This is a genomic window from Caulobacter sp. AVps16 (genome assembly GCF_058681455.1).
This window is the reverse complement of sequence record NZ_CM178739.1, coordinates 2,893,497-3,005,317: the sequence shown is the minus strand read 5'-3', so window position 1 is coordinate 3,005,317 and position 111,821 is coordinate 2,893,497. Positions and strand designations below refer to the sequence as shown.

At 66.5% G+C, this 111,821-nt stretch carries 103 protein-coding genes and 1 tRNA gene (1 of these 104 only partly in view); 41 read left to right on the top strand and 63 right to left on the bottom strand.

Going from position 1 to position 111,821, the window contains the following annotated elements; all coding sequences use genetic code 11:
• On the bottom strand, positions 1-1,353 hold the 5' portion of the coding sequence (locus tag ACW17U_RS14340) for a helicase-related protein (RefSeq protein WP_492053326.1). 1,194 nt of this gene lie to the left of the window's left edge; only the first 1,353 of its 2,547 coding nucleotides appear in the window; it begins with the start codon at positions 1,351-1,353; its stop codon lies beyond the left edge, outside the window.
• A gap of 176 nt (positions 1,354-1,529) precedes the next feature.
• Here ACW17U_RS14340 and ACW17U_RS14335 point away from each other — a divergent pair, with 176 nt between their 5' ends.
• Complete coding sequence (locus tag ACW17U_RS14335; RefSeq protein WP_492053324.1) at positions 1,530-2,909, top strand: cation:proton antiporter; 1,380 nt, start codon at positions 1,530-1,532, stop codon at positions 2,907-2,909.
• Positions 2,910-2,920: 11 nt separating this feature from the next.
• Here the strand turns inward: ACW17U_RS14335 and ACW17U_RS14330 are convergent, their stop codons facing one another.
• A complete protein-coding gene (locus ACW17U_RS14330; RefSeq protein WP_492053322.1) occupies positions 2,921-4,558 on the bottom strand; it encodes an amidohydrolase in 1,638 nt (545 codons plus the stop codon).
• Positions 4,559-4,637: 79 nt separating this feature from the next.
• Between ACW17U_RS14330 and ACW17U_RS14325 the strand changes: the two genes are divergently transcribed.
• Positions 4,638-5,225 carry a methylated-DNA--[protein]-cysteine S-methyltransferase gene (locus ACW17U_RS14325; RefSeq protein ID WP_492053320.1) on the top strand — a complete coding sequence of 196 codons (588 nt, stop codon included), beginning with the start codon at positions 4,638-4,640 and terminating at the stop codon, positions 5,223-5,225.
• A 161-nt stretch (positions 5,226-5,386) separates the two neighbouring features.
• Here the strand turns inward: ACW17U_RS14325 and ACW17U_RS14320 are convergent, their stop codons facing one another.
• Positions 5,387-5,836 carry a DUF3617 domain-containing protein gene (locus ACW17U_RS14320; protein WP_492053318.1) on the bottom strand — a complete coding sequence of 150 codons (450 nt, stop codon included), beginning with the start codon at positions 5,834-5,836 and terminating at the stop codon, positions 5,387-5,389.
• A 209-nt stretch (positions 5,837-6,045) separates the two neighbouring features.
• Here ACW17U_RS14320 and rpmB point away from each other — a divergent pair, with 209 nt between their 5' ends.
• Entirely contained in the window at positions 6,046-6,351 is a 306-nt protein-coding gene (rpmB, locus tag ACW17U_RS14315) for a 50S ribosomal protein L28 (protein WP_062143830.1), read from the top strand.
• A 76-nt stretch (positions 6,352-6,427) separates the two neighbouring features.
• Here the strand turns inward: rpmB and ACW17U_RS14310 are convergent, their stop codons facing one another.
• The 4 genes from ACW17U_RS14310 to cobT form a co-directional block, all read right to left on the bottom strand.
• Complete coding sequence (locus tag ACW17U_RS14310; RefSeq protein WP_492053316.1) at positions 6,428-7,438, bottom strand: phosphotransferase; 1,011 nt, start codon at positions 7,436-7,438, stop codon at positions 6,428-6,430.
• Between the two features lie 156 nt (positions 7,439-7,594).
• Positions 7,595-7,894: a hypothetical protein gene (locus ACW17U_RS14305; RefSeq protein WP_062143835.1), complete on the bottom strand. Its 300-nt coding sequence runs from the start codon at positions 7,892-7,894 to the stop codon at positions 7,595-7,597.
• A 188-nt stretch (positions 7,895-8,082) separates the two neighbouring features.
• The gene (locus ACW17U_RS14300) at positions 8,083-9,132 is read right to left on the bottom strand and encodes an esterase-like activity of phytase family protein (protein WP_492053315.1); all 1,050 of its coding nucleotides are present in this window, start codon (positions 9,130-9,132) and stop codon (positions 8,083-8,085) included.
• Positions 9,129-11,057 (bottom strand): cobaltochelatase subunit CobT, encoded by a 1,929-nt coding sequence (gene cobT / locus ACW17U_RS14295; protein WP_062143839.1) that lies wholly within the window; start codon positions 11,055-11,057, stop codon positions 9,129-9,131. The genes ACW17U_RS14300 and cobT overlap by 4 nt, the downstream gene beginning before the upstream one ends.
• A gap of 105 nt (positions 11,058-11,162) precedes the next feature.
• Between cobT and ACW17U_RS14290 the strand changes: the two genes are divergently transcribed.
• Entirely contained in the window at positions 11,163-11,339 is a 177-nt protein-coding gene (locus ACW17U_RS14290) for a DUF1328 domain-containing protein (protein ID WP_084745714.1), read from the top strand.
• 45 nt (positions 11,340-11,384) lie between these two features.
• On the opposite strand, the gene ACW17U_RS14285 is transcribed toward ACW17U_RS14290, so the two are convergent.
• The 5 genes from ACW17U_RS14285 to groES form a co-directional block, all read right to left on the bottom strand.
• On the bottom strand, positions 11,385-12,545 hold the full coding sequence (locus ACW17U_RS14285; RefSeq protein ID WP_492053313.1) for a DUF3089 domain-containing protein: 1,161 nt from the start codon (positions 12,543-12,545) through the stop codon (positions 11,385-11,387).
• 84 nt (positions 12,546-12,629) lie between these two features.
• The gene (locus ACW17U_RS14280; protein ID WP_492053311.1) at positions 12,630-12,956 is read right to left on the bottom strand and encodes a hypothetical protein; all 327 of its coding nucleotides are present in this window, start codon (positions 12,954-12,956) and stop codon (positions 12,630-12,632) included.
• 39 nt (positions 12,957-12,995) lie between these two features.
• Positions 12,996-13,127: a hypothetical protein gene (locus ACW17U_RS14275; protein ID WP_166504124.1), complete on the bottom strand. Its 132-nt coding sequence runs from the start codon at positions 13,125-13,127 to the stop codon at positions 12,996-12,998.
• 177 nt (positions 13,128-13,304) lie between these two features.
• On the bottom strand, positions 13,305-14,951 hold the full coding sequence (groL, locus tag ACW17U_RS14270; protein ID WP_492053309.1) for a chaperonin GroEL: 1,647 nt from the start codon (positions 14,949-14,951) through the stop codon (positions 13,305-13,307).
• Positions 14,952-15,011: 60 nt separating this feature from the next.
• Complete coding sequence (gene groES / locus ACW17U_RS14265) at positions 15,012-15,302, bottom strand: co-chaperone GroES (RefSeq protein ID WP_010918572.1); 291 nt, start codon at positions 15,300-15,302, stop codon at positions 15,012-15,014.
• Between the two features lie 175 nt (positions 15,303-15,477).
• Here groES and ACW17U_RS14260 point away from each other — a divergent pair, with 175 nt between their 5' ends.
• Positions 15,478-15,672 carry a VOC family protein gene (locus tag ACW17U_RS14260; protein WP_084745716.1) on the top strand — a complete coding sequence of 65 codons (195 nt, stop codon included), beginning with the start codon at positions 15,478-15,480 and terminating at the stop codon, positions 15,670-15,672.
• Between the two features lie 25 nt (positions 15,673-15,697).
• The gene (locus ACW17U_RS14255) at positions 15,698-16,114 is read left to right on the top strand and encodes a DUF4345 family protein (RefSeq protein ID WP_062143851.1); all 417 of its coding nucleotides are present in this window, start codon (positions 15,698-15,700) and stop codon (positions 16,112-16,114) included.
• On the opposite strand, the gene ACW17U_RS14250 is transcribed toward ACW17U_RS14255, so the two are convergent.
• The 3 genes from ACW17U_RS14250 to ACW17U_RS14240 all read right to left on the bottom strand — a co-directional run bounded on the left by ACW17U_RS14250 (position 16,111) and on the right by ACW17U_RS14240 (position 18,870).
• Positions 16,111-16,626, bottom strand: coding sequence for a methylated-DNA--[protein]-cysteine S-methyltransferase (locus ACW17U_RS14250; protein ID WP_492053307.1), 516 nt, complete (start codon positions 16,624-16,626; stop codon positions 16,111-16,113). The two genes, ACW17U_RS14255 and ACW17U_RS14250, sit on opposite strands and share 4 nt — an antisense overlap.
• Before the next feature lie 66 nt (positions 16,627-16,692).
• On the bottom strand, positions 16,693-17,466 hold the full coding sequence (locus ACW17U_RS14245) for a peptidoglycan-binding domain-containing protein (protein ID WP_492053305.1): 774 nt from the start codon (positions 17,464-17,466) through the stop codon (positions 16,693-16,695).
• 96 nt (positions 17,467-17,562) lie between these two features.
• Positions 17,563-18,870 (bottom strand): acyl-CoA dehydrogenase family protein, encoded by a 1,308-nt coding sequence (locus tag ACW17U_RS14240; protein WP_492053303.1) that lies wholly within the window; start codon positions 18,868-18,870, stop codon positions 17,563-17,565.
• A gap of 114 nt (positions 18,871-18,984) precedes the next feature.
• Here ACW17U_RS14240 and ACW17U_RS14235 point away from each other — a divergent pair, with 114 nt between their 5' ends.
• The 4 genes from ACW17U_RS14235 to ACW17U_RS14220 all read left to right on the top strand — a co-directional run bounded on the left by ACW17U_RS14235 (position 18,985) and on the right by ACW17U_RS14220 (position 23,008).
• Positions 18,985-19,575 carry a GNAT family N-acetyltransferase gene (locus ACW17U_RS14235; RefSeq protein ID WP_492053301.1) on the top strand — a complete coding sequence of 197 codons (591 nt, stop codon included), beginning with the start codon at positions 18,985-18,987 and terminating at the stop codon, positions 19,573-19,575.
• A gap of 178 nt (positions 19,576-19,753) precedes the next feature.
• A complete protein-coding gene (locus ACW17U_RS14230) occupies positions 19,754-20,938 on the top strand; it encodes a hypothetical protein (protein WP_492053299.1) in 1,185 nt (394 codons plus the stop codon).
• 57 nt (positions 20,939-20,995) lie between these two features.
• Complete coding sequence (locus tag ACW17U_RS14225; protein WP_492053297.1) at positions 20,996-22,165, top strand: hypothetical protein; 1,170 nt, start codon at positions 20,996-20,998, stop codon at positions 22,163-22,165.
• Between the two features lie 78 nt (positions 22,166-22,243).
• Positions 22,244-23,008, top strand: a complete 765-nt coding sequence (locus tag ACW17U_RS14220) for a MerR family transcriptional regulator (RefSeq protein WP_492053295.1) — start codon at positions 22,244-22,246, stop codon at positions 23,006-23,008.
• Between the two features lie 18 nt (positions 23,009-23,026).
• Here ACW17U_RS14220 and mutL read toward each other — a convergent pair whose 3' ends face one another.
• Positions 23,027-24,916, bottom strand: a complete 1,890-nt coding sequence (gene mutL, locus ACW17U_RS14215) for a DNA mismatch repair endonuclease MutL (RefSeq protein WP_492053293.1) — start codon at positions 24,914-24,916, stop codon at positions 23,027-23,029.
• Positions 24,917-25,056: 140 nt separating this feature from the next.
• Here mutL and ACW17U_RS14210 point away from each other — a divergent pair, with 140 nt between their 5' ends.
• Together ACW17U_RS14210 and ACW17U_RS14205 are read left to right on the top strand one after the other, a co-directional pair.
• Entirely contained in the window at positions 25,057-26,058 is a 1,002-nt protein-coding gene (locus ACW17U_RS14210; protein WP_492053291.1) for a TraB/GumN family protein, read from the top strand.
• Between the two features lie 126 nt (positions 26,059-26,184).
• Positions 26,185-27,120 (top strand): TraB/GumN family protein, encoded by a 936-nt coding sequence (locus ACW17U_RS14205; RefSeq protein WP_492053289.1) that lies wholly within the window; start codon positions 26,185-26,187, stop codon positions 27,118-27,120.
• Between the two features lie 217 nt (positions 27,121-27,337).
• On the opposite strand, the gene ACW17U_RS14200 is transcribed toward ACW17U_RS14205, so the two are convergent.
• The 7 genes from ACW17U_RS14200 to ACW17U_RS14170 all read right to left on the bottom strand — a co-directional run bounded on the left by ACW17U_RS14200 (position 27,338) and on the right by ACW17U_RS14170 (position 35,832).
• Positions 27,338-27,907 carry a DUF3035 domain-containing protein gene (locus tag ACW17U_RS14200; RefSeq protein WP_062143880.1) on the bottom strand — a complete coding sequence of 190 codons (570 nt, stop codon included), beginning with the start codon at positions 27,905-27,907 and terminating at the stop codon, positions 27,338-27,340.
• A gap of 96 nt (positions 27,908-28,003) precedes the next feature.
• Positions 28,004-28,516, bottom strand: coding sequence for a signal peptidase II (gene lspA, locus ACW17U_RS14195; RefSeq protein WP_492053287.1), 513 nt, complete (start codon positions 28,514-28,516; stop codon positions 28,004-28,006).
• 203 nt (positions 28,517-28,719) lie between these two features.
• Positions 28,720-31,695, bottom strand: coding sequence for an isoleucine--tRNA ligase (ileS, locus tag ACW17U_RS14190; protein ID WP_492053285.1), 2,976 nt, complete (start codon positions 31,693-31,695; stop codon positions 28,720-28,722).
• A gap of 454 nt (positions 31,696-32,149) precedes the next feature.
• Positions 32,150-33,235 carry a S1C family serine protease gene (locus ACW17U_RS14185; RefSeq protein ID WP_492053283.1) on the bottom strand — a complete coding sequence of 362 codons (1,086 nt, stop codon included), beginning with the start codon at positions 33,233-33,235 and terminating at the stop codon, positions 32,150-32,152.
• Between the two features lie 307 nt (positions 33,236-33,542).
• Entirely contained in the window at positions 33,543-34,484 is a 942-nt protein-coding gene (locus tag ACW17U_RS14180; protein ID WP_492053281.1) for a bifunctional riboflavin kinase/FAD synthetase, read from the bottom strand.
• Positions 34,484-34,909 (bottom strand): MaoC family dehydratase, encoded by a 426-nt coding sequence (locus ACW17U_RS14175; protein ID WP_166504126.1) that lies wholly within the window; start codon positions 34,907-34,909, stop codon positions 34,484-34,486. The genes ACW17U_RS14180 and ACW17U_RS14175 overlap by 1 nt, the downstream gene beginning before the upstream one ends.
• Positions 34,910-34,968: 59 nt before the next feature.
• The gene (locus tag ACW17U_RS14170) at positions 34,969-35,832 is read right to left on the bottom strand and encodes a TIGR01459 family HAD-type hydrolase (RefSeq protein ID WP_492055746.1); all 864 of its coding nucleotides are present in this window, start codon (positions 35,830-35,832) and stop codon (positions 34,969-34,971) included.
• A 142-nt stretch (positions 35,833-35,974) separates the two neighbouring features.
• Between ACW17U_RS14170 and ACW17U_RS14165 the strand changes: the two genes are divergently transcribed.
• Positions 35,975-36,541, top strand: a complete 567-nt coding sequence (locus ACW17U_RS14165) for an NnrU family protein (RefSeq protein ID WP_492053279.1) — start codon at positions 35,975-35,977, stop codon at positions 36,539-36,541.
• Positions 36,542-36,545: 4 nt separating this feature from the next.
• Here ACW17U_RS14165 and ACW17U_RS14160 read toward each other — a convergent pair whose 3' ends face one another.
• From ACW17U_RS14160 to tipF, 3 genes are all read right to left on the bottom strand, one after another.
• Entirely contained in the window at positions 36,546-37,247 is a 702-nt protein-coding gene (locus tag ACW17U_RS14160; RefSeq protein WP_492053277.1) for a 2OG-Fe(II) oxygenase, read from the bottom strand.
• Entirely contained in the window at positions 37,244-37,501 is a 258-nt protein-coding gene (locus tag ACW17U_RS14155) for an Ada metal-binding domain-containing protein (RefSeq protein ID WP_492053275.1), read from the bottom strand. Before ACW17U_RS14155 ends, ACW17U_RS14160 begins: the two co-directional genes overlap by 4 nt.
• An 82-nt stretch (positions 37,502-37,583) precedes the next feature.
• On the bottom strand, positions 37,584-38,846 hold the full coding sequence (tipF, locus tag ACW17U_RS14150) for a flagella assembly cyclic-di-GMP phosphodiesterase TipF (RefSeq protein ID WP_492053273.1): 1,263 nt from the start codon (positions 38,844-38,846) through the stop codon (positions 37,584-37,586).
• A gap of 213 nt (positions 38,847-39,059) precedes the next feature.
• On the opposite strand from tipF, the gene ACW17U_RS14145 reads away from it, so the two are divergent.
• Together ACW17U_RS14145 and feoB are read left to right on the top strand one after the other, a co-directional pair.
• Positions 39,060-39,389, top strand: a complete 330-nt coding sequence (locus ACW17U_RS14145) for a FeoA family protein (RefSeq protein WP_084745719.1) — start codon at positions 39,060-39,062, stop codon at positions 39,387-39,389.
• A complete protein-coding gene (gene feoB / locus ACW17U_RS14140) occupies positions 39,386-41,266 on the top strand; it encodes a ferrous iron transporter B (protein WP_492053271.1) in 1,881 nt (626 codons plus the stop codon). Before ACW17U_RS14145 ends, feoB begins: the two co-directional genes overlap by 4 nt.
• Positions 41,267-41,389: 123 nt before the next feature.
• On the opposite strand, the gene ACW17U_RS14135 is transcribed toward feoB, so the two are convergent.
• The 5 genes from ACW17U_RS14135 to epmA all read right to left on the bottom strand — a co-directional run bounded on the left by ACW17U_RS14135 (position 41,390) and on the right by epmA (position 46,658).
• Positions 41,390-42,076, bottom strand: coding sequence for a hypothetical protein (locus ACW17U_RS14135; RefSeq protein WP_492053269.1), 687 nt, complete (start codon positions 42,074-42,076; stop codon positions 41,390-41,392).
• Positions 42,077-42,124: 48 nt separating this feature from the next.
• Positions 42,125-43,348, bottom strand: a complete 1,224-nt coding sequence (locus ACW17U_RS14130; RefSeq protein ID WP_492053267.1) for a DUF418 domain-containing protein — start codon at positions 43,346-43,348, stop codon at positions 42,125-42,127.
• Positions 43,349-43,377: 29 nt separating this feature from the next.
• Complete coding sequence (locus ACW17U_RS14125; protein ID WP_492053265.1) at positions 43,378-44,256, bottom strand: 3-hydroxybutyryl-CoA dehydrogenase; 879 nt, start codon at positions 44,254-44,256, stop codon at positions 43,378-43,380.
• 128 nt (positions 44,257-44,384) lie between these two features.
• On the bottom strand, positions 44,385-45,422 hold the full coding sequence (locus ACW17U_RS14120) for a lysine-2,3-aminomutase-like protein (RefSeq protein ID WP_492053264.1): 1,038 nt from the start codon (positions 45,420-45,422) through the stop codon (positions 44,385-44,387).
• A 174-nt stretch (positions 45,423-45,596) separates the two neighbouring features.
• Complete coding sequence (epmA, locus tag ACW17U_RS14115) at positions 45,597-46,658, bottom strand: EF-P lysine aminoacylase EpmA (RefSeq protein WP_492053263.1); 1,062 nt, start codon at positions 46,656-46,658, stop codon at positions 45,597-45,599.
• A 125-nt stretch (positions 46,659-46,783) separates the two neighbouring features.
• Between epmA and efp the strand changes: the two genes are divergently transcribed.
• Positions 46,784-47,350 carry an elongation factor P gene (gene efp / locus ACW17U_RS14110; RefSeq protein WP_062143921.1) on the top strand — a complete coding sequence of 189 codons (567 nt, stop codon included), beginning with the start codon at positions 46,784-46,786 and terminating at the stop codon, positions 47,348-47,350.
• A 1,247-nt stretch (positions 47,351-48,597) separates the two neighbouring features.
• Here efp and ACW17U_RS14105 read toward each other — a convergent pair.
• Positions 48,598-49,479, bottom strand: coding sequence for a LysR substrate-binding domain-containing protein (locus tag ACW17U_RS14105; protein WP_492053260.1), 882 nt, complete (start codon positions 49,477-49,479; stop codon positions 48,598-48,600).
• Between the two features lie 121 nt (positions 49,480-49,600).
• Here ACW17U_RS14105 and ACW17U_RS14100 point away from each other — a divergent pair, with 121 nt between their 5' ends.
• Positions 49,601-49,798, top strand: a complete 198-nt coding sequence (locus ACW17U_RS14100; RefSeq protein ID WP_492053258.1) for a hypothetical protein — start codon at positions 49,601-49,603, stop codon at positions 49,796-49,798.
• Positions 49,799-49,875: 77 nt separating this feature from the next.
• On the opposite strand, the gene ACW17U_RS14095 is transcribed toward ACW17U_RS14100, so the two are convergent.
• Positions 49,876-50,817, bottom strand: coding sequence for an electron transfer flavoprotein subunit alpha/FixB family protein (locus ACW17U_RS14095; RefSeq protein WP_492053256.1), 942 nt, complete (start codon positions 50,815-50,817; stop codon positions 49,876-49,878).
• Positions 50,818-51,564: an electron transfer flavoprotein subunit beta/FixA family protein gene (locus tag ACW17U_RS14090; protein WP_062143942.1), complete on the bottom strand. Its 747-nt coding sequence runs from the start codon at positions 51,562-51,564 to the stop codon at positions 50,818-50,820. It lies immediately after the preceding gene.
• 217 nt (positions 51,565-51,781) lie between these two features.
• On the opposite strand from ACW17U_RS14090, the gene ACW17U_RS14085 reads away from it, so the two are divergent.
• Positions 51,782-52,051, top strand: a complete 270-nt coding sequence (locus ACW17U_RS14085) for a hypothetical protein (RefSeq protein WP_492053254.1) — start codon at positions 51,782-51,784, stop codon at positions 52,049-52,051.
• A 2-nt stretch (positions 52,052-52,053) separates the two neighbouring features.
• On the opposite strand, the gene ACW17U_RS14080 is transcribed toward ACW17U_RS14085, so the two are convergent.
• The gene (locus tag ACW17U_RS14080) at positions 52,054-52,632 is read right to left on the bottom strand and encodes a cob(I)yrinic acid a,c-diamide adenosyltransferase (RefSeq protein ID WP_492053252.1); all 579 of its coding nucleotides are present in this window, start codon (positions 52,630-52,632) and stop codon (positions 52,054-52,056) included.
• A gap of 26 nt (positions 52,633-52,658) precedes the next feature.
• On the bottom strand, positions 52,659-52,856 hold the full coding sequence (locus tag ACW17U_RS14075) for a twin transmembrane helix small protein (RefSeq protein WP_062143952.1): 198 nt from the start codon (positions 52,854-52,856) through the stop codon (positions 52,659-52,661).
• A 310-nt stretch (positions 52,857-53,166) separates the two neighbouring features.
• Between ACW17U_RS14075 and ACW17U_RS14070 the strand changes: the two genes are divergently transcribed.
• The 3 genes from ACW17U_RS14070 to ACW17U_RS14060 all read left to right on the top strand — a co-directional run bounded on the left by ACW17U_RS14070 (position 53,167) and on the right by ACW17U_RS14060 (position 54,717).
• The gene (locus ACW17U_RS14070) at positions 53,167-53,391 is read left to right on the top strand and encodes a CC0731 family SpdR-regulated protein (protein WP_062143955.1); all 225 of its coding nucleotides are present in this window, start codon (positions 53,167-53,169) and stop codon (positions 53,389-53,391) included.
• Positions 53,388-54,035: a TetR/AcrR family transcriptional regulator gene (locus ACW17U_RS14065; protein ID WP_062143958.1), complete on the top strand. Its 648-nt coding sequence runs from the start codon at positions 53,388-53,390 to the stop codon at positions 54,033-54,035. Before ACW17U_RS14070 ends, ACW17U_RS14065 begins: the two co-directional genes overlap by 4 nt.
• A 73-nt stretch (positions 54,036-54,108) precedes the next feature.
• On the top strand, positions 54,109-54,717 hold the full coding sequence (locus tag ACW17U_RS14060; RefSeq protein WP_062143961.1) for a TetR/AcrR family transcriptional regulator: 609 nt from the start codon (positions 54,109-54,111) through the stop codon (positions 54,715-54,717).
• A gap of 4 nt (positions 54,718-54,721) precedes the next feature.
• Here the strand turns inward: ACW17U_RS14060 and ACW17U_RS14055 are convergent, their stop codons facing one another.
• Complete coding sequence (locus ACW17U_RS14055; protein WP_492053249.1) at positions 54,722-56,332, bottom strand: serine hydrolase; 1,611 nt, start codon at positions 56,330-56,332, stop codon at positions 54,722-54,724.
• Positions 56,333-56,398: 66 nt separating this feature from the next.
• Positions 56,399-58,090, bottom strand: a complete 1,692-nt coding sequence (locus tag ACW17U_RS14050) for an acyl-CoA dehydrogenase family protein (protein WP_492053248.1) — start codon at positions 58,088-58,090, stop codon at positions 56,399-56,401.
• A 105-nt stretch (positions 58,091-58,195) separates the two neighbouring features.
• On the opposite strand from ACW17U_RS14050, the gene ACW17U_RS14045 reads away from it, so the two are divergent.
• Entirely contained in the window at positions 58,196-58,834 is a 639-nt protein-coding gene (locus ACW17U_RS14045; protein WP_492053246.1) for a glutathione S-transferase family protein, read from the top strand.
• 90 nt (positions 58,835-58,924) lie between these two features.
• Here the strand turns inward: ACW17U_RS14045 and ACW17U_RS14040 are convergent, their stop codons facing one another.
• Positions 58,925-59,782, bottom strand: coding sequence for a hypothetical protein (locus tag ACW17U_RS14040; protein WP_492055745.1), 858 nt, complete (start codon positions 59,780-59,782; stop codon positions 58,925-58,927).
• A gap of 215 nt (positions 59,783-59,997) precedes the next feature.
• Here ACW17U_RS14040 and ACW17U_RS14035 point away from each other — a divergent pair, with 215 nt between their 5' ends.
• Positions 59,998-60,570: an SH3 domain-containing protein gene (locus ACW17U_RS14035; protein ID WP_492053244.1), complete on the top strand. Its 573-nt coding sequence runs from the start codon at positions 59,998-60,000 to the stop codon at positions 60,568-60,570.
• Between the two features lie 97 nt (positions 60,571-60,667).
• Here ACW17U_RS14035 and ACW17U_RS14030 read toward each other — a convergent pair whose 3' ends face one another.
• The 5 genes from ACW17U_RS14030 to ccrA all read right to left on the bottom strand — a co-directional run bounded on the left by ACW17U_RS14030 (position 60,668) and on the right by ccrA (position 68,410).
• Complete coding sequence (locus ACW17U_RS14030; protein WP_492053242.1) at positions 60,668-61,186, bottom strand: CPBP family glutamic-type intramembrane protease; 519 nt, start codon at positions 61,184-61,186, stop codon at positions 60,668-60,670.
• Positions 61,187-61,334: 148 nt separating this feature from the next.
• Complete coding sequence (locus ACW17U_RS14025) at positions 61,335-62,438, bottom strand: Rieske 2Fe-2S domain-containing protein (RefSeq protein ID WP_492053240.1); 1,104 nt, start codon at positions 62,436-62,438, stop codon at positions 61,335-61,337.
• Between the two features lie 53 nt (positions 62,439-62,491).
• Positions 62,492-63,967 carry a M20 family peptidase gene (locus tag ACW17U_RS14020; protein WP_492053238.1) on the bottom strand — a complete coding sequence of 492 codons (1,476 nt, stop codon included), beginning with the start codon at positions 63,965-63,967 and terminating at the stop codon, positions 62,492-62,494.
• 896 nt (positions 63,968-64,863) lie between these two features.
• A complete protein-coding gene (locus ACW17U_RS14015) occupies positions 64,864-66,852 on the bottom strand; it encodes a cellulase family glycosylhydrolase (protein WP_492053236.1) in 1,989 nt (662 codons plus the stop codon).
• A 283-nt stretch (positions 66,853-67,135) separates the two neighbouring features.
• A complete protein-coding gene (ccrA, locus tag ACW17U_RS14010) occupies positions 67,136-68,410 on the bottom strand; it encodes a crotonyl-CoA carboxylase/reductase (protein WP_492053234.1) in 1,275 nt (424 codons plus the stop codon).
• 230 nt (positions 68,411-68,640) lie between these two features.
• On the opposite strand from ccrA, the gene ACW17U_RS14005 reads away from it, so the two are divergent.
• Both ACW17U_RS14005 and ACW17U_RS14000 read left to right on the top strand, forming a co-directional pair.
• Positions 68,641-69,408, top strand: coding sequence for an enoyl-CoA hydratase/isomerase family protein (locus tag ACW17U_RS14005; protein ID WP_492053232.1), 768 nt, complete (start codon positions 68,641-68,643; stop codon positions 69,406-69,408).
• Between the two features lie 107 nt (positions 69,409-69,515).
• The gene (locus ACW17U_RS14000) at positions 69,516-69,758 is read left to right on the top strand and encodes an HP1242/YdcH family protein (protein ID WP_062143999.1); all 243 of its coding nucleotides are present in this window, start codon (positions 69,516-69,518) and stop codon (positions 69,756-69,758) included.
• Positions 69,759-69,780: 22 nt separating this feature from the next.
• Here ACW17U_RS14000 and ACW17U_RS13995 read toward each other — a convergent pair whose 3' ends face one another.
• On the bottom strand, positions 69,781-71,070 hold the full coding sequence (locus tag ACW17U_RS13995) for an NADH:flavin oxidoreductase/NADH oxidase family protein (protein WP_492053229.1): 1,290 nt from the start codon (positions 71,068-71,070) through the stop codon (positions 69,781-69,783).
• Between the two features lie 87 nt (positions 71,071-71,157).
• Between ACW17U_RS13995 and ACW17U_RS13990 the strand changes: the two genes are divergently transcribed.
• Both ACW17U_RS13990 and ACW17U_RS13985 read left to right on the top strand, forming a co-directional pair.
• Positions 71,158-71,514: a MerR family transcriptional regulator gene (locus ACW17U_RS13990; RefSeq protein WP_492053227.1), complete on the top strand. Its 357-nt coding sequence runs from the start codon at positions 71,158-71,160 to the stop codon at positions 71,512-71,514.
• 107 nt (positions 71,515-71,621) lie between these two features.
• On the top strand, positions 71,622-73,610 hold the full coding sequence (locus tag ACW17U_RS13985) for a methylmalonyl-CoA mutase family protein (RefSeq protein ID WP_492053225.1): 1,989 nt from the start codon (positions 71,622-71,624) through the stop codon (positions 73,608-73,610).
• Between the two features lie 60 nt (positions 73,611-73,670).
• On the opposite strand, the gene ACW17U_RS13980 is transcribed toward ACW17U_RS13985, so the two are convergent.
• The 5 genes from ACW17U_RS13980 to ACW17U_RS13960 form a co-directional block, all read right to left on the bottom strand.
• The gene (locus tag ACW17U_RS13980; RefSeq protein WP_492053223.1) at positions 73,671-74,351 is read right to left on the bottom strand and encodes an NADAR family anti-phage protein; all 681 of its coding nucleotides are present in this window, start codon (positions 74,349-74,351) and stop codon (positions 73,671-73,673) included.
• The gene (locus ACW17U_RS13975; RefSeq protein WP_492053222.1) at positions 74,348-75,385 is read right to left on the bottom strand and encodes a phosphoribosyltransferase-like anti-phage protein; all 1,038 of its coding nucleotides are present in this window, start codon (positions 75,383-75,385) and stop codon (positions 74,348-74,350) included. The genes ACW17U_RS13980 and ACW17U_RS13975 overlap by 4 nt, the downstream gene beginning before the upstream one ends.
• Positions 75,386-75,531: 146 nt before the next feature.
• Positions 75,532-76,908 (bottom strand): MFS transporter, encoded by a 1,377-nt coding sequence (locus ACW17U_RS13970; RefSeq protein ID WP_492053220.1) that lies wholly within the window; start codon positions 76,906-76,908, stop codon positions 75,532-75,534.
• A gap of 84 nt (positions 76,909-76,992) precedes the next feature.
• Positions 76,993-77,475, bottom strand: coding sequence for an SRPBCC family protein (locus ACW17U_RS13965; protein WP_492053218.1), 483 nt, complete (start codon positions 77,473-77,475; stop codon positions 76,993-76,995).
• A gap of 77 nt (positions 77,476-77,552) precedes the next feature.
• Entirely contained in the window at positions 77,553-78,230 is a 678-nt protein-coding gene (locus ACW17U_RS13960) for a TetR/AcrR family transcriptional regulator (protein WP_492053216.1), read from the bottom strand.
• Between the two features lie 196 nt (positions 78,231-78,426).
• Between ACW17U_RS13960 and ACW17U_RS13955 the strand changes: the two genes are divergently transcribed.
• From ACW17U_RS13955 to ACW17U_RS13945, 3 genes are all read left to right on the top strand, one after another.
• Positions 78,427-80,919, top strand: coding sequence for a TonB-dependent receptor (locus ACW17U_RS13955; RefSeq protein WP_492055744.1), 2,493 nt, complete (start codon positions 78,427-78,429; stop codon positions 80,917-80,919).
• Positions 80,920-81,099: 180 nt separating this feature from the next.
• Positions 81,100-81,864 carry an SDR family oxidoreductase gene (locus tag ACW17U_RS13950; protein ID WP_492053214.1) on the top strand — a complete coding sequence of 255 codons (765 nt, stop codon included), beginning with the start codon at positions 81,100-81,102 and terminating at the stop codon, positions 81,862-81,864.
• A 78-nt stretch (positions 81,865-81,942) separates the two neighbouring features.
• The gene (locus ACW17U_RS13945) at positions 81,943-84,525 is read left to right on the top strand and encodes an ATP-binding protein (RefSeq protein WP_492053212.1); all 2,583 of its coding nucleotides are present in this window, start codon (positions 81,943-81,945) and stop codon (positions 84,523-84,525) included.
• Here ACW17U_RS13945 and ACW17U_RS13940 read toward each other — a convergent pair.
• Both ACW17U_RS13940 and ACW17U_RS13935 read right to left on the bottom strand, forming a co-directional pair.
• A complete protein-coding gene (locus ACW17U_RS13940; RefSeq protein WP_492053210.1) occupies positions 84,494-85,027 on the bottom strand; it encodes a GNAT family N-acetyltransferase in 534 nt (177 codons plus the stop codon). The two genes, ACW17U_RS13945 and ACW17U_RS13940, sit on opposite strands and share 32 nt — an antisense overlap.
• The gene (locus ACW17U_RS13935) at positions 85,024-86,193 is read right to left on the bottom strand and encodes an aminotransferase (RefSeq protein ID WP_492053209.1); all 1,170 of its coding nucleotides are present in this window, start codon (positions 86,191-86,193) and stop codon (positions 85,024-85,026) included. The genes ACW17U_RS13940 and ACW17U_RS13935 overlap by 4 nt, the downstream gene beginning before the upstream one ends.
• Positions 86,194-86,244: 51 nt before the next feature.
• Between ACW17U_RS13935 and ACW17U_RS13930 the strand changes: the two genes are divergently transcribed.
• Together ACW17U_RS13930 and ACW17U_RS13925 are read left to right on the top strand one after the other, a co-directional pair.
• Entirely contained in the window at positions 86,245-86,700 is a 456-nt protein-coding gene (locus ACW17U_RS13930; RefSeq protein WP_492053207.1) for a GNAT family N-acetyltransferase, read from the top strand.
• Between the two features lie 206 nt (positions 86,701-86,906).
• Positions 86,907-87,155 carry a GlsB/YeaQ/YmgE family stress response membrane protein gene (locus ACW17U_RS13925; protein WP_062144035.1) on the top strand — a complete coding sequence of 83 codons (249 nt, stop codon included), beginning with the start codon at positions 86,907-86,909 and terminating at the stop codon, positions 87,153-87,155.
• Positions 87,156-87,208: 53 nt separating this feature from the next.
• Here the strand turns inward: ACW17U_RS13925 and ACW17U_RS13920 are convergent, their stop codons facing one another.
• From ACW17U_RS13920 to ACW17U_RS13910, 3 genes are all read right to left on the bottom strand, one after another.
• Positions 87,209-89,566: a putative bifunctional diguanylate cyclase/phosphodiesterase gene (locus ACW17U_RS13920; protein WP_492055743.1), complete on the bottom strand. Its 2,358-nt coding sequence runs from the start codon at positions 89,564-89,566 to the stop codon at positions 87,209-87,211.
• A 287-nt stretch (positions 89,567-89,853) separates the two neighbouring features.
• Positions 89,854-91,686: a translational GTPase TypA gene (gene typA / locus ACW17U_RS13915; RefSeq protein WP_062144038.1), complete on the bottom strand. Its 1,833-nt coding sequence runs from the start codon at positions 91,684-91,686 to the stop codon at positions 89,854-89,856.
• A 549-nt stretch (positions 91,687-92,235) separates the two neighbouring features.
• Complete coding sequence (locus ACW17U_RS13910) at positions 92,236-93,171, bottom strand: N-formylglutamate amidohydrolase (RefSeq protein ID WP_492053204.1); 936 nt, start codon at positions 93,169-93,171, stop codon at positions 92,236-92,238.
• A gap of 164 nt (positions 93,172-93,335) precedes the next feature.
• Between ACW17U_RS13910 and cpdR the strand changes: the two genes are divergently transcribed.
• From cpdR to ACW17U_RS13890, 4 genes are all read left to right on the top strand, one after another.
• Complete coding sequence (cpdR, locus tag ACW17U_RS13905) at positions 93,336-93,692, top strand: cell cycle two-component system response regulator CpdR (RefSeq protein ID WP_062144046.1); 357 nt, start codon at positions 93,336-93,338, stop codon at positions 93,690-93,692.
• Positions 93,693-93,809: 117 nt separating this feature from the next.
• Positions 93,810-93,884, top strand: a tRNA-Val gene (locus ACW17U_RS13900).
• 308 nt (positions 93,885-94,192) lie between these two features.
• Positions 94,193-95,323 carry an alginate lyase family protein gene (locus ACW17U_RS13895; protein WP_492053202.1) on the top strand — a complete coding sequence of 377 codons (1,131 nt, stop codon included), beginning with the start codon at positions 94,193-94,195 and terminating at the stop codon, positions 95,321-95,323.
• A gap of 438 nt (positions 95,324-95,761) precedes the next feature.
• A complete protein-coding gene (locus tag ACW17U_RS13890) occupies positions 95,762-96,973 on the top strand; it encodes an OmpA family protein (protein ID WP_492053200.1) in 1,212 nt (403 codons plus the stop codon).
• A 250-nt stretch (positions 96,974-97,223) separates the two neighbouring features.
• On the opposite strand, the gene mnmC2 is transcribed toward ACW17U_RS13890, so the two are convergent.
• The 3 genes from mnmC2 to motA all read right to left on the bottom strand — a co-directional run bounded on the left by mnmC2 (position 97,224) and on the right by motA (position 100,490).
• On the bottom strand, positions 97,224-99,038 hold the full coding sequence (gene mnmC2, locus ACW17U_RS13885) for a tRNA (5-methylaminomethyl-2-thiouridine)(34)-methyltransferase MnmC2 (RefSeq protein WP_492053198.1): 1,815 nt from the start codon (positions 99,036-99,038) through the stop codon (positions 97,224-97,226).
• Between the two features lie 114 nt (positions 99,039-99,152).
• Complete coding sequence (locus ACW17U_RS13880) at positions 99,153-99,476, bottom strand: hypothetical protein (RefSeq protein WP_492053196.1); 324 nt, start codon at positions 99,474-99,476, stop codon at positions 99,153-99,155.
• 144 nt (positions 99,477-99,620) lie between these two features.
• A complete protein-coding gene (gene motA / locus ACW17U_RS13875; protein WP_492053194.1) occupies positions 99,621-100,490 on the bottom strand; it encodes a flagellar motor stator protein MotA in 870 nt (289 codons plus the stop codon).
• Between the two features lie 121 nt (positions 100,491-100,611).
• On the opposite strand from motA, the gene ACW17U_RS13870 reads away from it, so the two are divergent.
• Entirely contained in the window at positions 100,612-101,925 is a 1,314-nt protein-coding gene (locus ACW17U_RS13870; protein ID WP_492053192.1) for an MFS transporter, read from the top strand.
• Here ACW17U_RS13870 and fixK read toward each other — a convergent pair.
• The gene (fixK, locus tag ACW17U_RS13865) at positions 101,922-102,566 is read right to left on the bottom strand and encodes a transcriptional regulator FixK (protein WP_062144069.1); all 645 of its coding nucleotides are present in this window, start codon (positions 102,564-102,566) and stop codon (positions 101,922-101,924) included. The two genes, ACW17U_RS13870 and fixK, sit on opposite strands and share 4 nt — an antisense overlap.
• Before the next feature lie 164 nt (positions 102,567-102,730).
• On the opposite strand from fixK, the gene ACW17U_RS13860 reads away from it, so the two are divergent.
• On the top strand, positions 102,731-103,102 hold the full coding sequence (locus ACW17U_RS13860; RefSeq protein ID WP_492053189.1) for a response regulator: 372 nt from the start codon (positions 102,731-102,733) through the stop codon (positions 103,100-103,102).
• 20 nt (positions 103,103-103,122) lie between these two features.
• Here the strand turns inward: ACW17U_RS13860 and fixJ are convergent, their stop codons facing one another.
• The 4 genes from fixJ to cydD form a co-directional block, all read right to left on the bottom strand.
• Positions 103,123-103,728 (bottom strand): response regulator FixJ, encoded by a 606-nt coding sequence (gene fixJ / locus ACW17U_RS13855; RefSeq protein WP_492053187.1) that lies wholly within the window; start codon positions 103,726-103,728, stop codon positions 103,123-103,125.
• Positions 103,721-105,190 carry a PAS domain S-box protein gene (locus tag ACW17U_RS13850; protein ID WP_062144078.1) on the bottom strand — a complete coding sequence of 490 codons (1,470 nt, stop codon included), beginning with the start codon at positions 105,188-105,190 and terminating at the stop codon, positions 103,721-103,723. The genes fixJ and ACW17U_RS13850 overlap by 8 nt, the downstream gene beginning before the upstream one ends.
• A gap of 262 nt (positions 105,191-105,452) precedes the next feature.
• Positions 105,453-107,051 carry an amino acid ABC transporter ATP-binding/permease protein gene (locus tag ACW17U_RS13845; protein WP_492053185.1) on the bottom strand — a complete coding sequence of 533 codons (1,599 nt, stop codon included), beginning with the start codon at positions 107,049-107,051 and terminating at the stop codon, positions 105,453-105,455.
• The gene (gene cydD, locus ACW17U_RS13840) at positions 107,048-108,646 is read right to left on the bottom strand and encodes a thiol reductant ABC exporter subunit CydD (RefSeq protein WP_492053183.1); all 1,599 of its coding nucleotides are present in this window, start codon (positions 108,644-108,646) and stop codon (positions 107,048-107,050) included. The genes ACW17U_RS13845 and cydD overlap by 4 nt, the downstream gene beginning before the upstream one ends.
• Before the next feature lie 177 nt (positions 108,647-108,823).
• Between cydD and ACW17U_RS13835 the strand changes: the two genes are divergently transcribed.
• Genes ACW17U_RS13835 through cydX form a run of 3 tightly spaced genes read left to right on the top strand, consistent with a single transcriptional unit; the run spans position 108,824 to position 111,677 of the window.
• Positions 108,824-110,383, top strand: coding sequence for a cytochrome ubiquinol oxidase subunit I (locus tag ACW17U_RS13835; RefSeq protein WP_492053181.1), 1,560 nt, complete (start codon positions 108,824-108,826; stop codon positions 110,381-110,383).
• Between the two features lie 12 nt (positions 110,384-110,395).
• Positions 110,396-111,544 carry a cytochrome d ubiquinol oxidase subunit II gene (gene cydB / locus ACW17U_RS13830; RefSeq protein WP_492053180.1) on the top strand — a complete coding sequence of 383 codons (1,149 nt, stop codon included), beginning with the start codon at positions 110,396-110,398 and terminating at the stop codon, positions 111,542-111,544.
• 13 nt (positions 111,545-111,557) lie between these two features.
• Complete coding sequence (gene cydX, locus ACW17U_RS13825; protein ID WP_062144095.1) at positions 111,558-111,677, top strand: cytochrome bd-I oxidase subunit CydX; 120 nt, start codon at positions 111,558-111,560, stop codon at positions 111,675-111,677.
• Positions 111,678-111,821: the final 144 nt, after the last annotated feature.

The window sequence follows — 111,821 nt, the reverse complement described above, 5'->3', positions numbered from 1 at the left end:
CCAGTGGGCCGGATTGGCCAGCCAGTCAGGACGGTTGGCGATATAGGACAGGGTCCGCACGCCCGAGAGGCGGCCGGCCAGGCTATCGATCTCGCCATCGGTGCGGTCCAGGGCCTTGAACTGGGCATTGATCCAGTCTTCCGGCAGGCGTTTTCGGCCCGTGGTCAGGTCATCGAACAGGGTCCTGACCATGCGCTGGTGGTCATCGTCGGTCGTCTTGCGGAAGTCTGGCGTCTGGCACACGTCCCAAAGGCGCAGCAGGGCGGAACGGTCGGCCTTGCAGCGGGCGATGACCTCGTCCTGCTGCGACAGCTTGCGCAGGGTGCGCTCGTCCAGGGCCTCGTTTGACAGGGTCAGGCCGGCGCGCCCCGGACCCTGGCCCAGCGACTTCAGCAGCAGCGGCAAGGAGCCGAAGTCCAGCCGCGCATTGCGCCATTCGGCTGCGATGATCGGCTCGAACTGGTGATTGACCACGCTCTCGACCAGATCCTCGTCCATCTCCTCGCAGTCGCTGGTGACGCCGAAGGTGCCGTCGCGGGTATAGCGTCCGGCCCGGCCGGCGATCTGGCCCACCTCCTGCGCATGCAGCCAGCGGGTCCGCACCCCGTCGAACTTGCGCAAGCCGGCGAAGGCCACATGGTCGACATCCATGTTCAGGCCCATGCCGATGGCGTCGGTCGCCACGAGAAAGTCGACCTCGCCGCTCTGATAGAGGGCGACCTGGGCGTTGCGGGTGCGGGGGCTGAGCGAGCCCATGACCACGGCCGCGCCGCCGCGCTGCCGGCGGATCAGTTCGGCAATGCCGTAGACGGCGTCGGTGGAGAAGGCCACGACGGCGCTGCGCCGGGGCAGGCGGGTCAGCTTCTTCGACCCGGCATAGGACAGGTTGGAGAACCGCTCGCGCGAGACGATCTCGGCGTCCGGCAGCAGGCGGCGCACCAGCGGGGCCATGGTCCCTGCACCCAGCAACATGGTCTCGAACTTGCCCCGGGCGTGCAGAAGGCGGTGGGTGAAGATGTGGCCGCGCTCGGGATCCGCGCACAGCTGGATCTCGTCTATGGCCAGAAACTCGACCTCACGGGCCAGGGGCATGGCCTCGACCGTGCAGACGAAATAGGCGGCCCGGGGCGGGACGATCTTTTCCTCACCGGTGATCAGGGCCACGCTGGCCTTGCCGCGCAGCTTGACGACCCGGTCATAGATCTCGCGGGCCAGCAGGCGCAGCGGCAGGCCGATCATGCCCGAGGCATGGCCCAGCATCCGCTCGACGGCCAGGTGAGTCTTGCCGGTATTGGTCGGGCCCAGGACCGCCGTCAGCTTGGACGGCGCCAGGCCGGTCGAACGGTCGCTCATGATTCAAGACATGGGGCCGGAATCAGAGGGAGGCAAGCACTGCTGTGCGCCGGCCCGGCGACAGCGCGTCGCGTGGAGGCTGAGCGGGAATTGACAGCGCTGGGCATCTACGGTCTCAAAGCGCGTCGACCGCGCTGGGGATTGAGTTTTGGCGGGCGATGGGCAGGGAATCTCTCGTGACGGATATCATCGCCAGCACCCTTGAGGTCGCTCGAAAAGCCCTGTCGGCCAATGGACCGGCCCTGCCGGCTTCTGCCCACAGCTACACGCCGACCGATTTCAGCGTGCACTTCTTCCTGCAGCTGGCCGTGATCCTTCTGGCCTGCCGCGTCTTTGGCTGGCTGGGAAAGAAGCTGCTGGGCCAGCCCCAGGTGGTGGGCGAGATGATCGCCGGCGTGGTGCTGGGTCCGTCCCTTCTGGGCCTGTTGTTCCCGGCCTTCCAGGGCACGCTGTTCCCCAAGGAGACCCGCAATGTGCTCTATGTCGGTGCCCAGCTGGGCGTCGGCCTTTACATGTTCCTGGTCGGAACCACGTTTTCCGCCGATCACTTCAGGGCCAAGGCCAGGAGTGCGGTCAGTGTTTCCCTGGCAGGCATCATCGCGCCGTTCCTGATCGCCGTGGCGATCACGCCGTTCCTGCTGAAGGTTCCGGGCCTGTTCGCCGCCGGCATCTCGCAGGCCAACGCCACCCTGTTCATGGGGGCCTGTATCGCCCTGACCGCCTTCCCGATGCTGGCCCGGATCATCAATGAGCGTGGCCTGGCCAAGACCTCGCTCGGGACCCTGTCGCTGACGGCCGGGGCCTTTGACGACGCCGTGTCGTGGTGCGTGCTGGCGGTAGTGCTGGCGACCTTCGGCGGCGGCCCCGGCGTGGCGGTTCTGGCGATCGGCGGCGGCCTTGCCTACGTCCTGTTCCTGGGCCTGTTCGGCCGACGCCTGCTGGCGCCGCTTGGACGCATGGTCGAGCGCGAAGGGCAGATGAGTCCCTTCGTCCTGGCCGTCACCCTGATGCTGTTCTGCTTCTCGGCCTTCCTGATGGACGCCGCAGGCATTCACGCGATCTTCGGCGGCTTCATGCTGGGCGCAGTGATGCCGCGTGGCCTGTTCGTCCAGGAGCTGAAGAAGAAGGTCGAGCCGCTGGCGGTGGTCCTGCTGCTGCCGATGTTCTTCACCTATTCGGGCCTCAACACCCGGATGGACATGGTCAATTCGCTGCAGCTGCTGCTGATCGCCCTGGGCATTCTCGTGGCCTCCATCCTCGCCAAGGGCGTGGCCTGCTACGCCGCCGCGCGCCTGGCCGGCGAAGACAACCGCACCGCCCTGGGCATCGGCGCCCTGATGAACTCGCGCGGGCTGATGGAGCTGATCATCATCAATATCGGCCTGCAGAAGGGCATTATCGGCCCGACCCTGTTTTCGATGATGGTGCTGATGGCCATCGTCACCACGGTCATGGCCAGCCCGCTGTTCGAGGCCGTCTATGGCAAGAAGGCCCGGGAGTCGGGCGAGCTTGACGGTCTGGACGAGTCCGCCGCCAAGGCTGCCGCCACCAGCTGACGGAGCCGGATCTACCGGCCCCGCTCGAACACCACCACGCCGTCGACAACGGTCAGCACCGTCTCGGCGGTGAGGATCTCGGCGGGCGCGACCGTCATCAGGTCCTTTGAGAACACGGTCACGTCGGCCTTCTTGCCGGCTTCCAGCGTGCCGCGATCCGTCTCGGCGAAGGCGGCATAGGCCGGGGCCCAGGTCAGCATTTTCAGGGCCTGGGCGCGGCTGACGGCCTCCTCCAGGTGCCAGTCGGCATTGGCGAAGCCGGTCAGGCTGTGGCGGTGCACGGCGGCATAGAACTCGATGCGGGGATCGCCGACCTCGACCGGCGCGTCCGACCCGGCCGCCACGACGGCCCCGCTCTGCAGCATGTCGTTCCAGCGATAGCCCTCATGCAGACGCGCCTTGCCCAGTCGGGCGGGGGCGAAGAACAGGTCGCCGATGGCGTGGCTGGGCTGCATGGAGGCAATGACCCCCATCTTCGAAAAGCGCGGCAGGTCCGGGTCGGCGACGATCTGGGCATGTTCGATCCGCCAGCGGGCGGCGGTGTCGCCGCCCAGGGTTTCGCCAAACCAGTCCAGAACCAGCCGGTTGCCGCGATCGCCGATGGCGTGCATGGCCACCTGGGCCTTGACCTTGCGTGCCTGCTTCATCAGGGCCAGGCCCTTGTCGCGCTCGGTCAGTTGCAGGCCCAGGCCCTCGGCGTCGCTATAGGGCTCGAGCAGGGCCGCGCCGCGCGAGCCCAGGGCACCGTCCATATAGAGCTTGATGCCCCGGGTGCGGATCAGGCCGGTGGCGTCCTCGAACGGCCCCCTGGCCAGCACCTCTGCGGCCCCGCTGGGGTCCATATAGTTGTCGACCCGCAGGTGGAACCGCTTCTCGGCGGCCAGGGCGGTCATCAGGGCCAGGTCCGGGGCCTCGACGCTCATATTGCCAAGCCCGGTCCAGCCGCGGGTGGCATAGAGGGTCCCGGCCTTTTCCAGGGCCTCGCGCTTGAGGGCCTCGGACGGCGGCGGAATGACCCCGGCGACCAGCGACTGGGCATGGTCGATCAGCATGCCGCTGGGCAGGCCGTCTGTGCCCTTGAGGATCTGGCCGCCGGCGGGGGCGGTCGTGTCCTTGCCAATGCCGGCCTTTTCCAGGGCGGCCGAACTGGCCACCGAGGCGTGGCCGTCGGAGCGTTCCAGCACGATCACCCGGCCCGGCGCGGCCCGGTCGAGATCCGCCCGGTTGGGAAAGCGCTTTTCGGGCCAGTGGGTCTCGATCCAGCCCCGGCCATAGATCGGCCCCTCCGGATGGGCGGCGGCATAGGCCCCGACCGCCTTGACCAGGTCCTCGACGGACCCCGTCTGGTCGAGATTGAGCGTCAGTTCCCGCAGGCCGATGCCGGTCAGGTGGGCATGGGCGTCGACAAAGCCCGGAAAGGCGGCGGCCCCCTTGAGGTCGAAATCCCGGACGTCCTTGGCCGCCTTGGCTCGGGCGGAGGCCAGGCTGCCGACGAACAGGATCCGGCTGTCGCGGATCAGGACCGCCTCGGCCTGTGGCGCGGTCTCGACACCGGTATGGATCGGACCGCCGTGGATCAGCAGGTCCCCGGCCGTGGCGGTCGAGAGGCTGCTGGCGGCCAGCAGGACGGCGAGGGTGGTCAGGCGCAAGGCGGGAACTCCCGGACGATGAGGCGGTCAGGTTACGGCACCGCTCGAAACCCGCAACAGGCCTGCTATGGTCGGGCGCATGAAGGGGCAGGCTTTCGCACTTTTTGACACCGCAATCGGCCGCTGTGGCATCGCCTGGAGCGATTCCGGGCTGATTGGCGTGCAGTTGCCCGAGGCGACGCCGGGCGCAGCCTGGGCCCGCCTGCGCAAGCGCTTCCCGGAGGCGGTGGAAACGCCGGTGCCCGCCGCCATCGACCGGATCACCGGGCGGGTGCGGGACCTGCTGGCCGGTGGACGCGATGACCTGACCGATATTGCCCTCGATCGCGGTGGCGTTTCGGACTTCAACTGGCGCGTCTATGAAATCGCCCGGGCCATAGCGCCCGGCGAGACCTCGACCTATGGCGAGATCGCCCGCGCCATGAGCGAACCGGGGGCCGCCCGGGCCGTGGGCCGGGCGCTCGGCGAAAACCCCTGGCCGCTGGTCGTGCCCTGCCATCGGGTGCTGGCGGCCGCCGGGCGCATGGGAGGGTTCAGCGCCGAGGGCGGTGCGACGACCAAGGCACAACTGCTGACCATCGAGCGGGCGAGGACCAGCTCAGCCCCCACCCTGTTTGATCTGGAATTCTCGGTCGCCCCGCCCCGCGGCGGCCAGATTGGCCGGTAGGGTCGATCGGGGCCGGGCCAGGTTAACGTCGCGGGCCGAATGGGCGAACAGGCGCGAAACGAATCATGACCGAATCAGCGACGTCGGCCGATTCAGTCTTTGTTCCCTACAAGCTATTGTATCTTAATTCGGATTAACCACAAACGGTCTCTGCCGGAGGGTTACTTGATACCCGCCGGACAGGTGGCTGCGACACGACGGGCATCCATCACCCCGGCCAGCGGGATGCCGTTGATGGTCTTCATCCTCACGTCGAGCTTGAAGCTCTCGGCCGTGTAGCCGCCCTTGGCGGTGACCGGGGCCACGCGACCCTTCTTGTCGGTCCACGCCCCCTTGAGCTGGATCTTGCCGTCCTTCACCACCCGGGTGGTGTAGTCGCAGGTGTATTTGCGGGTGCAGATGCCCTTGGCGAACTGCTCGACGTCGGCCTGCTTCAGACAGCGCGACTCATCGCCGGCCGGGATGGGGCCGATCTTGTAGCTGTACTCCCAGTGACCGGGCAGAATCGTGGCCGGCGCCGGCTGCGTGGCGTGGCTGGTGCCGGCGGCCAGGGCGAGGCCCGCAGTGGTCAGGGCGAGGGCGATCAGACGCATGAACGGGTGCTCCATCATGGGGCTCTCTATATAAGGACGCAGATGAACCTGTCTTGAAGGCCGAATACGGGCGGCCTTCATCAGGCGATGGGGCGGAACCGGGCTTGCCACCTTGACTCGACTGGCGGCCTTCGCCTATATCGCCCGCTCTCGCGTGGCGGCTCGCCCACCGCGCCCCGAAATTCATGTATCCGAAGCCTCTGGCTTCGCCCAGCCAAGGTAGTCCCATGTCGCGCCGCTGCGAACTCACCGGTATCGGTCCGATGGTCGGCCACAATGTGAGCCACTCGAACATCAAGACCAAGCGCCGCTTCCTGCCGGCCCTGTCGCCCGCCACCCTGGCGTCCGACTCGCTCGGTCAGACCTTCAAGCTGCGCATCAGCAATGCTGCCCTGCGCACCCTGGACTTCAAGGGCGGCCTGGACGTGTTCCTGCTGGGCGCCAAGGACGAGCAGCTGTCGCCGCGCGCCCTGAAGATCAAGGCCCAGGTCAAGGCCAAGGCCAAGGCTGCTGCCACGGCCGTCGCCGCCTAAGCGACCATCCTGATCGACATTGTAAAAAGCCCGCGAAGCTTGTGCTTCGCGGGCTTTTTCGTGTCTGGGGCTGGGCTCAACCCTCCAGGGCCCGACGTGCGGCGATCGCGAAGTCCGGGCCTCTGACGGCGTCCTGCGCCTGCCGGAGGTGGGCCAGGCCATAGGCCACCCGTCCTTCCCAGAGATCCAGTAGCGGAGCGCCCTTGCCCAGGTCCGCATGCATCTGTTCCAGGGTCCTGTCATTGCGGATGGACGCATCCAGTGTCCGGCCGGCCCGCTCGGCGGCAGCGCCGGCCAGGAAGGCCAGGGCATGGAACAGGTGGCTGATCTGGCGGGCCAGAAACAGGCGGGCCGTCTCGGCTCCGGTCGGCTTGCGTCCGAAATAGACCGTCAGGAATGCCGTCTCCGTCTCGGGGCTTGGCGCGAAGACATTGGCCACCGCCGAAAGGTCGACATAGCGATCGGCCAGGAAGGCTGCCTCCCAGTCCACCAGCCAGGGTCGCACACCGTCATGGACGATGTTGCGGGGATTGACGTCGTTGTGGCTGGAGACCGCGTCGGTCGGAAGGGGGCGATAGGCTCGCGACAGATCACCCAGGGTCTGGCGGATCGCAGCGTCGACCGCTTGGGTCGGCAGGGAGGACGAGAGGGCCTGGTCCGCAAGGCCTTCCAGCGCATCCAGATAGCCGATCAGGGGCGGGAAGGCGGGCGCGGCATGTAGTGAGGCCAGGAGACCGGCCAGCTGAGCCACCGTGCCAGGGGCCGTTTCGTTCGGCGGCCCTGCGGGTGGCCCGGGCAGGATGAAGTCGGTAACCGACACCCCGTCTTCGTCACTTGTGAACAGGACGCGGGGGGCTACTCCGGCCCCGGCGGCGATCCGCATGCAGGCATGGGTGCGGGCGGGGTCGCGTATGGCATCCCGGGTAGGCTGGATCCGCAGCAGGCAGGATCTGCCGCGATGCTCTGCCCGAAAGACACCGGCCCCGGACAGGCCCCCCGTCAGCGGTGTGATCGCGTCGGGCTCGGCCCCGGCGAAGACGTGGTTCAGGGCCCTTAGGGCGGCGGGGCTATTGTAGGGCAGGGACATGACGCGCTCCGGAAAGCCGCCATATTTACCCGGATGAAATATTAGTCAATATTGTCCGGGTAAATATGGGGATGGTCCACTGGGCCCCTGACAGGCAAAACCCGCTGCGGCAGGGCCGCAGCGGGTTTGGTACGCGACTGAGAAGGCAGGTTTGGCTTAGCGCGAAACCACAGCGCCGGCGGCCGGGTTGGCCGTGTTGTAGGCGGTCAGGGCCGGGCTGTTGATCTTGGTGACCGCGTCGGAGACCGAGGCGCGGATGCAGGCGGGATAGAGATAGCCGGCCATGGCTTCGCCACGGACTTCCTGCCAGCAGACCGTCGAGGCGGCCTTGACGATGTCGGCACGGACCTGTTCGGCCGACTTGCCGGAAACCTTGACGCGGAGTTCAGCGGCCGAAACGGGGGCAGCAACGGTGAGGGCGATGGCCGAAACGGCCAGGGCGATCGAGCGGATCATTGTGTCAGTCCACGAAAGGGGGTTGGGTTCAACCTCCTCCCGACGCGTTCCTCTGACGGTCCTTCCGGTTCTTGCCTGCTTGGCCGTCGACAGAAAACATAGTTCCGCCTGATTGGGTTATCAACGATAATATTGCGCCGCACCCAAACTTTTTGAGGTTGCCCAATCCCTGCGCGGAGGGGGGCGTCCTAGCGCTTGCGGACAGGCTTTCTGGGCGTTTTCTTGGGCAGGGGCGGCGGGGCCGGAGGCGGCGTCCAGTCAAAGGCCATCAGCAGGGTGCGCTGGTTTGGCAGGCCACCGTCGTCCGAAATCAGGTAAATTCGCGTGGCCCCAGATGGTGAGGTGCCCAGCGCCACCCCCTCGTAATTGTCGCGAGTCGTGGTGCCGTCCAGATGCAGGCTGGCGATCTGGATCTGTTTCGCCGCCGGCGTCAGCGGATCGGCCACGAACCGCAGAATGCCGCGCCAGCCCCGGATGGGGTCGAAACCGCGATGGAAGGTGACGATGGCCGGACCGTTGAAGGCGGTCATGGCCGTCAGGCCCCAGGTGAAATCGGGTCCCTGCTGCGGGGCCAGGGCCTGGCAGGCGGCCGACACCCTGCACAGCCAGGTCTCGCCCTCCTCGCCACCGACCAGATAGGCGTCGGGACCTGCGGCCGGATAGGCGGCCAGGGCCTCCATGCCTTCATTATAGGGGAAGACGGTCGCGGGCTTGGGAGCCGGGCGCGGCGGTCCGCCGGCGGCGGGATAGAGCCAGATGCGGTGATCGCGTTCGAAACTGACCAGGCGATCGCCATTGGCCAGCAGGGCCAGGCCCTCCGCATCGCCCCGGTCCTTGCCTTGCAGGGCCTGTCCATCAGGGCCCTTCAGCCCCTCCAGCTTGCCGTCGGTCAGGCCGACCAGCCGCCCGCCGGCATCGAGCACCAGGCGGGCCCGGAACAGGTCGCCGTCATCGGTCACCGCGACCAGGCCGCCATCGGCCGCTATGGCCAGGTCCGAAAGGCCATGCAGCCGCGAGGTCTCGGCACTGGTGATCTCGAGGCCGCCGGCGAAGACAAAGCCCTCCAGCGTCGTTCGGGTCGGGTCGGAGGCATCCAGGGGCACAGGGCGGGTCTGCAGCGCGATTTCGGGCCCCGCCTTGACCGGTGCGACCGGCAGGGGCGGTGGCGGCTTGCGGCCGCAATGGGTCAGCATGCCGGCGGTCAGCGCCAGGACCAGGCCGAGGCGCAGCCCGTTCACGCAGGAACCTTGCGCGCCGCCTTTGGCGCTGAGGGTTGCACCGTCTGCAGCGGAGCCAGAAGGCCGCGGGCCCGCTTGACGGCCCGGGGCTCTTCATCGAACAGCGCCGCAAGCTGCTCCACCAGCACCCCGCCCAGCTGTTCAACATCGACGATGGTGACGGCCCGCCGATAGTAGCGCGTGACGTCATGGCCGATACCGATGGCGATCAGCTCAACGGGGCTCTTGCCCTCGATCTCGGCGATGACCTGGCGCAGGTGGCGCTCCAGATAGTGACCCGAATTGACGCTGAGGGTGCTGTCGTCCACCGGCGCGCCATCGGAGATCACCATCAGAATGCGGCGGGCTTCGGGCCGGCCGATCAGCCGCTGGTGGGCCCACATCAGAGCCTCGCCGTCGATGTTTTCCTTCAGCAGGCCCTCACGCATCATCAGGCCGAGGTTCTTGCGCGCCCGTCGCCAGGGCGAGTCGGCGGCCTTGTAGATGATGTGGCGCAGGTCGTTCAGCCGGCCCGGTGCGGGGGGCTTGCCGGCCTTGATCCACTCGTCGCGGCTTGTGCCACCCTTCCAGGCCCGGGTGGTGAAGCCCAGGACCTCGGTCTTGACCCCGCAGCGCTCGAGCGTGCGGGCCAGGATGTCGGCGCAGACGGCCGCGACCATGATCGGCCGGCCGCGCATCGAGCCGGAATTGTCGATCAGCAGGGTGACGACCGTATCGCGGAACTCCTGGTCTTCCTCCTGCTTGAAGGAGAGGGGGGCGGTCGGATCGATGATCACCCGGGTCAGGCGGGCGACATCGAGCATCCCTTCCTCGAGATCAAAGGTCCAGGCGCGGTTCTGCTGGGCCAGAAGCCGACGCTGCAGCTTGTTGGCCAGGCGTGACACGACGCTGGAGAGCGCGCTGAGCTGCTGGTCGAGATAGGCCCGCAGACGGGTCAGCTCCTCGGCGTCGCAGAGCTCTTCGGCCGGGACGATTTCGTCGTGGCTGTTGGTGAAGATCTTGTAGGCCGGCTCGCCGGGCTGGGCGGGACCGCTGTCGGGCCGTGCGGGCTTGGCGCCGTCGCCCATCTCCGGGCTCTCGTCGCTCTCCTCGGGCTCGCCGTCCTGTTCGGATTGAACGAGGTCTTCGTCTCCGGCCTCGGACTCGCGGTCGGAGGTGTCGGTTTCCTCAGGCGAAGAGCCCTCGGACTGCTCGCCCTCGCCTTCGCCCTGATCCTCGTCGGTGGTCTGGTCCTGCTGGTCCTGCTCGCCGTCGTCCTCGTCAGAGCTTTCGGTGGCGTCCGACATTTCCTCGCCGAGGTCGAGGTCGCGCAGGATCTCGCGGGTCACGCGGGCGAAGGCGGCCTGGTCATCGATGGCGGCGGCCAGGCGATCGAGGTCCTTGCCGGCCTTCATCTCGATGTCGGCGCGCAGGATGTCGACCAGGGCCCTGGCCCCTTCGGGCGGCGCGTCGCCGGTCAGGCGCTCGCGGACCATCAGGCCCAGGATCTCGGCCATCGGTGCCGACTGGCGGTCCATCGCCACATTGCGGGTCAGGCCCTGCTTTTCGAGCCGGGCTTCCAGGGCCGCAGTCAGATTGCCGCGCACGCCGCCGAGGGCATTGGCGCCAATGGCTTCCAGACGGGCCTGCTCGATCGACTCAAACGCGGCCTGACCGTCCGGCGAGGACGGACGGGCCCGGGCATGGGCGAGGGCGTCATGGTGGGCCAGCCGGAGGGCCATCTGGTCGGCCAGGCCCCGGATGCGCGCGGCCTCCTTGCTGTTCAGGTCGCGCGGCGGATGGGGCAGGACCGCCCGCTTGCCCATCAGCATCGGCCCGTCGCCCGAGAACACCACTTCGAGATCCGGCGTTTCGGCAAGCGAGCGCGCGGCGTGCGCCAGGGCGCGCTTGAAGGGTTCGGTCGGGCTTTCGGGCTTGGACGCCATGACTATCGGTTACCGGGGCCGGACGGCGAAAACAAGGAACGCCGTGCGCTCTGGCGGGTTGTTTCGTCAGAAGCTCCACCGGCTTCCTGCTGAAGGAAACGCGCCATGCTGAAATGGGCCATCATACTCGCCATTGTCGCCCTGATTGCCGGGGCCCTGGGTTTTACCGGGATCGCGGGGGCCGCCGCCGGCGTCGCCAAGATCCTGTTCTTCCTGTTCCTGATCGGATTTGTCCTGGTGCTGCTGCTGGGCGGCGTCCTGTTCAAGGGTCCAGCCCGATAGACCATATGGACCGGGGGCCGCCCGCGGGCACCCCCGGTCGACTGCCTATTTTGCCGCATAGGCCCTGGACTGTTCGCCGACCAGGGCCACCAGGTCGCCCATGGCCAGATTGACGTCGATCAGGTGCAGCCCCCAGTCCTTGAGCGGCTGACCGAAGACCAGGATGTCGCCGGTAATGTCATCGACGCGGGGATCAGCCGGATCAGCGTTCACCGCCACCGACAGATAGCTGAACTCGCCCTCGCTGACGCAGCGGCCTGACACCAGGCCCGGTGTCGCCACGAACGGCGTGGTCACCGCCAGGCCCTTGGCCCAGGGCTTGGGCGTGGCGGCCGTGGACCCCATCCCCCTGGCGCTGAAATAGGCGCTGAGCGGCGTCGCTTCGGACGAGGCCTTGCCGGCCAGAAGGGCGGCGGGGTTCACGCAGCCGGCGCGCAGACCCTGCGGGTCGGTCCGGCCAAAGCGGCTGCTGGCCGGCGGCGGGCTCGAGGCGCGGAATGAGACATAGGTGACGATACAGCCGGTCTGGCTGGCGGTGGTGCAGAGCGGCAGGGTTCCGTAATGGCCCGTCGCATCGACCGGAGTGTTCATGCCCAGGGTCAGGGCCGAGACGACCTGCTTCTGGACCGGCTTGCCGTCGATCTCCTCCTTCAGCAGTTGCAGCAGCATCCGTGACCCCTGGCTGTGGCCGATCAGGACCACGCCCCGGCCCTTGTTCTCATGGGCCAGATAGTGGTTCCAGGCGTCGCGCACGTCGGCATAGGCCAGGGCTGCGTCGCCGGACTGGCCGCCCATCATGACCTTGCGCAGGGCCGCCAGGGTCACCTGACGATACATCGGCGCAAAGATCCGGCACTGGGTGCCGAACCGGGTGAGCTGCTGCGTGACCACCGAGCGTTCGGCGGCGTCGATCGTCATGTCGCTATTGCCGCCCGGGTCGGTCGAGACGGTCGGATAGACATAGAAGCAGTCCACCGGGGGCTGGGCAGCGGCGGTGAAGGCCTCTTGGGCCGTCTTGCCGTCAGCGGCCACGATCGTGGTGCTCTGGTCGGTGGCGCAGGCATCGTCCCGACCGGGCAGGCACAGCCAGTTTTCGCTCTTGCCATAGTCGTTGGCGGTTGCCGTGGCGGGCGTCTGGGCGCAGGCGCTGCCGACCAGGAGGAGACCGGCGGTCAGGCCAATCGCGGCCAGCATGGACTTGGACATGGTTTCCCCACTCTGCGCTCAAACGCTTGTTTGGATGCAGCATGACGAAAACCGACCGGCCCGCCAAGCCCTGCCGTTCAGGGATCAGAACTCGGTCTGGACCGGCAGCCAGCGACGCGGGAACCTGTCGCCCAGGGCGCGGGTTTCCCCGGGCTTGAGGCCCAGTTCGACCATGCGAAAGGCGACGATCTCGCGCAGGGCCTCGACGGGTTCGGTGCCCCGGAACGGACTGGACGCCACGGCCCCGGCATTCAGGGCCAGGTCCACGGCCGCCCATTCGGCCTGGGCGCGATCGGCCTTGCCGACCCCGAAATAGTGCCGGACCGGATAGGGCTCGCCCGCGACCTCGACCATCACGCCGATGACCCAGCCTTGAACGATCAGATCGGCATCGGGGCGCTGGCGGAACATCCGCCGGGTGTAGCCTCGCGCGGCGGTGTCCGAAAGGGGCTAGCCGATCAGCCGGAACCCGGCCTGGCTGATCAGGCCCAGGGCCAGCCAGATCGACAGGCCCAGAACGACGACCTTCGGGCGGGGCAGCCGGCGACGGTGTTGTGAAGACTGTAAACGCACGAACGCCATTGGCGCCTCCATGCCTTGAGATCTTGCCCGGAGGTTAACGCCGTTTGCGCGGCTTTGATCCGCGACCTTTCCGCGCGCCACCGGCTGTGAGCGTGGTGCGTCGCGGCCAAAGAAAAAGGGCGGAACCTTGCGGTTCCGCCCTTCTCTTGTTGGTTCAGCGAAGGCTGACCGGACGTCTTAGAAGTCCATGTCGCCCATGCCGCCCATGCCGCCGCCGGGAGGGCCACCGGCTGCCGAGGCCTTCTTGGGGGCTTCGACGATGGCGGCTTCGGTGGTGATCAGCAGGCCGGCGACCGAAGCGGCGTCTTGCAGAGCCGTGCGGACAACCTTGGCCGGGTCGATGACGCCGTCGACGACCAGGTCGACATACTGCTCGGTCTGGGCATTGAAGCCGAACGAGGCGCTGGTGCTTTCCAGGACCTTGCCGACCACGATCGAGCCTTCGACGCCGGCGTTTTCGGCGATCTGGCGGATCGGAGCCTGCAGGGCGCGACGGACGATGGCGATGCCGGCGGTCTGGTCGGCGTTGTCGCCGGTCAGGCCGTCGAGGGCCTTGGAGGCCTTCAGCAGAGCCGTACCGCCGCCCGGGACGATGCCTTCATCGGCGGCCGCGCGGGTCGCGTTGAGGGCGTCGTCGACGCGGTCCTTCTTTTCCTTCACTTCGACTTCGGTCGAACCGCCGACGCGGATGACCGCAACGCCACCGGCCAGCTTGGCCAGGCGCTCTTGCAGCTTTTCCTTGTCGTAGTCCGAGGTGGTGTCTTCGATCTGGCGCTTGATCTGGGCGATACGGGCTTCGATCGCTTCCTTCTCACCGATACCGTCGACGATGGTGGTGTCGTCCTTGGTGATCGAGACCTTCTTGGCCTTGCCGAGCATGTCGAGCGACACGTTCTCGAGCTTGATGCCCAGGTCTTCCGACACGACTTGAGCGCCGGTCAGGATGGCCAGGTCTTCCAGCATGGCCTTGCGGCGATCGCCGAAGCCCGGAGCCTTGACGGCGGCGACACGCAGGCCACCGCGCAGCTTGTTGACGACCAGGGTCGCCAGGGCTTCGCCCTCGACGTCTTCGGCGATGATCAGCAGGGGACGGCCCGACTGGACGACGGCTTCCAGCACCGGCAGCAGCGGCTGCAGCGAGGAGAGCTTCTTTTCGAACAGCAGGATGAGCGGCTCTTCGAGCTGAACTTCCATCTTGTCGGGGTTGGTGATGAAGTAGGGCGACAGGTAGCCGCGGTCGAACTGCATGCCTTCGACGACGTCGAGTTCGGTCTCGGCGGTCTTGGCTTCTTCGACGGTGATGACGCCTTCGTTGCCGACCTTGTCCATGGCCTTGGCGATCATGTCGCCAACTTCCTTGTCGCCATTGGCCGAGATGGTGCCGACCTGAGCGATTTCAGCGTTGGTCGTGACCTTCTTCGACGACTTCTTGATTTCGTCGACGACGATGGTGACGGCCTTGTCGATGCCGCGCTTCAGGTCCATCGGGTTCATGCCGGCAGCAACCGACTTGAGGCCTTCCTGGACGATGGCCTGGGCCAGAACGGTAGCGGTGGTGGTGCCGTCGCCGGCCTTGTCGTTGGTCTTCGAAGCGACTTCGCGGATCATCTGCGCGCCGAGGTTCTCGAAGCGGTCAGCCAGTTCGATTTCCTTGGCGACCGAGACGCCGTCCTTGGTCGAGCGCGGAGCGCCGAAGGACTTTTCGATCACGACGTTACGACCCTTGGGGCCGAGGGTCACCTTCACCGCATTGGCGAGGATGTTGACGCCGCGCAGCATCTTGTCGCGCGCGTCCGAGGAGAAATAAACGTCTTTAGCGGCCATTTTCAGAGCCCTTCAAAAAGAGAAACTTGGGAGTGGAAAGTCGTTCAGGCGGAGGAGGGCTTAGGCCTCGACCACGCCCAGAACGTCGCTTTCCTTCATGATCAGCAGGTCTTGACCATCGACCTTCACTTCCGTGCCCGACCACTTGCCGAACAGGATGCGATCGCCGGCCTTCACGTCGAGAGCGACGACGTCGCCCTTGTCGTTACGGGCACCGGGGCCGACGGCGACGACTTCGCCTTCCTGCGGCTTTTCCTTGGCGGTGTCGGGGATGATGATCCCGCCCTTGGTCTTGGTTTCTTCTTCGACGCGCTTCACGAGGACGCGGTCGCCCAGGGGACGAAATTTCATGGTTGTTCTCCGTCGGGACGGTTATCGGTAAAGGGGTCGCTGGCGTGGGAAGCGCTGCTGTTAGCAGTCGGTTCCCTTGAGTGCCAACGCGGTGCTTGAGTTAGGTCTGCGACCCCCTGGAGTCAAGGACGGGCCCGGCGAACTTTTTGCGATGACGGTCAAGCGGAGGCCTGAAATGTTCGATCATCTGGGCTTTGGCGTGAACGATCGCGCCCATTCGCCGGCCTTCTACGTCCAGGCCCTGGCGGCCGGTGGACCTGATAATCGAGCGCCCGGACTTCGCCCACATTCTCATCCAGACTACCATGGCGCGTTCGTTGTCGATCCTGACGGGTTCAACCTCGAGGCCGTTTGCCACACGCCGGTCTGATCCGACCCCAAGGAGCGCTTTGCGCATGTCGAGCTACGCCCTGTCGTTATTGATGGCCATCATCGCCTGTGTGATCGGCGGGGCCTTCGGCGGCAGAACCCTGGCGCGTCCCGGCCCCGCGCCCGGCGCGAACGATGCCGAGGCGATGCCGGCCTCTCGCCTGACCCAGGCCCGGGCGTTCGGCGGCCTGCTGATCCTGGCCCATGCCGGAACCGCGCTCTATCTCGGCTACCAGGCCTCGGTGGGCGCTGCCATGGCCTTCGCCCTGGCCCTGGCCTGGTTCGGTTCGGCGTTCGGGCGGCTGGTCTCGATCCGCCTCGACAGGCTCTCCCTCCGGGCCGAAGCCGGCAACCTGGCCTTCGAGCTGCTGATCGGCCTGACCCTGAGCCTGCCGTTCTTCAATGCCGGCCGGCTGGTTCTGCGCGGCGGGATGATCGCCTAGAGCGCTACCCCTTCGTGCCGCAGCAGCCAGGCCTTGCGGTCCAGGCCTCCGGCATAGCCGGTCAGGGCCCCGTTCGCGCCGATCAGGCGATGGCATGGGACGAGGATGGACAGCGGATTGGCCCCGTTGGCGGCGCCGACGGCGCGCACCGCACTGGGCCGGCCGATCCGCGCCGCCAGGGCCCCATAGGTCTGGGTCTGACCGGCCGGGATCTCGGTCAGGGCGCGCCAGACCGCGTTCTGGAAGGCACCGCCGGCAGTGGCCCAGGGGATCGTGTTCAGGGCCGGAAAGTCCCCGTCGAAATAGTCGGCGAGGGCCTGGCGCACCGCCCTTGGCGCGACGCCAACCTCCAGCACCCGGTCGCCATAGTGCCGGCCGAGCAGCCGCTGAAGGCGCGGCTCATGGTCCTGAAAGTCCAGGGCGCGGAGGATTCCGGCCTCGTCGGAAACCAGCAGCAGCTCGCCGATCGGCGAGTTCAGGCGGTCCAGACGCAGGGCAGAGGGCGGGGTCATGATCGGATCATCTAGGGCAGGGCCGGTCATGTCTGCCCGGTTCTTGCGCGACCTGCCAGACAGCGCTCACCAGACGATGAAGTCCTTGTCCTTGTAGCCGCGAACCCGTTCCACCGCCTCGAAGCCGTTGGATGAGCCCTCGTCATTGGTGTTGCCTTCATAGGTGGCGAAGGCGTCCGCGCTGGCAGACTTGACCACCCCCACATGCACCCAGTCGGTGGGGCTGGCCCGGACCAGAAAGAAGCTGCCGGGCGTGATGGCTGATTTCGCCACCTGGCCGCTGGCGATCCTGGCCCCCGAAATGAACTTGCCGATCGTCTTGGCGCGATCGGCCAGGGTGTCGCAACTGGCCGAGGACTTGATGGGCGGCGGCTTGCCGATGGCGGCGGCGGCCTGCTCCAGGGCAAAACAGGCAAACCCCGCGCACCAGCGTGCCCCTGCACCGTCCCAGCCGAGATAGGTCCGCACCCAGGGACCCAGATTGTCGCCGCCGGCTTCGCGGGGGTGCTGGGTCACATGCAGGGCGGCATAGTGCGCGACCAGTGGGGAAAGCGCCTGGCCTGCAGCCGGCGCATAGTCGATCGCCCGGCTCAGCGGTGCCGTCAGGGCGGCGTATGTGGCGGTGTCGACAATGCCGGTCGTCGGAAGACCGGCCCTGGCCTGAAAGGCCTGGACCTGGGTGAAGGTCGCTCCGCCGAAGTCAGAGTCGATGGCCAGGGCGAAGCCCTGAAGGGTCAGCCATTCCTGCACGCGCTTGACCCGGGCATTCTTGCTGCCGCGGGCCAGGGGCGTGGAGAAGGCCAGTTCGGCAGAGACGCGTGACGGCGAGTACTGCGGCATGACGAGCCCTCCAGGTCATTGCCCGGAAAGGTTGCCGCGTTTGGTCTATGCACGCAAGTCAAAAGGGTGGAGCGACCAGCGCTCCACCCTTGAGGATCAGCGGATGCCCGGCACGTGCAGGGCGGCTTCCTTCTCGGCCTTCTGCTTGAAGACCAGGTCGCCGTACTTGCCGTATTCCATGCGGGCGATGGTGCGCTGGTGCACTTCGTCCGGGCCGTCGGCCAGGCGCAGGGTGCGGATGCCGGAATAGGCCTTGGCGAGGCCGAAATCGGTGGTCACGCCACCGCCGCCGTGGGCCTGGATGGCGTCGTCGATGATCTTCAGGGCGAGGCGCGGGGCTGCGACCTTGATCATGGCGATCTCCAGACGGGCCGACTTGTTGCCGGCCTTGTCCATCATGTCGGCGGCCTTCAGGCACAGCAGGCGGCACATCTCGATGTCGATGCGGGCATCGGCGACGCGCTCTTCCCACACCGAGTGGTCCGAGACGTACTTGCCGAACGCCTTGCGGCTCATCAGGCGCTTGCACATTTTTTCGAGCGCGACTTCCGCCGTGCCGATGGTGCGCATGCAGTGGTGGATCCGGCCGGGGCCCAGACGGCCCTGGGCGATTTCAAAGCCGCGGCCTTCGCCGAGCAGCAGGGCGTCCTCGATCGGAACGCGGACGTTCTTGAGGATGACTTCGGCGTGGCCGTGCGGGGCGTCGTCATAGCCGAACACCGGCAGCATGCGGACGATCTCGATGCCGGGGGCGTCGAGCGGCACCAGGACCTGGCTCTGCTGGGCGTGGCGGCTGGCGTTGTCGGGGTCGGTCTTGCCCATGACGATGGCGACCTTGCAGCGCGGATCGCCCACGCCCGAGGACCACCACTTGCGGCCGTTGATCACATAGTGATCGCCGTCACGTTCGATGCGGGTTTCGATATTGGTGGCGTCCGAGGATGCCACGTCCGGCTCGGTCATCAGGAAGGCCGAACGGATCTCGCCGTTCATCAGAGGGCGCAGCCAGCGCTCCTTCTGGGCCAATGTGCCGTAGCGCATCAGCACTTCCATATTGCCGGTGTCGGGCGCGGAACAGTTGAAGACTTCCGAGGCGAAGCCGACCTTGCCCAGCTGTTCGGCGATCAGGCTGTATTCCAGATTGGTGAGCTGGATGCCCTCGAACTGGAAGGTGTCGTCCACGTGGGTCTGGCCGCTGTGCGGCGGCATGAAGAAGTTCCACAGGCCGGCGGCCTTGGCCTTGGCCTTCAGTTCCTCGACGACCTGAACCACCTTCCAGCGCTCGGCGCCGAGGACGTTCATCTCGGCCTCATAGGCCGGAATCGCCGGATAGATATGCTCGTCCATGAACGCGACGACGCGATCAAGGAACTGTCGCTGCTTGGGGGAGATGTCGAAATCCATGGCGCTTCCCAATCCCTATCTTCAAACGCTTGTTTGAAGTGGTTGTAGCACCGAGTTAACGCGGGCGGCAAGCGGGGTTGCGAGGGTGGCAGGCGAGACGGCAAACTGGTCCGCATGAACATCCAGAGTCGCCCCCTCGAAGGCCGCTATGTCCGGCTGGAACCGATCACCGCCGACCTGCGGGCCGAGCTGAAGGCCGCCATCGACTGCGATCCCGAGAGCTGGGAAATCATGTCGACCAATGGCTGCGGCGAGGGCTTTGAAGACTGGTGGGGCGCTCTGCAGGGCGAGACCCAGCGCGGCGAACGGATCGGCTTTTCCATCCGCCGGCTGTCCGACGGCAGGGTGGTGGGAACCTCCAGCTATCTCAATATCCGCAAGCTCCACCGGGGCCTCGAGATCGGCTCGACCTTCCTGCATCCCGACGCCCGATCGGGACCGGTCAATCCGGAGTCCAAGCGCCTGCTTCTGGCCCACGCCTTTGATGCCGGTGCCATCCGGGTGGAATTCATGGTCGATGTCCGCAATGCCCGCAGCCAGGCGGCGGTCGAGAAGCTGGGTGCCGACAAGGACGGCGTCCTGCGCAACCACAAGATCACCTGGACCGGCCATGTTCGGGACTCGGCGGTCTTCTCGATCACCGACGCGGACTGGCCCGGCGTCAAGCAGCGCCTGGACTTCCGCCTGACGGAAACCTTCAGCTAGCCCGCCAGAACACAGAAGTCGTCTCTCCGAATGATTATCCAGAGTTGAGTTACTGTCTCTGGCGGCTCTTGAGTATACTCGCGCGGCGCAGTTCCTCGAACAGGCCAGGTAAACACCGTTTGAGGCTGCGCCTAACGCATTGGTAATCGAGTCCGGTCTTTATTTTCGAATGATCGGAATGGCCTGCATAAGAATTTGTATTGAACACGGCGCGCGCGAGACGTCCGTTCAAGGTGTCACACCCGGCAAGATCGATCGCACGGCGGCGCTCTATATCGAGGCCCGTTGGCCGCCCCCGAGGCGGTTTGGCCAGGTGGCACCCGGGGCCTATGTTCTGGTCGATCCCAATGCCGACCGCCTCGACGGCGAGGAACTCAAGCAGATCGCCAGCGAACTGCAGTTGCGTCTGTTCGGGACCCAGGGCCGCGACGACCTGTGCATGCTGACCCATGAGGGGGATGAGACCGAGGTGCTCAAGTTCGCGGTCCTGCCCGAGGCGGAGCTGCTGGCCATGCGCGCCGGCGCGCCGCCCCCGCCGGTGGGGCTGACCCGTGTGGTCACGAAGGACGGCGTCCGCGAACTGGCCGACTGGGGCTCGAACCCGACGATGACGGCCGAGACCGAGGCGGGCCCGGCGGAAGGACCGCGCCTGGGCTGGCGGGGTGTCTATAATCCGGTGGCGGAATGGTTCGAGGCCAGTCAGCCGCAGGTGCTGCGGCGGGCCCCGGAGCGGGCGGTTCTGGACGATGGCGATTTCATGCGGTCGGACCTGGCCATGCTGGACGCGAATGTCGCCGCTCTGGAAAGGCAACCGGACCTGCGGCTGCAATCGGACTTCCGCCTGTGGAGTCTGGTCAGGGTCAGTCTGAAGGAGGCCTATCAGGCCAGGCTTGAGGCCCTGCCCGGCGGGGTGGTCAAGCAACTGTCCGCCCAGGTCTATGAGGTGCCTCGTGACCTGCCCTTTCTCGCCATCGCGCCGCTGCGGGACCTGTTGCGCCCACGGTTTTCCCGCCTCGAGGTCAGAACCGAAGACCCGGGCTTTGATGTCCGGTCGGTGCCTCCGAACCTGATCGACGGGGTGGTGCTGCAATTGTCCGGCAAGGACGAGATGCAGCGCCTGCTGAACCTCCGGCGGTTCCTGTCGGGACGGCGGCAATATCTCGAACTCCGGCTGCGGCAAGGCGTCACAGGCGTCGCTTCGCGTCGGGAATTTGAGCTCTGCCGCGAGCTGAAACTGTCGTCCGTGACCGGCCCCTTCGTCAGCAAGCTGTCTGAAGAACCCTTGCAGGATCAGGGATGCCCGCGTGCGGATCTGCCGTTCAGGCCGGCCAAGCCGGTCATTTTAAATCAGGGGTTGAGCTGAAAATCGCCCCGCGTGTCCCTAACCAATTGGCGATGAATAGCCCTTAGGTCGGGATCCATGACCGCGATTGTTTGCCTTCGGCTATTGATCGACGACGAAGCCTTTCCCGCAGCGCGGGCTCATGAGGCGGCGGACGCCTATCTGAAGGATCGCTGGATTGCACCCCGCCGCTACGGCGCTGTGGCGTCCCTGGCCTTCGTACTGGCCGATCTGCGGGCCGAGCGGCTGAACCCGGAGGAGATCCAGGAGCTGGCGGCCAGGCTCGAGGCCTTGCTCTTTCCGGGTCAGGCGCACGGTCAGATCTGTCTGATGACCTTTGAGGGCGACGAACAGGCCGTCCTGAAGTTTGCCACCCTGTCCCAGACGGAGCTGGCGGCCCTGGCCGCCGGACGCGGCTATAGCGGTGCGGCCGGTCACGTCCAGGCCATTACAGCCGATGCCATCCAGGCCCTGCCCAGCGCGCCGGCCAGCCGTCCGGCAACACCACCGCAAACGCCCCAGCAGAGGGCGGCTCCGGCCGCAGCAGCGGCTCCGCCGTCCGCCACCGGCTGGTGGGGCCTCTATGACCTGCCCGGCGAGGCCTTTGTCGGCTCGCTCCTGGGGCTGAGGTCGGACCTGACGGAACCGCCGCCGGAAGGCGATGCCGCGCTGCTGTCGCGCGATCTTACCTGTCTCAACGATGCCCAGAGCGCCATCAAATCGGCCCCCTTCGGCGACTTCCTCGTCCCGTTCGGCTTCTGGAACCTCACCACGCCCCACGCCCAGGACGCCTACAGGAGCCGTCTGTCGCGTTATCCGCTCGACCTGCAGCCGCGTCTCGGGGCCAGTGTCTATGGTACGCCGCGCGAGGCCTCGCTTGGACTGGTCAGCCAGATCCGGACCTTTCTGAAGGGCAGTTTCGCCGTCCTGGATCTCAATGTGCTGGATCCGACCTTCCCGCTGCACACCTTCCCGCCGGAGCTGATCAACAGCGTCACCCTGACCCTGACCGGCGAGGATGACCGGGCGCGGCTGAACGCGATCCTGAAGCTGGTCGAACGCCATGCGACCTATCAGGGCAAGGGCGTTCTGCCCTGCGTCGCCGGGGTCAACAGCGCCGCCGAGGTCGAGGCCTGCCGCCAGGGTGGCATTGCCCGGATCAGCGGACCGGCGGTCTCGCCCTTCCTCGACAAGCCGCTTGCCCAGGCTGAAGGGACACCCTTGAGCCTCGCCCGGAACGCGGCCTGATTTTTCGCTGAAGCCCGGGCTTGACCCTCACCCCGCGTGAGCCCTGATGGATGGTCTCCATCAACAGGGGAAGGTCGATTGCCCTCACTGACTGTCAAGCAGATGGCCCGGCTGTCCGGCGTCTCGGTGCGGACCCTGCACCACTATGACGCGCTCGGATTGCTGACACCCAGCGCCGTCGGAGCCAACGGATACCGGTACTACAGCCGTCAGGATCTTCTGCGCCTGCAGCAGATCCTGTTCTATCGCGAGCTGGAAACGCCCCTGAGGGAGATCCGGCAGGTCCTTGACGATCCCGGCTTCGACACGGCGGCGGCGTTGCGCAGCCACCGTCAGAAGCTTGTCGAGCAGGCCAAGCGGTATGGCCAGTTGGTGAAGGTGATCGACCAGACCCTCGAAACCTTGAAGGGAGACGAGACAATGCCGGCAAAAAGACTGTTCCAGGGATTTTCGCCCGAGAAGCAGGCCGAACACGAGGCCTGGCTGATCAAGACCTATGGCGGCGATATGGCTGAACGGGTCGCTGACGCCAGGACCGGCATGCGGTGCTGGACCCAGGGCGATGGCGAGGACTTCCAGGCTGAAGCCCGCGAGATCGAGCGAGATCTGGCCCTGGCGCTTGCCGAGGGCCTGCCGGCGGGTTCCGACCCGGTTCGGGCCATCATGGCGCGCCATTGGCACTGGGTGGGGCGCGGCTGGAACCGACGGCCCGAGCCGGCGGCGTTTGCCGGGCTGGGCCAACTCTACCTGCAGGTCCCTGAGTTTACCGAACGCTACGAGGCGGTCGCACCGGGCCTGACGGAGTACCTGGCCGAGGCCATGCGGGTCTTCGCAGAGTCCTGACCGGTCTGAACCCAGGTCCTAACGCCGGCCGAACAGCCGCTCGATATCGGCCAGTTTCAGCTCCACATAGGTCGGCCGGCCGTGGTTGCACTGGCCCGAATGCGGCGTGGCCTCCATCTCGCGCAGCAGGGCGTTCATTTCGGCTCCGTTCAGGCGACGGCCGGCGCGGACGCTGCCGTGGCAGGCCATGGTCGAGCAGACCTCCTCCAGCCGCTCCTTCAGGGCCAGGGCCTGGCCGTTCTCGGCCAGGTCATCGGCGATGTCGCGCACCAGGCCGGCGGCGTCGGTCTTGCCCAGCAGGGCCGGGGTCTCGCGTACCAGCACCGCCCCGGGCCCGAAGCTCTCGACGATCAGTCCGAGGCTTGCCAGTTCCCCCGCGCGGGCGATGACGCGTTCGGCTTCGGCGGGATCCAGGTCGACCACCTCAGGCAGAAGCAGGGCCTGGCGGGCGACGCCGCCGGCCTCCATCTCGCGCTTCATGCGCTCATAGACCAGCCGCTCGTGGGCGGCATGCTGGTCGACGATGACCATGCCGTCGCGGGTCTGGGCGACGATATAGGTCTCGTGGACCTGGGCCCGGGCCGCGCCCAGCGGAAAGTCGACGGGATCGAAGGGGGCTGAACCATCCTGTGGATAACTCTGCCCCGGTTGCGGGGTCAGCACGGCCTCAAAGGCCTCGGCCATGCCGGGGCCGAACCCGGGCTCGACCCGGGCCGAGATGTCCGACAGACCCGGCAGGGTCAGGGGGCGCTGGGTCGGCGGAGTCCAGCCTCCGTCCCGCCAGGCCGAGAAGCCGGCGGGCGAGGGGCCGGGTTGATAGCCGGGGAACGCGCCCGGCTGGGTCCTGAGGCTGTCGAGAGCCTGGGACGCCACCGTGGTCGAGGCCCGGTGCCCGGCCCCGGCCAGGGCATGGCGCAGGGCCCCGACGATCAGGCCGCGCACCAGGGCGGGATCGCGGAAGCGGACCTCCGCTTTGGCCGGATGGACATTGACGTCGACCTCGGCGGTGTCGAGCGACACATAGAGCGCAGCCGTCGGGTGGCGGTCGCGAGCCAGGAAATCGGCATAGGCGGCGCGCAGGGCACCCTGCAGCAGCCGGTCGCGCACGGGCCGGCCGTTGACGAACAGATACTGGTGGGCGGCATTGCCGCGATTATAGGTCGGCAGGCCGGCAAAGCCGGTCAAACGCACGCCGTCGCGGGTCTGGTCGATCTCGATGGCATTGTCCTGGAAGTCACGGCCCAGAACAGCGGCCAGACGGGCCAGGCGGCCCTGCGGACCCGGCTGTTCGGGCGGCAGGCGCAGGATACGGCGGCCGTCGATGTCCAGCGAGAAACCGACCGCCTCATGGGCCATGGCCTGGCGCTTGATCTCCTCGGTGATCGCCAGGGCCTCGGCGCGCTCCGACTTCATGAACTTCAGCCGGGCTGGGGTAGCGTAGAACAGGTCGCGCACCTCGATCCGGGCCCCGTGCGGACCCGGGAAGGCCGCCGGAGCCACCTCGCCGACCTGACCGCCCTCAACGAGGATCGAGAAGGCGTCCTTCTCGCCCTTGGCCCGGGAAGCGATCGACAGCCGGGCCACCGAGCCGATCGAGGGCAGGGCCTCGCCCCGGAAGCCCATGGTGTGGATGCGCAGGAGGTCCCAAAGGCCGTCGGCGTCCGGGGCGAGCTTGGAGGTCGCATGGCGTTCGATGGCTACCGGCAGCTCTTCGGCGCTCAGGCCCATGCCGTCATCGGCCACCAGGATCCGGGTCAGGCCGCCGCCATGGGCTTCGACCTCGATGCGCGTGGCCCCGGCATCAATGGCATTGTCGACCAGTTCCTTGATGGCGCTGGCCGGCCGCTCGACCACCTCGCCGGCGGCGATGCGGTTGACGGTCTCGGGCGGCAGGCGGCGGATCGGCATGGTCGGACTTTCGAGGCGGGGCGGCGTAGCCGACCTGGCATTGCGTCTTCGTAATTTGACCCGCCGGGTGCCGGGCCCTTCAAGTCACAAAGGGCCGATCATTCTAGATCGATTCCACCACCCTTCGAGGATCAGAGATAGTGACGATCGGCTCCAAAGCATCCCAGGTCGCAGCCCTGGCCGGCACGCTCGCCCTGCTGGGCGGTGCCCAGGTCCAGGCCCAGTCCACGCCCGTCGACCTCCAGCGGGTTGATCCGGAGGCCAATCTGGTTGAGGAACTGGTGGTCAACGCCAAGCTGCCGGGTCCCGCCTGGTGGAAGGTGTCCGATGCCGACAGCACCGTCTACGTGCTGGCGGTGCCGGCCATTGCCCCCAAGGGGTTGGCTTTCGATACCTCGGTGATCGAGCGGCGGCTGGACGGCGCCAACCGTCTGATCCTGGCGCCGGAGCCCAAGATCAATGTCGTGCGCGTCGTCAGCCTCGCCGTTGGAGGCCGTCGCTACTTCCTGACCGACACCCCGATGCGCCAGACCTTGCCGTCGGACCTTCGCGCCCGCCTGGAGGCCCGCCTGAAGACCGCTGGCGAGGACGCCGACAGCATGGACGATATCAAGCCGGCCTTTGCCGGATTCCTGGTCGCCAACATGAAATCAGGCGGCTCGGTTTCGATCAGCGGCGGCTCGGTCGGGGATCGCATCGAGAAGATCGCGCGCAAGGGTGACCTCAAGAAGCGCCCGAAGATCCAGGAGCTTGAGGGCTATGATGTGATCGACACGCTGAAGGCCGTGGGCTCGCTGCCCAAGGCCCAGCAGGAGTTCTGCCTGGATGCCGGCCTGCGCGAGGCGGATGCGGGTGGTCCCGGGATCGAAGAAACGGCCCGGCGCTGGGCCGAGGGCGACGTGGTCAAGCTGGCCGCCGCCGACCGGGGCTATCAGGCCTGCCTGTCGGCCACGCCGCGGGTGGCGACCGAGATTCGCCAGACCATCGAGCGTTCGACCAGCGCCATCGAGGCGGCGCTGAAGACGCCGGGCAAGTCGGTGGCCCTGGTCAATTTCCGTCCTCTGCTGGCCGAGCAGGGCGTCCTGGCACGCTTGCGCGCCAAGGGCCTCAAGGTGACGACGCCAGCCGATAGCGCGCCCTAAACTTCTGATTTAGAGCCCTTTTCGTCCGGCCCTAATGAAGCGATCAGGTCGAAAAGGGCTCCAGGTCAAGCTTTGGCCGTAAGGGCCGTGTCATGTCGCCTGATCAATCAGGGGAAGTCGACCATCATGAGATTCGCAGTTCTGGGCGCGGTGCTGACCGCCTTGTCGCCGCTCGTCTGCCATGCCCAGGCCATGGATGATCCCGAGGCGGTGGTGGTCGAGGCGCTGGTGGTCAATGCCAAGCTGCCTGGACCGGCCTGGTGGCGCATCTCCGACGGCGACACCACGATCTACATGCTGGGGACCCTGGCCTCCTTGCCCAAGGGTATGGCCTGGGACACCTCGGTGCTCAGCCGTCGTCTGAACGGGGCCTTTGCCCTGATCCTTCCGCCGGAGGGACGGGCCGGGGTGACCGATATTCCCGCCCTCCTGTCCCTGCGCGGCAAGCTGAAGTCCGACCGGCCGCTCGATCAGATGGCCCCGGAGCTTGCGCCCCGTCTGGCGCGGGTCCGCACCCAGCTGGGCAAGAAGCCCGGCAGCTACAACGAGTGGAGCCCGCTGGGCGCGGGCATCATGATCGCCACGGACTATCAGAAGACCACGAAACTGGAGTCGAGCGAGCCGGAACGCACCGTGGACAGGCTGGCCCGCAAGCATCGGGTCAAGACGCGCCTGGCCGGCACCTACAAGGCCATGCCGGTGGTCAAGGCCGTCGTTCGGCAGCATTCGGCCGAGGTCGGCCTGACCTGTCTGGAAGGGGTGCTCAGCGAGGCCGAAGCCGGCAGCTCTGCTGTGCGTGAGGCGGCTGAAGCCTGGGCGAAGGGCGATGTGCGCGGGGCCATTGCCGGGCCGCGCAACTTCCAGCGCTGCATTCGCGGCCTGCCGGGCATGCCCGAACTGGAACGTCGGGCCATGGACGATGAGGTGGCGGCCCTGACCGAAGCGATGAAGACCCCGGGCCATGCCGTGGCGGTGTTCTCGATCCGGGGCCTGGTGGCCCAGAACGGTCTGCTGGACCGCATGCGAGCCAAGGGCTTCACGGTGAAGACGCCGGGGGACTGATTCATTCCGCTCTCCCCGGCGAAGGCCGGGGCCCAGATCGAACCCCGTGAGTTCGTCAAGCGGGCAGAGGCGGAAGGCGCATCATCCCCAGCCACTCAGGCTGGATCTGGGCCCCGGCTTTCGCCGGGGAGAGCGGATCGTGTTGATCCAGACCGAAACCGGCCCCGAAAGCGGTGCTTCCGGGGCCGGTCAAATATCGAAGCGGTGAGTTGAAGCCCTACAGGCCCGGCAGCTTGATCCGGGTCTGCTTCTCGCGGCTGATCACCACCTTGCCGGGACCCATCAGGGCCTTCAGGCGGGCTTCTTCGGCGGCGGCATCGACCACGACCGGCGCATCGGCACCGGTTTCGCTGCTGGTGGCGGCCACCTGGGCAGCCTTGTCCTTTTTCCAGAACATCACCTTGCTGGCGAAGCTCTCGTCCTTGTGGGCCAGGTCGCCGGTCTCGTCATCGACCACGAAGCGGATCAGCGGATCGGCCTTTTCGACACCGGCCTTGGCGACCAGCAGCTTTTCACCGTCCGAGCGGCCGGCGGCCAGGCTCTGGCCGATCAGGGCCTGACGCGCGGCGCTTTCCGGCTGCAGCTCCTGCGGACGGGGCTCGCCGGGGGCCGGCGGACGCAGGGCGTAATCAGGCGGCACGACCAGCGGGGCCTTGGTGACGACGCGGAATTCGTCGGGAACCACCTTGCTCATGCCCAGCGCCTTGGAGGCCGATTGGCAACCGGCGAGGCCCGTGGCGGCTACGGCAGCCAGAACGCTCAGGGTCGCGACCCGATTGAAACTCATGAACCCATGCTCCAGCGGGCCCTTGCGGGCCGAAATTCAGAGCGCACTCGATACGACATCAAGGCGCAGGTGCCAATGTCTCTTGCGATTGCGGCCTTATTCGGTCGGATGGGCCAGCTTGTCCTCGCCGGTGAGGAAGCTGTCGAGCAGCAGGAAGGCCACGCCTACCGAGATCGCGGCGTCGGCGATGTTGAAGATCCAGGGGAAATAGAGGTCGCGCACGTCGATGAAGTCGGCGACCGCGCCATAGATCACCCGGTCGATCAGGTTGTTGCCGATCGCCCCGCCGATGATCAGGCCCAGACCAACGGCCATCAGCGGTCGGACCGCCTTGCGGGCCCAGAGGGTCAGGCCCACGACGACGACGGTCGAAAAGCCGGTCAGCAGCCAGCGACCCCATTCGGCATGGCCACTGAGCAGGCCAAAGCTCATGCCCCGGTTCCAGACCATGGTCAGGTCGACCGGGCCGGGCAGGAAAACAGTGCCCCGGGCTTCCAGGTTCAGCCCGTGCAGGATCCAGAGCTTGGTCAGCTGGTCGAGGGCGACCGTCGCCACGGCGATGGCATAGGCGATCCAGCCTTGGCGGGTGATGCTCGGGAGTGTCGTCACTTTGGCGGCCGCTCTCTCGTGAAGCTTGGACGTCTATCTGAAAACCTCTCCCAGAGGGAGAGGAGGGGCCCGCCGCGCAGCGGTGGGAGGTGAGGGGTTAGGCCACTGACCGGCGTGCCGGCACGCCGTCCTGCTCTGTAACCCCTCACCCTCCCACGCCTTCGGCGCGGGCCCCGCCCTCTCCCTCTGGAAGAGGGTTGAAATCACGCTTTCTGGCTATCCCACCAGGCCACAGCCTCCGCGTCGCGCAGGCTGAGCTCGGGATAAAGCGGATTTGTGCCGACCTCGGGCAGGATGCGCCAGGAGCGGGCGCACTTGTTGCCCTGGGCCTGGGCCGGGTCCACCGACACGCCCTTGACCTCGTCGGTCGTGAAGGCCCCGCCCTCGCCGGCGACCAGAGTCGCGGCGCTGGTGCGGAACACCTCGGCGGCGTCGAGGCCGTCAAAGGCAGCCAGCAGATCCGGATCGGCGATATGGACCACCGGCGCGGCTTCCAGGGCCGAACCGATGCGCTTCTCGCGCCGTTCGACCTCGAGAGCGCCGGTGACCACCGACATCACCGTCTCGACCCTGGCCCAGCGGGCGGCTTCAGCGGGATTGTGCCACTGGGCCGGCGTCTGCGGCATGACCCGCAGACTGTTGGAGCCCGCCTCGGGGAAGCGCGTCATCCACGCCTCTTCCATGGTGAAGCTGGTCAGGGGCGAGAGCCAGATGGTCAGGCGCTCGAAGACATAGTCCAGCACGGTGCGATAGGCCCGGCGGCGCAGTTCCGTCGGCTTGTCGCAATAGAGGCTGTCCTTGCGGATATCGAAGAACAGGGTCGACAGGTCGCCCTGGCAGAACTCGATCAGGGGCCGGGTGACGTCGCTGAAGCGATAGGTCTCATAGGCGGCGCGGACCTGACCATCCAGCTCCCACAGCCGGTGCAGGATGAACTTCTCCAGCGGCGGGAAGTCGTCATAGTTCGTCACCCGTTCGGCTTCGTCGAAGCCGGCGAGGGCACCCAGCAGATAGCGGGTGGTGTTGCGCAGCTTGCGATAGGCGTCGGTCGTGGTGGCCAGGATGGTCTTGCCGATCCGCTGGTCTTCCGAATAGTCGACCATGGCCGTCCACAGACGCAGGATCTCGGCACCGGACTCCTTGGTGACGGCCTGGGGCTCGACGGTATTGCCCTTGGACTTGGACATCTTCTCGCCGTTCTCATCCTGGGTGAACCCATGGGTGAGCACCGCCTTGTAGGGCGCGCGGCCGCGGGTGCCGCAGCCTTCGAGCAGGGACGACTGGAACCAGCCCCGATGCTGGTCGGAACCCTCCAGATAGAGATCGGCCGGCCAGTGGCTGTCGGCCCGGCCTTCGATTGTGAAGGCGTGGGTGCAGCCTGAGTCGAACCAGACATCGAGGATGTCGACGACCTTTTCGTACCGGGCCGGATCATGGGCCTCGCCGAGGAACGCGGCGTCGGGACGGGTGAACCAGGCGTCGGCCCCGCCTTCGCGGATGGCGTCCAGGATGCGGGCATTGACGGCGTCGTCCATCAGGGGCTGGCCGCTGTCCTTGTCGACGAACATGGCCAGCGGCGTACCCCAGGCGCGCTGGCGGCTGACCAGCCAGTCGGGACGGCTCTCGACCATCGAGCCGATGCGATTGCGGCCTGCGTCGGGATGGAAGGCGGTGTCGGCAATGGCCTGGATCGCCGTTTCGCGCAGGGTCTTGCCGCTCGCCAGCGGCTGATCCATGCGGATGAACCACTGGGGCGTGTTGCGGAACAGGATGGGAGCCTTGGAGCGCCAGCTGTGCGGATAGCTGTGCTCGACCCGCCCGCGCGCCAGCAGGTTGCCGGCCTCAATCAATTTGTCCATCACCGCGCCATTGGCAGGACCGAACTTGCCGGCCTTCTTGCCCTCGGTCTCGATGACCTTGAGGCCCGCGAACAGCGGGACGTGCGGGTAGTAGGCACCGTCGGGATCGACGGTATCGGGGATGGAATCGAGGCTGTAGCCGCTCTTCAGCCAGACCAGATAGTCGTCGGCTCCGTGGCCCGGGGCCGTGTGGACAAAGCCAGTGCCGGCGTCATCGGTGACGTGGTCGCCGGCCAGCAGCGGGACGTCGAAGCCGAAGCCCCCAACGGGATCAGAGTCGAACTGGGCCAGCGGGTGGGCGCAGATCAGGCCGGTCGGGTCGATGGGCTCGACGCGGCGCCAGGTGGCGACCTTGGCGGCCTTTCGCACATCTTCGGCCAGCTTGTCGGCGACGATCAGGCGGTCGCCCGGCTTGGACCACGGGGCGAACTCGAGGTTCTCCTCCAGGGCTTCCACCTCATAGAGGCCGTACGCGACCTTGGGGTTGAAGCTGATGGCGCGGTTGGCGGGGATGGTCCAGGGCGTGGTGGTCCAGATCACCACGCTGGCGTCATTGGGCGGCAGGCGGAAGACATTGTCGCCGGCGGCATTGCCCGACAGGGCGTAATGCGCCTCGTCATAGACCTTGACCGGGAACTTCACCCACACCGTCGGCGAAACATGGTCGTGGTACTCGATCTCGGCATCGGCCAGGGCCGTGCGTTCGACCGGGCTCCACATCACCGGCTTGGAGCCGCGATAGAGCTGGCCCGAGGCGGCGAACTTGTGAAACTCGGCGACGATCGTGGCCTCGGACGAGAAGTCCATGGTGGCGTAGCGGTTCCACCAGTCGCCCAGGATGCCCAGGCGCTGGAACTCGACCTTCTGGGCCTCGATCCAGCCGCCGGCATATTCGCGGCAGCGCTTGCGGAATTCTTCGGCCGGGACCTCGTCCTTGCGGCGGCCCTTGGCGCGGAACTCTTCCTCGATCTTCCACTCGATCGGCAGGCCGTGGCAGTCCCAGCCGGGCACATAGTCGACATCATAGCCGAGGGCGAAGCGGCTGCGGACCACGAAGTCCTTCAGCGTCTTGTTGAGGGCATGGCCGATATGGATCGGGCCATTGGCATAGGGCGGGCCGTCGTGGAACACGAACAGCGGCGCGCCGTCGGCCTGGCGCCTGGCGCGGATCGCGCCATAGAGGCCCTTGTCGGACAGGGCGGCCCAGCCGGCCAGGATCTCGGGCTCCTTCTTGGGCAGACCCCCGCGCATCGGGAACGGGGTGTCGGGAAGGAAGACGGTTTCGCGATAGTCGCGGGCGGTCGTGGCGTCGTCGGCCATGGGAGAGCTATCCAGCTTGGAAGTTCGGAAAGGAAGGTGCGGGTCTTAAGTCCCGGCGCGCGCTCGAACCTGCGTCCAGCGTTACGCCGGGCGGATAATTCGCGGGGTTTTCCGAACGAAAGTCATGGTCCGGGGATAGCAGAGGGTTTGGTGTGGAGCAAACCCGCAAGCTCCAAACTCGTGTCATCCCGGACGAGCCCGGCATAGCCGGGTGAAGATCCGGGACCGATCTGGAACGCGGCGCTCAGGCGTCGGTCCCGGATCGGCGCGCTGCGCCCCCGGCTCAAGGCCGGGGCGGGATAGTAGTGTCTCCGCTCTCCCCGGCGAAAGCCGGGGCCCAGATCGAACCCGGAAAGATGGCGGATCGTGAGGCCGGCAGTAGGCGCAACACCCCCAGAGGTTCAGGGTGTATCTGGGCCCCGGCTTTCGCCGGGGAGGGCGGACAAAAGTGCAGTTAGCCCCGCTTCCGCACCTTCGGCGTGATCGTCACCGTCATGAGTCGGCCTTCGCGGATCAGGCTGAACAGGGTGGGCTTGTTGATGGCGTGATGGTCGAGGGCGCGCAGCAGGTCGTCGAGGCCGGTCAGGACCTGGTCGCCGGCCTGGATCAGCAGGTCGCCTTCCTTGACCCCGGCCTTGGCTGCGGGGCCGCCGCTGTCGACCTGGGCGACGAAGACCGCATAGGCCTGGGTGACGCCGGTGGCCCGGGCCAGGGCGGCCGGGATCGGGGCCTGCTGGGCGACGAGACCGATCGAGCCACGCCGGACGAAGCCGTGGTCCATCAGTTCCTGGATCACATAGGTGGCCGTATTGACCGCCACGGCAAAGCACAGGCCCTGATAGCCGGCGATCACAGCGGTGGCGATGCCGACCACCTCGCCGCTGGAATTGACCAGGGGGCCGCCGCTGTTGCCGGGATTGAGGGCCGCGTCGGTCTGGATCAGGTCCTCGATCAGCCGGCCACGCTCGCCGCGCAGGGACCGGCCCAGGGCCGAGACCACCCCGGTGGTCACGGTCGCCTCGAAGCCCAGAGGCGCGCCGATGGCGATGACCAGCTGGCCGCGCCGCAGCTTCTTGGAGTCGCCCAGCTTGGCGACGGGAATATCGACATTCTGGTCGACCTTGAGAATCGCCAGGTCGGTATCGGGATCGTCGCCTACGCAGCGGGCCGTGAGGCTGCGGCCCTCGGCGGTGATGATCACGAAGCGCGAGGCCCCCTGGACCACGTGGCTGTTGGTCAGGATCAGGCCGCCGGTCGCGAAGGCGAAGCCCGAGCCGATACCCTGCATGCGCGGGTCTTCCAGCATCGGGTGTACCCGGACAACGGCCGGTCCGACCACCTCGACCGCGCGGACCACGGCATTGGAATAGGCGTCCAGCAGGTCGCCATTGGGCAGGGCGCAATAGCCGCCCTCGACCTCGACGGCCTTGCCGGTGTCGAATACGAACTGGGTGTCGGCCGGATAGGACAGGATTTCGTGCCGGCGCCTGGGCACCGGCCGCCGCGCCCTGGCGAAATGCTCGTACTTGCGCGCTTTCAACGTCCCGCCCCCACCATGGTTAAGAGAGGTTAACGGGGCTGAGCCAAGGGGGAAAGCTTTTCTCCTCCCTCGTGTGTTGAGAGGGGAGGGATAGATGCTCCCCTGATGCCGGGTCTCAGGCCTTAGGATCTGCCGCCAGAAAAGGTGTCATCCCGGACAAGCCTGGCAAAGCCAGGCGCCGATCCGGGACTGACCTGGAACGCGGCGCTCAGGCGTCGGTCCCGGATCTTCGCGCTGCGCGCTCGTCCGGGATGGCAGCCGGTATTGGCTTTGGGCGATAACCTCCCTCAAAGGGGGAGGATCCTGTCTAGAATCCCGGCGCCACGATCGCCCGGGCCGCCGTCTCGTCGCGCCGGATCTGTTCGACCATCAGGTCGATGCTGTCGAACTTCAGCTCCGGCCGCAGGAAGGCGATCAGCTGGGTTTCGATGACCTGGCCATAGAGGTCCTCATCGAAGTCGAACAGCCAGGTCTCCAGCCGGGTCTCGACCCGTCCGGTGGTGGGATTGTTGCCGAGATTGGCGACCCCGGGCACCTCACGGCCGTCCGGCAGGCGCGTGCGGGTGGCATAGACGCCGAGCCTGGGCACCACATAGTCGACGATCTCGACATTGGCGGTCGGAAAGCCCAGCTGTCGGCCCAGCTGCTGGCCGCGCCGGACCACGCCCTCGATGGCGAAGGGGCGGCCCAGGATCCTGGCGGCCGTTTCCGGGTGACCCTCGCGCAGGGCATCCCGGACACTGGTGGAGGAGAACTTGTCGCCCGTCTCGCCGGCCACCGGCTCGGCGATCGAGACGCCGAAGCCATGCTCAGCGCCATAGGCCCTCATCCCATCGGGACTGCCGGTGCGGCCCTTGCCGAACGAGATGTCGAAGCCGGCGGCGACATGGCGCACGCCCAGCCCCTCGACCATCACCTGCTCGACGAACTCGCGGTCCGAAAAGCTGGCCATCTGGAAGTCGAACGGCAGCAGATAGAGGATATCGACGCCCATGCCGCCCAGAACCCGGGCCTGCTGCTCGACCGTCATCAGACGGAAGGCCGGCTCGGTCGGGCGAAACAGCCGGCGCGGATGCGGATCAAAGGTCACAACGCCGAGCGGCACCTTGAGTGACAGGGCGGCCTTGGCGGCCTCGGCGATCACCTGCTGATGGCCGCGGTGCACGCCGTCGAAATTGCCCAGCGCCACGGCCGCGCCGCGCTCCTGGGCCGGCAGGTCCTTCCAGCCTTGAACGATGGTCAGGGTCATCAGCCGGCCTTGCGCGGAACCATGATCAGGGCCTCGCCCTCGACCACCGGCTTGCCCTTGACCAGACAGACCGTAGCCAGGGTGACGCGGGCCTTGGCGGTGTCGATCTCGGTGATGGTGGCGCGGGCCGTGACCTCGTCGCCGATCTTGACCGGCCGCTTGAAGCGAAGGGCCTGGGACAGATAGATCGCGCCGGGTCCCGGCAGGGTGGTGCCGATCACCGCCGAGATATAGCCGGCCGACAGCATGCCGTGGGCGATACGCTCGCCAAAGCTGGTGGTCGCCGCATAGTCGGGGTCGAGGTGGACGGGATTGTTGTCACCCGTCACGGCGGCGAAGGCGATGATGTCGGCCTCGCCGACCGTGCGGACCAGATCGGCGGTCTGGCCGACGCTGAGTTCCTCGAGAAACAGACCCTGCATCACGCGTCCTTGCGACTTTTCTTGTTTTCCGTTGGGGCTGAGCTTAGCGGCTGGACCGCCGATCACCAGACCAGATCACCCACGGCGTGCGTGGCCCCGACCTTATCGGCCGCCAGCAGGGCCAGGACCGCTTCCGGATTCAACTGGCCGTCCGGCCCCAGGGCCTTTTCGCCATGGATGCCCTTGGCGATGAACAGGCAGGCCAGATTCTGGTTCTCGGCCCCGAGGACGTCGGTGATCACACCATCGCCGATACAGAGGACGCGATTGCGGTCCACGGGCCGGCCGGTCAGGCGCTCGGCCTCGGCGATCGCCAGGTCATAGATCGGCGCGAAGGGCTTGCCCGCCATGATCACTTGCCCACCGAGGCTCTCATAGAGGTCGGCCAGGGCCCCGGCGCAGTAGATCAGCCGGTCGCCGCGCTGCACCACCCGGTCGGGATTGGCGCAGATGAAGGTCAGGCCCCGCTGCGCCGCCACCGCCAGACGGTCGCGATAGAGTTCGGGCTCCTCGGTCTCGTCGTCATAGAGGCCGGTGCAGCCGATGAAGTCGGCGTCCTCGCAGGACCCGGTCAGGTCCAGGTCAAGGCCGGCATAGAGCGGACCATCGCGGTCCGGACCGATCCGCCAGACCTTGCCCGGCGCGCGAGCGCTCAGGAGGTCGCGGGTAGCGTCGCCGGAGGTGACGAAGCCGCTCCAGGCCGCGCGCGGCACGCCTAGGCTGTCCAGCTGGGAGACCACGTCATGCGACGGGCGCGGCGCGTTGGAGATCAGGACCACCGGCCCGACCTGAGCGCCCCACTGCACCAGGGCCTCGCAGGCTTCCGGGAAGCTCTGGACGCCATTGTGGATCACGCCCCAGACGTCGCAGAGGACGATGTCGTAGCGATCACGGAGAGCCGAGAGGCGTTCGGGAAAATCGATCATGGCGGCGGCGGTACCGGTCGGGGAGGAGGGCGTCAACGCCTGGAGGGCTCAGGTGTCCTCGCCGGCCGCGCTTTGCAAGAGGCACGGCTTTCGCTGCTGGCCGTTCCGTGACTATGCTCGGCCGTGCGCCGGGGAGGGCCTGATGACCATTCTGATCCTGGGACTTGTCCTGTTTTTCGGCATCCACGCGGTTCGCATCGTCGCGGGGCCTTTCCGCGACGCCCAGGTCGCGGCCAGTCCGGGTCGGTGGAAAGGCCTCTATTCCCTGATCGCTGCCGCAGGCCTGGGCCTGATCATCTGGGGCTGGATGCAGTACCGGCTGATGGCGCCGCAGCTGTATGATCCGCCGCTCTGGGGCCGCCACCTGGCCATGGCGCTCGTGCTGCCGGCCTTCATCCTGCTGGCCGGAGCCAATGGCCCGGTGGGACGCATCAAGGCGACGGTTCGCCATCCGATGCTGATTGGCGTGATCCTGTGGTCGATCGCCCACCTGCTGGCCAATGGCGATCAGGCCTCGGTCATGCTGTTCGGGGCCTTCCTGGCCTTTGGTGTGATCGACCTGATCTCGGTCCTCGGGCGTCGGGAGCCCGCGCCGGTCGCGACCAAGCCGATGGCCGACCTGATCATGGTCGTGGCCGGGACGGTCCTCTACGCCCTGTTCGTGATGTTCCTGCACCGGGTGTTCTTCGGGGTTTCGCCCCTCGGCTGAGCCCTTACGGCGCATCATGAAAGATGACGCCCAGGGTCCGGCGACGGCCTGAGCGGATTTCGCTGACCCCGTGCCGCAGGATCCGCCGGTGGACGCCGCGCGTGCCTTCGGCCGGCCTGTCGCGCACGGCGAAGATCACGCCCTCGCCCTGGCGCAGCGGCACGACCTGGGGGGCCGACTGCTGGCGGGGACGCTGTTCGACCAGCACGAACTCGCCGCCCTCGAAGTCGCGTCCCGGCTCGTCGAGCAGGAAGGCGGCCTGCAGCGGGAAGACCTGATCGCCATAAAGGTCCTGATGCAGGCAGTTATAGTCGCCAGGGCCGTAGGTCAGCAGCAGCGGCGTCGGCCGGATCTGGCCGGCCTCGCGGCACAGTGCCAGCATCTCGTCCAGGGCTTCGGGAAAGCGCCGGTCCTCGCTCAGGCGTTGCGCCCAGTGATTGGCGATCCTAGCCAGGGGCGGAAACAGGCTCTCGCGCAGGGTCTGGACCGCCTCCGGCAGGGGGTAGGCGAAGTACTGGTACTCGCCCCTGCCGAAACCGTAGCGGGCCATGACCACGCGGCTGCGGAACAGCTCCGTCCGGTCATAGAGGGCCGCCAGGTCGGCGCAGGTCTCCTGCGTGAACAGCGGTCCGGTCAGGGCCCAGCCCCGGCTGTCCAGCTCGGCGGTGATCCGCGCCCAGTCCAGGTCCGAAGGTGGGCAGATCAAGCGCGGGCCTCGCTGACGGCGGGGTCCAGGCGCTCAGGCTTGCAGCGCTTGCAGGCCCGGAAACCGGCCGCGCGGGCTTCGGCCCCGGTGGCATGGAACACGACGTTCTTGCGCAGCGGCCGGGCAGGGCAGACGGGGCGACAATAGATCCCGGTCGTCCGGACAGCGATGAAGAACGCGCCGTCGGCCGCAGGGTCCCGCTCCAGGCAGGCGGCCCAGCGGGCCTCGTCGTCGGCATAGTCGGCAAATCTCATGGCGGGCTCCCGTCTTCCAGGAAGCCTGCGCCCTCAGGGGACGTCCGTCATTCCGAAGCTTGCGGCCCGGTACCGAAAACTGTCACCAGCCTGAGGCGCGGCGGCGCAGGGCTCCGCGCATGAAGTCCTGGGGCGGTTCGGCCTCGGCCAGGACGGCGTCGCGGATAGCGCGGGGTTCGCCGAACAGATGGCCCTGGCCATAGCCGATATCGAGGTCGAGGATGTCGACGATCTGCCGTTCGGCCTCGACCTTCTCGACAATGACCTCGATGCCGTAGCGGCGGGTCAGGGCGGCGAAGTCGGCGGCATTCAGGTCGGGCAGGGAGGCGATGACCAGCTTGCCGTCCTCTTCCTTCAGCTGGTCCAGCATCATCTGGGCACCGACCTTGAGGAACTTGACGTCAGCGCGGGCCAGGTCCTGGAAATCGAGATCCAGGTCGTTGACCTTGTCGAGGCTGAACTGGAAGCCGAGGCTGGCCAGACGCGACATGTGGCGGGCTTCCACGGGGCCGCGCCGGTCGAACGCCGCCTGACCCAGTTCGAAGATCACCGCGCCGGCCAGGTCCTTGTTGCCCTGCATGAACTCAAGGAACTGCGGGAAGAAGCTCTCGTCGGCCAGGCTGGCCAGGGAGATGTTGCAGAAGATCCCGACCTTGCGGTCCTGCTTGGCCAGCCGGCGCACGATCTGCACGCAACGGAACAGCAGCAGGTTGTCGATGGCGGTCATCAGGCCTTCGGGCTCGGCGACAGCCAGGTACTCGGCCGGCATCATCACCCGGCCGGTTTCATCGCGCAGACGCGAGAAGCTCTCATAGAAGACGGTGCGCCGCTGGGGCAGGCTGACGATCGGCTGCAGATAGAGATCGACGCGGTTCTCGGCGAGGGCGTCCTGGACCACCTGCAGCATGACATTGGCCTGCGGGGTGCGGCCGCGAACCTCGGTGCGCGCCGCGGCGACCTGATGGGTAAGCTGGTGTTCCAGCCGGTCGTTCATCGTGGCGATCAGGTCTTCGAGCTGGTGGACCTCGGTGGACAGCTCCTCCGACCGGCGCTGCGCATCCTGGGCCACGCTCTCGACCAGTTCGGTCATGCGGGCGTCGATCTTTTCGATCTGGTCGAGCAGGATGGCGTGGGCCTCGCGGACCGTATCGATGTCCATGCGGGTGCGGGCGGTCTCGAAGGTGCTGGCGATCATGCCGTGGAAGGCAAAGCACAGGCCGAGCGTGCCGATAAAGGCCGCCAGACCGACAGCCGGTGCCGCCCCCGTGCGCCACAGCACGAGGGAGATGATCAGAGCCAGACAAAGATAGGCGCCCGTGAGCAGCCCCAGCATCAGCCTTCGCATCAGTCCGTCCACGCGAATCGTTACAGGCAATCAGACCGGTCCGGACGCCAAGAGTCGAACGGATTAACGCCCCTGCGCTATTCCGCCTCGTTCCGTCGTCCTGTGCAGCAGCATAACCGATACGGGCGCGTTCTGACATCAAAGGCGCGTCTCTCTGCATCGACAGCGACGCCTTGGACTGATAATCACTCGCAAGTGTTCACGAGAATTCTGATGCCTGACGGTCTAGCCCCGGTTTCTGGCCTTGAGGCCGCCCTTGCCGCGACACCCTCCGCCCGCTCCCTGGGCGAGGCTTCGCTTGGCGACAAGGGGGTGATCCTCAGTGTCACCGGTCGGACCGGCGCGGCGGAGGCCGTCGACGCGGAGGAGCTGGAGCGCCGCCTGCTGGAAATGGGCTTTGTCGAGGGCGCAAGGGTCGAGGTCCTGCACGAAGGGCTTTTCGGTCGCGACCCGATCGCCGTGCGTGTGGACGACAGCCGCGTCGCCCTGCGCCGCCGCGAAGCCAGCGCCGTGTCCGTACTGTTTGACGGGAACCAGTCTTGACCTCTCAAGCCGCATCGCTTGACCCGGCGCGCATCGCCCTGGTCGGCAATCCCAATTCCGGCAAAACCGCCCTGTTCAACGCCCTGACCGGCAGCCGCCAGAAGGTGGCCAACTATGCGGGCGTCACGGTGGAGCGCAAGGAAGGCGTGCTGACCACGGCCGGTGGCCGCACCCTGCGCCTGCTCGACCTGCCCGGCACCTATTCCCTGCGGGCCCGCAGTCCCGACGAGGTGGTGACCCGCGACGCCATCCTCGGACGGCTGGCCGGCGAGTCGGCCCCCGACGTTCTGATCTGCGTGGCCGATGCGACCAATCTGCGTCTCGTGCTGCGTCTGGCGCTGGAACTGAAACAGGTCGGCCGGCCGTTCGTCCTGGCCCTCAACATGTTCGACATCGCCCAGCGCCAGGGGCTTCGCATCGACGTCGAGCGCCTGGCCAGCGAGATCGGTGCGCCGATCGTCACCACGGTGGCGACCCGCAAGCGCGGCCTGGACGACCTGATCGCCCAGGCCGAAGCCCTGACCGTGAGCCTGGCCGGCGAGCACGCCAGCACCTGGCACGAGCCCGATGCCGCCGAGATCCGCGCCGCCCACGCCGAGGCCCAGCGCATCTTCAAGGCCTGTGTGAAGCCGCCGGAGCGGCCCGACACCATCACCGGCAAGATCGATGATGTGCTGCTGAACCCGGCGGCGGGCCTGCTGATCCTGGGCCTGCTGCTGTTCGTGATGTTTCAGGCGGTCTTCACCTGGGCAACCCCGGCCATGGACCTGATTGACGGTGGCTTCGCGGCCCTGGCGGGCTGGGTCGGCGCCCATCTGCCCCAGGGGCTGCTGGGCAGCCTGATCGCCGATGGCCTGATCGCCGGTGTCGGCAGTGTGCTGGTGTTCCTGCCGCAGATCCTGATCCTGTTCTTCTTCATCCTGCTGCTGGAAGACAGCGGCTACATGGCCCGCGCCGCCTTCCTGATGGACAAGATCATGGGCGGGGCTGGCCTGCACGGCCGCGCCTTCATTCCGCTTCTGTCCAGCTTCGCCTGCGCCATCCCCGGGATCATGTCGACGCGGGTGATCGACAACCGCCATGACCGCCTGACCACCATTCTGGTGGCGCCGCTGATGACCTGCTCGGCCCGGATCCCGGTCTATACCCTGATCATCGGGGCCTTTATTCCGCAGAAGACGGTGTGGGGCTTCCTGTCCCTGCAGGGCCTGGTGATGTTCGGGCTCTATGCCAGCGGGATTGTCAGCGCCCTGGCGGTGTCGTTCGTGATCCGCCGGGTGTTCTGGCGCGGTACGGTCGAGCCCTTCATGATGGAACTGCCGACCTATCGCTGGCCCGAGCCGCGCAATGTGCTGCTGAACCTCTGGGCCCGGGCCAAGATCTTCATCACCCGCGCCGGCAAGATCATCCTGCCCCTGATGGTGCTGATCTGGGTGCTGGCGACCTTCCCCTATCCGCCCGAGGGCGCGACGGGTCCGGCCATCGACTACAGCTTCGCGGGCATACTCGGCGGCTGGATAGAGCCCCTGCTCCGGCCGATCGGCTTCAACTGGCAGATGTCGATCGCCCTGATCCCCGGCATGGCCGCCCGCGAGGTCGCCGTGGCGACCCTGGGCACGGTCTATGCGGTCAGTGATCCTGACGGGGCCGCCACGGCCCTGTCGGCGACCCTGTCGAGCCAGTGGTCGCTGGCCTCGGCCCTGTCGTTCCTGGCCTGGTACGTGTTCGCACCGCAGTGCGCCCCGACCCTGGCCGTGGTCAAGCGCGAGACCAACAGCTGGCTGTGGCCGACCGTGATGTTCGTCTACATGGTCGCCCTGGCCTATCTGGCGGCGTTTGTGACCTATCATGTCGCCGTGGCGATGGGGGCGGGGTAACCGCCGGCCCTAGAGCGTTTTCCGATAGGTGTGAAACGGTTATCGGATCGAAAAATGCGCTAAACTTTTGATTTAGAGCCCTTTTCGTCCGACCCTGATGAAGCCATCAGGTCGGCAAGGGCTCTAGCCGGCGGGCAGGCCGATTATCCGGGCGAACGCCACGAACCAGGGCCAGTTCGGGGCCTGGAACATGGTGAGCCGGATGGCCGTCATGGCGACCAGGGTCAGCCACCAGGGGCTCGCCCAGCGTCCCCTGAAACCGTCCCACAGGACAAGGCCGACCAGCACCGCCTGGACCGTCCAGAAGCTGGGCGGCAAAGCGCCGGCCAGGCCGCCGAGCGATGGAATATTCATGCCATAGGCCCGGCCCAGGGCCGGCGGCAGGGCGACGAAGGCCGTCGAGGCCATGAAGCGGGCATGCAGGAACATCGTCCGCCGGCAGGCGATGGCCAGGATGAAGAGCAGGCTGAACAGGGCCAGCGACCAGACGTCGATCCAGGCCAGGGTCAGGCGCAGCGGCACATCGAAATGCGAGTTGGGACCGAGCATGTCGGTCACCAGGGTGAAGGCGCTGACGACGAGGGCCGGCGCGATGATCAGCGAGGTCCGGCCGATCCAGCGATGCCAGAGCGTGTGTCCGCGTCCGATCAGCCAGCTCTGGACCACCAGCATAACCATCCAGCCGGTCGCCAGGACGCCGTGGAGGATGCGCAGGGGATCCAGCGGCCCCGCCCCGCCGGTAAAGCTTGGCCAGAAGCCAAACAGCGTGACGGCGAAGGCCAGCAAGAACGCCAGATAGAGATGCCGCATGGACGCGCCCCTGGACAGGTTGATGGCGTAACGGGTTCCTGCGGTCGGCTAGGCCGCTCTTGCCAGGCCCTTGCCATAGGCCAGACGCCGCCAGACCCACTCCAGCGGGCCCATCGAGAACTTCGACAGCCACAGCGGTGACCAGATCAGTTGCACGCCCCAGATGATCGCGACGATCACCCAGAGGTCCACCCGGTTGGCATCGCCATAGAGGCCCAGCCCGCGTCCGCCCCAGAAGATCGTGGTCATGATGATCGACTGGCTGATGTAGTTGGTGAAGGCCATCTGGCCCAGGCGGGCCAGGGGTGTGAGCAGCTTGCGGAACAGATCCAGCTTCAGCAGCAGGATGGCCAGGGACGCATAGCCCAGGGTGATGGGCAGGGTCAGGAATTCGAAGCCGATCTGCAGGGCCCCGCTGGAGCGCGGCTGGGCGAAATCAATGATCAGCTTCTCGCGCGACTCCATGCCGGTCACCCACAGGCCGACCGCTCCGAAGGCGACCAGAAGGGCATAGACCCAGGTCGGGGCGCGGCCGGTCAGGAAGCCCCACTTGTAGAGCGCCATGCCCAGCATCATCAGGGCCCCGGTCCGCCAGATGACGACCAGCAGGCTGGCCGGCTGCAGGAACATCCAGGCCTTGAAATTGACGCTCATGGCCCCGGCGAGGCCGGACTTGACGGTGGCAATGGCGGCCGCGATGTCGGCCGGGTCACCCTTGGCCATTTCCTTGAGCACCTCGGTGCGGATCTCGGCCGGGGCGTAGTCCAGGGCCATGATCGGCAGGACCGCCATGGCCGAGCCCAGCAGGATGATCGTGATGGCGACGATGAACAGGGTGCGCGGCTTCCAGGAGCGGAACAGCAGCACGACAAAGCCGGTCACGGCATAGAGCAGCAGAATGTCGCCATACCAGATCAGCAGACCGTGGATCAGGCCGAACAGGGTCAGCCAGCCCAGCCTGCGCCGCAGCAGAGCCCCGCGTGGCTTGTCGCTGCGCTCGCCGCCGACCAGCAGCAACGACACGCCGAACAGCATCGAGAACAGGGTGACGAACTTGAAGTGGAAGAAGGTCTGCACCACCCACCAGGCGTCGCCCTCGGCCCCGGTCATCGGGAAGGGCGAAAGCTTGGGCGTCATATAGACGTCCATGGGCATGGCGAAGGCCACGGCATTGACCGCAAGGATGCCCATCACGCCCAGGCCCCGCAGGACGTCCAGGCTCATATGGCGATCACCGGCCGCCACGGGCCGCAAGGCTTGAGTCTCGGTCATCGGCGTCCCCCTTTGGAGACGCCGCACGCCTAGCGCGTGGGAACCGGCGTCTCGCCCCGATAGTCATAGAAGCCCCGTCCGGCCTTTTTGCCAAGCCAGCCGGCCTCGACATATTTCACCAGCAGCGGGCAGGGACGGTATTTGCTGTCGGCCAGGCCTTCGTGCAGCACGTTCATGATCGACAGCACGGTGTCGAGGCCGATGAAATCGCCCAGCTCCAGCGGGCCCATCGGGTGGTTGGCCCCCAGCTTCATGGCGGTGTCGATCGCGTCGACCGTGCCGACGCCCTCATAGAGGGTGTAGATCGCCTCGTTGATCATCGGCACCAGCACGCGGTTGACGATGAAGGCCGGGAAATCTTCGGCATTGCTGGTGATCTTGCCCAGCGACTGGGCAAAGGCCACGGCCCGCTCATAGGTGGGGACGTCGGTGGCGATGCCGCGAATGATCTCGACCAGCTTCATCAGCGGGACCGGATTCATGAAGTGCAGGCCGATGAACCGCTCGGGGCGATCCGTGGCCGAGGCCAGGCGCGTGATCGAGATCGACGAGGTGTTCGAGGCCAGCAGGGTGTCGGACTTCAGGTGCGGCTGCAGGCTGCGGAAGATGGCCTTCTTGGTCTCTTCGTTCTCGGTGGCCGCCTCGATGGCGAGGTCGGTCTGGCCCACGGCTTCCAGGCCCTCGGCACCGGTGATCCGCGACAGAGCGCCAGTCATGGCCGCCTGGTCGATGATGCCGCGGCTGACCTGGCGCGCCATGTTCTTCTCGATCAGGACCAGGCCTGCGTCGATCCGGTCTCTGGAGATGTCGTGCAGCACGACGTCATAGCCCGCGAGCGCGCAAACATGCGCGATGCCCGATCCCATCTGGCCCGCGCCGATGACGCCGACCGTCTTGATTTCACTCATGAACGCCAAGCCTTCGCTTGAAACGGCGCTGGGACCATCGTCCGCGCCCGAAATTGTGGCGCTGTTTCTAGCACGAGAATCCACGGCCTCGTCCAGACTTTGCTGCGACGCAGCGCGGATCGGTCGCGCTATCCGACCGGCGGATAGATGTGGCTCTGACCCTGTGGGTCTTCCACCGCGCCCTCGGCCAGATAGTGGGGGCCTACGGGGACCTTGCCGTGACCGCCGGGGATGTCGAGGATGTAGGTCGGCTGGGCCAGGCCCGAGACCCTTCCGCGCAACGCTTTCATCAGCGCCTGGCCCTCGGCGAGGCCGGTGCGCAGGTGGCTGGTGCCGGGCGCATGGTCGTGGTGGTGCAGGTAATAGGGCTTGATCCGGGTCTCGACGAAGGCCCGCATCAGGGCGCCCAGGGTCTCGGCGTCATCATTGATCCCGGCCAGCAGCACGGTCTGGCTGATCATTGGAAGCCCCGCATCGACGATCCGGGCGCAGGCGGCGCGGGCGGCGGGGGTCAGCTCGCGGGCGTGGTTGGCGTGCAGGGCGACATAGACCGCCTTGCCGCTGGCCTTCAGGGCCGCGACCATTTCGTCGGTGACCAGAGACGGATCGACCGCCGGAACCCGGGTGTGGAAGCGCACCACTTTCACATGATCGATCTTCGCCAGCCGCTCGCCGATGTCGCGCAGGCGGCGGGGCGACAGCACCAGCGGATCGCCGCCGGTGACGATGACCTCCCAGATCTCCGGCCGTCCGGCGATATAGGCGAAGGCGGCGTCCAGCTCGTCCGGCGACAGGGTCTTCAGCCCCTCGGGCCCGACCATCTCGCGCCGGAAGCAGAACCGGCAATAGACCGCGCAGGTGTGGGTGGGTTTCAGCAGCACCCGGTCGGGATAGCGGTGAACGATCCCCTCGACCGGGCTGTGGGTCAGGTCGCCGATCGGGTCGGGATCCTCGCCGGGGGCCGACACCAGTTCGGCGGCCTGGGGCAGGAACTGGCGGGCAATGGGGTCGGCATCGTCGCCCGGCACGATCAGGGCGGTCATGTCGGCCGTGATCGCCACCGCATACTGCGCCGCTACCCGCTCGAGCGCCGGCAACCGCTCGGGAGCGATCAGGCCGGCATCGGCCAGGGCGGCTGCGCTGCGGAGGGTCTGGGCGGGGGGCATGGGAGGCGGGGATATGGCGCAAAAGGGCCGGAGAGTCGACCACTTGCCCCCTACGGGCTGCTGCGCAGCCGTCTTCCCCCGGAGGGGGAAGATGAGGTCGGCGCGTTTCATCTTCCCCCTCCGGGGGAGGAGCGCGCAGCGCGGAGGGGGCAAGTGCCGGACGTCTCACGCCCTTCAGGCCACCGGCACCCACATCACCTGGTCCACCCGACTGGCCCCGGCCGCCAGCATTACCAGCCGGTCGAAACCCAGGGCGCAGCCCGAGGCCTCGGGCATGATCTCCAGGGCCGCGAGGAAGTCCTCGTCGATCGGATAGCGTTCGCCATAGATGCGCTGCTTCTCGTCCATCTCGGCGACGAAGCGGCGGCGCTGCTCGGCGGGATCCGTCAGTTCGCCGAAGGCATTGGCCAGCTCGACGCCGCAGGCATAGAGCTCGAAGCGTTCGGCCACCCGCGGATCGCCCGGTTTCGGCCGCGCCAGGGCGGCTTCGGCCACCGGATATTCGCACAGGATCGTGGCCCGACCGGCCCCGAGCTTCGGCTCGACCTTCTCGACGATCACCTTGCTGAAGACGTCGGCCCAGCTGTCGTCGTCGGCCACCCGGATCCCCGCCGCCGTCGCGGCCGCCGCCAGGGCCTCGCGATCCGTCTCGCCCCCGGGCCCGAGGCTCGCAAGCAGGTCGACCCCGGCATGACGTTCGAAGGCCTCGGCCACAGTCAGGCGTTCAGGCACCGCGAAGGGATCGCAGGTCATGCCGCGGAACGAAAAGGTTCTGGTCCCGGCCGTCTCGGCCGCCAGACTGAGAAGCCGCGCGCAGTCGTCCATCAGGGTCTGGTAGGGCGCGCCCGTCCGGTACCATTCCAGCATGACGAATTCGGGATGATGCAGCGGCCCCCGCTCGCGATTGCGCCAGACCCGGGCGAAATCGAAGATCTTGTCCTCGCCCGCCGCCAGCAGCTTCTTGCAGGCAAATTCTGGCGAGGTGTGCAGGTAATAGGCCTGGTCCGGCTCGCCGGTCAGGCTCAGCAGGGTGGTCGAAAAGGCGTGCAGATGGGCCTCGTTGCCGGGCGAGACCTGCAGGGCGGCCCCCTCGACCTCGATGAAGCCCTCGGCCTCGAAGGCCTCGCGCACCGCACGCGTGATCCGGTTGCGGATCAAAAGGAACGGCCGGCGGTCAGCGTGGATCGTCGGGGTCCACCAGGGCGACCTTGCAGGCGAGGGGGCGTCAAGGGCCACGGGGGCATCCCGCATCAGAGGCTGGCGAAATTGCCGCGTTCGCTATAGGAGGGCGGTCAAAGGATCACCACCCCCTTCGCGCGGCCGCCTCCGGGCAGCGCCCGGAAAACCTGAGGACTAACGAAGTGAAGGTAGCCGCCAGCTCGCTCCGCAAGGGCGCCGTCGTCGATATGGACGGCCGTCTCTATGTCGTTCTGACCGTCGACAACATCCACCCCGGCAAGGGGACCCCGGTCACCCAGCTGAACATGCGCCGCATCAGCGACGGCGTGAAGGTTTCGGAGCGCTATCGCACCACCGAGCAGGTCGAGCGCGCCTTCGTCGACCAGCGCGACCACACCTTCCTGTACCAGGATGGTGAGGGCTTCCACTTCATGAACCCGGAATCCTATGACCAGGTTGTGGCCACCGCTGACGTGATCGGCGATGCCGCGCCCTATCTGCAGGAGAACATGACGGTCCAGCTGTCGACCCACAACGACGTGCCGATCGCCATCGAACTGCCGCGCACCATGATCCTGGAAGTCGTCGACACCGAACCTTCGGTGAAGGGCCAGACCGCCAGCTCCTCCTACAAGCCCGCCCTGCTCAGCAATGGCGTCAAGACCACGGTCCCGCCCTATATCGCCGTCGGCGTCCGGGTCGTGATCCTGACCGAAGACAACAGCTACCAGGAACGCGCCAAGGACTAGGGACGGGTACCCTTCTCCCCTTGTGGGAGAAGGTGGCCGCGCAGCGGACGGATGAGAGGTCTCTCAGAACCGTCCGCGCGACCCCTCATCCGTCGCCTGACGGCGACACCTTCTCCCGCATGGGGAGAAGGACGAGATCAGAAGGCCCGGTGCGCAAGCGCCGGGCCTTTTTCGGTGGGGGGGCGTTTCTGGCGCACAGCGGCTCGCTCTAATCTCCAAGCCTACCCGCGCCCCGTCGCGGGAGCCCACCCTAAAACCCTTGGTGGAATTGGAGCTCTGAGGACAGGCCGTGTCAATGACGGCGCGCCGCGCCGCCGCGCGCGGCCGGCCTCTGGCCGGTCATTGACACGGCCTGTCCTCAGAGCAAGCTCGCCTCCATGGGCATCAGGGCGCGGCCTGACCGCCGGGGCGGCCTGTCCATTGACGGAGAGGAGGGAGGCGACGCGGTGTGTTGCTCTGTGGCGGCGACAGGGGGTCTCAGGCGCGGGGTAGCGCCCGCGCCAGGGCGCTGAGGCGCCAGCCCGGCAGCGACGGCCCCTTGACTGCAGGGGCGGTCGGACGGCCCGTCGCCTCTCATAACCCTCCGTCATTCCCGCCCTAGTGGCGGGAACCCCTCTGTCCGGCGCAGGTGCGAGAGTGGCGAAGTGCGCGCGCACTTCGCTGGTGTCTCACGTGTCAGCTGAAGCAGGGGTTCCCGCCACAAGGGCGGGAATGACGGAGGTATGGGGATTGGCCTTGCTGTATCCCCGTTCCTTCGAGAACAAAGCCCAGCCTGATCAACGCCTTGTCAGAAGCTTGATCGCGCCCGTCCCCGGCGATGAAACCTGCCGCATAATCAACCCACCTCGTCGCGAGGAAAGGGCGCTAGGCCAGCGACCATGGCGGCGGCGGGGGGTGATCGAGCGGGGCTGGGCTTCAGGGGGATACTGAAGCGTGTCCGGGGATCTGGTTGCTGGCCAGACCCGCCCGCCGTCGGCGTGGTTGAAGGCAAAAGGGCGTGTCTGGCTGTAAGCCCGTCCTCTTTGACCGCCGGAGCGCGCTGGAAACGGCGCGAGCCGGGTCCCGGTAAGGCCTCAACAGGGCCACCTGGCGGGAGGCTGGTGGATAACGGTCGCGCGGAGCGCTCGGCTTCGTCGAAACGGTAATCTCTATCTCTCATCCGGACGTCGTCCGGACGCTCCGCGACCCTTTCCATCACCTTCGCAGCGAAAGCGCGGGGCTGCCGGGCCGTGCCCGCCAGGGCGAGGTCACGGCTCCCGGCTGTCCAACGTCTCGGCCACGAACCAGTCCCGCAGCTTGAGGATCCGCGCCAGCTTGGGATTGTCGGCCCGCCAGACAAAGTGGTGGCCGGTATTGACCTCGACCGCGCCGGCGAGGGGGCGAACGAGGCGGCCGTCGCGGAGGTCGCGCTCGGACAGGCCGCTGCGGGCCAGGGCGACGCCAAGACCTTGCGCGGCCGCATCGAGCATCATCGAGGTGTCATCAAAGCCCAGGCTGGGCGGCAGGGTGGGTGAGGGCAGGCCCATGGCGCTGAACCAGGCGCTCCAGGGCAGGGCCGTATGGCGCAGCAGGGGGGCGGTCAGCAGGTCTTCAGGCTGGTGGATCGGGTGGCGCAGAAGGAGAGCAGGACTACAAACCGGAAACAGCCGTTCGCTGAGCAGACGCACCGACTCGACGCCCGTCCAGGGTCCCATGCCGAAGCGCAGGGCGACGTCGACGCCGTCGGTGGAGAGGTCCGACACCCGGTCCTCCACCCGGACGGTGAGGTCCAGCTCGCCCGTTTCCGCCGAAAGCCGGGCGAGACGCGTGACCAGCCAGCGGGTCGCGAAGGCCGCGCCGGTACTGACCACGATCGGGCCGCAGGCGGCATTGCGCGCCGCCTGGACCCCGTGTTTGAGGCTGCTCAGAGCGTCTGTGACACTGGCGGCCAGGGCAGCACCGGTGACGGTGGGCTCCATGCGGTTGCCCTTGCGCAGGAACAGCCGCACGCCGAGCTCGTCCTCCAGCTTGCGGATCTGCTGGCTGATCGCCCCATGGGTGACGAACAGCTCGTCAGCCGCCCGGCTATAGCTGCGATGACGGGCCGCGGCCTCAAGGGCCGCAAGGGCGGAGAAGGGCGGCAGGCGCATGGTAAGAGATGTTAGTCCGGCTTACAAGCTGGGCCAATAGGGATCGTTGGCTTTCAGGGGCGAGCGAGGCGATGGTGTCCCTGGCGCCGCGATTTCAATTCCCTCTCCGAAAGGCCCTGAGATGAAGATCCTGCTTGTTGCGGGTGCGCTGGCGCTCGCCGTTTTCCTGACGCTCGGCCACCCGGCCCGCCCCCTCGATGACCTGCGCTGGCAGCGCGACCAGGCCGCTCTGCCCGGCGCCTATGAGACCGCCAAGATCGGCTTGCCCCAGGCCCCGCGCCAGATCGCCCTGGCATCCTCGTCGCTTGACCGCCGATGACAGTGTGGGGCCGGTCGGCAGCCACAAAAAAGGCCCGGAGTCACCTCCGGGCCTTTCCGTTGTCTAGACGCCGAAGCCTATTTTCCGGCCGCGGCGAGCGCGTCCATCAGTTCGGGGATGGCGGTCTTGTAGTCTGCCACCAGGCCGAAATCGGCGACCTGGAAGATCGGGGCGTCGCTGTCCTTGTTGATGGCGACGATGATCTTGGAGTCCTTCATGCCGGCCAGGTGCTGGATGGCACCCGAGATGCCGATGGCGACATAGAGGGCCGGAGCCACGACCTTGCCGGTCTGACCGACCTGGTAGTCGTTGGGGGCGTAGCCGGCATCTACCGCAGCGCGCGAGGCACCGACGGCGGCACCCAGCTTGTCGGCCAGGGGCTCGATGACCCGCTGGAACTCTTCAGCCGAACCCATGGCCCGGCCGCCGGAGACGACGATCTTGGCCGCAGCCAGTTCCGGACGGTCCGACTTGACCATTTCTTCGCTGACGAAGCGGGTCTTGCCGGCGTCGGCACCCGAGACGGTCTCGACCGGAGCCGAGCCGCCCTCTTCCGCCGCTGCGAAGGCGGTCGGACGCACGGTGATCACCTTCTTGGCGTCTGACGACTGGACGGTTTCGAGGGCGTTGCCGGCATAGATCGGGCGCACGAAGGTGTCGGCGCTGACCACTTCGACGATTTCCGAGATCGGTGCGACGTCGAGCTTGGCGGCGACGCGCGGCGCGAAGTTCTTGCCGCCCGAGGTGGCCGGCACGAGGATCGCGTCATAGCCGCCGGCCAGGGCCAGAATGGCGTCGGCTTCAGCCTCGGCCACACCGTGGCCCAGGGCGTCGCTGTCGGCCAGCAGCACCTTGCGGACGCCGCTGATCTTGGCGGCCGCATCGGCCACGGCCTTCGCGCCATGGCCCAGGACCAGGATGTCCACGTCGCCCGAAAGCTTCAGGGCAGCGGTGACGGTCTTGTGGGTGCCGTCGCGCAGCACCAGGTTGTCATTATCGGCGACGACGAGAACGGCCATCTAGAGCACTCCCGCAGTGTTGAGCTTGGAAACCAGGTCGGCGGCGGTTTCCACCTTGATGCCGGCCGAACGCTTGGCCGGTTCAGTGACCTTCAGGACCTTGAGGCGCGGCGCGATATCGACGCCGTAGTCGGCGACCGTCTTGCTGACGATCTCCTTCTTCTTGGCCTTCATGATGTTGGGCAGGCTGGCATAGCGCGGCTCGTTGAGGCGCAGGTCAGCGGTGATCACTGCCGGCAGATCCACGTCCAGCACCTGCAGGCCGCCGTCGACTTCGCGGGTGACCTTGGCGGTCGCGCCCGAGATTTCGATGGCCGAGGCATAGGTGGCCTGCGGCCAACCCAGCAGGGCCGACAGCATCTGGCCGACGGCATTGTTGTCGCCGTCGATGGCCTGCTTGCCCATCAGGACGAGGCCGGGCTGTTCTTCGGCAATGACGGCCGCCAGCAGCTTGGCAACGGCCAGGGGCTCGGGATCGGCGTCGGTGGTGACCAGGACGCCGCGGTCACCGCCCATGGCCAGGGCCGTGCGGATCGTTTCCTGGGCCTGGGCCGGACCGATGCTGACGATGACGATCTCGGTCGCCACGCCCTTTTCCTTGAGACGGACAGCTTCTTCGACCGCGATCTCGCAGAACGGATTCATGGACATCTTGACGTTCGCCAGATCGACGCCCGTCTGGTCCGCCTTGACGCGAACCTTCACGTTATAATCGATAACCCGTTTAACCGGGACTAGGACCTTCATCGGGTTTCACGCCTCCAGGCTGCGTTTTCTCCTGCGTGGGCACGGGATTACCCTTTTTGCACCGCAACGCAAGTTTCCCTTCGCGTAAGCGTAAAGCATCGGCGCGCTCAGGGTTCAAACGACTGTACGATAGATCTCCGCCGGCGTCCGCCGGTGCGGACCTCCATCACGCGAAAGGGCTGGTCAGGCTGATGGCCGGCGACTAAACAGCCGGGCCATGAACCGCACCCTCAATCGCCTGAAGATCATCTTCATCGGCCTGTTTCTGGTCAGCAGCGCTGCAGTGTTGGCCTATCATTACCTGTGGGTGTGGCCGAAGGATCGCTGTGAAGCGCGGGGCGGTGCCTGGGCCGGGCGCTGGCTCAAGTGCGGCACCATCTATTCGATCGAGACCCTGACCCGCCGGCCGAACAATCTGCCGCCGATCAATAATGAGCGCCCTGCGCCTGCGCCTGCGCCGCCGACGCCGGCACCTGAAAAGAAGTAGGCTTAGCGCGACGCGCCGGGCTTCCAGAGCACGTCGGCCGCGCCCCGGTCATTGGCCCAGCGGGCCGCCACGAACAGCAGGTCCGACAGGCGGTTGAGATATTTCAGCGCCGGTTCGCCCACGACTTCGCCTTCGGTTTGCGACAGCAGAACGACCGCCCGCTCGGCCCGCCGGCACACCGTGCGCGCCACATGCAGGGCGGCCGATAATGGGGTTCCGGCCGGCAGCACGAAAGAGGTGAGGGGCGACAGCGCGCCGTTCAGCCGATCGATCTCCTGCTCAAGCCACAGAACCTGGCTGTCCACGACTCGCAACGGCTCCCAGGCAGGCTTCTCAGCCTGTTCCGGGGTGGCCAGATCCGCGCCGAGGTCGAACAGGTCGTTCTGGATCCGCTCGAGCAGGGCATCGAGCTCCGGTTCCGGTGCGGTGTGTTGTCGCGCCACGCCGATAAACGCATTGGTCTCGTCGACGCCGCCATAGGCCTCTACCCTCAGCGAAGCCTTGCTGACCGGGGCTCCGGTGGCCAGGCGCGTAGAACCGCCGTCTCCGGTGCGGGTATAGATCCTGTTGAGCGTGACCATGGGTCGCAGACCGCCGTTATCGCATTCTAGCGCGTACGCCACCAGTATGCGGCGACCAGTACGATGACCGCCGTAAACTGCAGCACGACCCGAAGGCGCATGAGCTTGTTGGAATAGGAACGGCCGAAATCGCCGCCCCGAAACAGCGCGTAAAGCCCGCCGCTGAGGGCCAGCAAGACCGCCAGGAGCGCGGCAGGAACGAGGAAGTCGAATAGTCTGTCCATGGCCAAAGGATAGGCGCTCTGAAGACATTTGACCACCAGGCTTCGGTTTGGTGGAACGTTGTCCGATGAGCGAACTCGTCGAACGGGTTCGTTGAGTGCATTTGTCGCAGTGCCAGATGGCTACCGGTCCCATATACGAAAATCAGCCGATGTTCGGTGATTTTAGTTCGATCTGACGGTTGCAATCGCAAGTCTATGGCGATATGGCCCCCGCTCCGATTTTTCCAGTATGCGTTCGTTGAACATGATCGCCCCCTCACCGCAGATCGTTCAGCGCTTCATCCCCAGCGGGGAGGCAGGAGAAACCAGAATGGCAAAGGCCTCGATCGCCGTCGCCGCGTTCTCCGCGTCCGAACGCGAAGACGCCATGGCGGAAGTCCGCCAGTTGATCACCGACCTGCGCGACGCCGCGCAGGATGGACGCCAGTTGGCGCGCCGTTACGCCGACGTTCTGCAGAATGTCGTCGATGAGTATTGCACTGAGTTCGAGAAGCGCGCCGAGGCCGCACTCGCCCGTCTGGAGGCCGCCGCATGAGCTTTGTATCCGTCAATATCGAGTCTGCGGCCGATTCCCCCGTCAAGCTGACCCGCCGGGCCCTGGCCAAGCAACGCACGCGCGAACGGGTTCTGTCGGCCGCGCGCCGACTGTTCAGCGAGCGCGGCTATGAAGGCGCAACGATCCGCGACATCGCCCAGGCCGCCGGCATGTCGACCGGCGCCGTCTTCGCCAGCTTCGCCGACAAGACCGAGCTGTTCGACGAGATTCTGACGGCCGATTACGAAGTCATCTATGCGCAGATGGTCCAGGCCGCCCGCGCCGGCGCGACAGTCGACGAGGCCCTGCTGGGCCTTTTCGGCGTCGCCTACAGCTTCCACCTCGACCAGCTGCCGCTCCTGCGCGCCACCATCGCCGTGTCCTGGACCCGGACCGAGGCGGCCGAACGCAGCGCACGGGCCGATCTCAAGCACATCTTCCGCCTGATCGGTGAAGTCACCCAGCGCGGCATCGATCAGGGACAGCTGAAGAGCGGCATCGACGCAAAGCTCTTGGCTGAAATCACCTGGGACGTGTATGTCGCCAACTATCGCCGTGCGGTCTTTGATGGCTGGACGGTGGAAGCGTTGCTCGCGCGGCTTTCGGATCAACTGAAGGTCATTTTCGCGGGCGCACGGGCCTGAATGGGGGGGCGCCCCTTTGGGGCGGGGCGTCCTCGATCATTGAAAGACGCTGGCGTGTTCGAGGGGGACGGGCTTGGGCGTAAGGGACGACCAGAAACAGGCCACGCGAGAAAAGGTCCTGGTGGCCGCTCGCGACCTGTTCAATGACGTCGGCTACGAGGAAACCACCATCCGCGCCATCGCGGAGCGGGCGGGGGTCTCGGTCGGTAGCGTCTTCACGACCTTTGCCTCCAAGGCCGAGGTTCTCAGCCATGTGATGGAGCACCGGCTCTCGGACCTCTATGCCGAGTTTGACCGGGTGATTCCCTTCCTGCGCGGCTCGACCGCCGACCGCCTGTGCTCGATTTTTGCCATCCACTATGAGTTCGAAACCCGCCGGGTGAAGCTGTTCCTGGCCCATATAGCGGCTTCTTACAGCCCGAGCGTCGACCCGAGCGTCACGCCCTACGGACGAAATGAGCGCCTAACCGACATGCTGCGCGACGTGCTTGACGAGGGCGTCAGGCGCGGCGAGGTCCGCGCCGATCTTGACCAGCAGGTCGTCATCGATGTGCTCAAGGCGGCCTATGCCTGGAACTATCGCATAGCGGCCAATAGCGGCGGCCAGGGCGACGCATTGGTGATGTCGGCCGCCATGGACCGCCAGATCCTTAGTCTCGCCGAGGGCTGGCGGCCCCGCTGACCGGTCAGGGCAGGCGGGTCAGTCGCAGGTCCTGATAGTCGAACGAGAAATCCGCCAGCGGCGAGACGGCCTTGACCAGGGCGGATATCACCTTGCCGTCAGCAAGATCGAAGGTGATGAAGGCGTCTTCCTGGGTGCGGTCGTCAAAGACGGTCTTGAAGGTCTCGCCGTCGAACAGGTCCAGTCTGCCGCGCAGGGCCGGGGTCTTGTCGAACGAGACCGTCAGGCCGGCAGCCTTCCGTCCCTTTGGCTTGCCGACGGTAACCGTGCCGTACCAGGGGTCGCGATAGACCCCGACATAGGCGTCGAGCGGCAGGCTGGGGGGCTTGCCGCCGCCCTTGGGCGTCGTCACGGCGGCAGCGTCCTTGGCGGTCTGGGCGTCAGCTTCGGCCTGGACCCGACGGCTTGAGGCGATCCAGTCGAAGTCACTTCGACCCTGAAGCCGGTCCGGACCGCCGTAGCGCAGGGCACGCAGGACCGGATTTTCCTCGGCATTGGTCATGACCATGATGCCGGACTTCCGGCCCGGGAGCAGACCCGTATAGGAGATGAAGCCCGCCAGGCCGCCGGTGTGCCACAGCAGGCGCTCGCCGCGATGGTCCTGGACGAACCAGCCCAGGCCATAGGCCTGCATCGAAGGGCGAACCGGGTTTTCCGCCGTCGGACCGTCGGACGAGGTGGTGATCGTGTGCGGCTTCCACATTTCCCGGGCGGTGGCTTCGGACCACAGGCGCTGGCCATTGGGCAGGGCACCGAGGGCCAACTGGACACGCATCCACTTGCCGATATCGGCCGGGGTGGTGTTGACCCCTCCGGCGGCCGCGGCCGAGGCGAAGCTGTCGTCAAAGGGCAGAACGGTTTGCGGGCCGAGGCCGCGCACCGGCGGGCCGAGGCGGCAATGGGGCTCAGCCCGGCGGGCCTTGTCGACCTTGGCGGGCGAGGTCACCGTATCGGTCATGCCCAGTGGGTCGAGGATCCGGGTCTGGATGAAGTCATCCCAGGGCTTGCCGGTGACCGCCGCGACCACTTCGCCGGCGGCGACATAGAGGACGTTGTCATAGGCATAGCCGCCCCGGAACTGGCCACCGATCGGCAGGTATTTCAGCCCCGCCACGATCTCGGCCCGGGTGTGGGTGGGGGCGGGCCAGATCATCAGGTCACCGGCCCCCAGGGTCAGGCCACTGCGATGGACCAGCAGGTCGCGCACGGTCATCAGCTTGGTGACGATCGGGTCGCTCATCTGGAAGTCGGGCAGATAGCGGGTCACCGGGGCGTCCCACTCGACCTTGCCGTCCTCGACCAGCATGGCCAGGGCCGCCGCCGTCATGGCCTTGGTGTTGGAGGCGATGCCGAAAATGGTGTTCTCGTCGCAGCGCACCGGCGAGCCCAGGCGCCGGACGCCGTAGCCCTTGGCCAGGGTGATCTGACCGTTCTCGACCACGCAGATCCCCAGACCTGGCTGGTCTGGAAAGGCGGCCATGACCTGCTGGGCATAGAGGTCGACGGCGGCGGCGACGGAACCGGTTTCCCGCGCCTGGGCCGCACCGCCAAAGGCGGCGAGGCCCGTGGTCGCAAAGGCGGAGAGCAGGGCGGTTCGGCGCGTGGTGGCGAGCATGGGGGCGTCCTCTGAGGCAAGCTCAGGCTATGCTGATGCTCACCGATGCGGCAAGCCGCCTGTCAGCTAGTTGCCGCCGTCGAGCAGCCGCCGCGCAATCACCTGGGCCTGGATCTCGCCGGCTCCCTCGAAGATGTTGAGGATCCGGGCGTCGGCCAGGATGCGGCTGACAGTGTACTCGGTCGCAAAGCCGTTGCCGCCGTGGATCTGCAGGGCATTGTCGGCGGCAGCCCAGGCCACGCGGGCGGCGATCAGCTTGGCCATGCCGGCCTCGACGTCGCAGCGCTTGTCTTCGTCCTTCTGGGCGGCGGCGAAATAGGTCAGCTGACGCACCCCCATGATCTCGGCCGCCATCATGGCCAGCTTGTTGGCCACGCGGGGGAATTCGAAGATCGCCTGGCCGAACTGCTTGCGGTCAAGGGCGTAGGAGAGGCCGACCTCCAGGGCCGACTGGGCCACACCCACGGCGCGGGCGGCGGTTTGGATGCGGGCGCTTTCGAAGGTGGCCATCAGCTGCTTGAAGCCCTGGCCCTCGACCCCGCCCAGCAGGTTTTCGGCCGACACGGTGAAGCCGTCGAAGCCCAGCTCATATTCCTTCATGCCGCGATAGCCGATCACGCCGATCTCGCCGCCGCTCATGCCTGCGGCGGGGAAGTCGTCGCCCTCGATCCCGCGCGGCTTGGGTGCCAGCAGCATCGACAGGCCGCGGTAGTCGGTGGTGGCCGGGTCGGTGCGGACCAGCAGGGTCATGACATCGGCACGGGCCGCATGGGTGATCCAGGTCTTGTTGCCGGTGACCACATAGTGGTCGCCCTCCAGCGTCCCCCGGGTGCGCAGGGCCCCCAAGTCCGATCCGGTATTGGGCTCGGTGAAGACAGCAGTCGGCAGGATCTCGGCACTGGCAATCTTGGGCAGCCAGTACTGCTTCTGGGCCTCGGTGCCGCCGGTCAGGATCAGTTCGCCGGCGATTTCGGAGCGGGTGGCCAGGGACCCGACGCCGATCCAGGCGCGCGACAGCTCTTCGGAGACCACGCACATGGCGGTCTTGCCCATGCCGCTTCCGCCATATTCCTCGGGGATGGTCAGGCCGAACACTCCCAGCGCGCCCAGCTCTTCCACCAGCTCCAGCGGAATCAGCTCGTCCTTCAGGTGCCATTCGTGAGCGAAGGGCGTGACCTTTTCCTCGGCGAAGGCGTGGAACTGGTCGCGGATCATCTCGAAGGTCTCGTCGAGACCGGTATTTTCCAGGGTTGGCCGGCCGCGGGCCTCGGCCAGGCGTTTGGCAATGGCGGTCTTGACCGCCTGGCCGCCGCCCTTGGTCATCAGCGTCACCAGGGCCGGGTCGAACAGAAGGTTCATCACGCCGCGGTCATCGGTGATGTCGACGGGGCGGATCATCTCGCCCTGGTTCATGGCGATGCCGCCGACCATCTGGGTTGCGTATTCGGCAAACAGCAGCTGGGCCAGCAGGGCCTCGATCTCGGTAAAGCGGCCGCTGGCCTCCAGACGCTCGGCCCAGCCGGCGACCTGGTTCAGCAGCTCGGCATAGGAGGCGTACCAGCCAAAGCCGTGGACAACATGCTGTTCCAGATCCGCCAGGGCGCGGTCGATCTTGCCGTCGGGCCGGGCAATCCGGGCCTTCACGGTCGGATGGACCTTGTCGACAAAGGCCTGGGCGGCCGTGGCGGCCTCGCGCAGCAGGCCCGTGAGGCCGGGCAGAAGGATCGAAACGCTATCCTCGGCGACCGTTGCAGTCATGACTTGCTCCCCTGCGCCAAACAGTTGTTTTCTTTCACTCTGGCCCTTTTCGCACCTGCGAGCAATGTCGCAGCGCAGCATCAATCCATAATCCGGGGAAGAACCATGCTCAAAGTCCACCACCTCAACGAATCCCGCTCGCAGAGAATCCTCTGGCTGCTGGAGGAGCTGGGCACCCCCTACGAGATCGTCTTCCATACGCGCGACGCCAAGACCCGTCTGGCCCCGCCGTCCCTGACCGACGTCCATCCTCTGGGCAAATCACCGGTGATCGTTGACGAACGACCCGAGGGCAATCTGACGGTGATCGAGTCGGGCGCGATTATCGACTACGTGATCCGCCGCCACGGCGAGGGCCGCCTGGCCCCCGATCCGGCCAGCGCCGATTACGATCGCTACCAGCAGTGGCTGCACTATGCCGAGGGCTCGGCCATGCTGCCCCTGATGCTCAACATGTATGTCGGCCGGTTGGGCGAGGCCGGCGCGCCCCTGCACCCGCGCATCCAGTCCGAGATCGCCAACCACCTGGCCTTCGTCAATGACAGCCTGGCCGGCCGGTCGTTCTTCGTCGGCGACAGCCTGACCGGCGCCGACATCCAGATGAGCTTCGTACCCGAGGTGGCCAAGGCCATGGGCAAGCTGGCCGACTATCCGCACATGGCCGCCTGGATTGAACGCATGCACGCCCGTCCGGCCTGGAAGACGGCTCTGGACAAGAGCGGCCCCTACGCCCTGGGGGCTTAGGAGCACACACCACGCCGTGGCGCTGGCCCCCGACGGACCTGCAGAGCAGGTCAGGAAGGGGCCAGTGGCCAGGGCCGGAAGGCTCGGCGACTACTGGTTCCCGGAATAGGGCACGCCCTTGACGGTTTCGTCATAGGCGGTCGGCGGGTTGTCCGGCAAGTTGAGCAGCTTGGCCTTGGGTGCGCTCAGTTCCCGCACGCGCCAGGCATTGGGCCCAACACGCGTGAAGACCGCCTCGGTCTGTTCGCCATTGCTTGTCAGTTCCATGCCCGGATTGGCCTCCTCGCTGGCCGGACGCAGGCAATAGCCCTTGATCTCGGTGTCGCTGACCCATTTCATGGTCAGGCAGCGCGACTTGAACTCGAATTTGCGGTGCGGCTTGCTCGACCAGTCGAGCAGCTGGGTGCGGGCGCGGGCGTCGTCGCCGGCCTCCCAGGTCTCGTCCTGGCCCGAGCTGACCAGCACGGCTCCATGCCACTCGCTGCCGGGGACAGATTCGATTTTGGCACCTCGCTTGTCATAGATGACGATGGTGGGCTCGTCGGCCGAAGCGATATAGGACGTGGTGACCTCGTAGACGGACTGCACGCCGTTGACGGTGGGTATCTGGATCACATTGGTCAGCAGGCTGTAGGTTTCCTCGTCGTCGGTCACGGTCAGGGCGGCCACGCCATTGTGCTGCAGCGTCAGGGTCGGACCCTTGCGCGCGTCCGGCTGGCCCAGTTCCTTCAGCAACTTGGCCTCGCCGACCCGCCCCGCGTCACGTTCGGCGTACAGGTTGACGGGCGGCAGCTCCGGCTCCGGCGCGGCGGCGGACGTCGTCGGCGCGACGGGCTTGGCCGCTTCGGCCGGCGGCTTTGCGGCACCGGGGAGCTTGTCACAGGCTGACAGGGCCGCGAGGGCGGCCAGGCTGAGCGCAAGCGACACGGATTTGGACTGGAACGACATCGGGGCCCCGGGGCGACTGAAATAGCGGCCGTACCCTAGCCAGAACCGTTGGGCCAGCAAGGCGACACCTCGTGGGGTTGTGCGGGCCATCCGATTTTTTTCACATGAACGAATTCTGTCCGAGCGGTCTCCGACCCCGTTCAGTTTCACCCTGTCATGGTCTGTCTCACGGGGTTGCTGACCCCGGACACCAATTCGGGACAAGGACTATCGACATGACCAGCCTCAAGACCTTCAAGACCATCGCCCTGACCCTGGCCGCCTCGGCCAGCGCCCTGACCCTGGTTTCGGCTCCGTCGGCCTTCGCCGTCGAGCAGCGCCTGGGCGGCGTCGTCGGCTGCCAGGCATCGGGCAAGAAGCAGGAAACCGCCGCTGTGATCGGCGCTCTGCTGGGTGCCGCCGCCGGCTCGAACCTGGCCAAGAACGATCGCGGCACCGGGACGGCCATCGGCGCCCTGGTCGGTGCGGGGGCCGGGTCCTTCGTCGGCTGCTCGATGCAGAAGAACGAGGCCGCCAAGGCCGTCGGCGGTGCCTATGTCAGCGACGGCGTCCGCTACGCCCCGTCGGTCGACGCTGCTCCCCTGACCCAGATCAAGGGCAAGTATGTCGCCCGTTCGAACCTGAACCTGCGCGCCTCGGCCTCGGCTCGCGGCACCAAGGTGGGTGGCGTTCCCGCCGGCCAGACCTTCCAGGCCCTGGGTCGCACCGGTGACGGCAAGTGGATCCTGGTCGGTCAGGATGGTGTCGGCGTCGGCTACGTCTCCAGCGCCTATGTCTACCGCGCCTAAGTCATAGAGGTCTGGAGCGCAGCCTCCGTCCCTCGCTGCGTTCCAAGCACGAGCCCGCCTGGCCCCCTCGGCCAGGCGGGCTTTTCCTTGCCCGCTGTCAGCCCAGGGCGCTGACCCCGCCCAGCCAGGTCTGCCAGATCACCACCAGGGCCCAGTGCAGCAGCACGGCCGGCCACAGTGAGCCGGTCATGTGCCGCATGATCGCGCAGCCCAGGCCCAGCACGCCGCAGCACAGCAGGAAGTCGGGGCGCAGAAATACGCTCGCGGCGCCGGGCAGGAAGGTCAGGGCCTCGAACACATGCCAGAACACGTAGAGGCCGGTCGACAGGGCGATCGCCCGGACGGGATGCCGGGACTCGTCTCGATCCGGCGTCAGCACGCCGCGAAACGCGATCTCCTCGCCCAGGGCCGGGATGAAGAACACCGTCAGCAGGCGCAGGGCCAGGCCCGGCTGGGTCGGGGTCAGGGAATAGAGGCCTGTCGAGAAGCCGATGACGGCCATCAGGCCCAGGGTAGTGGCGGCGGCGGCCAGGCAGAACAGCCACCCCCGGGTCGAGGGCAGGGTGACGAGGGACCGCTTAAGGCGCGTCGCATAGATTTTCAGACTGCCGGCCATCCTCACCCCGTTCTCCCCGGCGAAGGCCGGGGTCCAGATCGAACCCGCACACGCTTGTCCCCCAGGTCAGACCGTTGGCGCGATCACCCCAAAGGCTCAGGATGAATCTGGGCCCCGGCCTTCGCCGGGGAGAGCGGAGGAAGAAGGGCTAGGTGCGCCACCGCAGGATGGAGTCCTTGACCGGATTGACGAAGGCCCGGCCTTCGGCGCGGCTGGCCTGCCATTCGCGCTTGCACTGGTGATACCAGCGGGCCTGCTGGTCGGCGTCGCCCACCCACATCAGCGGCGGGTTGCTTTCCAGGCCCTGGCTCTGGACGCCGACGATATAGCCGTCCTGGCGCAGGAAGGCCCGGGCCGCGATGCGGATGATCGGGTAGAGGGCCGTGAAGGCCCAGTGATCGGACCACATGATCTGGTTCATGCGGGTCTTGCTGGCGTTGATCGGGGTCATGGCCGACAGGGCCAGCACCTGTTTCTGGCCCACCGTCACATGCTCCCAGCGCAGGCCCGGCAGGCGGAAGGTGATCTCGGTCAGGGGTTCGCCGCCGAGGATGGCATAGGCCTTGGAGTTCTTGGACGGCTCGTGCCGCACCATGGTGAAGCCGGCCTCGGACGGGGCGAAGCGCTTGGTCTTTTCGTGCTGGCTGGCAGTGGTCCGCCACCACCATTGCTGGTGCACATAGGGGCCGTGGGCCGGGTCGATCAGGCCCAGCACCGCGTGGTCGATATGGATGTCATAGTCCAGATGGTCGACCAGCTTGGGCTTGCCGCCGACCACGCCCGGGATGACCGGCGGACCTTCCGGGGGGGCGCCGTCAAAGCGGGCGTCCGACGCCATCCAGATCCAGACCAGGCCCTGCTGCTCGACCACCGGATAGCGGCGCACCCGCACCTTGCTGATGTCCAGATCGCTGTCGGCGGTCAGGGACGGGATCGCCGTGCAGGCCCCGTCCGTGCCGAACCGCCAGCCGTGATAGGGGCACTCGATGCTCTCGCCGCCATTGGCCTCGGTCCGGACCTTGCCGGCCGAGAGGGCCGCGGCGCGGTGCGGACAGATGTCGCGAATGGCGTAGGCGGCACCGGCTTTCGTGCGGCCCAGCAGCACCGGCTCGGCCAGCAGCTCGCGGTGTTCCATCTTGCCGGGCTTCAGGTCGGGCGACAGGGCCGCCACGTACCAGGCGTCCATGACGAAGCCCTCGCCGAACCGGGTGGTGGCGGAAGCCTTTTGGGATGTCGAAGCGTCGTCGGGCATAGGGGCCTTATAGCCGAGTTTGCTGACTTTTCACGACGCTTTGGCGGGCTTGGCTAGCGCGTCGCCGCCGTTTCGACCAGCCGCTGATAGAACCGCACCATCCGCTCGACATTGGCCAGGCTGATATGTTCGTCGGTGCCGTGGATCATCTTGGTCTCGTCGATGGTCAGGACCAGGGGCTGGAAGCGATAGACGTCGTCGGCCACCGGCGCGAGATAGCGGCTGTCGGTGCCGGCGGTGACCAGGCCCGGAACCACCGGCGCACGGCTTTCGTCGGCGGCCAGGCCGGCCAGGGTCTTCCAGGCCTCCGACTCGGTCGACGACACCCTGGACGGCTCTTCCGGCTTCTTGGTCCAGGCCATTTCGACCGGCAGCTTGCCGACGGCGTCCTTGGCCCGGACCATGACCTTGGCCGAGGTGTCGCCCGGCGCAATGCGGTAATTGATCCAGGCGGTGGCGTCCTGCGGCAGGACGTTTTCCTTTGGCGATCCCTTCAGCATGGTGGGGGCGATCGTCGTATGCAGCATGGCGGCACCGGCGGGCGTCTTGGCCGTCACCTGCACCAGAAGAGGCGCGAACAGCCAGGTATTGGCCGCGGCCATCTTGACCACCGGCGAGGCGTGCGGGGCGATCGACTTCAGCATGTCGGCCCCGGGGCCGGAGAACTTCATCGGAAAGGGCTTGTCGGTGATCGCCAGCACCGCGCGGGCCAGGGTGGCGACCCCGGTCTCCGGCGGCGGGGCCGAGGAGTGGCCGCCCACGGCCGGGGCCGTGATCTTCAGGGTCGCATAGCCCTTTTCCGCCGTGCCGATGATGGCGGTCGGCTTGCCGGTCACCGGGTGGTCCTCGACCACGACCATGCCCTCGTCCAGCACGAAATGGGCCTTGAGCCCGCGTGATTTCAGGAGCGCCGCGGCGGCCCGGGCGCCGGTGCCACGTACCTCCTCGTCATGACCGCTGACGATGATCACGGTGCGGACCGGCTTGAAGCCACCGGCCGCCAGGCTTTCCACGGCCTCGAACAGGGTGATCAGCGAGCCCTTGTCGTCGATCGCGCCCCGGCCCCAGACCGCGCCGTCGGCGACCACGCCGTCGAACGGCGGATGGGTCCATGAGCCTTCGCTGCCCGGCGTGACCGGCACCACGTCCTGGTGAGCCATCAGCACGATGGGAGCGAGCGCCGGGTTCGATCCGGTCCAGGTGTAGACCAGGCCGTGCTCGGCCACGACTTCGCGCTGCATGGCCGCATGGGCGGCGGGGTAGGTCGTCTGCAGCCAGGCGTGGAGCTTGTCCCACTCGGCCGGCTGGTCGTCGGCCCGGTCCTGGTGGCTGATGGTCTGGAAGCGGATGGCCTGACCCAGATTGGCGGAGGCCCGGGCCACATCCAGCGGCCGGGCGGCGGCGAGCCTGGCACTGGCCGGGTCCACGGCCGCCGGGGCCTTGAAGGTCGCGGTTCGCACTGCCACCACGCCGGCGACGGCCAGCACCAGTCCCACGGCCGTCAAACCGGCCTTGCCTGCGATACCCATTAAGCGTCTCCCCCGAACATTTGTTCGAGACTGTGCGACGGGGCGGGGCGATTGCCAATCCCTTGTGGGAGGGGGCAAGTTTCAGCGACCTCGCGCCGAAGCTGCGATGGTGATGGGAAGGGTCGCGGAGCGTCCGGGCCTCGCCCGGATGATGTGTTTGTAGTTACCGTTTCGACGAAGACAGACGCTCCGCGTGATCGTTATCCCTCAGGCCGGGGCGCGCGGGTCTTGTTCAACCCTTCACCCCCATCCGGGCTATCCCCCTCGCGACGGACCCAGCTTTGGGCTGCAGCCACGCCGATTCCGGAGGACCCGGAACGAACCTTCGGACGGGCGGAGGTTTTGGCTGTCCTCCGATAGGCGGGTTTACGTCACCCGCCCTCACCTTAAGCCTGCCGCCCGGGCATTGGCCCGAACGGTGGCCCCGCTCGATCACCCCTGAGAGCCGCTACGGTCGCCGGCCTAGCGCCCTTCCCGTGCTGTCAGGTGGGATCATTATGCGGGCGGTTTCATCGCGGAGGACTGGCGCGCTCGTTTTATCTTTAGTGCATTGAAAGAATGGGATTTTGTACCGGAAGGCATGGGGGTTGAACGCCCCTAATCCCCGTTCCCTAACCCCACAAACCCTTGTCATCCCGGGCGCGCCGAAGGCGCGAGCCGGGACCCAGGGCCGGCGCAGAGCGGTTGCCCCTGGGTCCCGGCGCTCTGTTTGCCTACAGCCGATAGGACAAGATCATGGAGCTTGGCTGTACCGGCCGCGCCAGCGGTCAGGGCGAGGTGTCAGGGGCGGGAAGCGGACATGGGATCGAACCATGATCAAAGTTGCCTGTCAGCGGACTCAAGGCCACTCCCGCAAAGGCAACATCCAGCACAAGGTGCTCTCCGTCGTCGATCAATCAGCGGCCCAACGGTTTCAACACAGCCAGACTGCCATCCTGAAGATCCGAACTATTGCGCCTGAAGATGGCAACTGAAATGGTTCGCAATGCTGGATTGTACCCAGAGCCCAGAGTGAGCGTCTGATTCCCATGGACGCATAGAACGTCTTTTTCTCCCGCGATGGTAACGGCGGGCTGAGGCCCGAAAACGTCACGCGGCAGGAAGACCTCCGTCGGTCCTGACACGGCGGGGTCGATCCGGAGTTCGAACGAGAACCAGCCCTCGACGGCATTGAAGCATTGGCTCAGCAACTCGCCCTGGGCTCGGCGCACATAGGGCCGACGGAAGCCCGCCACGCCGCGGCCTCCGTCTTGGGTGCCTGTCACCTGGTCTGATGACCAGATAGAGAGGTCCTCCTGGTTCCAACCGTCGCCGATCGCCACATCATTGCGGTTGGACACGGTGTAGTTCCACTGTGTCGAGCTCAGCAGGAGCCGATCCATCGCATTGTACATCAGCGACAGTGCTTCGACGTGGGTTTCCCAGATGGCCTCGCTGTGCTCCCCGGCCGCCCAGCGGTCGTATGCGCCGCGCTGATTCAGATCGAAGGGCAGACCGAACTCGCCGATCAGGGTTGGCGCGCCGCCCGGAATAGCGTCACCCAGGGCCCTCAGCCGCGACAGCTGGCTCACATAAGCGTCCTCAATCGCCTGTCGCCCGATCAGCGGTTGGCCAGTCAGCGGATTGACGGACCGCTCCGGGTCGAAGCGCTTGGTGACCAGGGCGGCGAGATCATACCAGTGACTGGCGTTGACCGTGCGCTCCGGCAGCCCATCCGGAAACCCATGGGTCCCGCTCAAAGCGGCGAAGGGATCGACCTCTGCGAACAGCATCCAGTCGTCCCGCACGCCCCGGACAGTCTCCGCCACCTCCCGGAAGAAGGGCGCCATGAAATTCTTCTCGGCGCTGATCTGACGGCCGTCCAGGGCCGCGAAATGGTCGGGCCTTAGCGCGACAGGTTGCCCCGCGTCGTCGATGTCCCACACGCCAGCCTGTCGAAACGGGTCCTCGTGGCCCGGCAGCCAGATCGAGACCCCGTTAGGGTTGATCTCGCGCCGGCCCGTCTCGCCCTTGCCGAAGCTGTGGACAGGCAAGGTCTGGCTGTGACCCGAGGCGGCGGCGAGACCGGCGAGCGGTGGCCACGCCAGACCCGAGAGCGTACGGCCCGGATCATCAAGCGTCCGACCAATCCAGCCCGACCCTGGCTCGTTGAGTGTGTCGAAGCCGATCACATGGTCCAGATCGGCCACCCGTTCGGCGACCGCACGCATCGATCCGAGGTAGCGATCCCGGAGCCAGCGCCCGGCATTGACCCCGTCGATCCGGAAGTCAGGCGCAAACGCCTCCCCGCCGAAGAACAGCGTCCACATGAAGCCATTGGCGGGCATCCGGTAGTTGGAGGCCCAGCTCATCTGCGGATAGGCTTCCTGGAGACCGCCGACAGCCGGGTCATAGCGGTACTGCATGACGTGAGCGGCGTCTGCGGCGTGGAATTTTGTAAAGTCCAGTCCGACGGCCTCGAAGGTCCAGCCCGGCGCGCCGTCGCCGCCGCTCATCCGGCTCCAGACGTCCTGGTGGAAGTCGATGAAGACATACAGGCCATGGGCACCCGCCCTGGCGCAGACGGCTGCGAAGTAGTCGAGATAGGCGTCGTCATAGTCGCCCGGACCGGCATGCTCAATCGCCTCCCAGGTCGTGAGCAGCCGAAGACAATTGAACCCCCAGCCCGCGATCCTCGCCAGGTGGGCATCCGCCTCTTCAAGCGGAAAGGGCCGCCCGACAAAGCTGACCGTGCGATGGTCGCTGAACTCGGTCGGACGCCAGGTGTGGCCGTCCGGCGAGACCGGCACCTTGCAGTCACCTCCGAGGTTCACCCCACGCAAAAGGACGTGGCGGCCATCGGAATCGACGAACCGCGACCCCCGCATGGTTAGGCGAGACAACATGACACGATCTCTTATTCAGAACAGGAGCGGCCGCGGGGCCTGGCCCCGAGCGTTGTCAGGTCAACTTGGCTGGCCGAGATCAAATCGCAAGCGATAAACTCTATGCGACCACGGCCGCGGGATGGCGTCAGGCGATGCTTTGTGTTGGCCGCGTCACCACATCACGAGCGGGCCTTCCGAAAGTCCAGGATGAGTCAGGGTTAGCCGGTCAGCGAGGCCAACCCGAAGGCCTGATGAGGGTCGGAGGCTGACCTCACCTACAGACCGAAGAGCGCGCGCCCCCCTAGATCGCCCCGCTCAGTTCCTGCACTTCCTCAAACGTCCTCAGCCCCGGTCGCTGGGCGCAGACCAGGACGCCCATGTTCCCCGGCAGGTGCTGGTTGGCCAGCATCTTCTCGTGGGCGGCGGGGATGTCGTTCCAGGGGAAGACCTCCGACAGGCAGGGGTCGACGCGGCGGTCGATGACCAGCTGGTTGGCGGCGCTGGCCTGCATCAGATTGGCGAAGTGGCTGCCCTGGACGCGCTTCTGGCGCATCCACAGGAAGCGGGCGTCCATGGTCAGGTTGAAGCCGCTGGTGCCGGCACAGATGGCGACCATGCCGCCGCGCTTGACGACAAAGACCGAGACCGGGAAGGTCGCCTCGCCAGGGTGTTCGAACACCATGTCGACGTCCTTGTTGCCGGTGATCTGCCAGATCGCCTTGCCGAACTTGCGGCTCTCTTTCATGTAGTCGTTGAATTCGGGGCCGTTGACCTTGGGCAGCTGGCCCCAGCAGTTGAACTCGTTGCGGTTCAGCACCGCCTTGGCCCCCATCGACAGCACGAACTCGCGCTTGTCCTCGCTGGAGACCACGCCGATGGCATTGGCCCCGGCCACGGCGGCCAGCTGCACGGCGAAGACGCCGAGCCCGCCCGAGGCTCCCCAGACCAGCACGTTCTGGCCGGGACGCAGTTCATGCGGCTTGTGGCCGAACAGCATGCGATAGGCGGTGGCGAGGGTCAGGGTGTAGCAGGCGGCCTCTTCCCAGGTCAGGTGCTTGGGACGCGGCAGCAGCTGGCGCGACTGCACCCGGCAGAACTGGGCGAAACTGCCGTCCGGGGTCTCGTAGCCCCAGATGCGCTGGCTGGTGGAGAACATCGGGTCGCCGCCGTTGCACTCCTCGTCGTCGCCGTCATCCTGATTGCAGTGGATGACCACCTCGTCACCCAGCTTCCAGCGTTTGACCTTCTTGCCCACCGCCCAGACGATGCCCGAGGCGTCGGATCCGGCGATGTGATAGGGCTGCTTGTGGCCATCCAGCGGACTGATCGGCTCGCCGAGGGCGGCCCAGACGCCGTTGTAATTGACGCCGGCGGCCATCACGAGCACCAGCACCTCGTCCTCGCCGATCTCCCAGGTGGGGACCACCTCGACCTGCATGGCCTGGGTCGGCTTGCCGTGGCGCTCCTTGCGGATGCTCCAGGCATACATCTTGGCGGGCACATGGAAGGGCGGCGGGATCTCGCCGATCTCGTAGAGATCCTTCAGCGGCGACTGTTCTGGCGTCGTGGTCGTCATGTCACTCCCCGTGTCTTCCGGTCCCGTATCGCGTTGCGACGCAACAACGTCCGAAAGCTAAACTCGGCTGCGCGCGGGCCCGTCACACTGGTGAAAACACCTCGCGGACCCGTCGTTTTTGGCCCCGAGATGGATAAATCGACCTCGAAGCAGCCTAGGCTGAGACAAGTGTTTGAAACTGGCAAGCGGAATCTTGTGCGACGCAACATGGGTGTCGTTCGGAGCCGTCCATGGCTGTTCAAGCTCCCCGGGATCGGCGAGGTTCGGCCATGACCGCGACCCTGCATGTTTCCCGTCCCCACCCCGCCATCATCCTGCTGGAGCTGGACAGTCCCCCGGCCAATGGCCTGGGCATGGCCCTGCGCAGGGGTCTCGCCGACGCCCTGGAGACCCTCAATGCCGACCCCTCTGTTCGGGCCGCCGTCCTGACCGGACGCAATGGCGTCTTCTGTGCGGGCGATGACCTGCGCGAGGCCGCCGGTCGCGGTGCGGGCCAGCTTGCGGCGGTACTGGGCTTCAATCAGCTGATGGACCAGGTCGAAGCCTGCCGGGTCCCGATCATCGCCGCCATCGACGGCTGGTGCCTGGGCGGTGGTCTGGAACTGGCCCTGTCCTGCGACCTTCGTCTGGCCAGCGAGGGAGCCAGTTTCGCGGCCTCCGGGGTGAACATCGGCCTGATGGCCTCGGTGGTTCGGCTACCCCGGCTGATCGGCGAGGCACGGGCCAAGGCGCATCTGCTGACCGGCGCAAGCTTCGATGCCGATCGGGCCCTGGCGGACGGGCTGGTCACCGAGGTTCATCCGGCCGGGTCGCTGATTCCGGCTGCCCTGGCCCTGGCCGAGCGGATCGCCTCGCGTGCGCCCCTGGCGGTGGAAGCGGCCAAGCGGGCCGTGGCCGGTCAGGCAGTGGACCTGGCGGCGCTGGTGGCCAGCGCCGACCATGCCGAGGCGGTCGCCGCCTTCATGGCCAAGCGGCCGCCGGTGTTCCGCCGCGCCTGAGCCGGAACCGCGCGACAATTGATCGATCTCAAGGTCAGGGCCGCCCGCTCGGGGACAGGGTGGGTTTGTCGCCAAGTCGGGCGATGCCTTCCTTGAGGTCCGCAGCCATGAGCCATACGCCCCACGAACTGCACGAAGAGTTTCCCCAGGACGCCGACCGCATCCATGCGCTGAAGACCACCGACAATCATTTCGCCAAGCTTGTTGAGGGCTATCACGAGGTCAATCGCGCCGTGCACCGCATGGAGACCAACATCGAAGCGGTGGCCGACGCCGTCCTCGAGGATTTCAAGAAGCAGCGCCTGGACCTGAAGGACAAGATCGCCTCGGCCCTGGCCAAGCTGGCCTGACGGGGCAGCGGCCTCAGCGCGTTCAGGGATTCTTGAGCCGCCAGGCGCGATAGCGCTTGCCCTGGGCGCGCTGCTTCATCTGCTGGCCCGCCAGGATCAGGACCGGTGAGAGCCTGCGCGCCGGGGCCTTGCCGGCCGCCAGGCGATTAATCTGCGCCTTGGTCAGGGCCATCATGGCCAGGGCGGACAGCTCGCGGCTTTTCCAGGTCACCTGGGGCAGGGTGACGTCCAGGCCCTCGGGCTTGCGCCAGGCCTTGGGCAGGTCGGGCGCAAAGGCAAGGGCGCGGGCAATGCCGACCACGGGCACACCCGGCAAGGCCCCTTCAGCCGCCAGGGCCGCCAGGGCGACCTCGCGGCGGCACACCCCGCCGGTCACCATGATCGGCATACTGGCGACCTTGACGATGTCGCGGGCGAAATCGACGAAATAGGCCTCGCGCGCGGCGGTCGAGCTCTTGGGGCTCGTCTCGCCCTGGCCGGAGTCCGAGGGGGAGCCCTGCATGGCCGGGCTCTCATAGCTGCCGCCGGACAGCTCGACGAGGTCGACGGCCATGCCGTTCAGCTGTTCCACCACCCAGCGGGCGTCGTCGACGTCAAAGCCGCCCTTCTGGAAGTCGGCCGAGTTCAGCTTCACGGCCACGGCAAAGCGCGGCGAGACGCGGGCCCGCACGGCCTTGACCACTTCGAACAGCATCTGGGCGCGGTTCTCGCGCGAGCCGCCCCAGGCGTCTTCGCGGCGATTGACCAGGGGCGAGAGGAACTGGCTGAGCAGATAGCCGTGGGCGGCGTGGATCTGCACCCCGTCGAAGCCGGCCTCCTCGGCCCGGCGTGCGGTGACGGCGAAGCGCTCGATGATCGCGGTGATCTCGTCGGCGGTCAGGGCTCGCGGCTGGGCGAGCAGGCTGGAGAACTTGCCGATGTCGACCGGCACCGCCGAGGGGGCGACCGCGCCCTGGCCGAGGTCGGCATAGGTTTGACGGCCGGGATGGTTGATCTGCATCCAGACCTGACCGCCGCCCGACCTGGCTTCGCGGGCCCAGGTCTCGAACGGAGCCAGCGGGGCGCGGGAATCCAGCACCACGCCGCCCGGACCGGTCATGGCCGAAGGATCGACCATCACATTGCCGGTGATCTGCAGGCCAACCCCGCCCTGGGCCCAGCGCCGGTACAGGGTCCATAGCGCCTTGCCGGGCAGCTGGCCCTCGGCGGCCAGGTTCTCTTCCATCGCCGCCTTGGCGAGGCGGTTGGGCAGCACGGCGCCGTTCGGCAGCGCCAGGGGCGCGAAAAGGGGCTCGAAGGCGGCGGTGAGCATGAGGTCTTGACCTTGGTTTCAGCGGGTCACACCTTCTACACCTTCAAGCTAGGTTGAAGGTCAAGCACCCTTTCGGAGGCCCGTGGAATGAAGATCGGCGAGATCGCCAGGCGCGCCGGCGTGTCGGCCTCGCGCATCCGGTTCTATGAGGAGCAGGGCATCCTGCCGCCCGCGCCACGCGGCGGGAACGGCTATCGCGACTATCCCGAAAGCCTGATCGCCACCCTGGGCTTCATCGAACAGGCCCAGAGGCTGGGCTTTTCGCTGAAGGAGATCGCCGGCCATGCGACCCTGGAGGGCAAGGTCTGCGACGCCCTGCCCGAGAAACTGCGCACCAAGCTGGCCGAGGTCGACGCCCACATCGCCGCCGCCCAGGCCCGGCGGGCCGAGCTGGTGGCCCTGATCGCGACGCTGGAGCGGGGCGAGGAGAAGGCGGCGGCCTGAGGGGGGTGTCCGGGCCGGATTTCGCACTCGCGAAACGGATATTGCGCCGCAAAAATTCCGGGATCATGATCGACGATAACAAGAACGATAAGCGCCGGGAGCCCGCCATGTCCGCCAAGCCGTATCAGCATGCGCCCGATGCGCCGTGGATCTTCCGCACCTATGCCGGCCACTCGACGGCCGAGAAGTCCAATGCCCTGTATCGCGCCAACCTGGCCAAGGGTCAGACCGGCCTGTCGGTGGCCTTCGACCTGCCGACCCAGACCGGCTACGACCCCGACCACATCCTGTCGCGGGGCGAGGTCGGCAAGGTCGGGGTGCCGATCAGCCATCTGGGCGACATGCGCCAGCTGTTCGACCAGATCCCGCTGGAGCAGTCCAACACCTCGATGACCATCAACGCCCCGGCCGCCTGGCTGCTGGCGATGTATGTGGCCCTGGCCGACGAGCAGGGGGCGGATCGCAAGCTGCTGCAGGGCACGACGCAGAACGATCTGATCAAGGAATATCTGTCGCGCGGCACCTACATCTTCCCGCCGGGCCCGTCCTTGCGGCTGATCGGCGACATGATCGCCTGGTGCTATCTGGAGGTTCCCAAGTGGAACCCGATGAACGTCTGCAGCTATCACCTGCAGGAAGCCGGCGCGACGCCCGAGCAGGAACTGGCCTTCGCCCTGGCCACCGCCATTTCGGTGCTCGACACGGTCCGGGCCGGCGGACAGGTGCCCGAGCAGGACTTCGAGATCGTCGCCTCGCGGATCAGCTTTTTCGTCAATGCCGGGGTGCGGTTCGTCACCGAGCTCTGCAAGATGCGCAGCTTCACCCGGTTGTGGGACCAGATCCTGCTGGAGCGTTACGGCGTGCAGGACAAGAAGGCCCGCCGCTTCCGCTATGGGGTGCAGGTCAATAGCCTGGGCCTGACCGAGCAGCAGCCCGAGAACAATGTCTACCGCATCCTCATCGAGGCCCTGGCGGTGACCTTGAGCAAGGACGCCCGCTGCCGGGCCCTGCAGCTGCCGGCCTGGAACGAGGCCCTCGGCCTACCGCGACCGTTCGACCAGCAGTGGTCGCTGCGCCTGCAGCAGGTGCTGGCCTATGAGACCGACCTGCTGGAATACGAGGACCTGTTCGAGGGCAGCCACGTGGTCGAGGCCAAGGTTGCCGAACTGAGCAAGGGCGCGCTTGAGCAGCTGGCCCTGATCGACGGCATGGGCGGGGCCCAGAACGCCATCGACTACATGAAGACCGAGCTGGTCGCCTCGAACGCCAAACGCGTCCGCTCGGTCGAGACCGGCGACATGACCGTGGTCGGGGTCAACCGCTGGACCGACACCGAGGCCTCGCCCCTGTCGGCGGGCGAAGGCAATATCGAGACCGTTGATCCACGCTTGGAAGCCGGGGTGGTCGAGCGCATCAAGGCCTGGCGCGCGGCCCGCGATGACGGCGCGGTCCAGGCGGCCCTGACGGACCTCAAGGCCGCCGCTGCGTCTGGCCGAAATATCATGGAACCCTCGATTGTTGCCGCCAAGGCCGGCGTCACCACTGGCGAATGGTCCGGGGCCCTGCGCGAGGTGTTCGGCGAATATCGCGGCCCGACCGGCGTGGCTGTCGTGGTCTCGACCGGCGAGGCGGAGGACGTCGAAGCGGTCAAGCGCGAGGTCGAGCGGGTGTCCGAGGTCCTGGGCCGCACCCTGACCTATCTGGTCGGCAAGCCGGGCCTGGACGGTCACTCCAACGGTGCCGAGCAGATCGCCACCAGGGCCCGGGCCGTCGGCATGGAGGTGGTCTATGACGGCATCCGCTCGACGCCCGAAGAGATCGTCCGCCGCGCCCGGGAAAGCCGCGCCCACGTGGTGGGCCTGTCCATCCTGTCGGGCTCGCATCTGGATCTGGTGCAGGAAGTCGTGCGCCTGATGCGCGCCGAGGGTCTGGGCGACATCCCGGTCGTGGTCGGCGGCATCATCCCCGACGCCGATGCCCTGATCCTGAAACAGATGGGCGTGGCGCGGATCTACACGCCCAAGGACTTTAAGATCACCGACATCATGGGCGACATCGTCAAGCTGGTGGAAGGCGCGATGCTGGTCGAGGTGTGAGGGGGCGGCCTAGCCCGGGCCTTCTAACCCAGGATATCTACCGTGACGCTAAGTTCATCGCTACTCAAAGAGCGAGGGTTGGGCTTCACTAAGGGGGGGCGTTCGGCTGCCAACCGGGGATGTTCGTGGAGACTGTGGGGCCGGGATCTCGGCACTGAGTGCGGTTTGTACAACCTCAATTGGTTGACCGAACAACAGAAATTCCGGGATGTTCAGCGGCTCAATCAGCTTTAGCTTCTCCCCCTCGCTGCCGTTCAATTGCTCGCGAATTTCCATCAGCAAGCGCCCCAGCACATTCATACCGACGAGCGACCCGTCTTCGGCAGCCTTCGCGCCCCAAAAGTCATCCTTACGGGACCGCTCGACGATGGAGCGCTCTCCTGTGGCCAGCAACAGTCGGCCGAACTCGCGCCAGTTGTCCGCCAGCTTTACCCGTAGGCACCAACGCATGATCTGGACCCTGACCAGGTCCCAGTCTGGCCGCGAGTCTTTGCGGTACGGCTTGCTGCGCATCTTCGCCGTCATCGGGCTGTGCTCATCGATGATCTTACGCTGCACGTCCGGCATGTGTGGGAAGCGGCACGCCTGATAGAGGGCTTCCGACGTACGGATGCGCACGCCATTCACTCGTAGCGGAAAGCCAGGCGCCATGTTCGACAGACCACCGAACAAGTCGTTCGTCTTCAAAAAGACGACGCTGGCGGAGGGGTCATACGTGCGAACTTGGCTGGCTGGGCTCATTCGAATACGTCCTTCGCCAACATGGCCATGAAGCGCTTCATGGACGTGTCGCTATTGGTGGTTCTTTGGAACAACGGATACCAAGGATCACCAGCCCAAAGCGCAAGCGGCGCGTTGTTCGGGCAGTTTCGGAAGGTGACGATCATTGAGCCGAAGCCGAGCGTATCAAGTAACATATTGCCCAACGGGCGTTGGTACTGATTGAGTTGCGGGCACATTTTCCGGATGCGCACTCCCGCCTTTAGGAACTCAGCTTCCAGCAGCTGGCGTCCAGCGTCGCTGGAGAAAATATAATTGCCGCCGACGTTGCCTGCGGTGCGCAAGTTCGGCGGATAACGCATACCCGCCACATAGGCCTTAACTCCTTCGTCGTCTGGTATTGCAACGGGCCTTAGGACGTCGGAACTGGTGGTATGGTTCCTTTGGTCCTCAAGTTCGATCTTGCGCCACCATGTCAAGTCGATGTTCTTGCCGGCGTTTTTTGCGGCCTCTTTGATTTTACCATTGGCGTAGTACTGGCCGCCGCTATGCTGCGCGATGGTGATAATGTGGACTTTGGCCTCGGCTGGAGCTTCTTTGGCGATCCAAGTTTCGAGATCGCGCCTCACACGATTGCCGGTGAACATGGCGTCATCCAGATATACGAACGCCTGAGGTTTGGCACCGCAATCGGATACTTTGAACCCGCACTGTTTTTCCAGCACCTTGCTGAACAGCGCGAGCATCTCCCTCTGGCTTGCACCGCCGCCCTGAATGTCGAGAAACTTCACGCCTTTCCAGAAGGCGCATGGGTCTTGGCCGACTAGCTTTTCGGTCTGGAACAGCCCTGCCAGAAACTTCCGCGTATTTTTTCGAGAGAAGTAAGTTTTCTGGAGGACGTGATCCATCTCGCGCAGAATTGGGAGCTGAACCTCAGATCCGAATTGGTTGATCCAGCGTTCAACATGCTCCGGATTCGGTGCGGGCAAGTCGCCCTCTCGATAGTCGCCCGTTGTTGACGCAATAGATGCGAGAAGGTCATCCCGTTCAGCCATGCGCCGTTCCTCCATTTTGCCAAGCTTCCAAATACGCCCTTTACGGGTTTTTGAAATAGCTCCTAATCTTTCACGTGCGGTAGTTGACAGCATCGCTGGTCGCATTCTCCACGTCGGCGCGGCCGCCGACCAGAGGCAATCAGCCTCTAACGCCGCCCCAGCCGCCAGGCCGCTGCGAAGGCGATCAGGGCCAGGGGCGTGAAGGCGCCGAACAGCCAGGGGCCTACGGCATAGGCCGTGGCCGGCTCGACGCCGTGGCCGAGGCCCAGCAGGTTGGCCATGGCCCCGGCCGCCGCCGAGCCGGCCGCGCCGCCGATCAGCTGCACGGTGGGCACGGCCGCCGAGGCCAGGGCCTGCTCGTCGGCCGGCGCGCCGTTGATCACCCGCCGGGCCAGGAAAGCCCAGCTCAGGCCAAAGCCGCAGCCGATCACCAGGAAGGCCAGGCCCGTCTCGACCAGACCGCCGCGCGTGACGGCCCAGGCGCCCCAGGCCACGCCGACCAGCAGGGTTCCGACGCCCGTGCGGATGGCGGCGCCCTCGCGCGCCGCCGGCAGTCCTCCGACCAGCAGGGCGCAGACCGTCCAGCCGGCGGCGATGGCGCCGGTGACATAGCCGGCCATCAGGGGCGAGGCGGCGTGGCGGGCCTGGATGAAGGCGGGGCCATAGACGGTGAAGCCGATGGCGGCGGCCTCGCAAGCGAACATGATCAGCAGGCCAAGGCCGGTGGCGGTGGTCAGGTCTGAGACCGAGCGCGGCAGCAGTCGGTCGCGGGTTCTGCGGTTGGCGACCAGCATGGCGGCCATGCCGGTCAGGCCCAGCAGGGCGCAGGCCGTGGCGGCGAGGGGGGAGGCGACGATGCCGGCCAGGCCGATCAGGCTGACCCCGACAATCAACAGGGCCAGTTGCAGGCGGGGAATACGGTCGCGCGTCTCGCCGCGTTTTTCCGAGGGCAGCATGACTGCCACAGCGACGACGAAGATCACCGCCTGGGCGACGAACAGCCAGAAGGCACCGCGCCAGAAACCGGCCTGGGCGAACAGGCCGCCGACCAGGGGGCCCAGCAGGGTGGCCCCGCCCCAGACCCCGGCCACGGCCCCGTAAACGCGCGGCCACAGGCTTTCCGGGAACAGGGCGGTAATGGCGACATAGCACAGGGCCACGACCGCGCCGGCCCCCAGGCCCTGCACCAGTCGGCCGACCACAAAGGTGATGAATTCCGGGGCCAGGGCGCTCATCGCACAGCCGATCGCATAGGCGATCCCGGCCAGCATGGAGGCTTGCCGCAGACCCATGGCGATCGACAGCTTGCCGCTGCAGGCCCCGGCGACAATGGAGCCCATCAGAAAGGCCGCGACCGACCAGCCGAAATACTGATAGCCGCCGATTTCTTCGGCCACGCTGGGCATGATGGTCGCCGTCACCAGGGTGTCGGCAGCGTTCAGCCAGATGCCCAGACACAGCAAGGCAAAGCGCGGCAGCAGCTTGGGGTCGAGCAGGGCGGGGCGGTCGGCCGTCGGGGACATAGGCTGGGGGTGATGCCCTTTTCCAGCGGCCCCGCCAAGTCCGGGCGAGCCGGATCGCGGCGATGAAACGTCTGGCCGGTTTCCCTAAAGCGTCGCCGCCAGTGCCGCCATCTGGTCGGCGGCAATTCCCCAGCCCTCGGCAAAGCCCATCTGCTCGTGGGTCTGGCGGTCCTCGACCGTCCAGTGGCGGGCGATCGCGGTATAGCGGGTCTTGCCGTCGCCCAGGTCTTCGAAGGTGATGATGCCGGTCATGAACGGCTTGGCGGACGGCTTCCAGGTTTCGGTGAAGGCGTCGGTGAATACGAGCTTCTCGTTCTCGATCACTTCCAGATAGACGCCGGGATTGTCGACGACCTCGCCATTGGGGCCGTTCATGGTGATCAGGCTGTTGCCACCGGCGCGGACGTCCATCACCGCCTTGGAAACAGACCAGGGCGGCGGGCAGAACCATTGGGGCAGCAGGTCGGACCTGGTCCAGCACTTGAACAGCTTGTCGGCCGGGACGTCGATGATCCGCGTCAGCACCAGGTCGCGCTCGTGATCGGAACTGGCGGTGTCGAGAGACATGATCGGCTCCATCGGCGGGGCGGGACATCGGCCGCGAGGACGTGCAAGCCGCTCAGGCCCTCAAGGCGGCAGGGATTCTAGGTCGCGGGCAACGGTTTCAATCGCCGGTTTGCGCTCCCGGAGCGGCGCGGTTGCAGGCCCGTGAGGCTGACGACGCCCATGGCGGCCATAAGCCGGTCAGGCGTCACGCCACGAATGGTCGGCACCCATTTGACCAGCCAGATCAGCATGCCCAGCAACAGCTGAACGACCAGCTGCGGCTCGCAGGGCACGATCGAGCCGTCCCGGATCCCCTCCTCGACGAAGCGCTCAAGATCGGCGGTCAGCCTTTGTCCCCAGTCCGAGACTTCTTCCCTCTGGGCGTCCGACAGATAGGAGAGATCGCCGAAATAGAGCTGCGGACCGTTTTCGGCCGAGTCGTGCAGCAGGTCGGTCAACAGCCGCTCGAGCTTGCCGGCTCCAGACTCCGCTTCGCGGTCGGCAATGACCAGCATGCGTTCCAGGCGTTCCAGCGACTGCAGGTGACAGGCGAAGGCCAGGGCCTGTTTGTTGGGATAATAGTAGTAGAGCGAGGCATCGCGCAGATCGAGGGTGGCAGCGATTTCGGACATCGTCGCCAGGGCGAAGCTCTTGAGATTGATGATCTTGATCGCCGCGCGAAGGATCGCATCGCGCTTCTTGGCCGATTTCAGGCTCTGGGCCAGTGGCTTGGACGCATATGTGCCCGTCGTCGCGACAGGGTCTTGGCCCTTCACAATTTCCGCCCCGCTTTGCGCCTTGTTCCGGCGTTTGGGACTCTATCGGACGGAAAAGAGCAGACCGCAAGCGCTGCGCCCGAAAGTCTAACTTGCATTAAAATATCTAGGTGCTCATAAATTTGCCCAACGATGGCCGCTGCAACGACAGGGGCCCGCAAAAAACCTGAGGGAGGTTTACGTGAAGAAGATCCAGATGCTCGGCGTTTCACTCGCCGCGCTGATCGCTAGCAGCCCAGCGCTCGCGCAAAGCCAAACGTCCAACTCGACCGTCGAAGAGATCATCGTCACGGCGACCAAGCGCGAGCAGACCCTGCAGGACGTGCCGGTCTCGGTCTCGGTGACCGGTGCCCAGGCCGTCGAGCGCGCCCAGGTGCGCGACCTGATCGACCTGCAGTCCATGGTGCCTTCGCTGAAGGTTTCGCAGTTCAACGCCGTCAGCCAGACCAATTTCGTCATCCGCGGCTTCGGCAACGGCAACGGCAACGACGGCATCGAGAGCTCGGTCGCCGTGTTCATCGACGGCGTCTATCGCTCGCGCTCCTCCTCGGCCCTGGACGACCTTCCGGAAATCGAGCGCATCGAAGTGCTGCGCGGCCCGCAATCGACCCTGTTCGGCAAGAACGTCTCGGCCGGTGCCATCAGCATCGTGACCAAGAAGCCGCAGTTCGATTTCGGCGGCAAGGCTGAGGTCAGCCTCGGCAACTACAACTCGCAGCAATTCAAGGCGACCGTCACCGGCCCGCTCAGCGAGACCGTTGCCCTGCGTCTGTCCGGCGGCATGAACAAGCGCGACGGCTTCGCCACCAACGTGATCACCGGCAATGACGTCAACAACCGTGACCGCTGGTCGATCCGCGGCGACGTTCTGTGGCTGCCGACCGACGAAACCTCGATCCGGATCATCGCCGACTACAACAAGATCAACGAAGTCTGCTGCACCGTGGTGCAGCTGCTGAACGGTCCTGCGACCCAGTTCATCGGCGCCCCGGCCCCGTTCGGTCTGGGGGCCAAGATCGGCAACCCGGCCACCAAGTTCAATCGCGACGTGACCTTCACCAGCGATCCGGCCAATAGCCTGTCCGGCAAGGGCGTGTCGGGCCAGCTCGACCACGATTTCGGCTTTGCGAACCTGACCGCGATCACCGCCTATCGCAAGCAGAACAGCGCCTCGTTCCAGGACATCGACTTCTCCGGTGCCGACCTGGCGACCAACGATCTTGGCAACACGATCAAGACCTTCACCCAGGAACTGCGTCTGGCCTCGAAGGGCGATGGTCCGCTCAGCTGGCTGGTCGGTGGCTTCTATCAGAACGAAAAGCTGGATACCGGCCGCACGATCGCTTTCGGCAAGGACATCCGGGGCTTCGCAGAAGGCCTGAGCGGCCCGGTTCCGGCCACCCTGCTCGGCGCCCTGCCTGCCTCCCTGCGTCCGGCCCTGACCGGTCGCTCCAACATCTATGCGCTGGAGTTCCTGCAGAGCCTGGTCACGCCCTCAGTCGTTCCGGGCCGCACCTACTTCCAGGCCGGCCACGGCATCGATGACTACTATACGATGGAACAGACCTCGTTCTCGCTGTTCGGCCAGGCTGACTATGCCGTCACGGACAAGCTGACCCTGACCGGCGGTCTGGCCTTCCTGAGCGACGAGAAGGACGCCAAGTCCAACGTCGTCCTCAAGGACCCCTTCTCGTCCCTGAATCTGAGCGCCGTTCCGCAGTTTGCGGCCCTCGGTCTGCCCGGCAACATTTATGCCGGCCTCGGCGGTCTGCAGTTCTACTATGGCAACACGACCAACCATGCGCCGGTCAATTTCCCCAATGCTTCGGAATCGGGGAAGCTGAAGGCCGACAAGGTCACCTATTCGCTTCGTGCGGCCTATGACTTCGGCAGCATCAACACCTATGTCAGCTACTCGACGGGCTGGAAGGCCGGGGCATTCAACCTGTCCTCCGACAGCCGTCCGCCGAACGCCAATGGCGTCGGCCGCAGCGCCAATCCCGAAGACGTCACCGTGCTTGAAGCCGGCATGAAGGCCAACTTCCCGGGCGGTTACTTCAACGTGGCGGTGTTCGACCAGGCGATCGAGGGCTTCCAGTCCAACGCCTTCACGGGCATCGGCTACAGCCTGGTCAATGCCGGCAAGGAATCGGTTCGCGGCTTCGAAGTCGACAGCGCCTATCGCCCCCTGTCCTGGCTGTCCCTGACCGGCGCGGTCACCTATCTCGACCCGAAGTACGACTCCTTCACCGGTGCGGCCTGCGTGAACTATGACACCGTCCGCTGCCCGCTGAACCCGGCGACCGGTCGTCGTCCGAACTTCCGCGATCTGACCGGTGATGCGCCGGCCGGTATCCCGAAGTGGAGCGTCTCGACCTCGGCCACCGCCAACCACAACTTCGGCAACGGCTACGCCGGTTATCTGCGGGTCGAATATGACTACACCAGCGACACGCAGCTGACGGAAACCACCCCGCCCGAGCTGTCGACCTGGGGTCAGAACAACGTCAATGCCAGCCTTGGCCTGATCAACGAAGCCCATCAGCTTGAAGCCATGCTGTGGGTCCGCAACCTGACCAAGGAAAACAGCCTGATCGCGTCCTTCCCGACCGTGGTTCAGGACGGCAGCTACAGCGGCTATCCGACTGTGCCGCGCACCTACGGTGTGACCCTGCGCAAGTCGTTCTAGTCACCAGACCTTTGTGCCGCCCGGCTCGCCCGGGTGGCGCTCGGGACTGACTTCAGAAGGCGCTTCCGGTTTCGGCTGGAAGCGCCTTCGTCGTTTTGGGGCTGGCCCCGAAACCTTGACCGCGCCGCCTGGGCGGCTCAGTGTGCTCTCAATTCAAACAAGCGTTTCAGGGAGCGCGCCATGGGCCTCTTCGACCTCACCGGCAAGGTGGCGATCATCACCGGATCCTCGCGCGGGATCGGCAAGGCCATCGCCCAGCGCATGGCCGAACATGGGGCAAAGGTGGTGATCTCGTCCCGCAAGGCGGGCCCCTGCGACGAGGTGGCCGCCGAACTGAATGCCCGGCATGGCGACGGCACCGCGATCGCGGTACCGGCCAATATCGGGGCCAAGGAAGACCTGCAGCGCCTGGTCGATGAAACCCGCAAGGCGTTCGGCAAGATCGACATCTGTGTCTGCAACGCCGCCAGCAATCCCTATTACGGGCCCCTGGCCGGCATAGCCGACGACCAGTTCCGCAAGATCCTCGACAACAACATCATCAGCAATCACTGGCTGATCGGCATGGTCGCGCCCGAGATGCGTGAGCGCCGCGACGGCTCCATCATCATCATCTCCTCGATCGGCGGCCTGCGCGGCAATGCCATCATCGGGGCCTACAACATCTCCAAGGCCGCCGACTTCCAGCTGGCCCGCAACCTCGCCCATGAATTTGGGCCGGACAATGTGCGGGTCAACTGCATCGCGCCGGGCCTGATCAAGACCGACTTCGCCAAGGCGCTGTGGGACAATCCGGAGACCCTGGAACGCTCGACCAAGGGCGTGCCGCTGCGCCGCATCGGCGAACCTGATGAACTGGCCGGGGCAGCCGTCTATCTGGCGTCACAGGCCGGCAGCTTCATGACGGGTCAGGCCCTGGTCGTCGACGGGGGCGCGACAATCTGACCTCACTTCCGGCGGTCAAGCTTAATAGGGCATATACGCCTTGGGTTGCAGGGTTCCCCCCCAATTCAAGGAGCGGCCTTGAGACGATTTCTGGCCTCTGTCGTTTTCTTCGGGAGCCTGGCCGCTTGCGCCGGCGCCTGGGCGACGGATCGTGCCCCGTCGACGATGGCGGTCCGGCTTGAGCAGCTGAACAATAGCATCGGGGCCCATCAGGTCCGCCGGCCGCCGCGTGACAACGAGGATATTGAGCTGGCTGGGCAGAAGGCCTTGCGCCTGAAGGGGCCCGAGCGCCTCTACGGCCTGTGGCGCGTGATCTACGCCTACAAGAGCAGTCAGATCCGGGGCGCTTTCGACAGCTGGATCGCCAAGACCCGTCTGGCCGCCCGGCGCGACAATGACGCGCCGCTGCTGGCCCTGGCCGATTTGATGGTCCTGACCTACAGCAATGAGACCGGCGGTTTCGAGGCCTTTTCCGAAGCCGACTGGAAGCGGCTACTGGGCCATCCGTCGCAGGATGTCCGCATGATGACCGGCATTGAGCGGGTGCGTCATCTGGGCCAGACCGGAGACTGGTCGGAAGCCGCGCGCCTGGCCGCCAATCTGAGCGTGGAGATCGAGCTCCGCGGCGAGATCGCCCGTCCCCTGCTGGCCGAAGTCCATCAGGTGCATTCCTATACGCTGGCCGACATCGGCGACAAGGAAGGGGCCCTGGAGCGCATGGCGGAGGCCGCCGCCCTCGACGAGCGCGACGCCTTCTACATGCGCAAGATCGAACGGGTCTACGATATCGCCTTCACCGCCGTTGAGGTCGGCGAGATCGACGCGGCCGAACGGTTCGCCAAGCTGCATCACCAGATGACCTGGGCCAGTGGCGACCCTGGCCTGAGGGCCTGGGACCGGTTTCTCTGCGCGCTCGTCGCCGAGGCCCGCGAGTCGCCGAAGGGGGTTCTGGCCTGCTTGCCGGAAATGACGGCCGCCCTGGCCAATCCCGACAGCCGACTGCTCGTTGTGATGTTGAAAAGGCGGCTTCTGGCCCGGGCCATGGTGGGCGATGCCGCTGGTGCGCGTTCCGACCTCGCCCGTCTGCGGGCCGTGCCGACAAGCCTCTCCGCACGCGATCCGCAGATTGAGCAGCTGGCCGAGGCCTATATCGACCAGGCCGAAGGTCGCAGCCGGGAGGCGTTCCTGAAGCTGGATGCCTGGCAACGCCGGGATCGGGCCGAAAGCGACAAGGCCCATACCCACAGCGTGGCCGAAATGTCGGCGGCGCTTGAGAGCGAGCTGCGCGCCAAGCGCGACGAAAGCCGTCGTCTGGCGGCCGAGGTCGAGCTCAACCGCCGCCTGGCCCAGGCGTCCGGCGTGATCGCATTGCTGCTGTCCCTGCTGTTCCTGGGCGGCGGCACCTGGGCCTATAATCAGCGCCGTGTCTCCCGGTCGCTGCGCGAGGCCCAGGCCAGGGCCGAGTCCGCCAACCAGGCCAAGTCGTCCTTCCTGGCAGTGATGAGCCACGAGCTGCGCACGCCCTTGAATGGCATGCTGGGCCTGGCCCAGTCGCTGCGCTCGGAAGACCTGACACCGGGCCAGCGCGAGCAGATCGAACTGATCCTGGATTCGGGCGATACCCTGCTGGTGCTGCTCAACGACATCCTCGACCTGTCCAAGATCGAGGCGGGAAAGCTCGAGATCGCCCCGACCGCAGGCGACCTGACGGTGGTCTGTGCCCGGCTGATCGGCGGCTATCAGCCGACGGCGCGGGAGAAGGGCATCGACCTCGTCTTCCGGGTCGACGGACCGCCGCCGGGACCCTTGCTGTTCGACGCGGTGCGCCTGCGCCAATGCCTGACCAATCTGGTCTCAAACGCCCTGAAGTTCACCAATGCCGGCCGGGTGGAGGTGGCGCTGTCCTGCGGCCTGGATGAGGCCACGGACCGCCAGAGCATTGGCCTGAGGGTCAGCGACACCGGCATCGGCATGAGCGAAGCCACCCTGGCCAAGCTGTTCAGCGCCTTTACCCAGGCCGATGCGTCCACCACGCGCAACTTCGGCGGCACGGGTCTGGGTCTGAACATCACAAGGCGGCTGGTAGAATTGATGGGCGGCGACATCCAGGTTGAGAGCCGCGAAGGGGAAGGCTCGGTCTTCACCATCCGGATGCTGCTCGACGCCGGCGCGCCCGATAGCCTGCCGGCTCCCGAACCCGGCGCGCCCGAGGATGTTCTGCAACCGGCCTTTGCCGCCCTGCAGGGGCGGCGGGTCCTGGTCGTTGACGACCACCCGATCAATCGCCGCGTGATCCGGCTATTCCTGGCCCCGCTGGAGTGTGACCTGATCGAGGCCGAAGACGGTCGCCAGGCGCTCGCGGCGCTCGAGGCCGGTCCGGTCGACATCGTTCTGATGGACATCAACATGCCGGTGATGGACGGTCTGGAGGCCACCCGCCGGCTGCGCGCCGATCCGCGCTTTGAACGCCTGCCCGTGATCGCCCTGACGGCGGACGTCCTGTCGGCCCAGATCAAGACCTGTCTGGCCGCCGGGGTCGACGCCCATGTCGCCAAGCCCATCGACCTGCGGAACCTGCTATCGGTGATGGATCAGGTTCTGTCGGCCCGCCTGGTGGCCAGCCGACCGGTCAGGCAGGACGCGGCACCTCAAACCGCATGATCTGACCCTGGTCCGGGTCCATATGGCCGCCCACATGGCTAAAGCCGCATCGCATCAGCACCTTCTGGGAGGCGACCAGGGCCGGTAAGGTCTCGGCCGTCACCACGGCGACCCGAGGGTCACGGAAGGCGCGGGCCACCAGCAGGCCTGCGGCCTCGACGCCGAAACCCTTGCGATGCTCGGCCTCGACGATCGAATAGCCGATCTCGACCTCACCCCACAGATTGGGCGGGCCCTTGTAGCCGCAGACCCCGACCAGTCGACCCTGGCCGATGACGTACCAGGAGACATAGCCCGGTTCGTCCGGATTCTGGGCCAGCAGGTCGCTCATCCAGCTGCGGGTGGCGGCGTCATTGTGCTCGGGCGGCCAGGAGGCGGGCGGGGCGACCCCCAGGCAGCTGGCGATCGCCTCGCCGCCCAGGTCCTCGGCCTGAATCATCTCCGAGGTCGCGCAGATCAGCGAGACGCTTCGGCCCTGTTCCATGAGCGGCGATCCGGTCATGCGTCCTGTCTTTCTAGAGCCTGCCGGGCGCGGGCCATGCGGGCGACCGCCTCGTCCAGAGTCTGGTCAGACTTGGCAAAGCACAGACGTGCAATGTGTTGCACCGGTGTCTCGGCATAGAAGGCCGAGACGGGTATGGCCGCGACGCCGTGTTCGCGCACCAGCCTCAGACAGAAGTCGCGATCGTTCAGGGCCAGGCCCGAGGCGCGCAGATCGATATTGAGAAAATAGGTGCCGGCGCTGGGCAGGACAGCGAAGCCCGCAGCCACAAGGCCAGCAGAAAGCCGGTCGCGGGAGGCCTGCAGACCCGCCGGCATGGTGGTGAACCAGTCGCGATGATGGTCCAGCCCCCAGGCCACGGCGGCCTGCAGATTGGGCGGTGTGGTAAAGGTCAGGAACTGGTGGGCTGCGGCGAGCGCCCGGGTCAGGGGCGGTGCCGCGCACAGGAACCCGACCTTCCACCCTGTCATACCAAAAAGTTTTCCCGCCGAGCCGATCTTGACCGTCCGCTCGCGCATGCCGGGCAAGTCCATCAGCGAGCGGTGGCGGCGGCCGTCAAAGGTCACCGCCTCCCAGACCTCGTCGCAGACTGCGATGGCGTCATGCGCCAAGCAGAACTCCGCCAGCAGGGCCAGGTCCTCATCGGGCACCACGGTTCCGGCCGGGTTGAGCGGGCTGTTGAGCACCACCATCCGGGTCCGGGGCGTGAAGGCGGCCTCCAGCATGGCGCGGTCAAAGCGCCAGTGCGGCGGGGTCAGGCGCACCAGTCGGGGCACGCCGCCCGCCCGGCGGATCAGCGGCAGATAGGCATCGTAGAGGGGCTGAAACAGCACCACCTCATCCCCGGGCGAGATCAGCGAAAAGAAGGCCGCCGCCAGGGCTTCGGTCGCGCCCGAGGTGACGGTGATCTCGCCCTCGTCGAGGTCGAGCCCCTGGGACAGGCGGTAGTGCTGGGCCACGGCGCGGCGCAGTTCGGGCAGGCCCCGCATCGGCGGATACTGGTTGGAGCCGGTCATCAGGGCCTCGGCCGCCCTGGCGCGCACCGGCTCGGGACCGGCATCGTCCGGAAAGCCCTGACCCAGATTGATCGCGCCCAGTTCGCGCGCCAGTCCGCTCATCTCCTCGAAGATGGTGGTGGGCAGGTTTTCGAAGACGGGATGGACCATGATCGGGGTTTGCCTGTTGCCTGGAGTGTCTGATCGCACATTATCGCGTCCATGCGCATCCTGCCCTTTGAAGCCCGACATGCCGACGCCTGGCGCGACCTGAATGTCGCCTGGATCTCCAGATATTTCACGATGGAGGCCAAGGACCATGAGGCGCTGAACGATCCAGTCGGCAAGATCCTCGACAAGGGTGGCCACATCCTGATGGCCGAGACCGACGAGGGCGAGATCATCGGCTGCGTCGGCCTGATCCTGCTCGAGGACGGCGGGTTCGAAGTAGCCAAGATGACCGTCACCGAGCAGGCGAGGGGGACGGGGCTGGGCAGGCTGCTCATGCAGGCCTGTATCGACAAGGCCGAGGCCTTGGGCGCGCCCCGGCTCTATCTGGAGACCAATTCCAGCCTCGCCCCGGCGCTCGGACTCTATCGGGCGATGGGGTTTGTCGATCTGCCCCATCGCGACACGCCGTATGCGCGGGCCGATGTGTTCATGGAACGGCGGGTTTAGGGGCCAACGGACTGGCCCCCTCCGCGCCTTCGGCGCTCCTCCCCCGTAGGGGGAAGATGAGATTGGCGCTCTTCATCTTACCCCTACGGGGGAGGACGGCTGCGCAGCAGCCAGGAGGGGGCAAGTGCATCGATCACACGAACCGACGCAACCTTCACCGCAGCTCACGCATTCCTGAAGCTCAACCGGGCTATCAGGAGATATCCATGAGCGGCGTAGGCCTCATCGGCGCGATCATCATCGGCATTCTGGCCGGCTGGATCGCCGAACAGATCATGAAGCGCAATCACGGTCTGCTGACCAACCTGGTCGTCGGGGTGGTCGGCTCATTCCTCGGGGCCTTCGCCGCCAGCGCCCTGGGAATAGCCTGGGGCGGGTTCATCGGCAGCCTGCTGATCTCGACCCTCGGCGCCATCCTGCTCCTGGCCCTGCTGGGTCTGATCAAGAAAAGCTAGGCTCAGAACATCCGCTTTCCCCGGCGAAGGCCGGAGCGATCGGATTTCAGGCGTTACGCCGATGCGCTGTTCGCAGCGTCTTCCGCCTCGGCCGCCTCGGCCGCCTCGACGCTTTCGCGACGCATGCGGCGGGCCAGATCGCTGATCAGGAAGTTGGGGATATCGCCGACCGGCATGGGACGTCCAAACAGGAAGCCCTGGAAATGGTCGCAATGCATCTCGCCCAGCATCCGCGCCTGATCGGCGGTCTCAACGCCCTCGGCCGTGACCTGCAGCTTCAGGGTCTGGCCGAGCAGGGTGATGGTGCGGACGATGTCGGTGATGGTGGCATTGTCGCTCATCTCGGCCACGAATGAGCGGTCCAGCTTGATCTTGTCGAACGGGAACCGCCACAGATAGGCCAGGCTGGAATAGCCGGTGCCGAAGTCGTCCATGGCGATCTTCACGCCCAGGGTCTTCAGCGACGCCAGCTGTTCCAGGGTGCGGGCCGTGTCCTGCAGAAGCAGGCCTTCGGTGATCTCCAGTTCCAGCCGGGCCGGATCCAGGCCAGATAGCGCCAGGGCGCGGGCCACCTGGCCTACCAGGTCGCCGGAGGCAAACTGGTTGGGCGACAGATTGACAGCGACGGTCAGCGAGGTGGGCCAAGACGCGGCCTGTCTGCAGGCCTCGTTGAGGACCCATTCGCCGATCTTGCCGATCAGGCCCCACTGCTCGGCGCATTCGATGAAGTCATTGGGGGGCACAAGGCCGCGTCGTGGATGCTGCCAGCGAAGCAGGGCCTCGAAACCTGTGATCTCGTGCTCGCGGCTGCCGATCAGCGGCTGGAAGAACAGCTTCAGCTCGTCATTGGCCAGGGCGGCCCGCAGATCCATCTCAAGCGCCCGGCGTTCCTGGGCCCAGACGTCCATCGACATCTCGAAGAAGCGATAGGCACCGCGGCCGTCACCCTTGGCGCGATAGAGCGCCAGATCGGCATTCTTCAGCAGGCTGTCGGGATCGGCGGCATCGGCCGGGGCCATGGCGATGCCGACGCTGGCTCCGATCAGGATATTGTGGCCCTTGATCTCATAGGGCTGGGAAAGGGCCTCGACGATGGTCCGCGACAGCTCGCCGAGGGCTTCCGGCAAAGGAGCAGGGGCCACCACGACCGCGAACTCGTCACCGCCGAGCCGGGCGACAAAGCCGGTCTCGCCGATACATTGACGCAGGCGCTCGGCGACCACGACCAGCAGGGCGTCGCCGACCGGATGGCCCAGGCTGTCATTGACGCCCTTGAAAAAGTCCAGGTCCAGGCAGAGCACGGCGCAGCCGCCGCCGGTCTCAGAGCTGGGTTCGTCGGTGCCGTGGTCGTGCCAGGCCTGGCTCAGCGCCTGCAGGAAGGACAGGCGGTTGGGCAGCTGGGTCAGGACATCGAAATGGGCCAGGCGTGAGATGCGGGCCTGGGCCTCGCGCGCGGCGGTCACGTCAGCGCCGACCCCGCGAAAGCCGGTAAAGCCGCCGCTCATGTCGTGGATCGGCTTGGCGCTGATCGACCACCAGCGGGTCTCGGTCTGGACCTGGAGCGAAACGATCACGTCCCGGAAGGTCTTCTGTTCGCTGAACAGCACAGCCAGGGACGCGACAGGCCCGGCCGGGCTCTCGGCGGCGGCACCGCAAAGCGAGGCCAGCGGGCGGCCGATCAGGGCGCTGCGGTCCGCGCCGGCGGCGGCGGCCATCCGGTCGGAGACATAGGTCAGGGCGCCGTGGGCGTCGATTTCCCAGAGCCAGTCGCTGGCCCCTTCCTCGAAATCACTGAGCAGGAGGCTGACCACCTGCTTCTGGCGCTCCAGTTCCTCACCGGCGACCAGGCGTTCGGCAAAGACCTTGGCGTGCGACAGGCAGGACAGGCTGATGACCAGGTAGCAGAAGATCAGAAGCCCGGCCAAGGCCAGCAGGATCGGATCGCCGCTGCGCAGCAGCACATAGAGTGAGCCCAGGACCATCGGGGTCGAATAGGCTATCGCGGCCTGGGGCAGGGCCAGCATGGCGAAGCCGCCGCAGCCGATCATGCCGGCAATGACGGCGGCGATCATCATCCGCATCTGGACGCTGGCCGTGTCGCCGTCCATGGCCAGGATCGGCAGGATGCCCCAGAGGCAGCCCAGCAGGCCGGCCTGGGTCGCGATCCGGCGCAGACCGCGCTCCGATACGGTGAACTTGCCGGCCTTGCGTCTTTGGGCGGAGAGCCAGCCCCTCAGGCCCAGCAGGCCGTAGCTGATCACCAGGGCTGACCAGACCAGGAGGGCGTCGCGATGGGGACCGGTCGAGCCGGCCAGGCAGACCAGCATGGCGATGAGGATGTTGGCCCCCATCATGATGGGGGTCAGGCGCAGGATGCTGCTCAGCTGCTCCAGCCGGATCCGGCCGGCCATGTCGTCAGGCACGGTCGGCAGCAGGCCCAGGATCGTGCTGCGCCCCCGGCTGATGATCGAGTTTGCGACGGCGTTGCGCAAAGGCAGATGGTCCTGGTCTCTTCAGGACGGCGACGTCCCCCGGACACCCTGCCGGTGTTTGGTGAACTGACGGTTAAGCCTGTTTCGTCGCGGGAACAGGGCCTGGTCCCGCGACACTATGACCGTCGATCTACAACGGCTGCGGCAAACAAAAAGGCCGCCGTCCCGAGGGGCGGCGGCCTGTTCTGTCTCGTGGACCAGAAGTCCTATTCTTCCTTGACGCGACGCTTGCGGAACGACGGGTTCAGGGTCTGCTTGCGCAGGCGGATGTTCTTGGGGGTCACTTCGACCAGCTCGTCTTCCTCGATATAGGCGATGGCCTGTTCGAGGGTCATGCGACGCGGCGGGGTCAGGCGAACGGCTTCATCCTTGCCCGAGGCGCGGATGTTGTTCAGCTGCTTGGCCTTCATCGGGTTGACGTCAAGGTCATCCTGACGGCTGTTTTCGCCGATGATCATGCCCTGATAGGTCTTCTCGCCGGCACCGACGAACATGGTGCCGCGATCTTCCAGGTTCCACAGCGCGAAGGCGGCGGTTTCACCGTCGGAGTTCGAGACCAGCACGCCCTTGCGCTGGCTGTCGATGGCACCCTTGTAGGGCTCGTAGTGGCTGAACACACGGTTCAGCACGCCCGAACCGCGGGTGTCGGTCAGGAACTCGCCCTGATAGCCGATCAGCGAACGCGACGGAGCCACCAGCTGCAGGCGGGTCTTGCCGGCGCCCGACGGACCCATGTCCTTCAGCTCGGCCTTACGCATCGACAGCTTTTCGATGACGATGCCCGAGAATTCGTCGTCGACGTCGATCATGACGTCTTCGATCGGCTCAAGGCGCTTGCCGGTTTCCGGATCGGTCTGGAACACCACGCGCGGACGGCTGATCGACACTTCGAAGCCTTCGCGGCGCATGCCTTCGATCAGCACGCCCAGCTGCAGTTCGCCGCGACCGGCGACTTCATAGGCGTCGCCTTCGGCCGTTTCGCTGACCTTGATGGCCACGTTGGATTCGGCTTCGCGCAGCAGACGGTCACGAATGACGCGGCTCTGGACCTTGTCGCCTTCCTTGCCGGCCAGCGGGCTGTCGTTGACCGAGACGGTCATCGAGATGGTCGGCGGATCGATCGGCTGGGCGGGCAGGGCCTCGGTGACTTCCATGGCGCACAGGGTGTCGGCCACGGTGGCCTTGGACAGGCCCGCGATGGCGACGATGTCGCCGGCTTCGGCTTCATCGACCGGCTGGCGCTTCAGGCCGCGGAAGGCCAGCACCTTGGTGATGCGGCCGCGCTCGATTTCCTTGCCGTCCAGCGACAGGGCGTGGATCGACATGCCGGGGACGGCCTTGCCCGAGGTGATACGGCCGGTCAGCAGGCGACCCAGGAAGGGGTCGTTTTCGATCAGGACCGACAGGATCTGGAACGGCTTGTCCACATTCTCGACGACCTTGGGTTCCGGCACGTGGCGGACGATCAGGTCGAACAGCGGGGCCAGGGTGTCGTTGGGCTGGTTCATGTCCATGGTCGCCCAGCCGTTCTTGCCCGACGCATAGATGTGCGGGAAGTCCAGCTGCTCGTCCGTGGCGCCCATGGCGGCGAACAGGTCGAACACGTCGTTGAGGATCCGGTCCGGATCGGCGTGCGGGCGGTCGACCTTGTTCAGGCAGAGGATCGGACGCAGGCCCATCTTCAGGGCCTTGCCCAGGACGAACTTGGTCTGGGGCATGACGCCTTCTTCGGCGTCGACCAGGATCACGCAGCCATCGACCATGCCGAGGATGCGTTCGACTTCGCCGCCGAAGTCGGCGTGGCCTGGGGTGTCGATGATGTTGATGCGGGTTTCGCCGGCTTCACCGTGCCACAGAACGCTGGTGCACTTGGCGAGGATGGTGATGCCGCGTTCGCGCTCCTGGTCATTGGAGTCCATGGCGCGCTCGGTCGTAGCCTCATTGGCGCGGAAGACGCCGGACTGGGCCAGGAGCTGATCGACGAGGGTGGTCTTGCCATGATCGACGTGCGCGATGATGGCGATGTTTCGCATGGACATGGAGAAGGCGGACTTTCGGGGAAGAAACGGGAGATGACGCTGCGCGCGTCAGGCGCGCGGCTTTTACGCGACTGCGCAGCGTTTATCCACCCACCTCGTGCGAAAGAGGTTGCCCTGGAAACCGGTGTCAGTGCGAAAACCTTGATTTGGCGGGGTTTGCGCAGGGGCGAGGGGGTGGGTTGTTACAATCGCAACTAATTGTGCAGTGCAACATGCCTGCAATTTGAGCAGAAGTCGCGGGTCATCGCTCTGCAACCCCTGTGGTAGCAGGGGTTTTCACCAAACCCTTCCGGAAAAATCGACTTTCACGCCCACTTTTCCGCTTGCCCAATTTCGCACCGCACCCTATAAACGACCTGTGAGGCGGCGCTGCCGCTTCTGCCCTTCCTGGGCGTTTCCTCCCTAATGAACTGCCCGGCTCTTGAGCCGGGCTTTTTTTTGGCCTGGCGTCTGGTAGCGGTCACCAAGCCATTCGGTTCCGGGGATTTTGCGCTCAGAACCTCCGGATCGAGCCCGGCGGTCGGAGTCCTGGGTCGCTTGAGTATCCGCCTAACGCAGGCTCTGAAGGTCCAGTTTGGTCAGGGCAAGGGTCAGGCGCTCTGCGTCAGCGGCCAGCCGGGCGAGACCCTCGTTCGGGACCCGGGTCGTCTCATTCATATAGAGTGCGCGATTGATCTCGATCTGCAGGGCATGGGTCCTGCGGGCGGGGCGGCCGTAATGCTCGGTGGTATAGCCGCCGGCATAGGGCGCATTGCGGGCGACGCGATAGCCCATCGCCTCCAGCTCGCGCTCCACCAGGGCCGTCAGCTTCGGCGAGCAGGCCGCGCCGAACCGGTCGCCCAGAACGATGTCGCAGCGCCCACCGCCCCGCGCCCTCTGGCCCTGGGCGGCTGCGGCCGGCATCGAGTGCCAGTCCACCAGGATCGCGCAGCCATGGGTCGACCGTGCCGCCGCCAGCAGGCGATCCAGAGCATCATGATAGGGGCGGTGGGCCTGCTCTACGCGCAGCCTGGCCTCGGCGAAGGTCAGCTTGCGGGCATAGATCGGGCGCCCCTCGCTGGCGACCCGGGCGATCGCGCCGAGACCGGCGACCACCCGGGCCGAACGGCTTCTGGCATAGTCCGGCAGTTCGTCTTCGAACATGGCCGGGTCGAGTTCCCAGGGCTCGCGGTTGAGATCGATATAGGCCCGGGCCAGCCGCGCGCGGATGACCGCAGCCCCCAGGGCCGGCGCGCCGGCAATGATCTGGTCGACAAAGGCGTCTTCGGAGCCCCGGATCGCCTCGGCATCCAGCCGCGCGGCGGCCATCATGTCGGCCGGATAGATGCTGCCGGAATGGGGCGACGCAAAGACCAGGGCCGTCGGCGGCGGCGCGTTTTCCGGAGCTGCGCGCAGGACCTCATGCACCGGACGGTCGCACGGTGCGGCGGCGGTCGCCGCCGTGTCCGGCGATGGCATCGATCCCAAAGGCTCCAGGGCGCTCATGGGCCATAGTCGCAAGGCCCGGCGGGCCGGGTCAAATCCCTTTGCGGCGCATTGGCAGCGAAAGTCCGCCGAGAGCGACGGATGGACGCAGAGTTCATCCCCGATTTACAGTCCGTGCCCTAGAGTGCAGCCTCAACGCCGACGACCTGCGGAAAAAGACCACCATGGCTCGCATCCTTCTTGCTGAAGACGACGACTCCCTTCGCGGTTTCCTGGCGCGGGCGCTCGAGCGTGCGGGGTTCGAGGTTCAGGCCTGTGCGGACGGCGAAGAGGCCGTGCAGCATCTGGATCATCCGTGGGACCTGCTGCTGACCGACATCGTCATGCCCGGCATGGACGGTATCGAGGTGGCCCGGCAGGCCGCCGCCCGCGATCCGGCCCTGCGCATCATGTTCATCACCGGCTTTGCCGCCGTGGCCCTGTCCGCCCAGGACCGTGCGCCGGCGGGGGCCAAGGTGTTGTCCAAGCCGGTTCACCTCCGCGACCTGGTCGCCGAGGTCGAAAAGATGATGGCGGCCTAACTTTTTCGCCCCGTCACAGAATTTAAAACTGGCGGGTTGCGCGATGCGAAAGCCGCCGCTATACCCCGTCACCTTCCCGCCCGGGACGCTTTTACAGCGCTTCTGGGTCGCTTTGGCGGATGCGTAGCTCAGCGGGAGAGCACCTCGTTGACATCGAGGGGGTCACAGGTTCAATCCCTGTCGCGTCCACCATTTTCCCGCCCACTGCGCCGGATATGTCTCGGCGAGGGCGTTCGAAGCCCATTCAGTCCAACGGCCAATACCAGAAACTTGACTGGGCGTCTGAGCGCGAATTGGCGCGTGACACTTGCGAACTCACGCGGGAGTTTCGATATCTGCCCCCGATACGGTGCCGAGGAATGCGCTGTTTCGATCGTCGGACAAGTTTCGGATTTTCTGAACAATCGCAGTCGCTCAACATACCCGTAACCGTGATCAGCCCCTGCAGTGCTCGCGTCCGGTTCACGAGATTTGAGCTCCGAGCGTGAGGCTTTGACATCATGAAGAGGCTGCTTTTTGCCTTAGCGTTTGCCTTTAGCGCTCTCATCTTCGGCGCAGGGCATGCGGTGGCATCAGCCTCAATCCATGCTTTTCGTCATCCGGGCGCGCTCAATACCTCTGAAAACCTCAATCGCGTAGAATCCGAGATCAGTTCAAATAGTCAGCCTTGGACAGGCGCCCTCGCAGACGTCGTCCTCAAAGCCAAATCGGCTGGACCGGCTATCGTGACACTCGACGCTGGTGACAGGGACCAGGCCGCCCTTTCGGAAGCCGATGCTGTCAATGCCTATGCCAATGCACTTGCCTGGCGCCTCACCGGCAACAAAACCTATTTTCGTCAGGCGAGTGGGGTTCTGTCTAATCTCGCGCACTTCCAAGGTTTTACAGGCGGAACTGATCAGGACAAACTGCATGCAGGCTGGGTCGGCGTCCTCTATGGTGAAGCGGCCGAGATCATGCGCTCGTCAGCCGATTTTCGACATGAAGACATAACGGCGCTGCAGCTGATGTTTCGGCGCGCCTTTTATCCGCAGCTCATGACGCCGAGCAGCTGGAACGGCAATGTTGATCTCACCCAGATCAATGCCCTGATGACGCTGGCTGTCTTCAACGATGATGAGGTCGCGTTCAAGCTTGGTCTTGAGCGGCTGGATGCGCGGCTGGCCACCTATATCTATGTGAAATCAGAACCGGACATTGCCCCAATTTTCGGTGACGGGGGCAATCTGCAGAGCTTTTGGTTCAACCCGGTTGAGTGGGTAGATGGCCTCACTCAGGAAACCTGCCGCGACAATGGGCACCACGCTCAATTCGGGATGGCCTCTGCCCTGAATGCCGCCGAAATAGCGTGGAATCAGGGTGTTGACGTCTACGGGAAACACGAGGCGCGTTTGGTGCCGGCCATGGAGCTTTTGGCGAAACAGCTTCTGACGGGGGATATGCAGGGGGTTTGCCGTCAATCAAAAGCCAGCACGACCCTGTTCAATACATTTGAAGTGGGCTTCCACCATTACCATCACCGAATGGGGCTACCTTTGCCCAATTCCGAAAAGCTGATCGTGCAACGAATTCGAACCGATGGCCAATCTGTTCTGAATATCTTCCATGAAACCTTGACCCACGCACGCTAACAGTCTTTTCCCCCGAGTTTTCAGGCTGCAATCGCTAGAAGGCGCGACGGATGGTGAAGGGACTCTTCGCCTGATCCGAGATCGTGGACATGATCTCTGGGCGCAGTCGAAACTGATCATGCGCCTGACAGGGGGTAATCCACCCCGAAGCCAATCGCCCAGAACCTCCAATACCTGGTTCGACTTTGCCCCTTCCCGACCCGCCATTCCCTTCCAGCCTTATCGCGCTTTCTGACAGGTTCGCCCTGGCCGCGTCAGGCGTTTGCCTGGCGTCACGCCGGCTCCCTGCGGCGTTATCGGGTCACCGCCGGGGCCGGGGGCGCGCGCTAATCCCGCAAAGTGGCCCATTGGCCACATACGAATTGGTTCCTGCTGCGTTTGTCCTGTCGGGTCCGCCTCCGGGTCGGCCCCATGACATTTCCAGCGAGGGTGCAATCCATGAGACTTCAACTATTGGTCGGCGTCGCGGCGGTCGCCCTTGGCGCTGTATCCGGTGCCTCGGCCCAAAGCGCGACGAGCGGCTGGTATGTTGCCGGCGACGCCGGCTACCACATGCCGAAGGACGTCAAGGCGACCTCCTCCAAGGGTTACAACTGGGACTTCTCCCAGAAAGAGGACTGGGCCGCCTTCGGTCGCCTGGGCTACAAGTTTTCGCCCTCCTGGCGGGTTGAAGCCGAGTACGGCTATCGCGGTGCCGACATCGATGGCGTCCGGGGCTCAGGTCTTGCCGGCGCTCAACCGATCGGCCTTTGCACGGCTGGACCGATCCGCACCGCCTCTTCGCCCAAGTGCGGCGAACCGAACGGCGAGATGAGGGCCACCACCCTGATGGCCAATCTGGTCTATGACCTGATGCCGGACTCCGCCCTGCATCCGTTCATCGGTGCCGGTGCCGGTGTCGCCTGGGTCCATAACAAGGTCTATGGCCAGCTGAGCGGCGTGCCGGTCGGCGGTGCCCCGTTCCAGAATGCCAGCTTCGATGATGTCGACCAGGCCTTTGCCTATCAGGGCCTGCTGGGTCTGGCCTGGGACTTCGCGCCCAACTGGAGCCTGGACCTGACCGGCCGCTACCTGGCCACCAAGGACCTCAAGTGGGGTCAGGTGACGCAGAACGCCGGTCCGGGCGTCGGCTCGATCACCGACACCGGCATTTATTCAGGCAAGTACAAGGACACATCGGTGACCCTGGGGGTGCGCTACACCTTCGGTGCGCCGCCGCCGCCGCCCATGGCTCCGGAGCAGCCCCCGATGGCCCCGCCTGCGCCGCCGCCAGAGCCGCCGGCCCCGCCGCCACCGCCGCCCGCGCCCATCTATGAGGCCCGGGAATTCGTAGTCTATTTCCCGTTCGATCAGTTCGTGCTGACGCCGGAAGCCCAGGCCGTGGTTCAGCAGGCGGCAGACTATGCCCGAAGCGGATCGGCTACCCGGCTGACCATCACGGGCCATACGGACACCTCGGGCTCGGACCGCTACAACACCCGTCTGTCGGAACGTCGTGCCAAGGCCGTCGCTGACGGGCTGGTGGGTCAGGGCATCGCCTCGACTGCGGTGGCCGTCGACTGGAAGGGTGAAAGTGCGCCCGCCGTCGCCACGGCGGATGGTGTGAAGGAACCGCTGAACCGTCGTTCGACGATCTCGATCAACTTCTAGATCCAAGGTCTGACGGAAAGCTCGGGGCTCGACCGCAAGGTCGGGCCCCTTTTTCTGATGTGAGGACCCGAAACGAAAGACGCTCCCGATGGGGCGTCGGGAGCGTCACCGTCGGCAGCCCAGAGGGCGTAAGGGCCGCCGTCATGGACCGACCTGGGGGGTGCCGGTCTCATCTTTTCGGGCGCCGGCTTCGGTGGCGGACACCCTTCGCCGGGCCAGACTGGCCGGGCTAAAGCTCGATCACGCGGACCTAATTGTCCAATTTCGACTTTGACAATACGCGAGGTCTCGCCTCGCGCGAGTCAAAACGACGGGCAAACACAAGCTGCGACAATTTGCGCGGCAGGGGCGATGGCGCACCGGCGATCTGGGCCATGATGTGCTCGGCCAGCAGCGGGGCGAGGCAGAATCCGCGTCCGCCGAGCCCGCCCAGGACATAGAGGTCTTCGGCCACCCGGCCGGCCAGGGGCAGGTGGTCGGCCGTCGTCATCCGCGTGGCCGCACGGCCTGAAAAGTCCGCCCCGGCCAGCCGCGCCGCCAGCCCTGGCAGGCCTTTGGCGAGGCTGTCCAGATTGCGCTGGTGATCCTCGGCCCTGACGCCGGTGTCGAGGTCGTCGCGATCATGGGTGGCACCAAACAGGACACCGTTTCGGGTCGGGACCACATAACCGCCGAAGGCGGCGGGCATCTGCTCGAACCCATCGTCCATTGCCGCCCAGCTGGCCTGACCGCGAACGGGGCGACCGGGCAGGTCGGGCAGCAGTTTTCCCAGGCCGGCACCGGTGGCGACCACCACGACTTCCGCGCGCAGAATCTCCTGACCCTCTGCATCGAGCAGACGCCAGCCCTCGGGGTCGCGAACCAGGGCCTCGACCCGGGTCGACCGGACTTCACCGCGCCAGCCGTCGAGGATGACCTGCGGTTCGACGACCAGGGCCTGGTCCATGACCAGGGCGGCACCGGCTGGTTCGCCCAGACGGTCGGTGGCCGGGTCCAGCACGGTCATGGTGCCGGGCTCGAAGAGGTCCTGGCCGGCAATGGCGGTGAAGCGGCCGGCCGTCTCGACGGTCTGGGCCAGTTGCAACACGCCCTTGGCGATCACGGCGCCGGGGACAGCCTCATAGAGCTGTACGGCCCTGGCAAAGGCCTGGGCGGGCAGAGCGGCCCGAGGACCGCCACCGGCGTCGAGGGCCGGGGTGACGAGGGCGGCCGGATTGCCGGAGGCCGGCATCTCGCCAGAGTCGATGATGGTCGCGCTCAGGCCGTGGGACGCCGCAGCGCGGGCCAGGGCCGCCGCAGCAATGCCGCCGCCGATAATGGCCAGTCGGCCTGGGCGGGGCGGGGCCACCGGCGGGGCGGTTGGCAGCCAGGCCTCCAGCCGGTCCTTCTTGCGGCCAAAGCCGGGGCGCTTGGCGATCTCGAACCCGGCGGCCTGCAGGCCCCGCCGCACCGCGCCGGCGACGGTGAAGGTGGCGGCCCGGGCACCGGGGGCCGACCGGGCCGCGACGGCGGCCAGGATCTCTTCGCTCCACATGCCCGGATTGAGGGCCGGAGAGAAGCCGTCCAGGAACCAGGCGTCAGCGGCTCCATCCCAGCTGTCCAGGGCCTCGGCGACATCCATGACTGCCAGGTCCAGAGTGGCGCGAAAGGCCGGCAGATCCACCCGGTGAAAGCCCCGCGCCTGGCCCGGCCACTGGTCGAGCAGGGCCTCAGCGGCTTCGCTCAGTTCAGGCCAGACCGCCAGGGCCCGGGCGGCATCCTGGCGTGAGACGGGGTGTGCCTCGATGGAGAAGATGTGCAGCCGCGCCGAGGCCGGGGCCTCGCGGCGCCAGAGGTCCAGCAGGGCGGCGATGTTCAGGCCGGTGCCAAAGCCCAGCTCGCCGACCACCATCCGGTCACGTCCGGCAAAGCTCTCCGGCATGTCACAGCCGGTCAGGAAGACGGCGCGGGTCTCGGCCAGGCCATCGGCGCTGGAGAAATAGACGTCGCCATACACCCGCGAGCGCGGCAGGCCGTCCTCGTTCCAGACCAGGGGAGAAGCGTCGTCGGGCAAGGCGTCGGTCATGGATGGCTAGAGCCGTCCGGGCCCTGGTCCTGTCAAGGCGCAGGCCATGAGAGAGACGAATGAAAAAGGGCCGCCCCTGGGGACGGCCCTTTCTTTTGAACCTTTGGAATGGGCCTAGTGGGCGGCCTTCTTGTCGTCGTGGGCAGCGGCGGGTTCCGCCGGGGCCTTGGCGGCGGTGGCCGGGGCTTCAGCGGTGGTGGCGGCCTCGCCCTCTTCCATCGGTGCAGCGGCGGCGTCGGCGGCGGCCTTGTTGGCGTCCGCGGCGGCCTGTTCCTTGGCTGTGGCAGCATCGGTCACCGTGCTGGCTCCGGCGGCGGCGGCCTCGGCGGCGGCGGTCGAGGCGTCGTGGCCTTCGTCCTTCTTGCCGCAGCCGGCGAGCGACAGGGCAGTGACGGCGACGCCGGCGACGAGGAGCGTGCGAAGAACTTGGGTGCTCATGGGATTCCCTAGCAGCTGAAAGTCTGATCGGTCGTCCGCCTGTGCGGGCGACGGCGCATCTTCAAGGGAATACCCGTTCGAACGGACGCGCAAGCTTGAGGTCACGCGCCCGTGATTACTTCGAAGACAGGAGTCCGGTGCTGATCAGGCCTCGTTGGGGATCTGCGACAGGGCTTCTTCGAGCTCGACGAAGCTGGGCTGGGCCGTCGAGGGCACATTGCCACGGCCGATCTCGACCGAGATCTGGGCGGCATTGCCATGCAGGTGGGCCACCAGGACAGCCTGGATGATCTTGTAGAAGGCCGCGTCCTCGTCGATGATTCCGCCCAGACGGGTCGCCATCGGCCCCACCAGGCCATAGGCCATGAACACGCCCATGAAGGTGCCGACCAGAGCGCCGCCGATCATGCCGCCCAGAACGGCGGGCGGTTCAGTGATCGAGCCCATGGTCTTGATGACGCCGAGCACGGCGGCGACGATGCCCAGAGCCGGAAGGCCGTCTGAAAGATTGGTCAGGGCGTGGGCCGGGCCGTGGGCTTCGTGATGGTGCTTTTCGAGCTGCTTCTCCATCGCGTCCTCGACCTGGTGGGGATCTTCCAGGTTCATGGTCATCATCCGCAGGGTGTCGCAGATGAAGTCGACGGCGAAGTGGTCCTTGGCGATCTTGGGGTAGCGCGAGAAGATCGAGCTCTCGTGCGGCTTTTCGATGTGGCTTTCCAGGGCGATGACGCCCTTGGACTTCATGGTCTTGGTCAGAAGGAACAGCAGGGCCAGCAGGTCGCGATAGTCCGAGGGCTTCCACTTGGGGCCGGCGAAGATCTTGCCGAGGGCGGGGCCCGTGGCCTTGAGCACCGACATGGAGTTGGCGATCAGGTAGGCGGAGACGCCCGCGCCGCCGATGGCCATCAGTTCGTGCGGGGCGGCGTGCAGGATCACGTCCATCTTGCCGCCGGCCATGAGGTAGCTGCCGAACACCATGGCGAAGAGCAGGACGATGCCGATGATCTGGAACATGACGGAAGACCGACCCCGAGAATTGATGCGGCATCATCGCGATTAATGATTAATCCAAGGTTCCTGCAGGCCGCATTGCTGCGAGTTGCGCGCGGACAGGGAGCAGCCTAACAGTCGTTTGATGTCGACCCCCCCTGCACAAGAAACCCGGAGCCACCGGCGTGCCTTCGCGATTCTCTTCGGAGTCTCGGTGGTCTCGGCCATGGGCAATAGCGGCATGTGGTCGGTGCTTCCGGCCATCGGGCGGGAGATCGGCATTCCCGACGTGCTGGTGGCGGCGATCTTCTCGCTGTCGGCCGTGCTTTGGGCCATCAGTTCGCCCTTCTGGGCCCGCCAGTCCGACCTGCATGGCCGCAAGCCGCTGATCCTGCTGGGCCTGGCCGGCTTCTTCGTCTCCATGACCCTGTGCGCGATCGTGGTCAGTGCCGGCCTGCACCATCTGGCCTCGCCCATGGTGATCTTCGGCCTGTTCCTGACGGCGCGAGCCCTGTTTGGCCTGTTCGGCTCGGCCTCCAATCCGGCCACCCAGGCCTATATGGCCGAGCGGACCAGCCGTGAGGAACGCACCCAGAGCATGGCCACCCTGGCCGGAGCCTTCGGGCTCGGCACGGTGGTGGGACCCTTGTTGGCTCCGCTCTTTGTCCTGCCTGTGGTCGGCCTGGCGGGGCCGATGTTCGCCTTCGCCATCCTGGCCGGCGTCATGCTGGTCGTGGTCCAGCGCGGCCTGCCGGAAACCTTCACGCCTGGCCAGGCTGAAGCGCCACCGCGCCGGGGCTTTGGTCTGTCGCTCAAGGGCGAGGGCGCAGCCCTCTGGCGCGATCCGCGCCTCAAGCCGTTTCTGATCTACGGATTTCTCGTCGCCTCCTGCCAGACGGCCCAGTCCCAGACGCTGGGCTTCCTGATCATCGACAAGCTGCAACTGCCGCCGATGCAGGCCCAAGGCTATATCACCCTGGCCATGGCGGCCGGGGCGGTAGCCGGACTGTTGGCTCAGTGGGGCCTGATCCGCATGTTCGCCATGCGGCCGCGCGACCTGATGCGCTGGGGCGTGGCGGCGGCGGCGGTCGGCAACGTGATTGTCGCTTTTGCGCCCGACTATGCGGCCGTGGCCATCGGTTTCGCCATCGCCAATCTGGGCTATGGCTTTGCCAGACCCGGCTTCACCGCCGGGGCCTCCCTGTCGGTCGGGGCCAGGGACCAGGCCGGGGCGGCCGGGGCGATCGCAGCCATCAATGGCCTCAATGTCGTGTTCGGCCCTCTGTTCGTCATGCTCTATCGCTGGGTCGGCTGGGGGCCGTTCATCCTCAATGCCGTCGTCCTGCTCGGCCTGCTGATCTACGCCCTCAGGCAGTCAGCCCTGCGCAAGGTCAGCGACTCTGATCCGCAGGAAGAGGCGACCCTGGCCAGCCTCGAACGCAGCGACGAAGGCAGCTAGTTGGCCAGTCGCCTCAGGGCCGCCCCATCGCGCAGCACGATGTGGCGGGTGGTCGGAATGGCGATGATGCCGTCCGCCTGCAGCTGGGTCAGGGTCCGGGACACGGTCTCGATGGTCAGGCCCAGATAGTCAGCCATGTCCTGCCGGGTCATGGGAATATCCAGTTCGCCGTCGGCCCCGGTGCGTTCGACCAGGTCGATCAGCAGGCCGACCACCCGTTCGCGCGCGGTTTTCCGGCCCAGCATCAGCACATGGTCCTGGCTGCGCTGCAGGCCCTCGACCGTCAGGCGAAACAGAATCCTGGCGACGTCCACCTGTTTGGCGGCCAGCTGGCTGAGAGCGGCGCGGCGGACCATGCGAACCGTCGTATCGGTCATGGCCTCCGCCGACACCCGATGCAGGTCGCCCGCCTCAATGCCGAAATAGTCACCGGCAAAGTGGAACTCGTCGATTTGCCGTCGTCCGTCACGCAGGGTTCGGAGGGTACGAACCGCGCCCGAAATCACCTGATAGACATGCTCGGCCGCCTCGCCTTCGCCGAAAACCTCTTCGTCACGGGCATGGCGCAGGCAGGGTCCGGTGAAGCCGAAGGGCGCTGCCGTCTGGATCGGCGTGTCGGACGGGCGGAGCGGCGAAAACATCTGGTGGTCCCTCAATGGATCAGATTGTGGAACGCACGAGGCGGCCTGAACATTCGGGTGCGGCGCATAAGGGCCGCTACTTAAGCGAGGCTGCGGAGCCCTTCGGGGAAGCCGGCTTGCGTTGAATCAAGGCGTAAAGGCCGAGCCCCGGCGATGTTGCAGCCATGTGCGGACTTCCTGACGCTTCGGCCGGAGAACCTGCGTGGAGCCCCCTGATCGTGGTGCTCGACGAAGACGAGGCTCTGCGTGAAGCCCTGCGCTTCTCACTGGAGACCGAAGGCTACAGGGTCAGGGTCTTTGCGGCGGCAGAAGCCTTGCTGGCCGCCTGCAACCGACTGGGCTCTGCCTGTTTCGTGCTCGACGAAACCGCCTTTGATGCCAGGCTGAGGGCGGCCCTGCGTCGTCGCCGTGATCCGGTGATCCTGCTGTCGGCGGGCCGCGCGCTCCGCCCCATGTCCGGGACCCGGGTCCGGGTGGTGGAAAAGCCGCTGATGACCGACGCGCTGAGCCGGCAGATCGCGGCGGCCCTGGCCTGACAGCATAGAGGCGCGGTTGGCTACTGTCCCCGCACCGACAGGGTCATCCGCACGAGGGCGGCCAGGTTGTCGGCATGCATCTTGGTCATCAGCTTGGCGCGGTAGATCTCGACGGTCCGGGGACTGATGCCCAGCTCGCGGGCGATGACCTTGTTGGGATGGCCGGCGACGACCCCGTCCAGAACCTGGCGCTCGCGCTCCGAAAGGGTTTCGAGCCGGTGCTGGATGTCGGCCTGGTCGCCGGAGACAGCCGGGGCCTCCAGGGTGTTGAGGGCGCGCTTCAGGGCGTCCAGGATCCGGCCTTCCGAGAACGGCTTCTCGATGAAGTCGACGACCCCCGACCGCATGGCCTCGACCGCCATCGGGATATCGCCATGGCCGGTGATCATGATCACCGGCATGCGGGCATTGAGGGCGGCGAGCCGCGCGACCAGCTCCTGGCCGCTCATCTCGGGCATGCGGACATCGGTGATCACGCAGCCGGGCCGGGCGGTCGGCAGGGCCGCCAGAAAGTCCGGGGCGCCGGCATAGGTGGCGACCTCGAAATCGGCCGACTCCAGCAGGAAGGCCAGGGATTCCCGGGCGCTTTCGTCGTCGTCGACCACGTGAACCACAGCCTCAGTCATGGATATCGTCCTCCTGATCGGCGGGCGGCAGGGTGAAGCGGAAGATCGTGCCGCCGCCGGGATTGGACTCGGCCCAGATCCGGCCGCCGTGAGCCTCGATGATCGAGCGCGAGATGGAAAGCCCCACGCCCATGCCCTGGGGCTTGGTGGTCATGAAGGGCTGGAACAGCTTTTCCAGCACTGCGTCGGTGATGCCGCCGCCGCTGTCGGCGACACTGACCCGCGCCCAGCCTTCTTCGGTCAGGTCGCTGGCAATGACCAGTTCGCGCCGCGGCAGGTTCTCCATGGCGTCAATGCCGTTGCGGATCAGGTTCAGCAGGACCTGCTGGATCTGCACCCGGTCGGCGAAGACCTGGTCGGCCTGGGGATCCAGGGACAGCCGCACCTCGACCTGGCGCTCCTTCTCACCGATCAGGGCCAGGGCGCTGGCTTCCTCGACCAGCTTGGACAGGCTCTCGACCTCGCGCTCGCTGGCTCCGCGGCGGACAAAGTCGCGCATCTTGTGGATGACATCTCCCGCCCTCAGGGCCTGGGCGGCGGCGCGGTCGATGGCGTCGCGGACCTTGGCCTGGTCGGCCGGACGTCCCCGGTCCATCAGGCGTCGCGATCCGGTCAGCAGGTTGGCGATGGCCGACAGGGGCTGGTTCAGCTCATGGGCCAGGGCCGAGGCCATCTCGCCCACGGCGGTCAGGCGCGAGACATGGACGAGTTCGTTCTGCAGTTCCTGCAGGCGGGTTTCGGTCTGCTGGCGATCGGTCAGGTCACGGATGAAGCCGGTGAAGGAGGGGCGGGGCCCTCCGGTCTCGCCGACGGCCAGCTCCATCGGAAAGGTCGAGCCGTCCTTGCGCACGCCGACCACGACGCGCCCGACCCCGATGATCCGCTTCTCGCCGGACTCGGCATAGCGGCGCAGGAAGCCGTCATGGGCCTCGCGGTTTGGCGTGGGCATCAGCAGGCTGACATTGCGGCCAAGGGCCTCGGCGGCGGTCCAGCCGAACAGACGCTCTGCGGCGGGACTGAAGGAGGTCATCATCCCATCACGGTCGATCACCACCACGCCGTCCGGGACGGTGTCGAGGATCGACTGCAGGTGGGCATTGGTGGCGGCCGCCCGACGCCGGGCCGCATGGAACCAGCCGCCGCCAATGGCCATGCCGATCCCGACCAGCAGGAAGATCACCCCGCTCAGGGCACCGACCAGGGTCCGGGTATCGTCCTGGGTCAACAGCCCGACCGCGAGGCTGGCAAAGACCGTTGCGAAGAGGCCGCAGATCAGCCCGCCCAGGGCCGCGCTGACCAGAACGGCCGGAATGAACAGCAGGAACGACGAGGCGGCCGTAAAGGCCTCGCCCAGGGACAGCCGCACCAGAAAGGTCGCCCCGATCGCCAGGGCCGCAACCAGATAGGGGGCCGGGCGCGGATCGCTGAACAGGGGATAGGGGGTCGGGCGGACCGCCTTCATATCGAGTCTCTGTCGCGCGGGAAGCGCCTTGGCGGTCTTATAGCCGAGGGGCGGCCGTCGGCGAGCGGTCATCGTCGGGCCAGGGCCGCGGACTTTTGATCGATGTCAAAGCCGGGGCGACGGGCCCGGGGAATCCTTGTGGACCTCAGCAAGGGAGAGCCTCCATGTCAGGCGGACAAGTCGCATATCTTTCACTGGTCATCGCAGCCTTCTCGACCTTCGCCGTCGTGCTGTTTGGCGTCTATATCCACGCCAATCGGGACTAGGTTGAAGGGGCGGACAGGGTCACCGTCCGCTCGCAGATCGCCACCGGCGAAGGCCGGTGGCTGACCAGCACCAGACCCTGGCCTGTACGGTCCAGGCGCGCGACCAGGCGATCCAGTAACCGGGTCTCGGTGGCGGCATCCAGACCTTCGGTCGGTTCATCCAGCAACAGCCAGGGCGCAGGCCGCAGATAGGCCCGGGCCAGGGACAGCCTCCGGCGTTCGCCGCCGGAAAGCCGCTCGCCATTGTCGCCCAGCCAGGTGTTCAGACCCGCCGGAGCCGCACGAATGCGCGCGTCCAGTGCGGCGTCCGTGAGGGCTGCCCACATCGCTTCCTCAGTCGCGTCCGGTGCTGCGAGGCGCAGGTTGTCGGCCACGGTTCCGGCGATCAGGGCCGCGTCCTGCGGGGCCAGGGCGAAGGCCGCGCGAACCCTGGCCAGGTCGAGAACGGCCAGGTCGTGCCCACCCAGACTCAGGTCGCCGGCCTTCGACGGCCGCAGCGCCATCAGCCTTTCGAGCAGGGTCGTCTTGCCGCTGCCCGAGGCACCGGTGATGGCGATGCGGCTGCCCGCCGCAAAGTCCTGCCCGGCAAAGTGCAGGTCCAGTCCCGGCAGGTCCGTCTCCGTCGCCGGCCTGGGGGCATGTCGCAGCACCCCGTCCAGTCGTTCGGCGGCCTGGTCGGCCGCGCCGTCCTGATCGAAGGCCGAGGCCATGGCCCCGACACCCTCCACGGCCATGGCGGCGGCCAGCCCGGCCAGGGCCGCCAGGGCTGCACCGGCCGGAGCGGCCAGCAGTACGGCGGCGACGACGGCCAGGCCAAGCACCGTGGCCTGGGAAACGGCGATCCAGCCCCTGGCCCGGGCGGCGGCCAGCCGGGCCTGATCGACCGCCTCGCCGCGGCTCGCCAGGGTCTGGCGGGCATAGGCCTCGAGACCAAAGGCCCGCAGTTCCGGGGCTGCGGCTGACAGACTGGCGGTGGCGTCCTTCAGGGCCCCGATGCGCGTCTGGATCTCGCGGCCGGCGGGGGCGGAGAACCGGCGGGCCAGGGCCCGGGCGATCAGCAGCGCAGCCGCCGCCGAGACCAGAATCGCCAGGGCGGGGCCCCAGCCCGCCAGAGCGCCCAGCCCGAGCCCGGCCGTCACCGCCGCGCCCGCGCCCCAGGGAGCCGACAGCCGCACAAAGCGGGTCTCGATGGCGTCGACATCCTGGACAAGTCGGGCCGAGGCCTCGCCGCCCGACAGGCTCAGGGCTTCGGCCGGTGGAGCGGCCGCGAGGGCGGAGAACAGCACGGGCCGGATCGCGGCAAGCGACTTCAGGGCGGCGGCATGACCGCTCAGGCGCTCGCCATAGCGCGCGGCGGTGCGCAGGATGGCCAGCAGCCGGATGGTGGCGCTGGGCAGCAGAACATTGAAGGCCTGGGCACTGGCCAGGCCGGCGAGGCCCGCCAGGAAGGAGGCTGTGATGAACCAGCCCGACAGGCCGAGAAGCAGGGTCGAGGCACCGCCGACCACGGCCGCGCAGATCGCCGCCAGCCACAGGCCCTCGGCATGACGGCGGCGCTGCAGCCGGATCAGGGTCTGTAGGGGCGAGGGGCTCATGCCAGGGTCACCACATGGTCGGCCAGGGCCGCGACGGCCTGGGCGTGGGTGGCGATCAGGGTGGTCCGGCCCCTGGCCGCCTCGGCTATGGCCCCGAGGAGCTCGGCTTCTGCGGCGGCATCGAGATTGGCGGTCGGTTCGTCCAGCAGCAGGATCGGCGCAGGCTTGAGGATAGCGCGGGCCAGGGACAGTCGCCGCCGTTCGCCCCCCGACAGGCCGCTGCCCCGCTCGTCCAGCCAGGTGTCCAGACCCGCCGATCGCCGGGACAGGGCTGCGGCTAGCCCCACGCGCTCGGCGGCCGACTCGATCTCGGCCCGGCTGGCGCTGCGATGGGCCAGGGCGATGTTGTCGGCCAGGGTTCCGGGCATGATCAGGGGATGTTGTCCGGCCCAGGCGATCTGGCCCGTCAGGCTGCCGAGCTCGGCCAGGGTCTGGCCATTGACCAGGACCGCGCCTTCGGTCAGCGGGGCCAGGTCGAGCAGCAGGTTCAGCAGGGAGGTCTTGCCCGAGCCGCTGGGGCCCAGCAGGGCGACGATCTTCCCGGCGGCAATCTCCAGATCAAGCTGCTGCACAGCCGGGGCATCGGCCTCGGGATAGTGGATGGTCACCCGGCTGAAGCGGATCACCGGCGGTTCAGTCAGGGACGGTGCGTCGGCGCGAGGACTGGCCGAAGGCAGGGCGATCAGGCTGGCGGTCGCAGCCTCGGCGGCCTGGCGGTCGTGATAGGCCGCCGCCAGCCGCCGCATCGGCAGATAGATCTCCGGGGCCAGGGCCAGTACGAAGAAGGCGCGCTTCAGGTCCAGCTGTTCGGGTACCGGAAACGGCAGCAGGCGCAGCAGGTTGAAGCCGCAATAGACCGCGACCAGGGCCACGGAGAGGGCGGCAAAGAATTCCAGTGCCCCCGTCGAGAAGAAGGCGACCCGCAGGACCCGGATGGTGCGGTTCGCCAGCTCCTCGGCCGAGCGGGCCAGATCACGGGTGATCCGCGACTCGGCCTGGAAGGCCAGCACCACCGGCAAGGCGCGCACCCGGTCGAGAAACATCCCCGAAAGCCGTTCCAGGGCGAGGAACTGGGCGCGGGATTCGGCTGCGGCGGCTGTACCGGCCAGGGCCATGGCGATGATGAACGGGACCAGGGCCCCCAGCAGGATGGCTGCAGCGATCGGGCTGGCGACGGCCGCGACGGCGATCAGGGCCAGGGGCGTGGCAGCGGCGGCAAACCGGGCCGGGATGAAGCGGGAGACATGGCCGTCCAGAGCCTCGACGCCCTCGACGACGGCGGTGGTCACGGCTGCACTCGAGACACTGCCGCCGGGATTGCGGGCGACCAGGGCCGTCACGGCCTCGGCGCGGGCGGCGGCTTTCACCCTGGCGGCAGCCTCGGCACCCGCCTCCAGGGCCAGTTTGGCCATGACGCCGCGGGCGATCATCGCCAGGCACAGCAGGGCAAGCCAGACGCGAAAGCCTTTTCCGGTCGCCAGGGCGTCGATCGTAAAGGCCAGGGTCGCCGCAAAGCCGGCAGCAGCAACGCCGTCCAGCACAACAAGGCCGCGCGCGCGGCGCAGGGCAGACGCGCCCGCGCCTGCGAGGGCCATCAATTTCGTGGCGACCGGGGAGGGGCCAGCGATAAGCGCTGGACGAGCTTGCATGGGTTGAGTGTAGGTTGGCGATGTCCGTTGGCCTTGATCTGGATCAAGGCTTTTGCGGTCGGACCGGCCTAGGGCAGAGCTCTCGGTCGGCGCGATCATTCGCCGTCCGTATCGGAGCTGTGCATGGACCCCGCCGTCGTCGATCTCTCGAGGCTGCAGTTCGCGCTGACCGCGCTGTACCACTTCCTGTTCGTGCCTCTGACCCTGGGGCTCTCGTTCATGCTCGTCATCATGGAGAGCATCTACGTGATGACCAAGCGCCCAATCTGGCGAACGGTCACGCGGTTCTGGGCCGGGCTGTTTGGTATCAACTTTGTCCTGGGCGTGGCCACGGGCCTGACCATGGAATTCCAGTTCGGCATGAACTGGTCCTACTACTCGCACTACGTCGGGGACATCTTCGGTGCCCCGCTGGCGATCGAGGGCCTGATGGCCTTCTTCCTGGAAGCCACCTTTGTCGGCCTGATGTTCTTCGGCTGGGACAAGCTGTCCCGGGTGGGACACCTGTTCGTCACCTTCCTGGTCGCCGTCGGCACCAATTTCTCCGCCCTGTGGATCCTGGTCGCCAATGGCTGGATGCAGAACCCGGTCGGCGCGGCCTTCAATCCCGACACCATGCGCATGGAGGTCACCGATTTTGGTGCCGTGATCTTCAATCCGGTGGCCCAGGCCAAGTTCGTGCACACGGTCAGCGCCGGCTACACCATCGCCGCCGTCTTCGTGCTGGGGGTTTCGGCCTGGTATCTGCTCAAGGGCAAGTATGTCGGCGTGGCCAAGCGCTCGATGACGGTCGCCGCCGCCTTCGGCCTGGCCTCGTCCCTCTCGGTCGTCGTGCTGGGTGACGAGAGCGGCTATACCCTGACCGACAACCAGAGAATGAAGCTGGCCGCCCTTGAGGCCATGTGGGAGACCGAACCTGCCCCGGCCGGCCTGGCGGCCTTCGGCATTCCCAGCCTCGCTGACCGCAAGACCCACTACGAGGTCAAGATTCCCTATGTGCTGGGCCTGATCGCCACGCGCAGCATCGACAAGCCGGTCGCCGGCATCTTCGAACTGGTCGCCACGGCCGAGGATCGCATCGAATCCGGGATTATCGCCTATGGCGCCGTGGAGGCTCTGAAGGCCAATCCCAAGGACCTCGCCGCCCGGGCCACCTTCGAGCAGCATCGCCGCGACCTGGGCTATGGCCTGATGCTCAAGCGCTATGTCTCCGACCCGCGCATGGCCGATCCGGCCACGATCAAGCGCACGGCCTGGGATACGGTGCCCAATGTGCCGGTGATGTTCTGGGCCTTCCGGATCATGGCCGGGACCGGCCTGCTGCTGATCGCCCTGTTCGCCACCGCCTTCGTGCTGGTCACCCTGCGCAAGCACCAGACCAAGTGGTTCCTGCTCCTGGCGGTCTGCGCCATCCCGCTGCCATGGATCGCTTCGGAGCTGGGCTGGGTCCTCGCCGAGGTCGGCCGTCAGCCCTGGGCCGTGGAGGGCGTGCTGCCGACCTTCCTGGGCGCGTCAAGCCTGAGCGTCGCCCAGCTCTGGACCACCATCATCGCCTTCACCCTGCTCTATGGCGCCCTTGCGGTGGTCGAGGTCGGGCTGATCCTGCGCCACATCAAGAAGGGCCCCTTCGCCGAGCAGGAGACCTTTGCCGTCTCCCCCGCCGGCGAACCGGCCGTCGCCTGAGGAATGACCGTCATGGAACTTCCAATCGACTATGCGACCCTGAGGGTCATCTGGTGGGCGCTGATGGGCGTCCTGCTGATCGGTTTTGCCCTGACCGACGGCTTTGACATGGGTGTCGGGGCCCTGCTGCCCTTCGTGGCCAAGACCGACGAAGAGCGGCGCATGGTGATCAACACCGTCGGCGCGACCTGGGAAGGTAACCAGGTCTGGTTCATCCTCGGCGGCGGGGCGATCTTCGCGGCCTGGCCTCTGGTCTATGCCGTCAGCTTTTCAGGCTTCTACCTGGCCATGTTCCTGGTCCTGGCCGCGATGATCCTGCGGCCGGTGGGTTTCAAATATCGCTCCAAGCGGCCCGATCCGCGCTGGCGGTCCTTCTGGGACTGGGCGCTGTTCACCGGCGGCTTCGTTCCGGTCCTGGTGTTCGGGGTTGCCGTGGGCAATGTCCTGCAGGGCGCGCCCTTCCGCTTCGATAGCGATCTCCGGATCACCTATCTGGGCTCGCTGCTGGGACTGTTCTCGCCCTTTGCCCTGCTGTGCGGCCTGCTTTCGGTCGCCATGCTGGTGCTGCACGGCGCGGCCTGGCTGTCCGTCAAGGCGGAAGAGGGCCCCGTCATCGAACGTGCCCGCCGCTTTGGTGAAATCGCCGGTCTGGCCAGTATCGTGCTGTTCGCCGCCGGCGGCTTCTTCGTCGCCTTCGGGGGGCAGGGGTTCCGGCTTGAGGACCTGACCAATGCCGCCGGACCGTCCAACCCGCTGCGCACCGGCGTCGTCGCCGCGCCCGGCGCCTGGCTGGACAACTATGTCCGCCATAGCTGGATGATCCTCGCCCCGGTCCTGGGCTTTGTCGGGGCCGCCCTGGCCCTGCTGGGCCTGAGGCTGGACAAGGCCGTGCTGTCCTTCACCGGCTCGACGGTTTCGACCCTCGGGATCATCTCGACGGTCGGCCTGTCGATGTTCCCGTTCATCCTGCCCAGCGTTGCCGATCCGCGCTCGAGCCTCACGGTCTGGAATGCCTCGTCCAGCCACCTGACCCTGTTCATCATGCTGGTCTGTACGGTGATCTTCCTGCCGCTGGTCCTGCTCTATACCGCCTGGGTCTATCGGGTTCTGTGGGGACGCAGCACCACGGCCGCCCTGGCCACCAACCCTGACCTCTACTGAGGGAGACGAGACGATGTGGTATTTTGCGTGGGTCCTGGGTCTGGGTCTGGCCGTCGCCTTCGGCGTGCTGAACGGCGTCTGGTACGAGTTCAACCTCGCCGATGACGGCGACGAGGGCCTCTCGGAGCCCTGACCACCGGTCCGGCGCGGGGATTTCGCGATTGCGACAATCCAGCGCGCGAGTTTGGCGTCACCGTTAACCGTTGTTAAAGGGCGGATCGGTTCTTGTGTCAGCGTGACCCGAAGCGCGCCGGTGGTGTGAATCGGAGCCACGGCT

Bases quoted from the DNA above. Each gene is read 5' to 3' on its own strand.
- ACW17U_RS14325 (WP_492053320.1), top strand. From the start codon at position 4,638: ATGAAGGGGCAGGCTTTCGCACTTTTTGACACCGCAATCGGCCGCTGT.
- ACW17U_RS14320 (WP_492053318.1), bottom strand. From the start codon at position 5,836: ATGATGGAGCACCCGTTCATGCGTCTGATCGCCCTCGCCCTGACCACT.
- rpmB (WP_062143830.1), top strand. From the start codon at position 6,046: ATGTCGCGCCGCTGCGAACTCACCGGTATCGGTCCGATGGTCGGCCAC.
- ACW17U_RS14310 (WP_492053316.1), bottom strand. From the start codon at position 7,438: ATGTCCCTGCCCTACAATAGCCCCGCCGCCCTAAGGGCCCTGAACCAC.
- ACW17U_RS14305 (WP_062143835.1), bottom strand. From the start codon at position 7,894: ATGATCCGCTCGATCGCCCTGGCCGTTTCGGCCATCGCCCTCACCGTT.
- cobT (WP_062143839.1), bottom strand. From the start codon at position 11,057: ATGGCGTCCAAGCCCGAAAGCCCGACCGAACCCTTCAAGCGCGCCCTG.
- ACW17U_RS14290 (WP_084745714.1), top strand. From the start codon at position 11,163: ATGCTGAAATGGGCCATCATACTCGCCATTGTCGCCCTGATTGCCGGG.
- ACW17U_RS14285 (WP_492053313.1), bottom strand. From the start codon at position 12,545: ATGTCCAAGTCCATGCTGGCCGCGATTGGCCTGACCGCCGGTCTCCTC.
- ACW17U_RS14280 (WP_492053311.1), bottom strand. From the start codon at position 12,956: ATGTTCCGCCAGCGCCCCGATGCCGATCTGATCGTTCAAGGCTGGGTC.
- ACW17U_RS14275 (WP_166504124.1), bottom strand. From the start codon at position 13,127: ATGGCGTTCGTGCGTTTACAGTCTTCACAACACCGTCGCCGGCTGCCC.
- groL (WP_492053309.1), bottom strand. From the start codon at position 14,951: ATGGCCGCTAAAGACGTTTATTTCTCCTCGGACGCGCGCGACAAGATG.
- groES (WP_010918572.1), bottom strand. From the start codon at position 15,302: ATGAAATTTCGTCCCCTGGGCGACCGCGTCCTCGTGAAGCGCGTCGAA.
- ACW17U_RS14260 (WP_084745716.1), top strand. From the start codon at position 15,478: ATGTTCGATCATCTGGGCTTTGGCGTGAACGATCGCGCCCATTCGCCG.
- ACW17U_RS14255 (WP_062143851.1), top strand. From the start codon at position 15,698: ATGTCGAGCTACGCCCTGTCGTTATTGATGGCCATCATCGCCTGTGTG.
- ACW17U_RS14250 (WP_492053307.1), bottom strand. From the start codon at position 16,626: ATGACCCCGCCCTCTGCCCTGCGTCTGGACCGCCTGAACTCGCCGATC.
- ACW17U_RS14245 (WP_492053305.1), bottom strand. From the start codon at position 17,466: ATGCCGCAGTACTCGCCGTCACGCGTCTCTGCCGAACTGGCCTTCTCC.
- ACW17U_RS14240 (WP_492053303.1), bottom strand. From the start codon at position 18,870: ATGGATTTCGACATCTCCCCCAAGCAGCGACAGTTCCTTGATCGCGTC.
- ACW17U_RS14235 (WP_492053301.1), top strand. From the start codon at position 18,985: ATGAACATCCAGAGTCGCCCCCTCGAAGGCCGCTATGTCCGGCTGGAA.
- ACW17U_RS14230 (WP_492053299.1), top strand. From the start codon at position 19,754: ATGGCCTGCATAAGAATTTGTATTGAACACGGCGCGCGCGAGACGTCC.
- ACW17U_RS14225 (WP_492053297.1), top strand. From the start codon at position 20,996: ATGACCGCGATTGTTTGCCTTCGGCTATTGATCGACGACGAAGCCTTT.
- mutL (WP_492053293.1), bottom strand. From the start codon at position 24,916: ATGCCGATCCGCCGCCTGCCGCCCGAGACCGTCAACCGCATCGCCGCC.
- ACW17U_RS14205 (WP_492053289.1), top strand. From the start codon at position 26,185: ATGAGATTCGCAGTTCTGGGCGCGGTGCTGACCGCCTTGTCGCCGCTC.
- ACW17U_RS14200 (WP_062143880.1), bottom strand. From the start codon at position 27,907: ATGAGTTTCAATCGGGTCGCGACCCTGAGCGTTCTGGCTGCCGTAGCC.
- ileS (WP_492053285.1), bottom strand. From the start codon at position 31,695: ATGGCCGACGACGCCACGACCGCCCGCGACTATCGCGAAACCGTCTTC.
- ACW17U_RS14180 (WP_492053281.1), bottom strand. From the start codon at position 34,484: ATGACCCTGACCATCGTTCAAGGCTGGAAGGACCTGCCGGCCCAGGAG.
- ACW17U_RS14170 (WP_492055746.1), bottom strand. From the start codon at position 35,832: ATGATCGATTTTCCCGAACGCCTCTCGGCTCTCCGTGATCGCTACGAC.
- ACW17U_RS14165 (WP_492053279.1), top strand. From the start codon at position 35,975: ATGACCATTCTGATCCTGGGACTTGTCCTGTTTTTCGGCATCCACGCG.
- ACW17U_RS14155 (WP_492053275.1), bottom strand. From the start codon at position 37,501: ATGAGATTTGCCGACTATGCCGACGACGAGGCCCGCTGGGCCGCCTGC.
- tipF (WP_492053273.1), bottom strand. From the start codon at position 38,846: ATGCGAAGGCTGATGCTGGGGCTGCTCACGGGCGCCTATCTTTGTCTG.
- ACW17U_RS14145 (WP_084745719.1), top strand. From the start codon at position 39,060: ATGCCTGACGGTCTAGCCCCGGTTTCTGGCCTTGAGGCCGCCCTTGCC.
- ACW17U_RS14135 (WP_492053269.1), bottom strand. From the start codon at position 42,076: ATGCGGCATCTCTATCTGGCGTTCTTGCTGGCCTTCGCCGTCACGCTG.
- ACW17U_RS14130 (WP_492053267.1), bottom strand. From the start codon at position 43,348: ATGACCGAGACTCAAGCCTTGCGGCCCGTGGCGGCCGGTGATCGCCAT.
- ACW17U_RS14125 (WP_492053265.1), bottom strand. From the start codon at position 44,256: ATGAGTGAAATCAAGACGGTCGGCGTCATCGGCGCGGGCCAGATGGGA.
- ACW17U_RS14120 (WP_492053264.1), bottom strand. From the start codon at position 45,422: ATGCCCCCCGCCCAGACCCTCCGCAGCGCAGCCGCCCTGGCCGATGCC.
- ACW17U_RS14105 (WP_492053260.1), bottom strand. From the start codon at position 49,479: ATGCGCCTGCCGCCCTTCTCCGCCCTTGCGGCCCTTGAGGCCGCGGCC.
- ACW17U_RS14100 (WP_492053258.1), top strand. From the start codon at position 49,601: ATGAAGATCCTGCTTGTTGCGGGTGCGCTGGCGCTCGCCGTTTTCCTG.
- ACW17U_RS14095 (WP_492053256.1), bottom strand. From the start codon at position 50,817: ATGGCCGTTCTCGTCGTCGCCGATAATGACAACCTGGTGCTGCGCGAC.
- ACW17U_RS14090 (WP_062143942.1), bottom strand. From the start codon at position 51,564: ATGAAGGTCCTAGTCCCGGTTAAACGGGTTATCGATTATAACGTGAAG.
- ACW17U_RS14085 (WP_492053254.1), top strand. From the start codon at position 51,782: ATGAACCGCACCCTCAATCGCCTGAAGATCATCTTCATCGGCCTGTTT.
- ACW17U_RS14080 (WP_492053252.1), bottom strand. From the start codon at position 52,632: ATGGTCACGCTCAACAGGATCTATACCCGCACCGGAGACGGCGGTTCT.
- ACW17U_RS14075 (WP_062143952.1), bottom strand. From the start codon at position 52,856: ATGGACAGACTATTCGACTTCCTCGTTCCTGCCGCGCTCCTGGCGGTC.
- ACW17U_RS14070 (WP_062143955.1), top strand. From the start codon at position 53,167: ATGGCAAAGGCCTCGATCGCCGTCGCCGCGTTCTCCGCGTCCGAACGC.
- ACW17U_RS14065 (WP_062143958.1), top strand. From the start codon at position 53,388: ATGAGCTTTGTATCCGTCAATATCGAGTCTGCGGCCGATTCCCCCGTC.
- ACW17U_RS14055 (WP_492053249.1), bottom strand. From the start codon at position 56,332: ATGCTCGCCACCACGCGCCGAACCGCCCTGCTCTCCGCCTTTGCGACC.
- ACW17U_RS14050 (WP_492053248.1), bottom strand. From the start codon at position 58,090: ATGACTGCAACGGTCGCCGAGGATAGCGTTTCGATCCTTCTGCCCGGC.
- ACW17U_RS14045 (WP_492053246.1), top strand. From the start codon at position 58,196: ATGCTCAAAGTCCACCACCTCAACGAATCCCGCTCGCAGAGAATCCTC.
- ACW17U_RS14040 (WP_492055745.1), bottom strand. From the start codon at position 59,782: ATGTCGTTCCAGTCCAAATCCGTGTCGCTTGCGCTCAGCCTGGCCGCC.
- ACW17U_RS14035 (WP_492053244.1), top strand. From the start codon at position 59,998: ATGACCAGCCTCAAGACCTTCAAGACCATCGCCCTGACCCTGGCCGCC.
- ACW17U_RS14030 (WP_492053242.1), bottom strand. From the start codon at position 61,186: ATGGCCGGCAGTCTGAAAATCTATGCGACGCGCCTTAAGCGGTCCCTC.
- ACW17U_RS14025 (WP_492053240.1), bottom strand. From the start codon at position 62,438: ATGCCCGACGACGCTTCGACATCCCAAAAGGCTTCCGCCACCACCCGG.
- ACW17U_RS14020 (WP_492053238.1), bottom strand. From the start codon at position 63,967: ATGGGTATCGCAGGCAAGGCCGGTTTGACGGCCGTGGGACTGGTGCTG.
- ACW17U_RS14015 (WP_492053236.1), bottom strand. From the start codon at position 66,852: ATGTTGTCTCGCCTAACCATGCGGGGGTCGCGGTTCGTCGATTCCGAT.
- ccrA (WP_492053234.1), bottom strand. From the start codon at position 68,410: ATGACGACCACGACGCCAGAACAGTCGCCGCTGAAGGATCTCTACGAG.
- ACW17U_RS14005 (WP_492053232.1), top strand. From the start codon at position 68,641: ATGGCTGTTCAAGCTCCCCGGGATCGGCGAGGTTCGGCCATGACCGCG.
- ACW17U_RS14000 (WP_062143999.1), top strand. From the start codon at position 69,516: ATGAGCCATACGCCCCACGAACTGCACGAAGAGTTTCCCCAGGACGCC.
- ACW17U_RS13995 (WP_492053229.1), bottom strand. From the start codon at position 71,070: ATGCTCACCGCCGCCTTCGAGCCCCTTTTCGCGCCCCTGGCGCTGCCG.
- ACW17U_RS13990 (WP_492053227.1), top strand. From the start codon at position 71,158: ATGAAGATCGGCGAGATCGCCAGGCGCGCCGGCGTGTCGGCCTCGCGC.
- ACW17U_RS13985 (WP_492053225.1), top strand. From the start codon at position 71,622: ATGTCCGCCAAGCCGTATCAGCATGCGCCCGATGCGCCGTGGATCTTC.
- ACW17U_RS13980 (WP_492053223.1), bottom strand. From the start codon at position 74,351: ATGAGCCCAGCCAGCCAAGTTCGCACGTATGACCCCTCCGCCAGCGTC.
- ACW17U_RS13975 (WP_492053222.1), bottom strand. From the start codon at position 75,385: ATGGCTGAACGGGATGACCTTCTCGCATCTATTGCGTCAACAACGGGC.
- ACW17U_RS13970 (WP_492053220.1), bottom strand. From the start codon at position 76,908: ATGTCCCCGACGGCCGACCGCCCCGCCCTGCTCGACCCCAAGCTGCTG.
- ACW17U_RS13965 (WP_492053218.1), bottom strand. From the start codon at position 77,475: ATGTCTCTCGACACCGCCAGTTCCGATCACGAGCGCGACCTGGTGCTG.
- ACW17U_RS13955 (WP_492055744.1), top strand. From the start codon at position 78,427: ATGCTCGGCGTTTCACTCGCCGCGCTGATCGCTAGCAGCCCAGCGCTC.
- ACW17U_RS13950 (WP_492053214.1), top strand. From the start codon at position 81,100: ATGGGCCTCTTCGACCTCACCGGCAAGGTGGCGATCATCACCGGATCC.
- ACW17U_RS13940 (WP_492053210.1), bottom strand. From the start codon at position 85,027: ATGACCGGATCGCCGCTCATGGAACAGGGCCGAAGCGTCTCGCTGATC.
- ACW17U_RS13935 (WP_492053209.1), bottom strand. From the start codon at position 86,193: ATGGTCCATCCCGTCTTCGAAAACCTGCCCACCACCATCTTCGAGGAG.
- ACW17U_RS13930 (WP_492053207.1), top strand. From the start codon at position 86,245: ATGCGCATCCTGCCCTTTGAAGCCCGACATGCCGACGCCTGGCGCGAC.
- ACW17U_RS13925 (WP_062144035.1), top strand. From the start codon at position 86,907: ATGAGCGGCGTAGGCCTCATCGGCGCGATCATCATCGGCATTCTGGCC.
- ACW17U_RS13920 (WP_492055743.1), bottom strand. From the start codon at position 89,566: ATGGCCGGCCGGATCCGGCTGGAGCAGCTGAGCAGCATCCTGCGCCTG.
- typA (WP_062144038.1), bottom strand. From the start codon at position 91,686: ATGTCCATGCGAAACATCGCCATCATCGCGCACGTCGATCATGGCAAG.
- ACW17U_RS13910 (WP_492053204.1), bottom strand. From the start codon at position 93,171: ATGAGCGCCCTGGAGCCTTTGGGATCGATGCCATCGCCGGACACGGCG.
- cpdR (WP_062144046.1), top strand. From the start codon at position 93,336: ATGGCTCGCATCCTTCTTGCTGAAGACGACGACTCCCTTCGCGGTTTC.
- ACW17U_RS13895 (WP_492053202.1), top strand. From the start codon at position 94,193: ATGAAGAGGCTGCTTTTTGCCTTAGCGTTTGCCTTTAGCGCTCTCATC.
- ACW17U_RS13890 (WP_492053200.1), top strand. From the start codon at position 95,762: ATGAGACTTCAACTATTGGTCGGCGTCGCGGCGGTCGCCCTTGGCGCT.
- mnmC2 (WP_492053198.1), bottom strand. From the start codon at position 99,038: ATGACCGACGCCTTGCCCGACGACGCTTCTCCCCTGGTCTGGAACGAG.
- ACW17U_RS13880 (WP_492053196.1), bottom strand. From the start codon at position 99,476: ATGAGCACCCAAGTTCTTCGCACGCTCCTCGTCGCCGGCGTCGCCGTC.
- motA (WP_492053194.1), bottom strand. From the start codon at position 100,490: ATGTTCCAGATCATCGGCATCGTCCTGCTCTTCGCCATGGTGTTCGGC.
- ACW17U_RS13870 (WP_492053192.1), top strand. From the start codon at position 100,612: ATGTCGACCCCCCCTGCACAAGAAACCCGGAGCCACCGGCGTGCCTTC.
- fixK (WP_062144069.1), bottom strand. From the start codon at position 102,566: ATGTTTTCGCCGCTCCGCCCGTCCGACACGCCGATCCAGACGGCAGCG.
- ACW17U_RS13860 (WP_492053189.1), top strand. From the start codon at position 102,731: ATGTGCGGACTTCCTGACGCTTCGGCCGGAGAACCTGCGTGGAGCCCC.
- fixJ (WP_492053187.1), bottom strand. From the start codon at position 103,728: ATGACTGAGGCTGTGGTTCACGTGGTCGACGACGACGAAAGCGCCCGG.
- ACW17U_RS13850 (WP_062144078.1), bottom strand. From the start codon at position 105,190: ATGAAGGCGGTCCGCCCGACCCCCTATCCCCTGTTCAGCGATCCGCGC.
- ACW17U_RS13845 (WP_492053185.1), bottom strand. From the start codon at position 107,051: ATGAGCCCCTCGCCCCTACAGACCCTGATCCGGCTGCAGCGCCGCCGT.
- cydD (WP_492053183.1), bottom strand. From the start codon at position 108,646: ATGGCCCTCGCAGGCGCGGGCGCGTCTGCCCTGCGCCGCGCGCGCGGC.
- ACW17U_RS13835 (WP_492053181.1), top strand. From the start codon at position 108,824: ATGGACCCCGCCGTCGTCGATCTCTCGAGGCTGCAGTTCGCGCTGACC.
- cydB (WP_492053180.1), top strand. From the start codon at position 110,396: ATGGAACTTCCAATCGACTATGCGACCCTGAGGGTCATCTGGTGGGCG.
- cydX (WP_062144095.1), top strand. From the start codon at position 111,558: ATGTGGTATTTTGCGTGGGTCCTGGGTCTGGGTCTGGCCGTCGCCTTC.